This window comes from Geodermatophilus sp. SYSU D00700 (assembly GCF_054050255.1).
Genome location: NZ_JBJGZA010000001.1, coordinates 282,762 through 363,571 on the forward strand (window position 1 = coordinate 282,762; position 80,810 = coordinate 363,571).

At 75.5% G+C, this 80,810-nt stretch carries 68 protein-coding genes; 22 read left to right on the forward strand and 46 right to left on the reverse strand.

Annotated features, from left to right (window positions below; genetic code table 11):
* Positions 1–136: 136 nt before the first annotated feature.
* Complete coding sequence (locus ACI79V_RS01355) at positions 137–763, forward strand: hypothetical protein (protein WP_456886123.1); 627 nt, start codon at positions 137–139, stop codon at positions 761–763.
* Positions 760–2,244 carry a glycosyltransferase family 2 protein gene (locus tag ACI79V_RS01360; protein WP_456886125.1) on the forward strand — a complete coding sequence of 495 codons (1,485 nt, stop codon included), beginning with the start codon at positions 760–762 and terminating at the stop codon, positions 2,242–2,244. Before ACI79V_RS01355 ends, ACI79V_RS01360 begins: the two co-directional genes overlap by 4 nt.
* Before the next feature lie 69 nt (positions 2,245–2,313).
* Here ACI79V_RS01360 and ACI79V_RS01365 read toward each other — a convergent pair whose 3' ends face one another.
* The 9 genes from ACI79V_RS01365 to ACI79V_RS01405 all read right to left on the reverse strand — a co-directional run bounded on the left by ACI79V_RS01365 (position 2,314) and on the right by ACI79V_RS01405 (position 11,621).
* On the reverse strand, positions 2,314–3,057 hold the full coding sequence (locus ACI79V_RS01365) for an SDR family NAD(P)-dependent oxidoreductase (protein ID WP_456886128.1): 744 nt from the start codon (positions 3,055–3,057) through the stop codon (positions 2,314–2,316).
* 1 nt (position 3,058) lies between these two features.
* Complete coding sequence (locus ACI79V_RS01370; protein ID WP_456874173.1) at positions 3,059–4,018, reverse strand: VWA domain-containing protein; 960 nt, start codon at positions 4,016–4,018, stop codon at positions 3,059–3,061.
* Between the two features lie 28 nt (positions 4,019–4,046).
* Positions 4,047–5,090, reverse strand: coding sequence for a DUF58 domain-containing protein (locus ACI79V_RS01375; protein WP_456886130.1), 1,044 nt, complete (start codon positions 5,088–5,090; stop codon positions 4,047–4,049).
* Positions 5,087–6,388, reverse strand: a complete 1,302-nt coding sequence (locus ACI79V_RS01380) for an AAA family ATPase (RefSeq protein WP_456886132.1) — start codon at positions 6,386–6,388, stop codon at positions 5,087–5,089. Before ACI79V_RS01380 ends, ACI79V_RS01375 begins: the two co-directional genes overlap by 4 nt.
* A gap of 372 nt (positions 6,389–6,760) precedes the next feature.
* A complete protein-coding gene (locus ACI79V_RS01385) occupies positions 6,761–8,242 on the reverse strand; it encodes a C40 family peptidase (protein WP_456886134.1) in 1,482 nt (493 codons plus the stop codon).
* A 165-nt stretch (positions 8,243–8,407) separates the two neighbouring features.
* On the reverse strand, positions 8,408–9,943 hold the full coding sequence (locus ACI79V_RS01390) for an AMP-binding protein (protein WP_456886137.1): 1,536 nt from the start codon (positions 9,941–9,943) through the stop codon (positions 8,408–8,410).
* Positions 9,944–10,126: 183 nt separating this feature from the next.
* Positions 10,127–10,558: a DUF1772 domain-containing protein gene (locus ACI79V_RS01395; RefSeq protein ID WP_456886138.1), complete on the reverse strand. Its 432-nt coding sequence runs from the start codon at positions 10,556–10,558 to the stop codon at positions 10,127–10,129.
* On the reverse strand, positions 10,555–10,866 hold the full coding sequence (locus ACI79V_RS01400; RefSeq protein ID WP_456886140.1) for a hypothetical protein: 312 nt from the start codon (positions 10,864–10,866) through the stop codon (positions 10,555–10,557). Before ACI79V_RS01400 ends, ACI79V_RS01395 begins: the two co-directional genes overlap by 4 nt.
* The gene (locus ACI79V_RS01405) at positions 10,863–11,621 is read right to left on the reverse strand and encodes an SIR2 family NAD-dependent protein deacylase (protein WP_456886142.1); all 759 of its coding nucleotides are present in this window, start codon (positions 11,619–11,621) and stop codon (positions 10,863–10,865) included. Before ACI79V_RS01405 ends, ACI79V_RS01400 begins: the two co-directional genes overlap by 4 nt.
* Positions 11,622–11,805: 184 nt before the next feature.
* Between ACI79V_RS01405 and ACI79V_RS01410 the strand changes: the two genes are divergently transcribed.
* From ACI79V_RS01410 to ACI79V_RS01420, 3 genes are read left to right on the forward strand one after another with little or no spacing between them, the layout of a single operon-like run.
* Positions 11,806–14,640, forward strand: coding sequence for an aconitate hydratase (locus ACI79V_RS01410; RefSeq protein WP_456886144.1), 2,835 nt, complete (start codon positions 11,806–11,808; stop codon positions 14,638–14,640).
* Positions 14,640–15,395, forward strand: coding sequence for an SDR family oxidoreductase (locus tag ACI79V_RS01415; protein WP_456886146.1), 756 nt, complete (start codon positions 14,640–14,642; stop codon positions 15,393–15,395). Before ACI79V_RS01410 ends, ACI79V_RS01415 begins: the two co-directional genes overlap by 1 nt.
* Entirely contained in the window at positions 15,392–16,093 is a 702-nt protein-coding gene (locus ACI79V_RS01420; protein WP_456886148.1) for a sirohydrochlorin chelatase, read from the forward strand. Before ACI79V_RS01415 ends, ACI79V_RS01420 begins: the two co-directional genes overlap by 4 nt.
* Positions 16,094–16,111: 18 nt before the next feature.
* Here the strand turns inward: ACI79V_RS01420 and ACI79V_RS01425 are convergent, their stop codons facing one another.
* The 8 genes from ACI79V_RS01425 to ACI79V_RS01460 form a co-directional block, all read right to left on the reverse strand.
* Positions 16,112–16,390 (reverse strand): hypothetical protein, encoded by a 279-nt coding sequence (locus ACI79V_RS01425; protein WP_456886150.1) that lies wholly within the window; start codon positions 16,388–16,390, stop codon positions 16,112–16,114.
* Positions 16,391–16,419: 29 nt separating this feature from the next.
* Entirely contained in the window at positions 16,420–17,244 is an 825-nt protein-coding gene (locus tag ACI79V_RS01430; protein WP_456886152.1) for a sulfurtransferase, read from the reverse strand.
* Positions 17,241–17,708 carry an SgcJ/EcaC family oxidoreductase gene (locus ACI79V_RS01435; RefSeq protein ID WP_456886154.1) on the reverse strand — a complete coding sequence of 156 codons (468 nt, stop codon included), beginning with the start codon at positions 17,706–17,708 and terminating at the stop codon, positions 17,241–17,243. Before ACI79V_RS01435 ends, ACI79V_RS01430 begins: the two co-directional genes overlap by 4 nt.
* A gap of 43 nt (positions 17,709–17,751) precedes the next feature.
* Positions 17,752–19,644, reverse strand: coding sequence for an ABC transporter ATP-binding protein (locus ACI79V_RS01440; RefSeq protein WP_456886156.1), 1,893 nt, complete (start codon positions 19,642–19,644; stop codon positions 17,752–17,754).
* Positions 19,645–19,720: 76 nt separating this feature from the next.
* Positions 19,721–20,494, reverse strand: a complete 774-nt coding sequence (locus tag ACI79V_RS01445; protein ID WP_456886158.1) for an enoyl-CoA hydratase/isomerase family protein — start codon at positions 20,492–20,494, stop codon at positions 19,721–19,723.
* The gene (locus tag ACI79V_RS01450) at positions 20,491–20,721 is read right to left on the reverse strand and encodes a helix-turn-helix domain-containing protein (RefSeq protein ID WP_456874187.1); all 231 of its coding nucleotides are present in this window, start codon (positions 20,719–20,721) and stop codon (positions 20,491–20,493) included. Before ACI79V_RS01450 ends, ACI79V_RS01445 begins: the two co-directional genes overlap by 4 nt.
* A 172-nt stretch (positions 20,722–20,893) precedes the next feature.
* Complete coding sequence (locus ACI79V_RS01455) at positions 20,894–21,277, reverse strand: MmcQ/YjbR family DNA-binding protein (protein ID WP_456886160.1); 384 nt, start codon at positions 21,275–21,277, stop codon at positions 20,894–20,896.
* Between the two features lie 49 nt (positions 21,278–21,326).
* Positions 21,327–22,928, reverse strand: coding sequence for an ABC-F family ATP-binding cassette domain-containing protein (locus tag ACI79V_RS01460; protein ID WP_456874189.1), 1,602 nt, complete (start codon positions 22,926–22,928; stop codon positions 21,327–21,329).
* A 131-nt stretch (positions 22,929–23,059) separates the two neighbouring features.
* On the opposite strand from ACI79V_RS01460, the gene ACI79V_RS01465 reads away from it, so the two are divergent.
* Positions 23,060–25,165: an SCO7613 C-terminal domain-containing membrane protein gene (locus ACI79V_RS01465; protein ID WP_456886162.1), complete on the forward strand. Its 2,106-nt coding sequence runs from the start codon at positions 23,060–23,062 to the stop codon at positions 25,163–25,165.
* A gap of 45 nt (positions 25,166–25,210) precedes the next feature.
* Positions 25,211–27,055, forward strand: coding sequence for an SCO7613 C-terminal domain-containing membrane protein (locus tag ACI79V_RS01470; RefSeq protein WP_456886164.1), 1,845 nt, complete (start codon positions 25,211–25,213; stop codon positions 27,053–27,055).
* A gap of 10 nt (positions 27,056–27,065) precedes the next feature.
* On the opposite strand, the gene ACI79V_RS01475 is transcribed toward ACI79V_RS01470, so the two are convergent.
* The 10 genes from ACI79V_RS01475 to ACI79V_RS01520 all read right to left on the reverse strand — a co-directional run bounded on the left by ACI79V_RS01475 (position 27,066) and on the right by ACI79V_RS01520 (position 38,301).
* Positions 27,066–28,259, reverse strand: a complete 1,194-nt coding sequence (locus ACI79V_RS01475) for a site-2 protease family protein (RefSeq protein WP_456886166.1) — start codon at positions 28,257–28,259, stop codon at positions 27,066–27,068.
* Between the two features lie 528 nt (positions 28,260–28,787).
* Entirely contained in the window at positions 28,788–29,168 is a 381-nt protein-coding gene (locus ACI79V_RS01480; RefSeq protein ID WP_456886168.1) for a metal-sulfur cluster assembly factor, read from the reverse strand.
* Positions 29,165–29,632 (reverse strand): Fe-S cluster assembly sulfur transfer protein SufU, encoded by a 468-nt coding sequence (gene sufU, locus ACI79V_RS01485; protein WP_456886170.1) that lies wholly within the window; start codon positions 29,630–29,632, stop codon positions 29,165–29,167. The genes ACI79V_RS01480 and sufU overlap by 4 nt, the downstream gene beginning before the upstream one ends.
* Positions 29,632–30,963 carry a cysteine desulfurase gene (locus ACI79V_RS01490; RefSeq protein ID WP_456886172.1) on the reverse strand — a complete coding sequence of 444 codons (1,332 nt, stop codon included), beginning with the start codon at positions 30,961–30,963 and terminating at the stop codon, positions 29,632–29,634. The genes sufU and ACI79V_RS01490 overlap by 1 nt, the downstream gene beginning before the upstream one ends.
* Complete coding sequence (gene sufC / locus ACI79V_RS01495) at positions 30,960–31,733, reverse strand: Fe-S cluster assembly ATPase SufC (RefSeq protein WP_456886174.1); 774 nt, start codon at positions 31,731–31,733, stop codon at positions 30,960–30,962. Before sufC ends, ACI79V_RS01490 begins: the two co-directional genes overlap by 4 nt.
* Positions 31,734–31,748: 15 nt before the next feature.
* On the reverse strand, positions 31,749–32,102 hold the full coding sequence (locus ACI79V_RS01500) for a Rieske (2Fe-2S) protein (protein ID WP_456886176.1): 354 nt from the start codon (positions 32,100–32,102) through the stop codon (positions 31,749–31,751).
* A gap of 3 nt (positions 32,103–32,105) precedes the next feature.
* Positions 32,106–33,416: a Fe-S cluster assembly protein SufD gene (gene sufD / locus ACI79V_RS01505; protein ID WP_456886178.1), complete on the reverse strand. Its 1,311-nt coding sequence runs from the start codon at positions 33,414–33,416 to the stop codon at positions 32,106–32,108.
* Positions 33,416–34,858, reverse strand: a complete 1,443-nt coding sequence (gene sufB / locus ACI79V_RS01510) for a Fe-S cluster assembly protein SufB (RefSeq protein WP_456886180.1) — start codon at positions 34,856–34,858, stop codon at positions 33,416–33,418. The genes sufD and sufB overlap by 1 nt, the downstream gene beginning before the upstream one ends.
* Positions 34,855–35,667 carry a helix-turn-helix transcriptional regulator gene (locus tag ACI79V_RS01515; protein WP_456874201.1) on the reverse strand — a complete coding sequence of 271 codons (813 nt, stop codon included), beginning with the start codon at positions 35,665–35,667 and terminating at the stop codon, positions 34,855–34,857. Before ACI79V_RS01515 ends, sufB begins: the two co-directional genes overlap by 4 nt.
* A gap of 93 nt (positions 35,668–35,760) precedes the next feature.
* Entirely contained in the window at positions 35,761–38,301 is a 2,541-nt protein-coding gene (locus ACI79V_RS01520) for an ATP-dependent Clp protease ATP-binding subunit (RefSeq protein ID WP_456886182.1), read from the reverse strand.
* Between the two features lie 210 nt (positions 38,302–38,511).
* On the opposite strand from ACI79V_RS01520, the gene ACI79V_RS01525 reads away from it, so the two are divergent.
* Positions 38,512–39,441, forward strand: a complete 930-nt coding sequence (locus tag ACI79V_RS01525; protein ID WP_456886184.1) for a COX15/CtaA family protein — start codon at positions 38,512–38,514, stop codon at positions 39,439–39,441.
* A gap of 189 nt (positions 39,442–39,630) precedes the next feature.
* Here the strand turns inward: ACI79V_RS01525 and ACI79V_RS01530 are convergent, their stop codons facing one another.
* Positions 39,631–40,545: a heme o synthase gene (locus ACI79V_RS01530; RefSeq protein ID WP_456886186.1), complete on the reverse strand. Its 915-nt coding sequence runs from the start codon at positions 40,543–40,545 to the stop codon at positions 39,631–39,633.
* 329 nt (positions 40,546–40,874) lie between these two features.
* Between ACI79V_RS01530 and tkt the strand changes: the two genes are divergently transcribed.
* The 8 genes from tkt to ACI79V_RS01570 are packed head-to-tail and all read left to right on the forward strand — an operon-like array spanning position 40,875 to position 53,412.
* Positions 40,875–43,109, forward strand: coding sequence for a transketolase (tkt, locus tag ACI79V_RS01535; protein ID WP_456886188.1), 2,235 nt, complete (start codon positions 40,875–40,877; stop codon positions 43,107–43,109).
* Positions 43,110–43,143: 34 nt separating this feature from the next.
* The gene (gene tal / locus ACI79V_RS01540) at positions 43,144–44,247 is read left to right on the forward strand and encodes a transaldolase (protein WP_456886190.1); all 1,104 of its coding nucleotides are present in this window, start codon (positions 43,144–43,146) and stop codon (positions 44,245–44,247) included.
* The gene (locus ACI79V_RS01545; protein WP_456886192.1) at positions 44,244–45,851 is read left to right on the forward strand and encodes a glucose-6-phosphate isomerase; all 1,608 of its coding nucleotides are present in this window, start codon (positions 44,244–44,246) and stop codon (positions 45,849–45,851) included. Before tal ends, ACI79V_RS01545 begins: the two co-directional genes overlap by 4 nt.
* A 51-nt stretch (positions 45,852–45,902) precedes the next feature.
* A complete protein-coding gene (gene zwf, locus ACI79V_RS01550) occupies positions 45,903–47,420 on the forward strand; it encodes a glucose-6-phosphate dehydrogenase (RefSeq protein ID WP_456886194.1) in 1,518 nt (505 codons plus the stop codon).
* A 40-nt stretch (positions 47,421–47,460) separates the two neighbouring features.
* On the forward strand, positions 47,461–48,615 hold the full coding sequence (locus ACI79V_RS01555; RefSeq protein WP_456886196.1) for a glucose-6-phosphate dehydrogenase assembly protein OpcA: 1,155 nt from the start codon (positions 47,461–47,463) through the stop codon (positions 48,613–48,615).
* Positions 48,612–49,433, forward strand: a complete 822-nt coding sequence (gene pgl / locus ACI79V_RS01560) for a 6-phosphogluconolactonase (RefSeq protein WP_456886198.1) — start codon at positions 48,612–48,614, stop codon at positions 49,431–49,433. The genes ACI79V_RS01555 and pgl overlap by 4 nt, the downstream gene beginning before the upstream one ends.
* Before the next feature lie 23 nt (positions 49,434–49,456).
* Positions 49,457–52,552, forward strand: a complete 3,096-nt coding sequence (locus tag ACI79V_RS01565) for a BTAD domain-containing putative transcriptional regulator (RefSeq protein WP_456886200.1) — start codon at positions 49,457–49,459, stop codon at positions 52,550–52,552.
* On the forward strand, positions 52,549–53,412 hold the full coding sequence (locus ACI79V_RS01570) for a PIG-L deacetylase family protein (RefSeq protein WP_456886202.1): 864 nt from the start codon (positions 52,549–52,551) through the stop codon (positions 53,410–53,412). Before ACI79V_RS01565 ends, ACI79V_RS01570 begins: the two co-directional genes overlap by 4 nt.
* 69 nt (positions 53,413–53,481) lie before the next feature.
* Here ACI79V_RS01570 and ACI79V_RS01575 read toward each other — a convergent pair whose 3' ends face one another.
* The 15 genes from ACI79V_RS01575 to ACI79V_RS01645 form a co-directional block, all read right to left on the reverse strand.
* On the reverse strand, positions 53,482–53,850 hold the full coding sequence (locus ACI79V_RS01575) for an RNA polymerase-binding protein RbpA (RefSeq protein WP_456874214.1): 369 nt from the start codon (positions 53,848–53,850) through the stop codon (positions 53,482–53,484).
* 88 nt (positions 53,851–53,938) lie between these two features.
* Positions 53,939–54,172, reverse strand: coding sequence for a preprotein translocase subunit SecG (secG, locus tag ACI79V_RS01580; RefSeq protein WP_456874215.1), 234 nt, complete (start codon positions 54,170–54,172; stop codon positions 53,939–53,941).
* Positions 54,173–54,207: 35 nt separating this feature from the next.
* The gene (locus ACI79V_RS01585; protein ID WP_456886204.1) at positions 54,208–56,016 is read right to left on the reverse strand and encodes an ABC transporter substrate-binding protein; all 1,809 of its coding nucleotides are present in this window, start codon (positions 56,014–56,016) and stop codon (positions 54,208–54,210) included.
* A 35-nt stretch (positions 56,017–56,051) separates the two neighbouring features.
* Positions 56,052–56,864, reverse strand: a complete 813-nt coding sequence (tpiA, locus tag ACI79V_RS01590; protein WP_456886206.1) for a triose-phosphate isomerase — start codon at positions 56,862–56,864, stop codon at positions 56,052–56,054.
* A gap of 10 nt (positions 56,865–56,874) precedes the next feature.
* Positions 56,875–58,068, reverse strand: a complete 1,194-nt coding sequence (locus ACI79V_RS01595; RefSeq protein ID WP_456886208.1) for a phosphoglycerate kinase — start codon at positions 58,066–58,068, stop codon at positions 56,875–56,877.
* A 3-nt stretch (positions 58,069–58,071) separates the two neighbouring features.
* On the reverse strand, positions 58,072–59,076 hold the full coding sequence (gap, locus tag ACI79V_RS01600) for a type I glyceraldehyde-3-phosphate dehydrogenase (protein WP_456886210.1): 1,005 nt from the start codon (positions 59,074–59,076) through the stop codon (positions 58,072–58,074).
* Between the two features lie 129 nt (positions 59,077–59,205).
* Positions 59,206–60,891 carry a histidine kinase N-terminal 7TM domain-containing diguanylate cyclase gene (locus tag ACI79V_RS01605; RefSeq protein ID WP_456886212.1) on the reverse strand — a complete coding sequence of 562 codons (1,686 nt, stop codon included), beginning with the start codon at positions 60,889–60,891 and terminating at the stop codon, positions 59,206–59,208.
* Between the two features lie 163 nt (positions 60,892–61,054).
* Positions 61,055–62,029: a DNA-binding protein WhiA gene (gene whiA / locus ACI79V_RS01610; RefSeq protein ID WP_425283686.1), complete on the reverse strand. Its 975-nt coding sequence runs from the start codon at positions 62,027–62,029 to the stop codon at positions 61,055–61,057.
* 43 nt (positions 62,030–62,072) lie between these two features.
* Entirely contained in the window at positions 62,073–63,119 is a 1,047-nt protein-coding gene (locus ACI79V_RS01615; protein ID WP_456886214.1) for a gluconeogenesis factor YvcK family protein, read from the reverse strand.
* Positions 63,119–64,102, reverse strand: a complete 984-nt coding sequence (gene rapZ / locus ACI79V_RS01620; RefSeq protein ID WP_456886216.1) for an RNase adapter RapZ — start codon at positions 64,100–64,102, stop codon at positions 63,119–63,121. The genes ACI79V_RS01615 and rapZ overlap by 1 nt, the downstream gene beginning before the upstream one ends.
* The gene (gene uvrC / locus ACI79V_RS01625; RefSeq protein ID WP_456886218.1) at positions 64,099–66,150 is read right to left on the reverse strand and encodes an excinuclease ABC subunit UvrC; all 2,052 of its coding nucleotides are present in this window, start codon (positions 66,148–66,150) and stop codon (positions 64,099–64,101) included. Before uvrC ends, rapZ begins: the two co-directional genes overlap by 4 nt.
* A 137-nt stretch (positions 66,151–66,287) precedes the next feature.
* A complete protein-coding gene (locus ACI79V_RS01630; protein ID WP_456886220.1) occupies positions 66,288–66,710 on the reverse strand; it encodes a VOC family protein in 423 nt (140 codons plus the stop codon).
* 10 nt (positions 66,711–66,720) lie between these two features.
* Positions 66,721–67,155, reverse strand: coding sequence for a helix-turn-helix domain-containing protein (locus ACI79V_RS01635; protein WP_456886222.1), 435 nt, complete (start codon positions 67,153–67,155; stop codon positions 66,721–66,723).
* Positions 67,156–67,191: 36 nt separating this feature from the next.
* Positions 67,192–67,473: a hypothetical protein gene (locus ACI79V_RS01640; protein WP_456886224.1), complete on the reverse strand. Its 282-nt coding sequence runs from the start codon at positions 67,471–67,473 to the stop codon at positions 67,192–67,194.
* A gap of 119 nt (positions 67,474–67,592) precedes the next feature.
* Positions 67,593–68,033: a MarR family winged helix-turn-helix transcriptional regulator gene (locus tag ACI79V_RS01645; protein WP_456886257.1), complete on the reverse strand. Its 441-nt coding sequence runs from the start codon at positions 68,031–68,033 to the stop codon at positions 67,593–67,595.
* A gap of 118 nt (positions 68,034–68,151) precedes the next feature.
* Here ACI79V_RS01645 and ACI79V_RS01650 point away from each other — a divergent pair, with 118 nt between their 5' ends.
* The 5 genes from ACI79V_RS01650 to ACI79V_RS01670 all read left to right on the forward strand — a co-directional run bounded on the left by ACI79V_RS01650 (position 68,152) and on the right by ACI79V_RS01670 (position 73,367).
* Positions 68,152–68,799, forward strand: a complete 648-nt coding sequence (locus ACI79V_RS01650) for an FAD-dependent oxidoreductase (protein ID WP_456886226.1) — start codon at positions 68,152–68,154, stop codon at positions 68,797–68,799.
* Positions 68,789–69,778, forward strand: a complete 990-nt coding sequence (locus ACI79V_RS01655) for an ATP-binding cassette domain-containing protein (protein ID WP_456886228.1) — start codon at positions 68,789–68,791, stop codon at positions 69,776–69,778. Before ACI79V_RS01650 ends, ACI79V_RS01655 begins: the two co-directional genes overlap by 11 nt.
* Positions 69,775–70,623, forward strand: coding sequence for an ABC transporter permease (locus ACI79V_RS01660; protein WP_456886230.1), 849 nt, complete (start codon positions 69,775–69,777; stop codon positions 70,621–70,623). Before ACI79V_RS01655 ends, ACI79V_RS01660 begins: the two co-directional genes overlap by 4 nt.
* A gap of 142 nt (positions 70,624–70,765) precedes the next feature.
* Complete coding sequence (locus ACI79V_RS01665) at positions 70,766–72,658, forward strand: DUF222 domain-containing protein (RefSeq protein WP_456886232.1); 1,893 nt, start codon at positions 70,766–70,768, stop codon at positions 72,656–72,658.
* Between the two features lie 85 nt (positions 72,659–72,743).
* Positions 72,744–73,367, forward strand: a complete 624-nt coding sequence (locus ACI79V_RS01670) for a copper resistance CopC family protein (protein ID WP_456886234.1) — start codon at positions 72,744–72,746, stop codon at positions 73,365–73,367.
* Positions 73,368–73,439: 72 nt separating this feature from the next.
* Here the strand turns inward: ACI79V_RS01670 and uvrA are convergent, their stop codons facing one another.
* Positions 73,440–76,337 carry an excinuclease ABC subunit UvrA gene (uvrA, locus tag ACI79V_RS01675; protein ID WP_456886236.1) on the reverse strand — a complete coding sequence of 966 codons (2,898 nt, stop codon included), beginning with the start codon at positions 76,335–76,337 and terminating at the stop codon, positions 73,440–73,442.
* 140 nt (positions 76,338–76,477) lie between these two features.
* Positions 76,478–77,890, reverse strand: a complete 1,413-nt coding sequence (locus ACI79V_RS01680; protein ID WP_456886238.1) for an amidase — start codon at positions 77,888–77,890, stop codon at positions 76,478–76,480.
* A gap of 48 nt (positions 77,891–77,938) precedes the next feature.
* Between ACI79V_RS01680 and ACI79V_RS01685 the strand changes: the two genes are divergently transcribed.
* The gene (locus tag ACI79V_RS01685; RefSeq protein WP_456886240.1) at positions 77,939–78,595 is read left to right on the forward strand and encodes an MBL fold metallo-hydrolase; all 657 of its coding nucleotides are present in this window, start codon (positions 77,939–77,941) and stop codon (positions 78,593–78,595) included.
* Positions 78,596–78,720: 125 nt separating this feature from the next.
* Here ACI79V_RS01685 and ACI79V_RS01690 read toward each other — a convergent pair.
* The coding region (locus tag ACI79V_RS01690; RefSeq protein ID WP_456886242.1) for an MFS transporter at positions 78,721–80,810 on the reverse strand (2,090 nt) is incomplete at its 5' end.

Sequence of the window (80,810 nt, forward strand, 5' to 3'; positions counted from 1 at the left end):
CAGGGGTCACGGGGTCTCGCCCGGTCCCCGTCACCGTCCCTAACGTCCCCGGTGACCACTGCTGGGGGTGTGCAACGGCGCCCGGTCCCCGGTGATCACCCGATCGCTCGCTCCTGGGGAGACCGTGTCCCGATCCATGCCCCGATCCCGCGCTGCCGTGTTCACGCTCGGCGCCGCACTGCTCACCGGACTGACCGGCTGCGAGTGGCCCGACGTCAGCATGAGCCCGGGCCTCAGCGCCGAGGCCGCCGAGACCACCGAGGCCGAGCCGGCCGCCGACGAGGACGACGCCGCCACGGCCGCGGCGACGACGTCCGCGGCCGCCCGCCCGGCCGGCGACCTCGACAGCGGCTCGCTCACCCGCACGCTGCCGGCCGGTGACCGCACCGTCGTCGTCGACTACTGGACCGACCAACAGGCCACGACCTGGACCGCCGGGGACGACAAGACCATCCAGCTCTCGGCGCACGTCGAGGGCGGGGACGGCGACGCCGAGGTCCTGGTGACCCGCTTCGCGGCCACCACCGACGACGGCAGCACCCGCGCCCTCGCCGCCGAGGACCGCGGCGAGTTCGCGCTCACCCCGCCGTTCAGCTACACCACCGCGCTCAGCCTGCCGGGGACCGCGTCGGCCGCCGGCTCGCTCACCGTCTCGGTCCAGTTCGACCTGCTGGTCGAGACCGAGCCCGGCGCGGAGCGCTACTTCCGCCAGACCGTGCTCGACACCCTCGAGCTGCCGCTCCTGCAGGAGGACCCCTCGTGACCCAGCTCGTCGTCCACGGCAACCGGCGCGCCACCGACCGCGCGCACCTGCTGGCCCGCGGCGGCCAGGAGATCCCCGACATCAGCTCGCTGGTGCCGGCCGAGTTCGGCGGCTCCGAGGCCCGCGACCAGCAGCCGCGGCACGCCACGATCAGCTGCGTCATCCCGGCGTACAACGAGGAGTCGACGATCGCCGACGTCCTCACCTCGCTGCTGGCCCAGACCCGGCCGCCGGACGTCATCCACGTCGTCATCAACAACACCGACGACGACACCCCGGAGATCGCCGGGCAGTTCGCCGGCGAGCACACCCGCGTGGTCAAGGGCGAGAGCTACCGGACCGTCGTGCACGTGCACGACATCGGCGAGAACCCCGACAAGAAGGTCGGCGCCCTCAACTACGGCTACTTCGTCAGCCGCGGCCACGACTACATCCTCGGCGTCGACGGCGACACCACCCTCGACCGGCGCTGCGTGGAGTGGCTGGAGAAGGAGATGGTCACCGACCCGCGCATCGGCGGCCTGTCGGCGATCTACACCTTCGACAAGTCGAGGGTCCACGGCGCGATGGCGCGGTTCCTCGTCGCCGGCCAGCGCGCGCAGTTCGCCGGTTTCAACATGGACAACCTGGTCCGCGGCCGGAACATGGCCGTGCTCGGCGGCCAGTGCAGCCTGTTCAGCGTCCGCGCGCTCGAGACGGTCATGTACCGCCACCACCAGTCCGCGCCGTGGGTGCGCGACTCGGAGGTCGAGGACTCCAAGCTCTCGCTGCAGATCAAGGACGCCGGCTTCAGCACCAAGATCAGCGCGCGGGCCCGGGCCTTCGTCGGCCCGATGACCACCCTGCGGGCGCTGCACGGCCAGCAGGTGAAGTGGAACTTCGGCGGCATCGACCTGCTCTGGCCCGGCCAGCGCGGCGACAGCAAGGGCCAGCCGCTGCACCCGAACCTGCGGCTGCGCTGGTACGAGAACATCTCGATGGTCTTCAACATCGGCGCGCGGATGGGCTTCCTGCTGCTCCTTGCCGCGGCGCTGTCGATCGACGCCTTCGTGTTCAACCCGGTCTGGCTGATCCCGCCGGCGGTGGCGACGCTGCTCAACCTGCGGATCGCGCTGTCGATGCACGACACGAGCGCCAGCGACATCTTCTACGCGCTGCTGGTGGCGCCCGCCGAGCTCTACATGTGGGTCCGCATGGGGCACTTCCTCACCGCGTGGGTGCAGTTCTTCGCCCGGGTGGAGAAGGACAACTGGGCGGCGCAGGCGGCGGCCGAGCGGGGCCGCGGGTCGGCCTACGTCATGCCGGCGGTCTGCGCGGCGGCCACCTTCGTCGTGCTGATCTTCGCCTGGAGCCAGCAGAGCATCGGCGTGCAGTCGGCGATCCTGTCGATCGGCTGGCCGGTGCTCTACCTGCTCACCGTCCTGCAGACGATCTTCATGCTGCGGAAGCTGGTCCGCCGCCAGCGCGGTTTCACCGTCTGAGGCCACCGCTGCGCAGCACGGGCCGCCGGGGACGACGCCGTCCCCGGCGGCCCGTCGTCGTCCGCGGGCTCAGCGCGCCTCGGGGTCGGGGCCGTTGACCGCCCGGCCGCCGTCGACGGGCAGGACGGCGCCGGTGACGAAGGCCGCCGCCGGGGACAGCAGGAAGGCGACGACGTCGGCCACCTCGGCGGGCGCGCCGACCCGGCCCAGCGGGTGCAGCGCGGCCAGCTCGGCGTCGACACCGGGGTGCGAGGCCCGGAACTCCTCCAGCCGGTCCGTGGCGATCGTGCCCAGCGCGACGGCGTTGGCCCGGATCCCGTCGGGCCCGTGGTCGACGGCGACGGCCCGCGTCAGCCCCTCGACCGCGGCCTTCGCCGTCGCGTAGGGCAGCGCCCCGCGGACCGGCCGCTGCGCCTGGTGCGAGGACACGGTCACGATCGCCCCCGGCCGGCCGTGCGCCCGGAGGTGCCCGACGGCGGCCGAGCAGCTCGCCAGGGCCAGGGCCAGGTTCGCGGTGACCAGGTCGAGCACCTCCGCGGTGGTCGCCGAGGTGAGCGTGGCGTCGCGGAAGACCGCGGCGTTGGCCACCCAGCCGGTCAGCGGGCCGGCCTCCTCGGCCAGGGCCGCCGCGCGGTCGAGGACGGCGGGGTCGCGCGCGTCGCCGCTGACCAGCCGCACCCGGTCGTGCACCCAGCCGAGGTCGGCGGCGGTGTCGACCACGACCACCTCGCCGTCGGCGGCCAGCCGCTCGGCGATCGCCCGCCCGACGCCCTGCGCTCCGCCGGTCACCACCGACGACGGCCGGGGCGCCACGTCAGAACAGCCGTTGCAGGCGCCAGGCGGCCAGGCCCAGCCCGCCGAAGAGCAGCAGCGTGGCGATCCGCACGAACCAGTAGGACACGTCCTGCGGCTCGGTGGTGTAGCCGATCTGGCTGCCCAGGTCGTCGTAGACGGCCTCGAGCTCGGCGCGGGTGCGGGCCTCGTTGTACTGCCCGCCGGTCTCCTCGGCGATCTGCCGCAGGGCGTCGCGGTCGATGGGCACCGGGGTCACCTCGCCGCCGATCTCGATCGACCCGTAGTCGGTGCCGAACGCGATCGTCGACACCGGCACCCCGGCCGCCTGCGCCGCCGCGGTCGCCTGGGTGTTCTCCCGGCCCACGGTGTTGTAGCCGTCCGACAGCAGCAGGATCCGCGCCGGCGGCAGCTCCTCGCCCTCGCCGACGTCGAGGGTGGACTGGAAGGTGCTGATCGCGGTGAGCGAGGTGAAGATCGCCTCACCGATCGCGGTCGCCTCCGACAGCTCCAGGTTGGCGATCGCCCCGCGCACCTGGTCGCGGTCGGTCGTGGGCGTGACCAGCGTCGAGGCGGTGCCGGAGAACGACACCAGCCCGAGGTTGATCCGCTCGGGGAGGATGTCGACGAAGTCCGAGGCGGCGTCCTTCATGGCCTCGAAGCGGCTGGGCTCGATGTCCTCGGCCTGCATCGACAGCGACACGTCCAGCGCCAGCACGACGGTGGCGGTCTCCCGCGGCACCCGCACCTCGGTGCTCGGCCGGGCCAGCGACAGCACCAGGCCCAGCAGCGCGGTCAGCGTCAGGCCGAACGCGACGTGCCGCACCCACCCGGCCCGCTTGGGCAGCAGCCCGGCGGCCAGCCCGGTCTGGGAGAACCGCGCCGCGTACACCCGCCGGCGCAGCTGCATGACCACGTAGAGGACGGCCAGCGCGACGACGGGGACGAGCGCGATCAGCCACAGCGGTGACTGGAAACTCACGAGCGGACCTCTCTGGGGGTCGGGGCGGTCACCGGGAGGCCCCGCCGCTGCCCGCGCGGCGCCGGTCGGCCACGAAGCGCACGACGTCCATCAGCCAGTCGCGGTCGGTGCGCAGCTGCAGGTGCCCGGCGCCGGCGCGGCGCAGGCCCGCGGCGATCGCCCGCCGCTGCTCGGCCGCGCCCTCGGCGAAGCGGGCGCGGAACACCGGGTCCCCGGTGGGCACCTCGAGGGTCTGCCCGGACTCGGGGTCGCGCACGGTGAGCAGGCCGACGTCGGGCAGCTCCAGCTCCCGCGGGTCGACCACCTCGACGGCCAGCAGCTCGTGCCGGGCACCGAGGCCGCGCAGCGGCCGCTCCCAGTCGGTGTCGCCGAGGAAGTCGCTGACCACCACGACCAGCCCGCGGCGGCGCGGCGGGCGGCGCAGCGTCTCCAGGGCGGCGGCGAGGTCGCCGCGGCGTCCGGTGGCGGCCCGCGGGGTGGCCACCACCCCGCGCAGCAGCCGGTCGGCGGCCAGCCGGCCGGCCTGCGCCGGGTAGCGGTCCACCCGCTCCCCGGTGGTGACGACGGCGCCCAGCCGGTTGCCGCCGCGGACGGTGAGGTGGCTGACGGCGGCCAGCCCGGCGATGGCGAGGTCGCGCTTGTCGCACAGGCCGGTGCCGAAGTCGAGGCTGGCCGAGAGGTCGACCACCGCCCAGGTCTCCAGCTCCCGGTCGGCGATCGTCTCGCGGACGTGCGGCACCTGCGTGCGCGCGGTGACCGGCCAGTCCATCCGCCGGACGTCGTCGCCGGGGTGGTAGGTGCGCGAGTCGCCGGCCTCGCTGCCCGAGCCGGGCACCAGGCCGAGGTGGTCGCCCTGCAGCAGCCCGTCGAGCCGCCGCCGGACGGTCAGCTCCAGCCGCTGCAGCAGCACGTCGGCCGGGCCCTCGCCGAAGTGCGGGGGCGAGCCGTCGCCGTCCCGCGGGTCGATCCCCGAGCCCGGGGTGCCCGCGGGCGCGGGCGCCGTCGCCGTCCCCACCGCGCCGGCCGGGGCGGGGTCCGCCCCGGCCCGTGCGCGGCCGCGACGTCCGATCACGCCTGCGGGGCGCCGGGGACGTGCCCGTTGCCGCCGGGCACGCCGGCGCCGGGCTGGCCGCCCTGTGGCATCGACCCGTTCTGCGCCGGGCCGGCCGGGACGGCGCCCGGCTGGCCGGGACCGGCCTGGCCCGGGCCGCCGGGCGCGAAGCCGGGCGGGCCGTACGGCGGCAGGCCCTGCGGCGGGCCGAAGGGCGCCCCGGGCGGCGGCACCGCCGGACCGCCCGGCGCGGCGGGGCCGTAGCCGCCGGCCCGCTGGCGGGGGGTCACCTGCGGCAGCGGCACGGTCTGCAGGATCCGCTTCACCACGTGGTCCGGCGGGACGCCGTCAGCCAGCGCGTCGTAGGACAGCACCAGCCGGTGGCGCAGCACGTCGGCGGTCACGTCGAGCACGTCCTGCGGCAGCACGTAGTCGCGGCCGCGGACCAGGGCCAGCGCCCGGCCGGCCGCGATCAGGCCCAGCGAGGCGCGCGGGCTGGCGCCGTAGGACACCCACGAGGCGACGTCGTCCATGCCGTGCTCGCGCGGCTGGCGGGTGGCCACGACGAGCCGGACGACGTAGTCGACCAGCGCGTGGTGCACGAAGACCTGGGAGGCCGCGCGCTGCATGCGGCGCAGGTCCTCCGGGCCGAGGACGGTCTCGGGCACCGGCGGGGTCGACCCCATCCGGTAGATGATCTCGCGCTCCTCTTCCGGGCTCGGGTAGTCGACGAGCACCTTCATGAGGAAGCGGTCGCGCTGCGCCTCGGGCAGGGGGTAGACGCCCTCGGACTCGATCGGGTTCTGGGTGGCCAGCACGAGGAACGGGTCGGGCAGCGGGTGGGTGACGCCGCCGATGGAGACCTGCCGCTCGGCCATGACCTCCAGCAGCGCCGACTGCACCTTGGCCGGCGCGCGGTTGATCTCGTCGGTGAGCACGAAGTTGGCGAACACCGGGCCGAGCTCGGTGTCGAAGGCGTCCTGTCCGGCCTTGTAGATGCGGGTGCCCAGGATGTCGGCGGGCACGAGGTCGGGGGTGAACTGCAGCCGGGCGAACCGCCCGCCGACGACGGTGGCCAGCGTCTCGACGGCGAGGGTCTTGGCCACGCCGGGGACGCCCTCGAGGAGCACGTGCCCGCGGGCGAGCAGCGCGACCAGCATCCGCTCGACCAGGCGGTCCTGGCCGACGATGACCCGCTTGATCTCGAACAGCGCCCGTTCCAGCCGGGCGGCGTCGGCCGACGGCGGCACCGGGGCACCGGCGGCCGCGGCGGTGGCGCCGGCGGGCTTGTCGAGAGGGGTGCTGGCGGCGGTGGTCACGGGGCTCCTCGGATGCCGGTCCGCGGCCTCCCGGTCCGGATCGGGGCTCCCGGGGGGCCGGTGACGGGGCCTTCCGCCCGTCCCGGGGTCAGTGTCCCACCCGGACCTGGGTGTCCGTCCGGTCCCGCGCGGCGCCGCGCCGCCCGCCCCGTCGGCGGGACACGCCGGGCGGACGCGCCGTACCGGGGGGTGCGTCCCCCTGCCCCGGGGGTCCAACGGCTGCTAGCGTTGGCGACGCGTCGGGCAGCTCCCCCCGTGGCTGCCCGACGCCCTCATGCCCAGCCGGTGTCCGCGCCCGGCAGTGCGTCCTCCCGGCCTCCCTGCAGGGTCCCGCCGCGAGCGTGCGAGCGGTGGGGGCAGGGAGGTCCTTCGTCACGCCGTGGGGCGGACCGCCCCGAAGTACGTGCTGCCGAACCACATCGGCGCCACCTTGACCACGTCGCCGCTCTGCGGGGCGTGGACCACCTTGCCGTCGCCGATGTAGAGCGCCACGTGGTAGATCGAGGTGTAGGAGCTCCCCGAGCCCCAGAAGACCAGGTCGCCGGGGCGCAGGTCGCCGCGGGCGACGGTCTTGCCGCGGTTGTTCCACCACTGGTCGCGGCTGGTGCCGCCGATCCGGATGCCGGCCCGCGCGTAGGCGTACTCCGTCAGCCCGGAGCAGTCGAAGCCGTGGATGCCGGTGTCCGGCGGGATGCCGTAGCTCGGGCCGTTCGCGCCGCCGCCGCCCCAGCTGTAGGGCAGGCCGCGCTGGGACATCGCCGCGTCGATCGCCCGCTGCACAGCCGAGGCCGACGGGGCGCCGGCGACGGTCGACGACGGCGGCGTCGGCGTGCCCGCCGCACCCCCGGAGGACGAGCCCGACGAGGAACCCGACGAGGACGAGCCAGACGGAGCCGGAGCCGGAGCGGGAGCCGGAGCCGGAGCCGGAGCCGGGGCCGGGGCCGGGGCCGGGGCCGGAGCCGGGGCCGGAGCCGGAGCCGGAGCCGGGCGCGTCGACGGGGCGGCCTGCGGAGCGGGCGGGGCCGGGCGGGCCGGGGCGGGGGTCGCGCTGGCCGCGGCGCGCGCAGCCGCGGCGCGCGCAGCCGCGGCGGCGGCCGCAGCGGCCGCGGCCTCGGCGGCGTCCTGCTCCTGCTGGAGCTCGGTGACCTCCTGACCGGCGGCCGCGGCCTGGGCGGCCAGGGCGTCACGCTGCCCGGCGAGCGCGGCGGTCTGCTCGCGGGCGGAGAGCTCCTGGGCCTGGGCGCCCTCGAGGATCACGGCGGCCTCGGCCTGCAGCTCCTCGGCCTGCTCCGACGCGGTGTGCGCCTCCTGCTGGGCGACGGCGGCCTGCTCCTGCAGGACGACGAGCTCGCCGACGACGTCGACGCGGTGGGTGCCGGCCGCCTCGAGCAGCGCGGCCCGCTCGATGAGCTGCGCGGGGCCGCCGGAGGACAGCAGCGCGGCCGCGCCGGGCGCGGTGCTGCCCTGGATGTAGGTGTCGCGGGCGTAGGCGGCGACCTGGGCGCGCCCGGTGGCGACCTCGGCGTCGGCCCGCGCGGCGGCGGCCGCAGCCTCGTCGGCGGCGGCGCGCGCGGCCTCGTAGGCGGCCTGCGTCTCCTCGTAGTCCTGCAGCGCGATCTGCGCGTTCTGGTGCGCCTGGGCGGCGGCGGCCTCGGCCTCGGCGAGCTGCGCGCTCAGCACGCCCACCTGCGCCGAGGCGGCGTCCCGCGCGGCCTCGGCGGCGGCGATCTCCTCGTCCGTGGGCGCCGCGGCGGCGGTGCCGGGGGTCAGCCCGACGGCCAGCAGACCGGCCACGGCGGTCCCGGCGGCGCGCAGCGCCCAGCGGTGATGTCGCGTGCGCGTACCCGTACCCACGTGCCGACCCCTCCCGGTGCGCCGGCGTGCGGGCCGGGCGCGTGCTCTCCGGGCACCCGTCCGGGTGCCACCCGCACGGAGATCGACCGGCCGGGTGGCCCGGTTGAGAGCGTCTCCCCCCGAAGGGTGGGGTCGGGCCCCTCCCGGCCGGGAGGGGCGGCGGGTTCAGTTCACCTGACGTTCGCTCGACTGCCAGAAGGGCTCGCGCAGCTTGAACTTCTGGATCTTGCCGGTGGCCGTGCGGGCCAGCGCGTCGCGGAACTCCACTCGCTTGGGCGTCTTGTACCCGGCCAGCCGCGAGCGGCAGTGGGCGATGATCTCCTCCGCGGTGACGGTCTCCCCCTCGGTCACGACGACGATCGCGGTCACCAGCTCGCCCCACTTGTCGTCGGGGATGCCGATCACGGCGACCTCGGCGACGGCGGGGTGGCTGAACACGGCGTCCTCCACCTCGATGGAGGAGACGTTCTCGCCGCCGGTGATGATCACGTCCTTCTTGCGGTCGGAGATGGTCAGGTAGCCGCCGTCGTCGATGCTGCCGCCGTCGCCGGTGTGGAACCAGCCGCCCTCGAGCGCCTCGGCGGAGGCGTCGGGGTTGTCCCAGTAGCCGGCCAGCACGGTGTTGCCCTGGGCGAGCACCTCGCCGGACTCGCTGACCCGTAGCCGGGTGCCCAGCGCCGGGACGCCGGCCCGTGACAGCCGCTTGGCGCGCTCCTCGGGGTCGAGGTCGTCGAACTCCGCGCGCGGCCGGTTGATGGTCAGCAGCGGGGCGGTCTCGGTGAGGCCGTAGATCTGGTTGAACTCCCAGCCGAGCTCGGCCTCGACGCGGGCGACGGTGCGCGAGGGCGGCGGCGCACCGGCGACGACGATCCGCACCCGGTCGCGGCCGGGCACCTCTCCGTCCCACTCGGCTGCGGCGTCGAGGACGGCGTTCCAGACGGCGGGCGCGCCGGACATCATCGTGACGCCGTGCTGCTCGACGCGGCGCAGGATCTCCGCGCCGTCGACCTTGCGCAGCACCACCTGGCGGGCGCCGACGCCGGCCATCGTGTACGGCAGCCCCCAGCCGTTGCAGTGGAACATCGGGAGCGTGTGCAGGTAGACGTCGCGGTCGCTGACCTGCATGTGCATGCCGAAGGTGACCGCGTTGACCCAGATGTTGCGGTGGGTCATCTGCACGCCCTTGGGCCGCGCGGTGGTGCCGCTGGTGTAGTTGATGGTGGCGGTGGCGTCCTCGTCGGGCTCGCCCCACGGCCGGGGCTCGGCGCCGAAGGCCAGCAGCTGCTCGTACTCCTCGCCGGTGCCGAACCGGTGCTCGGCCTGCACGCCCTTGAGCGAGGTCTCCAGCTCCGGGTCGACCAGCAGCACGCGCGCGCCGCAGTGCCCGACGATGTAGGAGACCTCCTCCGGGTTGAGCCGGAAGTTGATCGGCACCGCCACCCGGCCCGACGACGGGACGGCCAGCAGCACCTCCAGCAGCCGGGCGGCGTTGTGGCTGACGATCGCCACCCGCTCGCCCTCCTCCACGCCGAGCGCGTCGAGACCGGCCTGGAGCGCGCGGCCGCGGCGGGCGAACTCGCGCCAGGTCACCTCGCCCAGCGACGGCGCGGGCTGGCTCGGCTCGTCGACGACGCCGACGCGGTCGCCGTAGACCAGTTCGGCGCGGTCGAGGAAGTCGCGGGTGGTGAGGGGCACGCGCATGCGATCTCCCGGGGAGCCAGGGCCGACCGCGGGCCGGTCAGCCGCTCGACGTGGTCGCCGTCACGCTAGCCGCCTCCGCGACGATCAGGTGACCTGATCGTGCAGCGTCCTCCCGCACGGTGGGCGGTGAGGGAGGACGCGCTGCGGTGAGGGAGGACCCGCTGCGGTGCGGGAGGACGAGGGTCAGCCGTCCGTGGCCAGCACCGCCCACGCGGCGGCGACCGTGCCGGCCGTCGCCGCGACCACCCGGACGGTGTCGGCGTGGCAGAGCCGGCGGTGCACTCCGGCGTCCCACCCGGCGGCCAGCTGCCGGTGCAGCGGGACGGCGACCAGCGCCGTCACCGCGAGCACCAGCGCGAGGCAGCCGCCGCTCGCGAGCACCGGCAGCAGCGGCGTCCCGGCCGGTCGGGCGGCCAGCAGCCACAGCGTGGTGACGGCCTGGCCGGCGAACAGCGGCCCGACGACCCACGCGATCAGCCGCTGGTGCGCCCGCTCGTACGCGGGGAACGCCTCCGGCGGCACCCGCGCGAACTGCGGGTAGACCAGCGCGCGCACGGTCCACTGGAAGCCGGCGTAGGCCGCCGTCAGCGCGAGGTGGACGACGAGGAGGGTCACCGCTTCGGCGGCTTGCCGCGCCAGGCCACGCTCTGCGCGTCGAGCTCGCGCAGCAGCGGGTCGCCCTCCGTGAGCACCCGCTCGGCCAGCGCGACGGCGCCGGCGAGCTGCTCGTCGGACAGCTGCGCGAACGCGGGCGACCGGCGACTGTCGAGCACGTCGTACCAGCGCCCCGCCACGGCGTGGTCGAGCACGATGCGGCCGAAGCAGTGGTCGTTCCTGACGACCCAGCGGCCCTCGCGGGCCCGCCGCGGCAGCTCGCGCAGCACGAGCTCGCGGTAGCGGGCCTCGAGCTCCGCGCGGGTCACGCCGTCCCCAGCAACCGCGGCAGCGCCGTCGATATGGGCTCGCGGACGACGAGGTCGGCCAGCCCGTCGTAGGGGGTGGGCTCGGCGTTGACGATGACGACGCGGGCCCCGTGCGCCGCGGCGACCTCCACCAGCCCGGCGACCGGGTACACCACCAGCGAGGTGCCGACGGCGAGGAAGACGTCGCAGTCGGCGGCCGCCTGCACCGCGGCGTCGAGGACCCGCTGGTCGAGGGCCTGCCCGAAGCTGACCGTCGCCGACTTGAGGATGCCGCCGCAGACCAGGCACGCGGGGTCGGGCTCGCCGGCGTCGAGCCGGGCCAGGGCGTCGTCCATCGACGTGCGGTCGCCGCAGGACAGGCACTCGACGGCGTGCACCGTGCCGTGCAGCTCGAGGACCCGGTCCGGTGCGGAGCCCGCCGCCTGGTGCAGCCCGTCGACGTTCTGGGTGAGCAGCGCGCGCAGCCGGCCCCGGCGGCCGAGGTCGGCCAGCGCGCGGTGCCCGGCGTTCGGGGCGACGTCGGCGGCGCGCATCCCCGCCCGCATGCGCCACGCCTTGCGCCGGATCCTGGGGTCGGAGACGTAGTAGGACAGCGTCACCAGCTTCTCGGCGTCGGGGTCGCGGGTCCACACGCCCTGCGGCCCGCGGTAGTCGGGGATGCCGCTGTCGGTGGAGACGCCCGCACCGGTCAGCACCGTGATCCGGCGGGCGCCGGCCAGCCAGTCCGGGAGCGGGTCGGGCACGGCGCCGGTCACGCCGTCCACCGTAGGTCCGTCCTCTCCTCGTGCGCGTCCGCGGAAGTGCACGGGCCACGGGCGTCGTGCGACGCAGCTCACCGGGGAAGGGAAGGGTCGCCTGGCCAGCGGCTCGCCGGGCCGGGCTGGGATGATGGAGGGTGGCATTCAAGCCCGATGGACACGCGAGGGTGAGGCGCAAGCAGTGGCAGCCAGCAAGGACAGCTTCGGGGCCCGGTCGACGCTCAGCGTCGACGGCACCGACTACGACATCTACCGGCTCGACGCGGTCGAGGGCGCAGACCGGCTCCCCTTCAGCCTGAAGGTCCTGCTCGAGAACCTGCTGCGCACCGAGGACGGCGCGGACATCACCGCCGACCACATCCGGGCGCTGGCGAACTGGGACCCCTCGGCCGAGCCCGACCAGGAGATCCAGTTCACCCCGGCCCGTGTGGTCATGCAGGACTTCACCGGCGTCCCCTGCATCGTCGACCTCGCCACCATGCGCGAGGCCATGGCGGAGCTCGGCGGCGACCCGAACAAGATCAACCCGCTGGCGCCGGCCGAGCTGGTCATCGACCACTCGGTCATCGCCGACGTCTTCGGCACCCCGGACTCGTTCGAGCGCAACGTCGAGATCGAGTACCAGCGCAACGGCGAGCGCTACCAGTTCCTGCGCTGGGGCCAGGGCGCCTTCGACGACTTCAAGGTCGTCCCCCCGGGCATGGGCATCGTCCACCAGGTCAACATCGAGCACCTGGCCCGCGTGGTGTTCCCGCGCCAGGAGGGCGACCGCGTCGTCGCCTACCCCGACACCTGCGTGGGTACCGACTCGCACACCACGATGGTCAACGGCCTGGGCGTGCTCGGCTGGGGCGTCGGCGGCATCGAGGCCGAGGCCGCGATGCTCGGCCAGCCGGTGTCGATGCTCATCCCGCGCGTGGTCGGCTTCAAGCTGACCGGTGAGCTGCCCGAGGGCTCCACCGCCACCGACCTGGTCCTCACGATCACCGAGATGCTGCGCCAGCACGGCGTCGTCGGGAAGTTCGTCGAGTTCTACGGCGAGGGCGTCTCCGCGGTCCCGCTGGCCAACCGCGCCACGATCGGCAACATGAGCCCGGAGTTCGGCTCGACCGCGGCGATGTTCCCCATCGACGAGGAGACCATCACCTACCTGGAGCTGACCGGACGCCCGGCCGCGCAGGTGGCGCTGGTCGAGGCCTACGCCAAGGAGCAGGGCCTGTGGCACGACCCGTCGCGTGAGCCCGCCTTCTCCGAGTACCTCGAGCTGGACCTGTCCACGGTCGTCCCCTCGATCGCCGGCCCGAAGCGGCCGCAGGACCGGGTCGCGCTCACCGACGCCAAGGCCTCCTTCCGCGAGGCGCTGCCGACCTACGCGCCGGTCGACGAGATGCAGCAGGACGACGACGACGCGCCCCGCGACGCCGGCTCCAGCGTCGACGAGTCGGTCGAGGAGACCTTCCCGGCCTCGGACCCGGCCAGCCCGTTCGCGCACGACAACGGCGACGCCGGCAAGCCGCACCACGTCGTCACCGGCCCGGTGGCCGACCGCGCCTCCAAGCCCACCCGCGTGGTGCTCGAGGACGGCACGGAGACCTTCGTCGACCACGGCCACGTCGTGATCGCCGCGATCACCTCCTGCACCAACACCTCCAACCCGCAGGTGATGCTCGGGGCGGCGCTGCTGGCGAAGAAGGCCGTCGAGGCGGGCCTGGAGACCAAGCCCTGGGTCAAGACCACGCTGGCGCCGGGCTCGAAGGTCGTCACCGACTACTACGAGAAGTCCGGCCTCACCCCGTACCTCGAGAAGCTCGGCTTCTTCCTGGTCGGCTACGGCTGCACCACCTGCATCGGCAACTCCGGCCCGCTGCCGGAGCCGGTGTCGGCCGCGGTCAACGAGGCCGACCTCGCCGTCGTCTCGGTGCTGTCGGGCAACCGCAACTTCGAGGGCCGGATCAACCCCGACGTCAAGATGAACTACCTGGCCAGCCCGCCGCTGGTCATCGCCTACGCGCTGGCCGGGTCGATGGACGTCGACATCACCACCGAGCCGCTGGGCAAGGGCAAGGACGGGCAGGACGTGTACCTGCGCGACATCTGGCCCTCGCCGGCCGAGGTGCAGCGGGTCATCGACGAGGCGGTCTCGGCCGAGCAGTTCGGCCGCAGCTACGAGGACGTCTTCGCCGGCACCGAGCAGTGGCAGAACCTGCCCACGCCCACCGGTGACACCTTCTCGTGGGACGCCGAGAGCACCTACGTCCGCAAGCCCCCGTACTTCGAGGGCATGCAGGACCAGCCGGCCCCGGTGCAGGACATCACCGGCGCGCGGACGCTGGCGGTGCTCGGCGACTCGGTGACCACCGACCACATCTCGCCGGCCGGCTCGATCAAGGCCGACAGCCCGGCGGGGCAGTACCTGCGCGAGCACGGCGTCGAGCGCCGCGACTTCAACTCCTACGGCTCCCGCCGCGGGAACCACGAGGTCATGATCCGCGGCACCTTCGCCAACATCCGGCTGCGCAACCAGCTGGTGCCCGGCACCGAGGGCGGCGTCACCAAGAACCACCTCACCGGCGAGACGACGAGCATCTACGAGGCCTCGCAGGCCTACCAGCAGGCCGGCGTCCCGCTGGTCGTGCTGGCCGGCAAGGAGTACGGCTCGGGCTCGTCGCGCGACTGGGCGGCCAAGGGGACGGCGCTGCTCGGCGTCAAGGCGGTCATCGCCGAGAGCTACGAGCGGATCCACCGCTCCAACCTCATCGGCATGGGCGTGCTGCCGCTGCAGTTCCCCGAGGGCCAGAACCGGGAGTCCCTCGGCCTGACCGGCGACGAGGAGTTCACCATCACCGGGATCACCGCCCTCAACGACGGCGAGACCCCGCGCACGGTGAAGGTGAAGGCGGGCGACGTGGAGTTCGACGCCCGCGTCCGCATCGACACCCCCGGCGAGGCGAACTACTACCGCAACGGCGGGATCATGCAGTACGTCCTGCGGTCGCTGCGCGGCTCGGCCGCCTGATGGACCTGGGCCTGGGCGGTCGCGGGTACCTGCTCACCGGCGCGAGCCGGGGACTGGGCCTCGCGACCGCCCGGGCCCTCGTCGCCGACGGGGCGCGCGTCCTCGTCAGCTCCCGGTCCGCGTCCTCGGTGGAGGCCGCCGTCGCCGAGCTGGGGGACGGCGCCTCCGGGGTCGCGGCCGACCTCGCCGACCCGGACGCCGCCGACCTGCTGGTCTCCCGCGCCCTCGAGGTGCTCGGTCGGGTCGACGGCGTCCTGGTGTCGGTGGGCGGGCCGGCGCAGGGCACCGTGCTGCAGACACCGGAGGACGCCTGGCGTGACGCCGTCGACAGCGTGCTGCTCGGCCCGCTGCGGCTGGTCCGGGCGTTGGAGCCGCACCTGGGCGAGGGCGCGGCGATCGGCTTCGTGCTGTCGACCTCGGCGCGCCAGCCGATCGGGCACCTGGCGATCTCCAACGGCCTGCGGCCGGGCCTGGCGATGACGGCCAAGGCGCTGGCCGACGAGCTCGGTCCCCGCGGGATCCGGGTGCTCGGGTTGATGCCCGGCACGATCGCCACCGACCGGATCACCGAGATCGAGGCCGCCTCCGGCGATCCCGAGCGCATCCGGGCGCAGACCGAGGCCGGCATCCCGCTTCGCCGGGTGGGCCGGCCCGAGGAGTTCGGCCGGGTGGCCGCCTTCCTGCTCTCCCCCGTCGCCTCCTACGTCACCGGCACCATGGTCGCCGTCGACGGCGGCGTGCTCCGCACCCCATGAGCTCCTGCCCGGTCCTCGTCGCCTGCGCCCACGGCACGCGCAACCCCACCGGGCGGCGGCTGGTCGCCGAGCTCGCGCTGGCCGCACGCCGGCTGCGCCCCGGGCTGACCACCACCGCGGCCTTCGTCGACGTGCAGCCGCCGACCGTCGTCGACGTCGTGGCCGGGCTCGCCGGATCCGGGCAGCCGGCCGTCGTCGTGCCGCTGCTGCTGTCGGGCGGCTACCACGTGCACGTCGACATCGCCGGCGCCGTCGCCGCGCACGACACCGCCGTCGCGGCCCGGCCGCTGGGTCCCGACCCCCGGCTGGCCGCGGTGCTGCTCGACCGGCTCGTCGAGGCCGGCGCCGACCCGGGCGACCCGCTGACCGCCGTGGTCCTCGCCGCCGCCGGGTCGAGCGACCCGCGGTCGGTGGCCGACGTGGAGGACACCGCCGACCTGCTGCAGCGCTCCTGGGCCGGGCCGGTGACCACCGGGTACGGCTCGGCCGCCCAGCCGCCGGTGGCCGACGCGGTCGCGGCCGCTCGCAGGGGTGGCGCCGAGCGGGTGGTCGTCACCTCCTACCTGCTGGCGCCCGGCCACTTCCACGGCAAGCTCGCCGAGGCCGGCGCCGACCTCGTCACCGCTCCCCTGCTGCCCGACGAGCGCATCGCCGCCGTCCTGCTCGACCGCTACGACGCCGCCCTCGACAGCCACTAGCGCGACAGAGGCACCTGGTCAGGCCTGCCAGCCGAGCACCCGCTCACCCACGACCAGCACCAGCACGAACACGGCCGCGGCGACCACGGGGACCACCGGCGTCCACCACGAGCGTCGGGCCGCCAGGCGGACCAGCCAGACGGCGAGCGCCAGCCACAGCAGCCAGAGCGGGACCAGGACGGCGCCGGGGACCACCAGACCGCCGGCGAGGTAGAACCACCCAACGGCCAGGTGGGCGAGCCCGGCGAGGGCGGCGACGACGAGCGGCCCCGTGGGGCGGGCGGTGACGGGCTGCACGGCGGCAGCATGCCAGCGCCGGCGGGTCCTCAGGCCGGATCCGGCCCCGTCGCCACCGGGCGGGACGGGTCGTTCGACCACTGCGACCACGAGCCCGGCCACAGCGCCGCCTCGATCCCGGCCTGCGCCAGCGCGGCCACCTCGTGCGCGGCGGTCACCCCCGACCCGCAGTAGACGCCGACCGTCGTCCCCGGGCGCACGCCCAGCGCGGCGAACCGGCCGGCCAGGTCGGTGCGGAACGTGCCGTCGGGCGCCAGGTTCCCCGTCGTCGGCGCGCTCACCGCACCGGGCACGTGGCCGGCCTGCGGGTCCACCGGCTCGACCTCGCCGCGGTAGCGCTCCGCCGCGCGGGCGTCGAGCAGCACCCCGCCGCCGGCCGGCAGCGCCGCGGCCTCGTCGGCGGTGAGCGTGGGCATCCCGCCCCCGGTCAGCGCCACGTCGCCGGGTTCCGGGACGACGTCGCCGGTCTCGAGCGCCCCGCCCGCGGCCACCCAGGCGTCCAGGCCGCCGTCGAGCAAGCGGACGTCGGCGAGCCCGCCCCAGCGCAGCAGCCACCAGGCCCGCGCGGCGGCCAGCCCGCCGGTGGCGTCGTAGGCGACCACCGCGTCGCCGGTGCGGATCCCCCACCGCCGGGCCGCGGCCTGCAGGTCCGCGACCGACGGCAGCGGGTGCCGGCCCTCCTCGGCCGACGGCGGCGCGGCCAGCTCGGTGTCGAGGTCGGCGAAGACCGCGCCCGGCAGGTGGCCGGCGAGGTACCGCTCGCGCCTGCGGTCGTCGCCGAGCGCCCAGCGGACGTCGAGCAGCACCGGCCGGGGCCCGGCGAGCAGGTCCGCGGCACGGACCAGCACGCTCACCGGGCGGTGGCCAGCAGCCCGCGCAGCTCCGCCGTCAGCGCGTCCCGGGCGTCGCGGCGGCCCAGCCACGCGGCCGGGGTCGCCTGGAACAGCGTCGTCTTCCACCGGCCGCCGCCCTCGTCGACCGCCACCAGCGTGTGGATGCTGTGCAGGCCCGGGTCCACGTCGTCCTCACCCGGCGGGATCATCCCGGCGTGCGCGTGCAGCACCGCCACGCCGTCGGCGATCGCGCGCACCGAGCGGACGATGCCGACGTAGGTGGCCGTGGGGTGGCTGCCGAACACCCGCCGCAGGTCCGACGCGATCGACAGCCGCCCGCTGACCGTGGTGCCGTCGTACCCGACCATGTCGCCGTCGTCGGCGAACACCGCGGCGACCGCCGCTCCGCTGCGCCGGTTCCACCCGTCGACGAAGGAGGTGTACAGCGAGCGGATCTGGGCGTCGTACGGGTGGGCGGACGTCACGGAGCTCCTCCTGGTGCAGCTGGGGCAGGAGGAACGCTAGTTGCTATGCCGCGTCGACCGTCCGACGCTCGCCGTCGGCGAACTGCGTCCGGTAGAGGTCGGCGTACCGCCCTCCGAGCGCCAGCAACTCCTCGTGAGTACCCGACTCCACGATGCGACCGTCGTCGACGACGAGGATCTGGTCGGCGCTGCGGATGGTGGACAGCCGGTGCGCGATCACCAGCGACGTCCGGCCGGCCAGCGCGGTGTCCAGCGCGTGCTGCACCGCCACCTCCGACTCGCTGTCGAGGTGCGCGGTCGCCTCGTCGAGGATGACGATCCCCGGCGCCTTCAGCAGCACCCGCGCGATGGCCAGGCGCTGCTTCTCCCCGCCGGAGAGCCGGTAGCCGCGGTCCCCGACCACCGTGTCCAGCTCGTCGGGCAGCGAGGCGACCAGGGCCGCGATCCGCGCGCCGGTCAGCGCCGACCACAGCTCCTCCTCGGTGGCGTCGGGCCGGGCGTAGCGGAGGTTGGCGCGGATGGTGTCGTGGAACAGGTGCGCGTCCTGGCTGACGACGCCGATCGCGTCGCGCAGGGAGGCCAGCGTGGCCCGCCGGACGTCGAGCCCGCCGACCCGCACCGTCCCGGCGGTCACGTCGTAGAGCCGCGGCACGAGGTTGACGACGGTGGACTTGCCCGCACCGGAGTGCCCGACGAGGGCCACCATCTGACCGGGCTCGACGCGGAACGACACGTCGTGCAGCACCGCCGTCGGCCCGCCGTGCTCGGGCAGCGACACGTCCTCCAGGGAGGCCAGCGAGACGTCGGAGGCGGCCGGGTAGCTGAAGGAGACCGCGTCGAACTCGATGGACCGGTCGTCGGCGGGCACGGGCACCGCGTCGGGCGCCTCGGCGATCATCGGCGGCAGGTCGAGCACCTCGAACACCCGGTCGAAGCTGACCATCGCGCTCATGACGTCGACCCGCACGTTGGACAGCGCGGTCAGCGGGCCGTAGAGCCGCGACAGCAGCAGGGCGAGCGCGACGACGTCGCCCGGCGAGAGCGACCCGGCGAAGGCCAGCCACCCGCCGAGGCCGTAGACCAGTGCGGTGGCCAGCGCGGCCACCAGCGTCAGCGCGGTGAAGAAGGTGCGGCCGTACATGGCCGACAGGACGCCGATGTCGCGGACCCGCGCCGCCCGGCCGCGGAAGCTCTCGGCCTCGGCGTCGGGGCGGCCGAACAGCTTGACCAGCAGCGCGCCGGCCACGTTGAACCGCTCGGTCATGGTCGCGTTCATCGACGCGTTGAGGCCGTAGGACTCCCGGGTGATCTCCTGCAGCCGGCGGCCGATGCGGCGGGCGGGCAGCACGAACAGCGGCACCATCACCAGCGACAGCAGGGTGATCTGCCACGACAGCGAGAACATGACGCCGGCGGTGAGCACCAGGCCGATGGCGTTGGAGACGACGCCGGACAGCGTCGAGGTGAACGCCTGCTGCGCCCCGACGACGTCGTTGTTGAGCCGGCTGACCAGCGCGCCGGTCTGCGTGCGGGTGAAGAACGCGACCGGCATCCGCTGCACGTGCTCGAACACCCGGGCGCGCAGGTCGTAGATCACGCCCTCGCCGATGCGCGCGGAGTACCAGCGCGTGGCCAGCGAGATGGCGGCGTCGACGACGGCGAGCCCGGCGATGAGCAGCGCGATCCGGACGACGCCGCCCGCGGTGCCGTCGAGGCGGGCGATGCGGTTGACGATGTCGCCGGCCAGCAGCGGGGTGAGCACCCCGATGACCGACGAGCCGATGACCAGCAGCAGGAACCAGGTCAGCTCCCGCCGGTAGGGGCGGGCGATGCCCAGGATGCGGCGCACCGTGCCCTCGGGCAGCTCCCGCGAGGTGACCGACGGGTCGCGGCGGAACGACCGCATGGCCGCCATGGAGGTCATGGGACCGCTCATGGCACGACCTCCTCCCGGCCGGACGGGGACCGGCCGCTGGTGGAACGGCGGCCGGTCCCCGTCTGTTCCGGTTCCCTCAGCCCCCGGCCAGCTCGGCGAGCCGGCGCGCCTGGGCGGCGCGCTCGGCGGCGTCCTGCGCCTGCGGGTCGTTGCGGACGGCCGAGCGGACCAGCGCCGCGGTCTCCCGGACCGCGCCGACCGGCGGGGCGGTGAGCGCGGCGACCAGCGTCGCGACCGCCCCCTCCAGCTCCGCCGCCGGGACGACGGCGTTGGCCAGCCCCCACGACAGCGCCTCGGCCGCGCCGACCGGCCGCCCGGTGACACACAATTCCAGCGCCCGCGCGTACCCGACCAGCTCGGCCAGCGTGCTGGTCCCCGTCAGGTCGGGCACCAGGCCGAGGGTCGCCTCCGGCAGCCGCAGCGACGCGTCCTCGGTGAGCACCCGCAGGTCGCAGGCCAGCGCCAGCTGCGCACCGGCACCGATGGCGTGCCCCTGCACCGCGGCCACCGAGACGATCCCCGGCGAGCGCAGCCACCGAAACCCGGCCTGGTAGGACCGGATGCGCTCCTGGGCCTGCTCGGCCGGCAGCGCGCCCAGCTGACCGAGCCCGCCGGGCGTCGACGGGTCGGCGCTGAACAGGCTGCGGTCCAGCCCGGCGGAGAACGAGCGGCCCGAGCCCCGCACGACGACGACGCGGACGTCGTCGTCGAGCGCGGCCCCCACCGCCGCCAGCGCCGCCCAGGTGGCCGGCGTCTGCGCGTTGAGCTGGTCGGGACGGTCGAGGGTGACGGTGAGGACCGCGCCGTCCCGGCTGGTGCGGACCCAGCCGTCGGTCTCGACCGCCGTCACGCGGTCTTCTTGCTGTTCCGGTTGGCACCGCCACGGCTGCGCAGCGTGGCACCGGACTCCGACAGGAGCCGGTGCACGAAGCCGTACGACCGGTTGGTGGAGCTGGCGAGCGAGCGGATGCTCTCCCCGCCGTCGTAGCGCTTCTTGAGCTCGTCCGCGAGGGACGTGCGGTCCCCGCCGGTGATCCGCTTGCCCTTGCCGAGGTCCGCCGTGCTCGAGTCGGCCATGACTCCCCTCCGTCGCCGCCGTCCGCGCCGGCCGGAGCCGGCGTGCCGGGTGCTCGTCCGCGTGGTGCCGACGTCCCCGTGACGGCGGCCTCCCCGACCGATGATCACCCAGACGGGCGACCTCGGCCAGGCGAGGCGGGATTCGGCAGGTGGGATGCGCGGCGGACCGCCGTCACCGGCCGCGCAGCTCCTCCCGCAGCCGGCGCGGGGCACGGCACCACCAGGCCTCGGTGATCGCCTCCTCCAGGTCCTCGACGGCGGCCCGCTCGACGTGCACGAGCACCATCGGGTGGAGTCCGTAGCCGGCGACGGTGAAGTAGACCCCGGGACGTGCCGCGACGAGGGCGTCGACCACGTCCGGGTCGGCGGTGCGCACCCCGAGCGCCGGGCCCTCGGGCGCGCGGTCCCCGAGCAGCTCCCGCTCGCCGCGGCGCAGCAGGCGCTCCCAGGCGAAGGCCCGCGCGCCCACCCGCCAGGACCGCGTGCGCCCCCTGTCGTCCTCGACGGCGCCGGGCAGGTCCAGGGCGATGCGCCGCACGTCGTCCCAGCTCGCCACCGGCCCTTCCTACCGGCCGGTCGGCCGCGCCGGTGCCGGTCGCGCCGCGCTACGCGAGCTCGACGAGGTCGGCGAGGTCCTCGCTCCAGGCGTCCTCGGTGCCGTCGGGCAGCAGGATGACCTTGTCGGGGTCCAGCGCGCGCACGGCGCCCTCGTCGTGGGTGACCAGCACGATGGCGCCGGTGTAGGTGCGCAGCGCGTCGAGGACCTGCTCGCGGCTGGCCGGGTCGAGGTTGTTGGTCGGCTCGTCGAGCAGCAGCACGTTGGCGCCGGAGACGACCAGCGTCGCCATGGCCAGCCGTGTCTTCTCCCCGCCCGACAGCGTCCCGGCGCGCTGGTCGGCGGCCTCGCCGGAGAAGAGGAAGGCGCCGAGGATCCGCCGCAGCTCGGTGTCGGTGCTCTGCGGGGCGGCCGCCCGCATGTTCTCCAGCAGCGAGCGGTCGTGGTCGAGGGTCTCGTGCTCCTGCGCGTAGTAGCCGATCCGCAGCCCGTGCCCGGGCCGGACCTCGCCGGTGTCGGGCACCTCGGCGCCGGCCAGCACGCGCAGCAGCGTCGTCTTGCCCGCCCCGTTCAGGCCGAGGACGACCACCCGCGCACCCCGGTCGACGGCGAGGTCGACGTCGGTGAACACCTCGAGTGAGCCGTAGCTCTTGCTCAGCCCCTCCGCGGTGAGCGGCGTCCGCCCGCAGGAGGCGGGCGTGGGGAACCGCAGGCGGGCCACGCGGTCCTGCTGGCGCACCGCCTCCAGGCCCGCGGCGAGCCGCTGCGCCCGCTTGTCCATGCTCTGCGCCGCCCGGGCCTTGGTCGCCTTGGCGCGCATCTTGTCCGCCTGGGCGGTGAGCGCGTCGATCTTGCGCTCGGTGTTGGCCCGCTCCTGGCGGCGGCGCCGCTCGTCGGTCTCCCGCTGCTGCAGGTAGGCCTTCCAGCCCAGGTTGTAGACGTCGACCTCGGCGCGGTTGGCGTCGAGGTGCCACACCTTGTTGACGACGGCGTCGAGCAGCTCGACGTCGTGGCTGATGACGACCAGGCCGCCCTTGTGCGCGGCGAGGAAGCCCTTCAGCCAGGTGATCGAGTCGGCGTCGAGGTGGTTGGTGGGCTCGTCGAGCAGCAGCGTCTCGGCGTCGGAGAACAGGATGCGGGCGAGCTCCACGCGCCGCCGCTGACCGCCGGACAGCGTGCGCAGCGGCTGGCCCATGACCCGGTCGGGCAGGCCGAGGGCGGTGCAGATGCGCGCGGCGTCGCTCTCGGCGGCGTACCCGCCGAGGGCGGCGAACCGGTCCTCGAGCCGGCCGTATCGACGCACCGCCCGGTCGCGCTCGGCGTCGTCGGCGGGCTCGGCCATGGCCACCTGCGCCTTGACCAGGTCGGCCTTGAGGACGTCGAGGCCGCGGCCGGACAGCACCCGGTCGGTGGCGCTGGTGTCGAGGTCGCCGCTGCGCGGGTCCTGCGGCAGGTAGCCGATCTCCCCGCTCACCTCGACCGTGCCGGCGTGCGGGAGGCGCTCGCCGGCGAGGGTGGTGAGGGTGGTCGTCTTGCCCGCGCCGTTGCGCCCGACCAGCCCGATGCGGTCACCGGCCTGCACGCGCAGGCTGACGTCGCTCAGGAGGATGCGGGCGCCGGCGCGCAGCTCCAGGCCGGTCGTCGAGATCACTGATCCCAGGGTAGGCGCATTCCCGCCGGAACCCGAACGGATTGCCGGGTGACGTCCACAGCAGCCGGCCGTGTCCACAGCCGGGGTGAGATCGGTTCCGCAGCCGCCCGCCGCGCGTCACCATCCCGGCCATGAGCACGCCGACCTGGGGACCGCCCTGTCCCGTCTGCGGCACCCCGGCCGCCCCGGGCCCCGCACCCTGCCCGACCTGCGGGCTGCCCGCCGTCGGGCAGGCCGCGACGGTGGTGGCCCGGCTGGGCGCGACCATCGACGAGTTCGTCCGCGAGCGCGACGCCCTGGTGGCCACGCTGCGCCAGGCCGCCCGGACCGCGCCGGTCGCTCCCCCCACCCCGGCGCACGTCCCGGTCGTCGCCCGCGTGAACGCTCCGGCCGCTCCCCCGCCACCGCCTCGAGCGGTGGCGCCCGCCCGTCCGCCGCGGGCGCCGCGCCGTCGGCTGAGCCCGCAGCAGGTGCTCCTCGGGCTCGGTGCCCTGCTGGTGGTGGCCGCGTCGATCGCGTTCGTCGCGGTGGCCTGGACGCGGCTGGGGGTGACCTTCCAGGCCGTCGTCATGGGCACGGTCACGGCCGCCGCCTGTGCCGCGTCGGCCCTCGCCGCCCGGCGCGGGCTGCGGGCCACCGAGGAGGCGCTGGCCGCCGCCGGTGCCGCGCTGCTCGCCGTCGACCTCGGGGCCGCCCACGCCCTGGGCCTGGCCGGGGCCGACACGGTCCCGGTGCGGCTGTGGAGCGGGCTGTCCTGCGTCGTCGTCGGCGGGGCCGCGCTCGCCCTCGGCCGTGCCACGCGCAGCACGGTCACCTGGCCGCTGGTCGCGCTGCTGGCCGCCCAGCCGGCCGGCTGGCTCCTGCTGCCCGCCGGGATCGCCGACGGCCCCGCCGGCGTCGCGGTCCTGCTCGGCACCGCGCTGCTCGACGTCCTCGCGCTGCTGTTCCTGCGCCCGGTGCTGCAACCGGTCGCGCAGGTCGCGGCGGCGCTGGTCGCCGGGGCCGGCGTGCTGCTGGGCGTGCCGCTGGCCTGGGACGGCGCAGCGCCGGACTCCTGGGCCGCGACCGCGGTCCTCGCCGCCGGCGCGGCCGGTGCCCTCGCGCTGCTGCGCGCCCCCCGGACCGCGGCGCGCCTCCCCGAGCCGCGGGTGGTGTCGGGCCTGGCCGCCGGGATCGCCGCGGCGGCCCTCGCCGGGTCGCTGTCGGGGCTCGGGGTCGGCGGGTCGGTCGCCTCGGCCGGGCTGGGCCTGGTGCTGCTGACCGCGGCGGCCCCGCCCGGCGCGTCCGCCGCGGTGCTCGCCGGGCTGCTGGCCGCCGGCGGCGTCCTGGCCGGGGCCGGCGCGGCGGTGCTCGCCGACGACGGGCGGTCCGGGCCCCTGGCGCTGCTGGTGCTCGCCGCCGCGGTCCCGGCGGGGCTCGCCGCGGTGCTGCGCCCGGAGGTGCGGCCCGCCGCCACGGGCGCCGCGCTGGCCGCACCGGGCCTGGCGGTGCTGGTGGCGCTGGAGGACGGGCTGCTCGCCCCGGTCCCCGCCGCGCTGCTGCTGGCACTGGTCGGCGCGGCGTCCTTCGCGGTCGCCGCCCTGCGCGCCGGGTCCCCGGAGGAGGCCGCCGCCGCGGTCGCCGGGACCCTCGCGGGCCTGGTGGCGGGGCTGGTCGCCGCCGACGTCGAGGCGTGGGGCCAGATGGCGGTCGACCTCGCCGTCGTGGGCGCGGCCGCCGGCTGCTACGCCGTCGTCGCCCGCCGGCAGCCGGTCGCGGTCCTGGCCGTGGCCGACCTCGTGCTCGCCGGCTGGATCGCGGCGGCCGGCGCCGACATCGGCACGCCGGAGGTCTACACGCTGCCCGCGGCCGCGGGCCTGCTGCTCCTGGCCGTCCCGGCACTGCGGGTGGGCGCCGCGTCCTGGGCCGCGGAGGGTCCCGCGGCGGCGGTCGCGCTGCTGCCCTCGGCGCTGGTCGTGGTCGCTGAGCCGACGGCGGTGCGCCTGGTCGGCGTCGTGGTCGCCGCCGCCGCGCTGACCGTCGCCGGCACGCTCGCCCACCGGCAGGCGCCCTTCGTCGTGGGCGCCGGGGCGCTGGTCGTCGTGGTCCTCGGGCGGCTGGCGCCCTACGCACCGCTGGTGCCGCGCTGGATCACGCTGGCCACGGCCGGGTTGCTCCTGCTCGTCGTGGGCGCCACCTACGAGCGGCGCCGCCAGCAGGCGCGGGAGGCAGTGGCCTGGGTGGCGCAGATGCGCTGAGCGGCCCCAGCCTGGGGCCGTGCACCACCGAGGGGAGGGACGGCGATGACCGGCGCGCCGCTGCCGCCGCTGCCCTACTCCGCCCCGCCCGCTCCGGCCGCGGCTCCGGCTCCGCTCGAGCCGTCCCTGCCCGCGCGGTGGCGCCCGCCGCAGGTGCTGCTCGCCGTCGGCGTCGTGCTGCTCATCGCGGTCGGACTGGCCGGACCGTCGCTGGCCGGCGCCGCCGCCCGGATCGGCGTCCTGCTGCTGGCGCTGGTCGCCGCCTGCGCGTCGGCGCTGGCCGCGCGGGCCCGGCTGCGCAGCACCGAGGAGGCCTGCGCGGCGGCCGCGGCGGCGCTCGCGCTCACCGGCGCCGCGTCCGGTGACCGTCCGCTCGACGGCGGCCCGCTGCCGGCGCTCGTCGCGGCGGGGGTGCTGGTCAGCCTGCGGGTCCTGTTCCCCCGCCCGCTGAGCTGGCCGCTGGCGGCCTGGGCGGCGGTGCAGGTGGCGGCGCTGCGCTCGCTGTCCCTGGTCCCCGACGCGGTGCCGCGGACGGTGCTGCTGCTCACCGTCGCGCTGGCCGGGCTGGGCGTCACGCTGGCCGCGCGGGGCTCGCTCGCCCGCGTCGCGCTGGTCACCACCGGGCCCTGGTGGGTCGCCGGTGTCGCGGGCGGGCTGGTCACCGCCGCCACCGCCGACGGCCCGGCGCGCTGGCTGGCGGCGGGGCTCACGGTGGCCGTCGCGGCCGCGCTGCTGCCGGTGCGCCTGGTCCGGGCGGTCGAGCCGCTGCTCGGCCGGCCGCGGGCGGTGCCCGTGGTGGCCGGGCTCGTCGCCGGGGGCGCGGTCGGGGCGGCGCTGTCCACCGGTGACCCGGTGTCGCTGCCGCTGGCCGGCGAGCTCGGCGTGCTGCTGGTCAGCGTCGCCGCGACCACGCTGACCGGGTGGCGGCGCGGCCTGCTGCTGCCGGCGGCCACCGCGGCCGGGAGCCTGCTGGTCCTGCTGGCGGTCGCCCAGCTCGCGCTGGCCGCCCGCTGGACGGCGCTCGTGGTCCTGCTGCTGCTCACCGCGATCCCGGTGGCCGGGGTCGCCGTGCTGCGGCGCGACGAGCGGCCCACGGCCCTGCCCACGGCGGTCGGCTGCCTGGCCGGGGCCGCGCTGCTCGCCGTCCCGGCCGGCCTGCTGACGACCGGTGCGGCCGCCGTGGCGCTCACCGGGCTCTACGCGATCACGCTGGCCGGCCGGCCCGCGATGGCGCCGGACGTCCGCGGTCCCACCGGCACGGTGGGCGCGGTCTGCGCCGCCGCCGCGCTGGCCGTGGTCGCCGTCGACGCCGCGTGGGCCTCCCTCGCCGCACACCTGGCGGTGCAGGGAGCGCTCACCTGCGGCTGGGCGGCGCTGCTCACCCGCACCCCGGACGACGGCGGGCCCGAGGGCGCCGCGGCGTGGCGCACCGGCGCGGCCGAGCTGGTGGCCGCGGCCTGGACCGTTGCGGCCCTGACCGGCGCGTCGGCGGTCGAGGCGTGGAGCCTGCCGGCCGCCGCCGGGCTCTGGCTGGCCGCCGGTCCGCGGCTGCTCGACGGGCCGTCCTGGCCGGCCTGGGGTCCCGGCCTGGTGGTCGCCGCGGCGCCGTCCACGGTCGCCGCGGTGCTGCAGCCCGGCGCGCTGCGCCCCGTGCTGGTGCTGGTGGCGGCCGCGGCCGCCATGGCGCTGGGGGCCCGGACGGCGGTCCGCGCGCCCTTGCTCACCGGCGCGGTCACCGCGGTGGTACTGGGCGTGGGGCTGGCCGTCGTCGCGCTGCCCCTGCCGCTGGGCGGGGCGCTCCTCGTGGGCGCGGCGCTGCTCGGGATCGGCGCCCGCCGCGAGCTGCGCCCGGTGGCCGGGTTCGGCGCGCGGCTGTCGGAGATGCGCTGACCCCGGCCGCTCAGCGCGCTCCGGGGTCCGGCACCGGGGCGACGTCGGCCCCGCCACCGGCCGACGGGTAACGACCGCCGGCGGCGGCCAGGTCGGCCAGCTGCAGGGTGCGCGTGACGTCGCTCGGGGACACCACCCCGACCACGCGGCCGCCGTCGAGGACCACCGCCCGCCCGTCGGTGCAGCCCTGCATCCGGCCCAGCAGGTCCAGCAGCGGCTCGTCCGGGCGGGCGGTCGGGATCTCGGCCGGCGGGCAGGCGACGTCGCGCAGCCGGGTCGTCGCCCGGGCGGCCGCCGGCACCGACCGCAGCCGGTTGAGGGTGACCAGGCCGACCAGCGCGCCGCCGGGGTCGACCAGCGGGTAGGTGCTGAAGCGGTGCGCCAGCGCCACCTCGTGCAGGAACTGCTCGACCGGCTGCTCTGGGTCGGCGACCAGCACCGGGCCGCTCATCACCCGGCCGACCGGCAGCCCGCCCAGCCGCGCCGACACGTGCGCCTGCTGCTCCTCGGCGGTCGCGGCGTTGACCAGGAACAGCCCGATCAGTCCCAGCCACAGCCCGCCCAGCCCCCGGCCGGTGACCAGCTGCAGGGCGCCGAGGGCGATGAGCGTGAAGCCGAAGAACCGCCCCGCGCGGGACGCCGTCACCGCCGAGGACCACGGGTCGCCGCGCCGCCACCACAGCAGCGCCCGCAGCAGCCGCCCGCCGTCGAGCGGAGCCGCCGGTACCAGGTTGAACAGGGCCAGCGACACGTTGATCACCGCGAGGTAGTCCAGGACCGCCACGGGCAGCCCGCCGGCGTCGGCGGCGCGGGCCAGCAGCGCGGCGGCCATGAACAGCCCGCCCAGGACGAGGCTGGTCAACGGGCCGACCCCGGCGATGCGGAACTCCGCCCCCGGCGTCCGCGCACCCCCGCGCAGCCGGGCCACCCCGCCGAGCAGCCACAGGGTGATGCCCTCCACCTCCACCCCGTTGCGCCGGGCCACCAGCGCGTGCGCCAGCTCGTGCGCCAGCAGCGAGGCGAGGAAGGCCACCGCGGCGGCCAGCGCGGCGGTGGCGTAGGCCAGGCCGCTGCGGCCGGGCAGCACCAGCGGGAACCGGCCCAGCGCCAGGCCGGCGGCGATGATCAGCACGATCACCAGGACGCTGGCGTTCACCCCGATCCGGATGCCGGCGATCCGGCCCAGGCGGAAGGTCTCGGTCATGCGGGGCTCCTCGGGCGCGCGGGGAGGGGTTCGCTGGCGCCCTACCCGGTGGGGCACCACGGACAACGTGCGCGCCGGCTCACGGACCGAACAGCACCTCGGCGCAGACCGGGCGGTGGCCCGGCGGCGAGGAACCCCCGCAGCGAGGCGGTGTCGGCTGGCGCCACCGGCGCCCCAGAGCGGCCCGCCCCCGGGCACCAGTCCGGGAGCCGCGGCGGCCAGCGCGGTCCCCAGCCCGCGGCCGCGGGCGGCCGGGTCGACCTCCACACCGACCTCCCACCGCCCCGCGATGCCGCGCCCGAGCACGACCACTCCCGCGCCGTCCGGCGTCCTCCACACCCGGACGTCGGTGCGGTGCCGCCGCGCCCGGGCGACGCGGGGGTGGTCGACCGCGGCCAGGACGTGCCAGGCGGTGCCCCCGACGACGACTGCCCGCGCCCCGGAGGGCGCGGGCAGTCGTCGTGACACTCGCGTCGGCCGGCGGGGCGTCCCCGGCGGCCAGTCGGCCCAGGAGCTCGGCGAGCAGCCCTAGACCCGGAAACCGAGGGCGCGCAGCTGCTCGCGGCCGTCGTCGGTGATCTTGTCCGGACCCCACGGCGGCATCCAGACCCAGTTGATCCGGATGTCGTCCACCAGTCCGGGGCCGGGGCCGCCGGTCAGCGCCTGGCGGGCCTGGTCCTCGATGACGTCGGTGAGCGGGCAGGCGGCCGAGGTCAGCGTCATGTCCAGGACGGCGACCTGCGACTCCCCCTCGTCGGCGACGTCGATGCCGTAGACCAGGCCGAGGTCGACGACGTTGACGCCCAGCTCGGGGTCGACGACGTCGCGCATGGCCTCCTCGACGTCCTCGATGAGCGCCGACTTGTACGGCGGGAGCTCGGGGGTGGGCTCGGTGGTGGTCTCGCTCATGCCGTTCCTCCAGTCGGTGCGGCGGCCAGCGCGCGGGCGGAGGCGTCCTTGAGGGCCATCCAGCTCATCAGCGCGCACTTGATGCGGGCGGGGTACTTCGACACCCCCGCGAAGGCGACGGCGTCCTCGAGCTCGTCCTCCAGCTTCTCGGCCACCGCCGGGTCGCCCTTGGACTGCATGAGCGTCACGAAGTGCTCGCCGGTGGCCAGCGCGTCGGTGACCGGGCGGCCGACCACGAGGTCGTACATCGCCGAGACCGACGCCTGGCTGATCGAGCAGCCCATGCCCTCGTAGGACACGTCGGCGATCGTGTCGCCGTCCAGGTGCACCCGCAGGGTCACCTCGTCCCCGCAGGTCGGGTTGACGTGGTGGACCTCGGCCTCGAACGGGTCGCGCAGGCCGCGGCCGTGCGGGTTGCGGTAGTGGTCCAGGATGATCTCCTGGTACATCGACTCGAGCTGCATCAGGCGGGTGCCTCCTCCGGCGTCACTCCGAAGAAACGCTGCGCCGCCCGCACACCTTCCACCAGCGCGTCGACGTCGTCGTAGCCGGTGTGCACGTAGAAGGTGGCCCGGGTGGTGGCCGGGACGCCGTAGCGCCGGACCACCGGCCACGCGCAGTGGTGGCCGACCCGGACGGCGATGCCGAGGTCGTCGAGGACCTGGCCGACGTCGTGCGGGTGGATGCCCTCGACGGTGAAGGACACCGCGCCCCCGCGGGCGACGGTGTCGGGCGGACCGATCACCGTGACGCCGGGGATCGCCTGCAGCCGCTCGAGGGCGTAGGCGGTGAGCGCCTCCTCGTGCGCCTGCACGTTCTCCATGCCCAGCGCCTGCAGGTAGTCGACGGCGGCGCCGAGGCCGATGGCCTGCGCCGTCATCGGCACACCGGCCTCGAAGCGCTGCGGCGGCGGCATGAAGGTGCTGCCCTCCATGCGCACGACCTCGATCATCGAGCCGCCGGTCAGGAACGGCGGCAGCGCGTCGAGCACCTCGTAGCGGCCCCAGAGCACGCCGATACCGGTGGGCCCGAGCATCTTGTGGCCGGAGAAGACGAGGAAGTCCGCGCCCAGCGCCGCGACGTCGACCGGCTGGTGCGGCACCGACTGCGCGCCGTCGACCAGCACCAGCGCGCCGACCTCCCGCGCCCGCGCCACGATCGGCTCGAGCGGGTTGATCGTGCCCAGGATGTTCGACTGCTGGGTGACCGCGACCAGCTTCGTGCGCTCGGTGACGACGGTGTCGAGGTCGGAGAGGTCGAGCCGGCCGTCGTCGGTGAGGCCCAGCCACCGCAGCGTGGCGCCGGTGCGCTCGCACAGCTGCTGCCAGGGCACCAGGTTGGCGTGGTGCTCCATCTCGGTCACGACGATCTCGTCGCCCTGGCCGACGGCGTACCGGCGGAAGGACGGCTCCTTGGCCGTGGCGGCGTTGGACAGCGCGTAGGCGACGGTGTTGACCGCGTCGGTCGTGTTGCGGGTGAACACGACCTCCTCGACGGCGGCGCCGATGAACCCGGCGACCTTCGCCCGCGCCGCCTCGTAGAGGCCGGTGGCCTCCTCGGCGAGCTGGTGCGCGCCGCGGTGCGGGGCGGCGTTGTGGTTCTCGTAGAAGTCGCGCTCGGCGTCGAGGACGCTCCGCGGCTTCTGCGAGGTGGCCCCGGAGTCGAGGTAGACCAGCCGCTTCCCGTCGCGCACGGTGCGCGACAGGATCGGGAAGTCCGCCCGGATCGCCTCGACGTCCAGGGGCAGGGGCTGCTTCTGCGCCCCGGCAGCGGGACGCGAGACGGTCGAGGTCATGCCTTCGCGGTCTCCTTCGAGCCCTTGACGTAGGCGGCGTAGCCCTCGGCCTCGAGCTTATCGGCGAGCTCCTTGCCGCCCTCGTCGACGACCTTGCCGCCGACGAACACGTGCACGAAGTCCGGCGTGATGTAGCGCAGGATCCGCGTGTAGTGGGTGATCAGCAGGACGCCGACGTCACCCTCCTCGCGGGTGCGGTTGACGCCCTCGGAGACGACCCGCAGCGCGTCGACGTCGAGGCCGGAGTCGGTCTCGTCGAGGACGGCGATCTTCGGCTTGAGCAGCCGCATCTGCAGGATCTCGTGGCGCTTCTTCTCACCGCCGGAGAAGCCCTCGTTGAGGTTGCGCTCGGCGAACGCCGGGTCCATCTCCAGCGCGGTCATCTCGTCGCGCACGTCCTTGACCCAGGTGCGCAGCTTCGGCGCCTCGCCCTTGACCGCGGTGGCCGCGGTGCGCAGGAAGTTCGACACCGAGACGCCGGGGACCTCGACCGGGTACTGCATGGCGAGGAACAGGCCGGCGCGGGCGCGCTCGTCGACGCTCATCGCGAGGACGTCCTCGCCGTCGAGGGTCACCGTGCCGCCGGTGATCGTGTACTTCGGGTGGCCGGCGATCGAGTAGGCCAGCGTGGACTTCCCCGACCCGTTGGGGCCCATGATCGCGTGCGTCTCGCCCGACCGGACGGTCAGGTCGACGCCCTTGAGGATCTCCTTGGCGTCGTCGCCCTCGCCGACCGTGACGTGCAGGTCGCGGATCTCCAGAACCGACACTTCTCTTCTCGCTCCTCAGTTGCCGGCCGCGAGCGGGAGGCTGCCGTCGGCTTCGGTGTCGACGAGCACGTCCTCCCCCTGCACGCGGACCGGGTAGACGTCGACCGGCTCGGTGGCCGGCAGGTTGGTGGGCTCGCCGGTGCGCAGGTCGAAGCAGGACCCGTGCAGCCAGCACTCGATGGTGGGGGCGCCGTCGAACTCCTCGACGTCGCCCTCGGACAGGGGGACCTCGGCGTGCGAGCAGACGTCCTGGACCGCGTAGACCTCGCCCTCGAACCGGACGACGGCGACGTCGAGGTCGGCCAGCTCCACCCGCAGCGCCCCGTTCTCCGGGACGTCGGAGAGGGCGCAGACCCGCTCGAAGGCCATGGGTCAGGCCACCTCGACCGGCTGCTCGTCGAGGCCCGGCAGGGCCCCCAGGCGCGCCTCGATGGAGCGCATGATGCGGTCCTGCAGCTCGTCGACCCCGATGTGCTGGACGACGTCGGCGAAGAAGCCGCGGACCACCAGGCGGCGGGCGGTCTCGGCGTCGATCCCCCGCGAGCAGAGGTAGAACAGCTGCTCGTCGTCGAACCGGCCGGTGGCGCTGGCGTGGCCGGCGCCGACGATCTCGCCGGTCTCGATCTCCAGGTTGGGCACCGAGTCGGCGCGGGCGCCGTCGGTGAGCACCAGGTTGCGGTTGAGCTCGTAGGTGTCGGTGCCGGTGGCCGCCGGGCGGATGCGGACGTCGCCGATCCACACCGTGCGCGCGCCCTCGCCCTGCAGCGCGCCCTTGTAGAGCACGTTGCTGGTGCAGTTGGGCACCGCGTGGTCGACCCAGAGCCGGTGTTCCTGGTGCTGGGTCTCGTCGGAGAAGTAGACGCCGAACAGCTCGGCGGTCCCGCCGGGGCCGGCGTACTGCACGTTGCTGACCAGCCGCACGAGGTCTCCGCCGAGGGTGACCACGACCTGCCGGAAGGTGGCGTCGCGGCCGACGACGGCGTCGAACTGGCCGCCGTGCACCGCACCGGGCGCCCAGTCCTGGACCGAGACGACGGTGACCTGCGCGCCGTCGCCCACGAGGACCGCGACGCCGCCGCTGTACCGGGCCAGGCCCGCGTGGTCGAGGACGACGGTCGCCTCCGCGAACGCGCCCACCTCGACGACCAGCTGGCCCCAGACGACCTCGTCGGACCCGGTGCCCGACAGCCGCAGCGTGACCGGCCGGTCGGGCCGGGCCTCCGCGGCCACGCGGACGACGGCGGCGCCGCCGCTGCGCTGCCGGGTGAGCGCGGCCAGCCGGTCGACCGGCTCGGGCAGGCCCTTGAGCAGCGGGTCGTCGGCGTCGACCGAGGTCAGCTCGACGCCCTCGGGCAGGTCGGGATCCCAGGCGAGGTGCGCGTCGGACGGGGCGCCGTCGAGCAGCGGGCGGATCCGGCGCATCGGGGTGAAGCGCCAGACCTCCTCGCGGCCGGTGGGCACGCCGAAGGCATCGGGGTCGGTCGAGGTGAACCGCTCGGCCGGCGAGCCCGTCGGGGCGGTGCCGCCGTGCGAGTGCGCGCCCGGGGCCGCCTGCCCGGCGGTGCCGGTGCCGGCCGCGGGGACGGCCGGCGGGCCCGCCTGGGTGCCCACCCCCTCGCCGAACAGCTCGCCGGCGAGGGTGGCCGACTCGGTGGTGAGGCCAGTGGTGTTCGGGTCGGTCATCAGCCGACGGCACCTTCCATCTGCAGCTCGATCAGGCGGTTGAGCTCGAGGGCGTACTCCATGGGCAGCTCCCGGGCGATCGGCTCGACGAAGCCGCGCACCACCATCGCCATGGCCTCGTCCTCGGACAGGCCGCGGCTCATCAGGTAGAAGAGCTGGTCCTCGCTGACCCGGGAGACGGTCGCCTCGTGGCCCATCGCGACGTCGTCCTCGCGGACGTCGACGTAGGGGTAGGTGTCCGACCGGCTGATCGTGTCGACCAGCAGGGCGTCGCACTTGACCGTCGACCTCGACCCGGACGCGCCCTCGTCGATCTGGACCAGGCCGCGGTAGGACGTGCGGCCCCCGCCGCGGGCCACCGACTTCGACACGATGGTCGAAGAGGTGTTCGGGGCGGCGTGCACCATCTTGGCGCCGGCGTCCTGGTGCTGGCCCTCGCCGGCGAAGGCGATGGAGAGCACCTCGCCCTTGGCGTGCTCGCCGGTCATCCAGACCGCCGGGTACTTCATGGTGACCTTGGAGCCGAGGTTGCCGTCGATCCACTCCATGGTCGCGCCCTCGTGGGCGACGGCCCGCTTGGTGACCAGGTTGTAGACGTTGTTCGACCAGTTCTGGATGGTCGTGTACCGGCAGCGGGCGTTCTTCTTGACGATGATCTCGACGACCGCGGAGTGCAGCGAGTCCGACTTGTAGATCGGCGCGGTGCAGCCCTCGACGTAGTGCACGTAGGCGCCCTCGTCGACGATGATCAGCGTCCGCTCGAACTGGCCCATGTTCTCGGTGTTGATCCGGAAGTAGGCCTGCAGCGGGATCTCGACGTGCACGCCCTTCGGCACGTAGATGAACGAGCCACCCGACCACACCGCGGTGTTGAGCGCGGCGAACTTGTTGTCGCCGGACGGGATGACCGAGCCGAAGTACTCGCGGAAGAGGTCCTCGTGCTCCTTGAGGGCGGTGTCGGTGTCGAGGAAGACGACACCCTGCTCCTCGAGGTCCTCGCGGATCTTGTGGTAGACGACCTCGGACTCGTACTGGGCCGCGACACCGGCGATCAGCCGCTGCTTCTCCGCCTCGGGGATGCCCAGCTTGTCGTAGGTGTTCTTGATGTCCTCGGGCAGCTCGTCCCACGAGGTGGCCTGCGCCTCGGTCGAGCGCACGAAGTACTTGATGTTCTGGAAGTCGATCCCGGACAGGTCCGAGCCCCAGTCGGGCATCGGCTTGCGGCCGAAGAGCTTGAGGGCCTTGAGCCGGCGCTCGAGCATCCACTCGGGCTCGTTCTTGCGCGCCGAGATGTCCCGGACGACGTCCTCGTCCAGGCCGCGGCGGGCGGAGGCCCCGGCGACGTCGGCGTCGGCCCAGCCGTACTGGTAGCGGCCGAGCTGGTCGATCTGCTCGTCCTGCGTCAGCGGCGTGCCGGTCACCGGCTGCTGGGTGCTGGTCATGCGGGCGTCCTCTCCCGGTCGCTCGTGGGGGTGCTGCTGGTGGTGGACGGTGCGGGGCGCGGGACCCGCGCTGCACGCTCACCGGGTACAGGGCGCGCGGGGCCCGGTGTGTTCCCCGCGCCGGTGTGAGCCCGCGCGCGTGCGGGCCCGGGGATGTGGGTGGTGCACACGCCGTCGCCGTGGGCGATGGTCGCCAGCCGCTGGACGTGCGTCCCCACCAGCCGGCCGATCACCGCCGTCTCGACCTCGCACAGCTGCGGGAACTCCGCGGCCACGTGCGCCACCGGGCAGTGGTGCTGGCACAGCTGCCCGCCGCTGGCGATCGCGGAGGCCGAGGCAGCGTAGCCCTCGGCGGTCAGCGCCTCGGCGAGCGCCTGGGCGCGGTCGACCGGAGCCCCGGCGGCCCGCGCCACCGCGTCGGAGGCCCGCCGCTCCAGGCCGGCCAGCTGCGCCTCCGCGACGGCGCGGACGGCGTCGGGACCGCCCGAGGCGGCGACGTGGCGCAGCGCGGTGAGCGCGAGGTCGTCGTAGGCGTGCGCGAAGCCCGAACGGCCGGCGTCGGTGAGGTGGAAGCGCCGGGCGGGCCGGCCCCGCCCCCGGTGCGCGCCCGGCGCCGCCCGCTCCTCCACGCGGCCGCGGGCGGCGAGCGCGTCGAGGTGGCGGCGCACCGCGGCGGGGCTGACGCCCAGCCGGCCGGCGAGCTCGCTGGCGGTCTGCGGGCCGTGCTCGAGCAGCAGCGCGGTCACCCGGTCGCGGGTGCGGACGTCGTCGGCCCGTCCCGTCCCCGCCGGCGCCGTGCTGGTTTCCACAACACGATTGTGACCTATTTCGGGGACCCCGCAAGCAAGGTCGCCCTAACCCATCAGGCCCTGACCGCGCTGGTCAGGGCCTGGTGGGCCGGGTCACGCCTGGGCGGCGGCCGCCGGCTCGGCGTCCTCGACGGACAGGTCGAGCGCGCCGTCCCGGACACCGACGACCACGTGCCGGCCGGGGCCGACCCGCCCGTCGAGCAGCAGCCGCGCCAGCGGGTTGTCGACCTCCCGCTGGATCGCCCGGCGCAGCGGACGGGCGCCGAACTGCGGCTCGAAGCCGCGCTCGGCGATCCAGGCGACCGCCTCGTCGGTGAAGGTCACCGCGATGTCCTGCGCCGCCAGCCGTCGGCGGGTCTCGTCGAGCAGCAGCCGGGTGATCTGCTGCAGCTGGTCGCTCTCCAGCTGCTGGAAGACCACGATCTCGTCGATCCGGTTGAGGAACTCCGGCCGGAACGACTCGCGCAGCCGCCGCATCAGCCGGTCGCGCAGCCCGGCGTCGGCGGCCGCGGCGTCCCCGGTGCCGAAGCCGAGCGGGGCGTTGCGGCCCTGGATCAGCTCGGAGCCGAGGTTGCTGGTCATGATCAGCACGGTGTTCCTGAAGTCGACCGTGCGGCCCTGCGAGTCGGTGAGCCGGCCGTCGTCGAGCACCTGCAGCAGGGTGTTGAAGACGTCGGGGTGGGCCTTCTCGATCTCGTCGAGCAGCACCACCGAGTAGGGGCGGCGGCGCACCGCCTCGGTGAGCTGGCCGGCGTCCTCGTAGCCGACGTAGCCGGGCGGGGAGCCGACCAGCCGGCTGACCGTGTGCCGCTCCTGGAACTCGCTCATGTCCAGCCGGATCATGCGGTCCTCGTCGCCGAACAGCGCCGTGGCCAGCGCCCGCGCCAGCTCGGTCTTGCCGACGCCGGTCGGGCCGAGGAACAGGAACGACCCGATCGGCCGGTCGGGGTCGCCCAGCCCCACGCGGGAGCGGCGGACGGCCTCGGCCACCACGCGGACGGCGTCGTCCTGGCCGACCACCCGCCCGTGCAGGTGCTCCTCGAGCTGCAGCAGCCGCGCCATCTCCTCCTGCGTCAGCTGGGCCACCGGGATGCCGGTCTGCCGCGACACCACCTCGGCGACGTCCTCGACGCCGACCTCGGGGACGCCGGACCGGCCACCGCCGCTGCGGGCCTCCTCCAGGCGCGCCTGCGCCTGGGCGAGCTGGTCGCGCAGCTCGACGGCGCGCTCGTACTGCTCCGCGGCGACCGCCTGGTCCTTCTCCCGCTGCAGCCGGTCGACCTCCTGCTCGAGGCCGCGCAGGTCGGTCGGCGGGGTCTTCACCCGCCGGCGCACCCGGGCACCGGCCTGGTCGATGAGGTCGATGGCCTTGTCGGGCAGGTGCCGGTCGGTGACGTAGCGGTCGGAGAGCTCCACGGCGGCCCGGACGGCGTCGTCGGTGAAGCGCACCTGGTGGTGGGCCTCGTAGCGGTCGCGCAGGCCGCAGAGGATCTGCACGGTGTCCTCGACGCTGGGCTCGGTCACCAGGATCGGCTGGAACCGGCGCTCCAGCGCCGCGTCCTTCTCGATGTTCCGCCGGTACTCGTCGAGCGTCGTCGCGCCGATGATGTGCAGCTCGCCGCGGGCCAGGGCCGGCTTGAGCATGTTGCCCGCACCGCCGGAGCCCTCCGAGGCGCCCGCGCCGACGACGGTGTGCAGCTCGTCGATGAACACGATCACCTCGTCGGAGTGCTCGCGGATCTCGTCCATGACCTTCTTGAGCCGCTCCTCGAAGTCGCCCCGGTAGCGGGTGCCCGCCACCAGGCCGGTGAGGTCGAGCTCGACCAGCCGGCGGCCGCGCAGCGTCTCCGGGACGTCGCCCTCGACGATCTGGGCGGCGATGCCCTCGACGATCGCGGTCTTGCCGACGCCGGCCTCGCCGATGAGCACCGGGTTGTTCTTCCGGCGCCGCGAGAGGACCTCGACGGTCTGCTCGATCTCGGACTCGCGGCCGATCACCGGGTCGATCTGCCCGTTGCGGGCCATCTCGGTGAGGTCGCGGCCGAACTCGTCGAGCGTCGGGGTGCTCGACTGCTGCCCCTGCCCGGGGCCGCCGGGCCGCCCGCCGCCGGGCTGCGGGGCACCCGTCGCGGCCTGCTGGAGGGCCTCCGGGGTGACGCCGCGCTCGCGCAGCACCCGGCCGCCCGGGGAGTCGGGGTTGACGGCGAGGGCGAACAGCAGGTGCTCGGGGCCGATGTAGGTGCTGCCCAGGGCGCGCGACACCCGGTGGGCGTCGAGCAGGGCGCGCTTGGCGGCCGGCGTCAGGGACGGCGCCTCGTCCCGCGGCTCGCCGCGCAGCGGCTGGCCGTCGAGCTCGCTGCGCAGCCGGTCGGGGTCGGCGCCGGTGCGGGAGAGGAAGGCGCGGGTGGTCTCGTCGCCGGTCATCGCCCACAGCAGGTGCTCGGTGTCGAGGTCGGCGCTGCCGGTGGCCACCGCCTGGTGGGCCGCGGCGTTGACCAGCTCGCGCGCCTGCTGGCTGAGGAACTGGGTGATGTCGACACGCTGGCGCGGGACGCCCTGCCCGCCGCCGAGGTAGCGGGCGAAGAAGTCGTCGAAGGGGCTCCCGTAGGGGCCGGGGAAGAAGGGGGTGGTCATGCCTCACGTCCAGGGAGTCGGGTCGGTCGGGAGGTGCTCGCCGGAGGTCTCCCGTCGGGGAGCCCGTACCCGTGATGGGGCACCGTCACCGGGCGCGGCGCGTCGGCCGCTGCCGAGGGGGTGCAGCGCCCGGCCGGGCCCCGCTGCTTCCCCGCTGTGATCTGCCCTGAGCGAACCGGGACGGCGCCCGCGCGCGGCTAGCATCGGGCCGTGCGGGTCCCCTCTGCCCTCGTCTCCCGGATCGCGCTGGTCAACCTGGTGGCCAACGGCGCGATCGTCGTCACCGGCGGCGCCGTCCGGCTGACCGGCTCGGGGCTGGGCTGCCCCACCTGGCCGCGGTGCACCGACGAGAGCTTCGTGGCCACTCCGGAGCTGGCCGGGCACGGCGCGATCGAGTTCGGCAACCGGCTGCTGACCTTCGTGCTCGCCGCGGTCGCGATCGCCACCGTCGTCGCAGTCTTCCGCTCCGGCCGCCGCGACCTGCGCACGCTCGCCGTCGTCGCGTTCCTGGGCATCCCCGCGCAGGCGCTGCTCGGCGGGGTGACCGTGCTGACCGGCCTGAACCCGTGGACGGTGGCCGCGCACTTCCTGCTGTCGTCGGTACTGGTCGCGGTGTCCACGGTGCTGTGGCTGCGGTCGCGGGAACCCGGGGTCGGCCAGCCGCTGGTCCGCCGTCCCATCGCGCTGCTGGTCGGCGGGATCTCCGCGGTGACCGCCGCGGTGCTGGTGCTGGGCACGATCGTCACCGGCAGCGGCCCGCACAGCGGCGACCTCGACGACACCGGCGCCCCCTCGGGTGGGCGGATGGGCTTCGACCCCGAGACGGTCAGCCAGCTGCACGCCGACGCCGTCTTCCTGCTCGTCGGCCTGACCGTCGCGCTGCTGGTGGCGCTGCACGCCATGGACTCCCCCGGCCGGGTGCGCCGGGCCGCGCGCGACCTGCTGGTCGTGCAGCTGCTGCAGGGCGTGGTCGGCTTCGTGCAGTACTTCACCCACCTGGCGGTGCTGCTGGTGCTGCTGCACATGCTCGGCGCGGTGCTGGTGACCGTGTACACCGCGCGACTGGCGTGGTCGGTCCGCGGCCCGGCGAGCGAGCAGCCCCTCGACGCCGCCGCCGTCCCCACCGCCGCCGTCCGCTGAGCCGCGGGGCCGGCCTCACTCCCGCGCCGGCCCCACCCCGCGGTGCCCGACCGGAGGCCGCTGCGCCCGGCGGCAGCGAGGTGCGCACGGTCGCGTCGAGAGGTGCGCTGCCGTCGTCATCGCGGTCCCGTGACCACACCGGATGACCCACTGGGCGCTTCCCGGCGGACGGCGGGGTCGCCGGAGTGCTCAGAGGAGGACGTCGACGGCGATCGCGATCGACAGCAGCGTCATGTGCGTGATCGACACCGAGAACAGCCGCATCGGCCGGCCCGGGACCGCGGCCAGGATGCGGCCGAGCCACTGGTGGGACTCGGCGACGTACCAGGCGCCGAGGAGTCCGCCGCCGATGGCGAACGCCCAGCCCAGGACGGGGCTCAACGACCCCATGAGCAGGGTCGCCCCGAGCGTGGCCCACGCCCACACGACCGACTGCCGGCCCACGCTCGCCGGACCGGCGACGACCGACAGCATCGGGACCCCGGCCCGGGCGTAGTCCTCGCGGTACCGGCTGGCCAGCGCCCAGAAGTGCGGCATCTGCCAGCAGAACACGACGGCGAAGAAGGCCAGCGCCGGCCAGTCGAGCGAGCCGGTCACCGCCGCCCAGCCGATGAGCACCGGCGCGGCCCCGGGGAACGCCCCGAAGACCGTGTTGTGCCGGGTCCGGCGCTTGAGCACCATCGTGTAGACGACGGAGTAGGCCAGGATCGCCACCGCGGCCAGCGCCGTGGCCAGCGGCGTCGTCTCGAACCACAGGATGGCCAGCGACGCCGTGGCCAGGACCGCCCCGAAGACCAGCGCCGCCCGCGGGGACACCACCCCGGCCGGGATGGGCCGGTTGCGGGTGCGCGACATCAGCCGGTCGATGTCCCGGTCGTACCAGCAGTTGACGACGTTGGCCGCCCCCGCGGCGAACATCCCGCCGACCAGCGTGGCGCCCACGAGCCGCCAGGAGGGCCACCCGCCGGCCGCCATCATCATCGCCGGCAGCGTCGTCACCAGCAGCAGCTCGACGAGCTTCGGCTTGGTCAGCGCGACGTAGGCGCCCACCACGGCGGGCAGGCGGCGGGCGGAGACGGCCGGGCGCTCGGAGAGCGCCGTCACCTGACGACCTCTCCCGCGCGCACCCACGGGCGCCAGGGCACCACCGGGCACGAGGACAGCACGGGGGTCCCTTCGAACCGGGGGATGAACGCTGCCCACTGTATCCCTCGGGCACCCCGCCGGCGGCTCGGGATGACTAGGGTCTGATCACGTTGACGCCGCGCGGACAGCGGGTACGGCCGTCGCCGACGACGGAGCGTCCCGGGCCAGCGATGACCCGGGGGGCACCGGGCCCCACCGCACTCACCGCCCGCGTCGCCCGTCCGGGAGCACGGGACACCGTCCCCGGACGGCTCAGCACCGGCCGACCTCGAGGAGCACCGTCCGACATGACCAGCGACACCACGAGCTCGGGCACCAGGAGCACCGGGTCCGAGGCCCCGGCCGAGGCCGCCACCGACGCGCCGACCGGCGACCCCCGCCAGCCGCGCCCGACGCTGCCGGACGGCTTCGGCGACCTCGACCGCCGCGTGATCGACACCGCCCGGGTGCTGGCCATGGACGCCGTCCAGAAGGTCGGCAACGGCCACCCGGGCACTGCGATGAGCATGGCGCCCACCGCCTACCTGCTGTTCCACAAGTGGCTCCGGCACGACCCCAGCGACCCGAACTGGGTCGCCCGCGACCGCTTCGTGCTGTCCATGGGGCACTCGAGCCTGACGCTGTACGTGCAGCTGTACCTGTCCGGCTACGGCCTCGAGCTCGACGACCTCAGGGCGCTGCGCACCTGGGGCTCGAAGACCCCCGGCCACCCGGAGGTCAACCACACCCCGGGCGTGGAGACGACGACCGGCCCGCTCGGCCAGGGCGTCGGCAACGCCGTCGGCATGGCCATGGCCGCCCGCCGCGAGCGGGGCCTGCTCGACCCCGACGCCGCCGAGGGCGAGAGCCTCTTCGACCACACCATCTGGGTCTTCGCCTCCGACGGCGACCTGGAGGAGGGCGTGAGCGGCGAGGCGTCGTCGCTGGCCGGCACCCAGAAGCTGGGCAACCTGGTGCTCGTCTACGACGACAACCGCATCTCCATCGAGGACGACACGACCGTCGCCTTCACCGAGGACGTCGGCAAGCGCTACGAGGCCTACGGCTGGCACGTGCAGCGCGTCGACGACGGCGAGGACCTCGCCGCGGTCGACGCCGCCGTCGCCGCCGCCAAGGCCGAGACCGGCCGCCCGTCGATCATCGTGCTGCGGACGGTCATCGCCTGGCCGGCGCCCAACAAGCAGAACACCGGCGCCGCACACGGCTCGGCGCTCGGCGACGACGAGGTGCGCGCCACCAAGGAGGTCCTCGGCTTCGACCCGGAGCAGACCTTCCAGGTCGACGACGAGGTGCTCGCCCACGCCCGCTCGGTGGTCGACACCGGCAAGCAGGCGCACGCCGAGTGGCAGCAGCGCTTCGACGCCTGGGCGCAGGAGCAGCCCGAGCGCGCCGCACTGCTGGCCCGGATGGGCGAGCGCCGGCTGCCCGAGGGCTGGGCCGAGGGCCTGCCCACCTTCGACGCCGACCCCAAGGGCGTGGCCACCCGCAAGGCCTCGGGCAAGGTGCTCTCCTCCCTCTACCCGGTGCTGCCCGAGCTGTGGGGCGGGTCGGCCGACCTCGCCGAGAGCAACAACACCGCCGTCGAGGGCGAGCCCTCGTTCCTGCCCTCGGACCGCCAGACGAAGATGTGGAGCGGCGGCCCCTACGGCCGCACCCTGCACTTCGGCGTCCGCGAGCACGCCATGGGCGCGATCATGAACGGCATCGCGCTGCACGGCGGCACCCGCGTCTACGGCGGCACCTTCCTCACCTTCTCCGACTACATGCGCGGCGCGGTCCGCCTGGCCGCGCTCATGCAGCTGCCGGTCATCTACGTGTGGACGCACGACTCGATCGGCCTGGGCGAGGACGGCCCGACCCACCAACCGATCGAGCACTTCGCCGCGCTGCGCGCCATCCCCGGCCTCGACGTCGTCCGCCCGGCCGACGCCAACGAGGTCGCCGTCGCCTGGCGGACCATCCTCGAGCACAACGACCGCCCGGCCGGCCTGCTGCTGTCCCGGCAGAACCTGCCGGTGTTCGACCGCTCGGTGATGGCCTCCGCCGAGGGCGTCGCCCGCGGTGCCTACGTGCTGGCCGACGCCTCGAACGGGCAGCCCGAGGTGATCCTGCTGGGCACCGGCTCGGAGGTGCAGATCGCCGTCGCCGCCCGCGAGCGGCTCGAGGCCGACGGCGTCCCCACCCGCGTGGTGTCGGTGCCCTGCGTCGAGTGGTTCGCCGACCAGGACCAGGCCTACAAGGACGAGGTGCTCCCGCCGAGCGTCCGCGCCCGGGTCAGCGTCGAGGCCGGCGTCCCCATGGGCTGGCGCGAGTTCGTCGGCGACGCCGGCCGGATCGTGGGCCTGACCCACTACGGCGCCAGCGCCGCCTACTCCGTCCTCTACGAGGAGTTCGGTCTCACCGACGAGGCCGTCGTCACCGCCGCCCGCGAGTCGATCGAGGCCGCCGCGTCGGGCACCGCCGTCCCGGCCGGCCCGGTCGCGGCCACCGGCGGCCTCCCCCACCCCACCGGCGACCGCTGAGCCGCCGGGCCCACTATCTGGAAGGACCGAGACCATGGCACAGAACGAGAAGCTGGCGCAGCTGTCGTCCGCGGGGGTCGCCGTCTGGCTCGACGACCTCTCGCGCGACCGCATCCGCAGCGGCAACCTGCAGTCGCTGGTCGACGAGTACTCGGTCGTCGGCGTCACCACCAACCCGACGATCTTCGCCGCGGCGATCAGCGGGTCGGACTCCTACGACGACCAGGTGCACGCCCTCGCCGTGCGCCGGGTGAGCGTCGAGGAGGCGCTGCGCACCATCACCGCCGCCGACGTCCGGGACGCCTGCGACCTGCTCGCGCCGGTCGCGGAGCGGCAGCCCGGCGACGGCCGGGTGTCGCTGGAGGTGGCGCCGGGCCTGGCCCGCGACACCGACGCGACGGCGGCCGAGGCGGCGCACCTGTGGTGGCTGGTCGACCGGCCGAACCTGTTCATCAAGATCCCCGCCACCGAGGAGGGGCTGGCGGCGATCACCACCTCGATCGCCCGCGGCATCAGTGTCAACGTCACCCTCATCTTCAGCCTCGAGCGCTACCGGGCCGTCATGGACGCCTACCTGGCCGGGCTGGAGCAGCGGCTGGCCGAGGACCCCGACGCCGACCTGACCGGGATCGCGTCGGTGGCCTCGTTCTTCGTGTCCCGCGTGGACACCGAGATCGACAAGCGGCTGGAGAAGGTCGGCGCCGACCAGCTCAAGGGGAAGGCGGCGCTGGCCAACGCGCAGCTGGCCTACCAGGCCTACGAGGAGGTCTTCTCCTCCGACCGCTGGAAGGCGCTGGAGGCCAAGGGCGCCCGGCCGCAGCGGCCGCTGTGGGCCTCCACCGGCGTGAAGAACCCCGAGTACTCCGACACCCTCTACGTCAGCGAGCTCATCGCCCCCGGCACGGTCAACACGATGCCGGAGAAGACGCTCAAGGCCTACGCCGACCACGGCGAGCCGGGCACCCCGGTGCAGCAGAGCTACGAGGACGCGGCGGCCACCATGAAGGCCATCGCCGACGCCGGGGTCGACCTCGACGACGTCTTCCGCGTGCTCGAGGACGAGGGCGTGCAGAAGTTCGTCGACTCGTGGGACGAGCTCACCGAGTCGGTCCGCAGTGAGCTCGAGGACAAGGCATGACCCTGCAGTTCAGCTGCAGCGGGCTCGACGTCCCCGAGAACGTCCGGACGCAACTGGCCGACGACGACGTCGCCGCGCGGCTGGTGGCCAAGGACGCCACGCTGTGGGGTCCGGAGGCCGAGAGCGAGGCCGCCATCCGGCTGGGCTGGCTGGACCTGCCGGCGTCCTCCCGGGAGCTGCTGCCGCGGCTGGCCGCGCTGCGGTCGGAGCTGGCCGCCGAGGGCCTCGACCGGGTGGTGCTGGCCGGCATGGGCGGGTCCTCGCTCGCGCCCGAGGTGATCTGCCGGACCGCGGGCGCACCGCTGGTGGTGCTCGACACCACCGACCCGGGGCAGGTCGCCGCCGCCATGGCCGACCTCGAGCGCACCGTCGTGGTGGTCAGCTCCAAGTCCGGCGGCACGATCGAGACCGACAGCCACCGCCGGGCCTTCCTCGCCGCCTTCGCCGAGGCGGGCCTGGACGAGGAGCAGGCCGGGCGCCGGTTCGTCGTCGTCACCGACCCGGGCTCGCCGCTGGCCGAGACGGCGGCGGCGATGGGCGCCCGCGCGGTCTTCCTCGCCGACCCGAACGTCGGCGGCCGCTACAGCGCGCTGTCGGCGTTCGGCCTGGTGCCGGCCGCGCTGGCCGGGGTCGACGTCGGGTCCCTGCTCGACGAGGCCGCCGACCTCGCCGAGCACCTCGCCGAGCCGGGCAACCCGGCGCTGGAGCTCGGCGTCGCGCTCGGGGCCGGCTTCCGCACCGGCCGGGACAAGGTGGCGCTGGCCGACGGCGGCACCGGCGGCGGCCGCATCGAGGGCTTCGGCGACTGGGCCGAGCAGCTCGTCGCCGAGTCCACCGGCAAGGAGGGCCGCGGGCTGCTGCCCGTCGTCCTGGAGTCGGCCGACGCCCCGGGATCGGCGGCGCCCGACGCACTGCTGGCCGTCGTCGGCGGGAGCCCGGTCGAGGGCCGGCCCTCGGTCGGGGTCACCGGCCCGCTGGGCGCCCAGTTCCTCGGCTGGGAGTACGCGACCGCGGTCGCCGGGCGGGTGCTGGGGATCAACCCCTTCGACCAGCCCAACGTCACCGAGTCGAAGGAGAACACCGCCCGCATCCTCGACGCCGGCCTGCCCGACGAGCAGCCGGCCGTGACGATCGGCGCGGTCGAGGTGTACGGCTCGGGCGGGGTGCTCGACGGCGTCGACGTGTCGCAGCACGACGGCCTGCGGCTGGTCCTCGACTCGCTGCTGGCCTCGGTGCCGCCGCGCGGCTACCTCGCCGTCATGGCCTACCTCGACCGGGAGGCCGACGCCCGCGCCGGGGAGCTGCGCGCGGCGCTGGCCCGGCGCACCGAGCACGCGGTCACCTTCGGCTGGGGTCCGCGGTTCCTGCACTCGACCGGCCAGTACCACAAGGGCGGCCCGCAGGTCGGCGCGTTCCTGCAGGTCACCGGCGCGGTCGCCGAGGACCTGCCGGTGCCCGACCGGCCGTTCTCCTTCGGCACGCTGCAGGCCGCCCAGGCCGCCGGTGACCGGCAGGCGCTGGCCGACCGGCAGCGGCCGCTGCTGCACCTGCACCTGACCGACCGCGCCGCCGGGATCGACCAGGTCCTCGGTGCCCTCGGCTGACCGCCGGGGTAGCACCGGGGTCGTCGCACCGAGGAGCCCAGAGGAGGACTCGTGATCCCCAACCCGCTGCGCGACCCGCGGGACCGGCGGCTGCCGCGCGTCCCCGAGCCCTGCGCGCTGGTCGTCTTCGGCATCACCGGCGACCTGGCGCGCAAGAAGCTGCTCCCCGCGGTCTACGACCTGGCCAACCGGGGGCTGCTGCCGACCAACTTCGCGCTGCTGGGCTTCGCGCGGCGGGACTGGGGTGACCAGGACTTCGCCGAGCTGGCCCGGGACGCCGCCCGCAACGCCGCCCGCACGCCGTGGCGGGAGGAGGTCTGGGAGCGGCTGGCCGCCAGCGTCCGGTTCGTGCAGGGGTCCTTCGACGACGACAACGCCTTCGACGAGCTGGCCAACGCGCTGAACGACCTGGAGAGCAGCCACGGCATCGGCGGCAACGCGGCGTTCTACCTGTCCATCCCGCCGGCGATGTTCCCGGTCGTGCTCAAGCAGATGCAGCGCACCCGCATGGCCGAGAGCACGCCCGACCGGTGGCGGCGGGTCGTCGTCGAGAAGCCCTTCGGCACCGACCTGGCCTCCAGCCGCGAGCTCAACGAGCTGGTCGACTCGGTGTTCAGCGCCGAGGACGTCTTCCGCATCGACCACTACCTGGGCAAGGAGACCGTCCAGAACCTGATGGCGCTGCGGTTCGCCAACACGCTGTTCGAGCCGATCTGGAACGGCCACCACGTCGACTCGGTGCAGATCACCATGGCCGAGGACGTCGGCATCGGCGGGCGGGCGCAGTTCTACGAGCGGACCGGCGCCGCCCGCGACGTGCTGCAGAACCACCTGCTGCAGCTGCTGGCGCTCACCGCGATGGAGGAGCCGGTCGAGTTCTCCGCCGACGAGATCCGCACCGAGAAGCTCAAGGTGCTGCGCGCGGTGTCGCTGCCCGAGGACATGCGCACCTTCGCCGTCCGCGGCCAGTACGAGCAGGGCTGGCTGGCCGGCCAGCGGGCCCGCGGCTACCAGCAGGAGGAGGGCGTCGACCCGGCGTCGACGACCGAGACCTACGCCGCGGTCCGGCTGGGCGTGGAGACCCGCCGCTGGGCCGGCGTGCCGTTCTACCTGCGCGCCGGCAAGCGGCTGCCGCGCCGGGTCACCGAGATCGCGCTGGTGTTCAAGCGGGCGCCGCACCTGCCCTTCGCCGACACCGACACCGAGGAGCTGGGCAACAACCAGCTCGTCGTGCGCGTGCAGCCCGACGAGGGGGTGACGCTCAAGTTCGGGTCGAAGGTGCCCGGCAGCGTCATGGAGGTCCGGGACGTGTCCATGGACTTCCTCTACGGCGAGCAGTTCACCGAGACCAGCCCCGAGGCCTACGAACGGTTGCTGCTCGACGTGCTGCTCGGCGACGCCACGCTGTTCCCGCGCAACGCCGAGGTCGAGGCGTCCTGGGCGGTCATCGACCCGCTCGAGGAGTTCTGGGCGGGCAGCGCGCCGGAGCCCTACCGGGCCGGCGAGTGGGGCCCGCGGGCCGCCGACGACATGCTCGCCGCCGAGGGGCGCCGGTGGCGGCGTCCGTGACCCCGCCCCGGGACAGTCGCCGTCGAGAGGAGCAGATCCCGTGACCACGCTGTGGGACACCACCGGCTCGGCCGTGGTGAAGGAACTGGCCGCCCAGCGACGGACCGGCGGCGCGGTCCTCTCCGGCGTGGCCCTGACGCTGGTCGTCGTCGCCGACGAGGGCCGGGTGACCGAGGCCGAGGAGGCCGCGACCACCGCCTCCGAGCAGCACCCCTGCCGGATCCTCGTGGTGGTGCGCCGGCAGATCGAGGCCCCCGTCCCGCGCCTGGACGCCGAGGTGTCCATCGGCGGGCGGCTGGGCCCCGGTGAGGCGGTCGTCATGCGGATGTACGGGCGGCTGGCCCTGCACGCCGAGTCGGTCGTGCTCCCCCTGCTGGCCGCCGACGCCCCCGTGGTCACCTGGTGGCACAGCGACCCGCCCCAACAGCTGACCACCGACGCACTCGCCGTCATCGCCGACCGGCGGATCACCGACAGCACCGTGGCCGCCGACCAGATGACCGCGCTGCGCACCCGGGCGCAGGACTACGCCCCCGGCGACACCGACCTGGCCTGGACCCGGTCCACCGGCTGGCGGGCGACCCTCACCTCGGCGCTGGACTCGGTCTCCGGCCGCCGCGGCGACGTCGTCCGGATCCTGGGCGGGCGCGTCGAGGGCGACCCGGGTGCGGCCACCGCGCAACTGCTGGCCGGCTGGATCGAGTCACGCTCGGGCGCCCGGCTGGAGGTCGTGCAGGCCACCCGGCACTCCGGCCCCAGCGGCATCGACTCGGTGGTCCTCGAGCTCGACCAGGACGAGGAGGTGCGCGTCCACGCCGACCGCCGCGGCGGCGCGGTGATCAGCCAGCCCTACCGGCCCGACGCCACCATGGCGCTGCCCGACCGCTCGCTGGGCGACCTGCTCGGCGAGGAGCTGCGCCGGCTGGACCCCGACGAGCCCTACGCCGAGGCGCTGGAGACCACCACCGGGGTCTCGGGGCTGGCCGGCCGCGCCGGGGTGCGCTCGCACGTGTGGGTCGACCCCGCCGAGCCGGACGGCGCCGGATCCGGGGCGGTCGACGCCGCGGAGGTCGCCGAGGGCAGCCCGCACGGCGCGGCGCCCACCGTCCCGCCGACCTCCGAGGGCACCGACGAGGTGGCCCTGCACGGCGAGCACGACACCCCCGACCCGACGGCACCCGAGGCGGTCCGGTGACCCTCACCCCCGGTGACCGGATCGTCGAGGAGCTCTCGCGGCGGACCGACGGCCCGGTGCCCGACGTGATCGTCGAGCCCGACGCCGAGACGCTGGCCCGCGCGGTCGCCGCGGCGCTGGTGGCCCGGCTGGCCGCCGCGCAGGCGGTGCACGGGACGGCGTCGGTCGTGCTCACCGGCGGGGGTGTGGGCACCGACGTGCTGCGGCGCGTCGCCGACCTCGCCGCCGAGCCGGCCCGCGAGCGGGTGGACTGGGGCGCCGTCGACGTCTGGTGGGGCGACGAGCGCTTCGTCCCGGCCGACGACGACGAGCGCAACGAGAAGGGCGCCCGGGAGGTCCTGCTCGACCGGGTCGGCGTACCCGCCGAGCGGGTGCACCCGATGCCGGCCTCCGACGCCGGGTTCGCCGAGCCCGAGGAGGCGGCCGAGTGGTACGCCGGGGTGCTGGCCGACGCGGCCGAGGGCGGGCCGCTGCCGCGCTTCGACGTGCTGCTGCTCGGGATGGGCGGCGAGGGCCACGTGGCGTCGATCTTCCCGCACTCGCCGGCGGCGTCGGACGCGCGTCCCGTGGTGGCCGTGCGCGACTGCCCCAAGCCGCCCCCGACCCGGGTCAGCCTGGGCTTCTCCGCGATCGGCAGCGCCGAGGAGGTGTGGCTGCTCGTGGCCGGTGAGGGCAAGGCCGAGGCCGTCGCGCGGGCCCTCGGCGGCGCCGACCCGCTCGAGGTGCCGGCGGCCGGCGCCTGCGGCCGCCGGGCCACCCGCTGGCTGCTCGACGCCGCGGCGGCGAGCCGGCTGCCCGGAGCGCAGGACACCGACTGACGGGCGGGACGGCGGCGGACGGGGTGCTGCGGATCGGGCTGCTCGGGCCCCTCGAGGTCCGCCGCGACGGTGTCCCCGTGCCGGTCGGCGCCCGCCTCCAACGGGCCGCCCTGGCGGTGCTCGCGCTGGAGGCCGGCCGGCTGGTCTCCGCCGACCGCCTGGCCGACCTGCTGTGGCACGGCTCGCCGCCGCCCAAGGTCACGGCGTCCCTGCACAGCACCATCGCGCTGCTGCGCCGCACCCTCGACCCCGGGCGGGCGCCCCGCTCCAGCGGCTCGGTGCTGCTCACCGCGCCACCCGGCTACCGGCTCGCCCGCGAGGCCGTCGAGATCGACGCCGACCTCTTCGAGCGGCTGCTCGGCGAGGCCCGGCACGCCACCGGCGACGCCGCCCGGACGGTCGCCCTGCTCGACGACGCCCTGGCGCTGTGGCGCGGCCCGGCGCTGGCCGAGTTCGCCGACGAGCCCTTCGCCCGCGCCGCCGCCGACCGCTGGACCGAACTGCGGCAGGACGCGGTCGAGCAGCGGGCCGCGGCGCTGCTCGCGCTCGGCGAGACCGGTCGCGCCGTCGCCGACCTGCAGGCGCACCTGGCCGCCGCCCCGCTGCGCGAGCAGGCCCGCGCCTCGCTCGCTCACGCCCTGTATCTCGGCGGCCGCCCCGGGGAGGCGCTGGCGGTGCTCGCCGAGGGCCGCCGGCTGCTGCGCGAGGAGCTGGGTCTGGACCCGGGCCCGGCACTCCGCGAGGTCGAGGAGCGGATCCTCCGCCGGGACCCGGCGCTGCAGCCCGTGCCCGTGCGGTCCGCCCCCGCGCCGTCCCCGGCGGCGGGGCCGCCGCCGCTGCGCGGCCGGGAGGGCGAGTGCGCCCTGCTCGCCCGCGTCCTGACCGACGCCGCCGGCGGGTCGGGCGCCGTCGTGCTGCTCACCGGGGACGCCGGGATGGGCAAGACCGAGCTGCTGCGGTGGCTCACCGCGTCCGCCGGCGCGACCGGGGGCGGCGCGCACACCGGCACCTGCCGCGACGGCGTGGCCGCGCCGCCCTACTGGCCGGTGCTGCAGGTGCTGCGCGGCGCCGTCCCGGGGCTGGACGCGGCGACCCGTGCGGGGGTGGCACGTGCCCTCGGCCCGCTGCGGGCGGTGGTCCCCGGCCTCGGCGAGGCACCGCAGGCCGCCGGCGGGGGCATCGACCCGGCGATGGTGCTCGTGCACCTGACCGACGCGCTGACCGGTGTCCTCGCCGCGACCGGCCCGCCGGCGGTGCTGGCGCTCGACGACCTGCACGCGGCCGACCCGGCGACCCTGCGCCTGGTCGCCGGTCTCGCCGCGGACGTCGCCGGCTCCCCCGTCGTCCTCGCCCTGGCGCTGCGCAGCGGCGAGGCGGACGCGCCCGCCCTGGTCGACACGCTGGCCGCGCTCGGCCGGCTGCCGCGGCTGGTCCGCCTCGACCTCGAGCCGCTGGCCCCGGCCGCCGTGGCCGACCTGGTCCGCACCGCCGCCTCCGCCGACCTCGGCGACGACGGCGTCCGGGACGTGGTGACCCGCGCCGACGGCAACCCCTTCTTCGCCCTCGAGCTGGCCCGTGCCACCGGCTCTCCCGACGGCGGCGCGCCGACGGGACGGGGCCGCGCCGTGGGCGGGGTGCCCGCCGCGGTCCACGACGTGCTGCGCCAGCGCGTCCTCCGCCGGCCGCCTCCCGGCCCCGACCTGCTCACCGCGGCCGCCGTCGCCGGGGCGCCGCTGTCGGTCGAGGACCTCGCCGCGGTCGTCGGCGTCCCCGTCGGGGAGGCGCTGGGCGCCCTGGAGTCGGCGGTCGCCGCGCGGCTGGCCGTGGACGGCGGGGACGGCACGTTCGCGCCGGGCCACGCGCTGCTCGCCGAGGTCCTCCGGGCGCAGCTGTCCAGCGCCCGCACCGCCCGGCTGCACCGCGCGATCGGCGAGCGGCTGGCCGCGCGGGCGGGTGCGGACCCGGAGCAGGCCGCGCGCGTCGCCGGCCACCTGTTCGCCGCCCGCGCGCTCGACGGCGGGGTCGCCGCCGTGCCGTGGCTGGAGCGCGCCACCGACCACGCGGTCCGCGTCTCGGCGCTCGACCTGCTCCGGGAGCTGGGCGGGCAGCTGCTGACGGCGGCCGCCGCCCTGCCGGCCGGTCCCGAGCGCCGCCGGCGGGAGCTGCGCGCGCTCGGCCGCACCGCGTACGCCGACGCGTGGGCGGCCGGCTACGACAGCCCGACCGTCCGCGAGTACGGCCGGCTGGTGACCGCCTGGGAGGTGCCCGACCCGCCGCACCCCGACGACGTCGAGCTGCTGTGGGTCGCCACGCTGTTCCAGTGCCAGGTCGGCCGCCTCGACGACGCCGACCGCACCGTCGCCCGGATGGCCGCGCTCGCCGGGCACCTGGACGACCCGACGGCCGGCTACCTGACCGAGGACATCACCGCCGTCGTGCGGTGGATGCAGGCCCGCCCGGCCGAGGCGCTGGGCCATCTCGAGCGAGCCGGGGCGCACGTCGCCACGGGCCGCGTCGACCTGCGCCGCTCGCTCGCCTTCTCACCGCCCACCCGGCTCGCCGTCGTCCGCGCCCTGTGCCTGTGGCTGCTCGGCCGGCGGGACGAGTCCCGGGCCCACGCCGACGCGGCCCTGGCCGTCGCCGAGGAGGCGGGGCTGGGCGCGGCCGGCTTCGCCCGCCGCTGGGCGCTGGTGCTCGCGCTGGTGGACGGCGACGCCGACCGCGTCCGCCGGCTGGTCGCGCTGCCGCTGCGGGAGCCCGCGTGGGAGCAGTACCGCTACCCGTCGGCGGTGGTCCGCTTCGCCGAGGGCTGGCTGCTCGCCCGCCGCGAACCCCGGGCCGGCCTGGCCGTGATGCGGGAGGCGCACGCGGCGCTGGCCGGGCAGGGTCTGGCCGCCGGCCGCTCGGTCTTCCTCGGCCTGCTCGCCGCCACCGCGCTGACGGCCGGGGAGCCGGCGGTGGCGGCCGCGACCTGCGAGGCGGGCCTGGCCGTCGCCGAGCGCGGCGAGCGCTACTGGGTGCCGGAGCTGACCCGGCTGCGGGACGCCGCCCGGCAGGCGGCCGGCGTCAGAGGACGCCAAGAGGACCTCAAGTCGGTGGCGCCACCCTCGGGGCCATGACCGCTGCGACCCTGCTCCCGTCCCCGTCCGGCACCCTCCGCGACCCCGTGACCGACGTCCGGCCCGGCGACCGCTGGCTGGTCGTCGTGGCCCACCCCGACGACGAGGCCTTCGGGTGCGGGTCGGTCATCGCCCGCGCCGCCGCGGCCGGTGCCCGCGTGACGCTGGCCTGCGCCACGCGCGGCGAGGCCGGACAGCCGGCTCCCGGACTGCCCGACTGCGGCGACCTGGGCGCCGTGCGGGAGGCAGAGCTGTACCGCTCGGCGGCCGCGCTCGGCGTCGCCGCCGTGGAGCTGCTGGGCTACCGCGACTCGGGTTTCGACGGCGCGCCGCCCCGCGGGTCGCTCTGCGCGGCACCGCCCGACGCCGTCGCCGGGGTCCTCGCCCGGCTGGTCGCCGACGCGCGGCCGGACGTGGTGCTGGTCCTCGACGGCACCGACGGGCACCGCGACCACCAGCGGGTCCGGACGGCCACCGCGGCCGCGGTCCGGGACGCGGCGGCGCCGGGCACCGTGCTCGTCGAGCACTGCCTGCCCAACTCGCTGATGCGCCGCTGGCTCGAGGAGATGCGCACCGTGCGGCCGGACACGGCCTACCACGCGATCGACCCGGCCGACTTCGGCCGCCCCGACGCGGAGGTGACCGACGTCCTCGACGTCAGCCGGTTCCTCGACCGCCGCGAGGCCGCGATGGCCGAGCACCGCTCGCAGGCCACCCCGTTCGACGGGCTCAGCCCGGACCTGCGCCGCGCGTTCCTGGCGACCGACCACCTGGCGCGGGTGGCGTGGCGGCCCCGCCGGCCGGGGACCTGGTGGGACCCGGGCCGGGCGGCCTGGGTGCCCTGCCCGGCGACGGGCTGACCGGCGGCCACCCGGCACCACGCACGCCGGGTACCGCAGCCCGGTGCGGGGCTGCGGTACCCGGGACGTTCAGGCGCCGCGGCGGGCCCGGAGCTTGGCCAGGGCCTCCTCGAGCAGGGCGTCGCCGTCGGCGTCGCTGCGCCGCTCGCGGACGTAGGCGAGGTGGGTCTTGTACGGCTCGGTGCGCGGCACCGGCGGCGGTGCCGCGGCGTCCTGGCCGGCCGGCAGGCCGCACCGGGGGCAGTCCCAGAGGTCGGGCACCTCGGCGTCGGTGGCGAAGGCCACCCGGGTCTCGTGGCCCTGGCTGCACCAGTAGCCGATCCTGTGCCGCGGTGCGGCCTCGCCGCGCTCGGCCTCTCCCATCGGACCCGCACCGACCCGGGTCCCCCGGATCGCGTTGCCACCAGCCACGAGCGCCCCCTCTGGACCGACCTGCACGGCGCGGTTCGCGTCGCGCGCGCAGTCTATGGCCTGGAGCGTGTTCTCTCGATCACGATTTTCCGCGAGGTGCCTGGTGGAGCCTCCGTCAGACCTTCAGCAGGATGCCCAGGGCCACGATGCACACGGTCCAGACCAGCCCGGTGAAGATCGTCAGCCGGTTGAGGTTCTTCTCGACGACCGAGGAGCCGGACAGCTGCGAGGACACCGCACCGCCGAACATCGAGGACAGGCCGCCGCCCTTGCCCCGGTGCAGCAGGATCAGCACCACCAGCAGGACGCTGGTGAGACCCAGCAGCACGTTGAGGACGACCTCGACCATGGCACCAGGGTAGCCGGTGCCCGCGGCGGGTCCGCTCAGCGCACGCCCGCGGTGGCCAGGTCGTAGCCGGCGTAGGGCCGCATGACCACGCCGTTGTGCAGCCGCTGACCGGCCAGCAGCCGCACGCGGGCCTCCGCCAGCGGCACGTACGCACCGGTGTCGAGGGCGGCGGCGGCCACGTCCCGCCAGGCCGCGGCGGCGGCCTCGGGATCGGTGGCGGCGCGGGCGGCGTCCACGGCCGCGGACACGGCGGGGTCGGTGAGCCGCGCGTAGTTGGTGTTGCCGACGGCGCTGACCGAGCGGCCGTCGACCAGCGGCACGAGGAACGAGCCGGGGAGCGGGAAGTCGGCGGTCCAGGTGGCCAGCACGATGCCGAAGCCGTTGCGGGCGACGTTGTCCGGGCTGCCGACGTCGGTGGCGTAGAAGCTGGCCGCGGGCAGCGGCCGGACCTCGGCGTCGATGCCCACCTCGGCGAGCTGGGCGGCGACGACGCCGGCCACCTCGACGCTGGCCTGCGCGTCGGGCACGGCCAGCACGGTGCTGAAGCCCTCGGGCTGCCCGCACGCGGCCAGCGCGTCGCGGGCGGCATCGGGGTCCGGCCCGGCGTCGGCACCCTCCCCCTCGGGCCCGCCGGGCAGCGTGCCCGGCCACAGCTGCCCGGCCCGCACCGCCCGGTCGGGGCCGCCGAGGACCTCCTGGACGGCGCGGCGGTCGATCGCGGCGGCGACCGCGGTGCGGCAGTTCGGATCGCTCATCGGGGCGACGTCGGTGGGCAGCGCCAGCAGCCGCAGCGCGCCGCTGGTCACCTCGTCGACCCGGTCGGGCAGGGGCACCTCTCCCCCGGTCTCGCCGGTCAGCCGCGCGCCGGTGGCCGGGTGCACGCCGGTGCCCGAGACGTCGACGTCGGCCGAGCCGGCGAGCAGCGCCTGGTCCCGCTCGAGGTTGGACAGGCCGGTGCGGACGACGACCCGGTCGGGCAGCGCCGTGCGGACCTCGTCGCTGGCCGGGTCCCAGGCGGGGTTGCGGTCGAGGACGATGCCGGTCGCGGCGTCGACCGTCGTGATCGCGTACGGGCCCGACGAGACCGGGTCGGCTCCGTAGCCGGCGCCGGTGTCGCTCTCCACCGGGACCGGGCTGCTCGAGGGCAGCGCCAGGACGTAGGGGAAGTCCGGCTGCGCCGAGCGGAGCCGGAAGACGATGGTGGCGTCGTCGGGCGTCTCGACGGCGGCCAGCCCGAGCTTGGCCGGGTCCTCGTCCTGGTACGGCCCGGCATAGGGGTTCTCGGGGTCGTCGAGCAGCTCCACGACGTGGGTGGGGCCGCCCACGATGACGTCGGAGGCGAAGGACCGCTCGATGCCGTACTTGACGTCGCGCGAGGTGATCGGCCGGCCGGTCTCGAACCCCACGCCGGGGCGGAGGGTGAACGTCCAGGTCAAGCCGCCGTCGGGGGTGGTGCCGAGGTCGGTGGCGAGGTCGGGCGCGAGCTCGCCGGTGGCACCGGGCTCGGAGGAGTAGGTGACCAGCGTGCGGGCGTAGAGCCGCATGAGGTTCCACACGCCGGGCTGGTAGGAGCGCTGCGGGTCGAGGCTGTCGATCTCGCCGGTGACCACCCGCAGCGTGCCGCCGGCCTCGTCCGACGGGGCGCGCACACCCTCGAGACCGGCGTCCGGGCCGTCGCCGAGGACCGGGACGCCGGCGTCGCCGTCCCCGCCACCGCGGCAGCTGACCGCGACGGCGACCACCAGCGCGACGACCAGCGCGAGGCCCAGGACGCGGCCGGCGGTACCGGACAGCAGCCCCGGCAGCCGGGTGGACCGGGTGGGTCGCTGCAGCCTGCTGCCCACCCGTGTCCCCCCGCTCGGCCGCCGGGGCGGCGTGCTCAGCCGCCCCCGGCGGCGATCCGACAGATCTGCGCGAACTCGTCGGCGTCGAGGCTCGCGCCCCCGACGAGTGCACCGTCGACGTCCGGCCCGGCCAGGATCCCGGCCGTGTTGGCGGCCTTCACCGACCCGCCGTAGAGGATACGGACGACCTCGGCCGTGCCCGGGCCGAAACGCTCGGCGAGCCGCGACCGGAGTGCGCCGCAGACCTCCTGGGCGTCCTCCGGGGTGGCCACCTCGCCGGTGCCGATCGCCCAGACCGGCTCGTAGGCCAGCACCACGCGGGCCACCTGCTCGGCGGAGAGGCCGGCCAGCGAGGCGTCGAGCTGGTCGGTGCAGTGCACCACGTGCCCGCCGGCCCGGCGGACCTCGAGCCCCTCCCCCATGCACACGATCGGCGTGAGGCCGTGCCGCAGCGCCGCCTGGGTCTTGGCGGCCACGACCGCGTCGTCCTCGGCGTGCAGCGACCGCCGCTCGGAGTGGCCGACGACGACGAAGCCGCACGCGAGCGCGGCCAGCATCGCGCCGCTGACCTCGCCGGTGTAGGCGCCGGAGTCGTGCGCCGAGAGGTCCTGCGCGCCGTAGCCGACCGGCAGCTTGTCGCCGGTGACCAGCGTCTGCACGCTGCGCAGCGCCGTGAACGGGGGCAGCACGACGACCTCGGCGGCGTCGAGCTCCTTCTCGTCCAGGCTGAAGACCAGCTTCTGCACCAGGCCGATGGCCTCCAGGTGCGTCATGTGCATCTTCCAGTTGCCCGCGATGAGCGGGCGGCGGCCCTCCCGGCGGGCCGGGGCCGCCGGCCTGCGTGCCATCCCGCGCCCCTCAGTCCGCGAGCACCGCGAGGCCCGGGAGCTCCCGGCCCTCGAGGTACTCCAGCGACGCGCCGCCGCCGGTGCTGACGTGGCCGTAGGCGGACTCGTCGAGGCCGAGCTGCCGGACGGCGGCCGCGGAGTCCCCGCCGCCGACCACCGACAGCCCGTCGACGGCGGCCACGGCCTCGGCGACCCCGCGCGTGCCGGCCTGGAACGGCGCCAGCTCGAACACGCCCATCGGGCCGTTCCAGAACACCGTGCGGGCGCCGGCCAGCTCGCGGCCGAACACCTCGACCGTGCGCGGGCCGACGTCGAGGCCCATCTGCTCCCCCGGGATCTCCTCGGCCGGGACGACCGCGGTGTCCACGTCGGCGCTGAACTCCGGCGCGACGACGACGTCGACCGGCAGCACGATGCGCTCGCCGGCCTCGGCGAGCAGCCGCCGGCAGGTGTCGACCTGGTCGGCCTCCAGCAGCGAGCGGCCGACCTCGAGCCCCTGGGCCCGCAGGAAGGTGAAGCACATCCCGCCGCCGACCAGCAGCCGGTCGACCTTGGGCAGCAGCGCCTCGATGACGGCGAGCTTGTCGCTGACCTTCGAGCCGCCGAGCACGACCACGTAGGGCCGCTCGGGGTCGGTGGTCAGCCGGGTGAGCACGTCGAGCTCGGTGGCCACCAGCCGCCCGGCGACGTGCGGCAGCCGCAGCGCCACGTCGTACACCGAGGCGTGCTTGCGGTGCACCGCGCCGAACGCGTCGTCGACGAAGACGTCGGCCAGCGCGGCGAACCGGTCGGCCAGCCCGCCGCGCTCGGCGTCGTCCTTGCTGGTCTCGGCGGCCTCGAAGCGCACGTTCTCCAGCAGCAGGACCTCGCCGTCGCCGAGGGCCGCCGCCCGGGTGCGGGCGTCGTCGCCGGCGACGTCGGCGGCCAGCGGCACCTCGGCGCCGAGCAGCTCGCCGAGCCGGGCGGCCACCGGGGCCAGCGAGTACTGCGGGTCGGGCGCACCCTTGGGCCGGCCCAGGTGCGCCGCGACGACGACCCGGGCGCCGGCCTCCCGCAGCGCCTGCAGGGTGGGGAGGCTGGCCCGGATGCGCCCGTCGTCGGTGATGGCCCGGGTCTGCTTGTCCAGGGGGACGTTCAGGTCGGCGCGCAGGAACACGCGCCGACCCGAGACGCCCTCGGCGAGCAGGTCGTCGAGGGTCCGCATCGGCTACAGCGAGCGGCCGACGAGCTCGACGGAGTCGACCAGGCGGTTGGAGTAGCCCCACTCGTTGTCGTACCAGCCGAGCACCTTGGCCATCGGGCCGAAGGTCTTGGTCAGCTTGCTGTCGTAGATGCAGCTCGCCGGGTCGGTGACGATGTCGGAGGAGACGATCGGGGCGTCGGTGTACTTGAGGATGCCGGCGAGCGGGCCCGCGGCGGCCTCGCGGTAGGCGGCGTCGATCTCGTCGGCCGGCACCTCGCGGGTCAGCTGGACGGTGAGGTCGGTGGCCGAGCCGGTGGGCACCGGGACGCGGACGGCGTAGCCGTCGAGCTTGCCCTGCAGCTCGGGCAGCACCAGGCCGATCGCCTTGGCCGCACCGGTGCTGGTGGGCACCATGTTCAGCGCGGCGGCGCGGGCGCGGCGCAGGTCCTTGTGCGGGCCGTCCTGCAGGTTCTGGTCGGCGGTGTAGGCGTGGATCGTCGTCATCAGGCCGCGCTCGATGCCGAAGGAGTCGTTGAGCACCTTGGCCAGCGGCGCGAGGCAGTTGGTGGTGCAGGACGCGTTGCTGATGATCGTCTGCGAGCCGTCGTACTTCTCGTGGTTGACGCCCATGACGATGGTCAGGTCGTCGCCGGTGGCCGGCGCCGAGATGACCACCTTCTTGGCGCCGCCGGCGTCGACGTGCTTGCGGGCGTCGGGGGCCTTGGTGAAGAAGCCGGTCGACTCGACGACGACGTCGACGCCCAGGTCGCCCCAGGGCAGGGCGGCCGGGTCGCGCTCGGAGAGGACCTTCATCGTGTTGCCGGCGATCTTGATGCCCTCGCCGTCGGCGGCGACGTCCTCGGACAGCACGCCCAGGATGCTGTCGTACTTCAGGAGGTGGGCGAGGACCTCGGGGCTGGTCAGGTCGTTGACCGCCACGATCTCGATGTCCTTGCCGCTGGCCGCGGCCGCCCGCCAGAAGTTGCGGCCGATCCGGCCGAACCCGTTGATCCCCACCCGCACCGTCACTGCTGACCTCCACGGATCCGTGGCGCCGTCCGGCGCCGTCGCGTGCGTCGGCCGCGCGGGGCGCGCGGCTCCGATCGCGGACGACCCTATCGGCCCCGGCGGCGGGCGACCGGGCGAGCCCCGGGAGGCTCAGCCGCCGGGGACGAGCTCCACGCCGTCGTCGGCCGCGGCGGCCGGGGCGGGGACGGCCGGGACGGGCCGGTCGCCCACGGGGTCGGCGGCGACGACGCGGTCGCGTCCGGTGGCCTTGGCGGTGTAGAGCGCCCGGTCGGCCGCCTCGAGCAGCGCGGCGGCGGAGGTGCCGTCGGCCGGGCAGACGGCCACGCCGATGCTGACGGTGACGCCGACGCGCTCGCCGTCGACGGGGACCCGCCCGGCGGCGACGGCGCGGCGGACCTGCTCGGCCCGCTCGAGGGCCTGCTCGCGGCCCGCGCCGGGCAGCACCAGCACGAACTCCTCGCCGCCGAGGCGGGCGGCGGTGTCGCCCTCGCGGACGGCGCCGGCGAGCGTGCCCGCGACCGCGGTGAGGACCCGGTCCCCCGCCGCGTGCCCGAGGCGGTCGTTGACGGACTTGAAGTGGTCGACGTCGACCACCAGCACCGACAGCCGGCCGGTGCGCGGCCGGGAGGCCAGGTCGGCGCCGAGCGCCCGGTCGAGGTGGCGGCGGTTGTGCAGGCCGGTCAGCGGGTCGCGCACGGCCTCCTCGGCCAGCTCCGCGCGCAGCCGCTCGATGACCTCGACCTGCTCGGCCAGGCGGGTGTTGAGCGCCTCGATGGCGGCCTGGCGCTCCTGCTGCTCGCTGACGTCGCGGACCACGAGGATGCGGCCGAGCGGACGGCCCCGCGGGTCGCTGACCGCCGAGTCCTGCACGTCGAGCCACAGCCCCGGCCGCACCTGGGCGACGCGGTGGCCGTCCCGGCGCTCGGTGGTGTCGAGGACCGCGACGGCCCGGGGGCCGGCGACGTCGGCGAGGGCGCGGCCGACCAGGTCCCCCCCGAGCTCGGGGCGCAGCCGCTGCAGCATCCGGGTGGCGGCCGGGTTGCAGTCGATGAGGACGCCCTCGGGGTCGACGACGAGCACGGCGTCGGGCACGGTCTCGACCACCTGCTCGCGGGCGACCGGGACCAGCCGCAGCAGGCCCCCGCGGAAGATCGCCCAGCAGTCGACCACGCCGGTGAGCAGGAAGAACAGCGGGGTGAGGTCGGTTCCGCTGCCATCGAGCTGGCTGCCGACCGACACGACGTTGCCGATGGTGGACAGCGTCGCCGACGCGAGCAGGACGGTGATCTGCCGGCGGAAGACGCCCGCCGCACGCCGGTAGCGGCGGACCAGGTGCCCGTAGGCGACGGCGACGAGCGCGTAGGAGTAGGCGGTGTGGGCCAGGAACAGCGGGCCGAAGGCGACCCGTCCCTCTGCGCCGGCACCCGCGGGGACCAGGTCGGACATGACCAGGTCGCGCGTGGCCGGCAGGGTCGCCGTGACCACCAGCAGCACCGGCTCGACCGCCAGCAGCAGGGCCGGCCGGCAGCCGAGCCGCCAGGAGGGGTCGGACACGGTGCGGGCGAGCACGTAGGTGCCCACCACCACCAGCCCGACGGCCGCCAGCAGCAGCGGCGGGTAGGCGGCGACCACCGCTCGGGTGCTGACGGCGTGGACGAGGACGTCGGCGGTCGACCAGGCGGCGACGCCCGACATGGTGACCGCCAGCGCCGTGGCCGCCGGGGTGCGGGCGCGGCGCCGCCAGGCCAGCACCGCCGTGCCCGTGGCGACCAGGGCCGCGCACGCGAACAGCAGCGCCCACTGCGCCGCGCTCATCCCGGGCTCCTCGCTCCGACGGCGCGGCCCGTTGCCCGCCTCTGCTGCGTGCATCGACGCGTGCGGGGCCCCGCTGGAGGTCGGCTCACCCGGGTGGGTGAACGCGAGGGGCGCCCTCCGCGGACCGCGGAGGACGCCCCTGGTGAGCGGATGGAACGGCCGGTTACTGCGCCAGCATGTCGTCGGTCACCACGGACTCGGTGTCCGGGATGCCGAGGTCCTTGGCCCGCTTGTCGGCCATGGCCAGCAGCCGCCGGATCCGCCCGGCGACGGCGTCCTTGGTCATCGGCGGGTCGGCGCGCTGGCCGAGCTCCTCCAGCGAGGCCTGCCCGTGCTCGAGGCGCAGCCGGCCGGCGACCAGCAGGTGCTCGGGCGCGTCGCCGGCGAGGATCTCCAGCGCCCGCTCGACCCGGGCCGAGGCGGCCACGGCCGCGCGCGCCGAGCGGCGCAGGTTGGCGTCGTCGAAGTTCGCCAGCCGGTTGGCGGTGGCGCGCACCTCGCGGCGCATCCGCCGCTCCTCCCAGGCCAGCACCGCGTCGTGGGCGCCCATCCGGGTGAGCAGCGCGCTGATGGCGTCGCCGTCGCGCACGACGACCCGGTCGGCGCCGCGGACCTCGCGGGCCTTCGCGGCGATGCCCAACCGGCGGGCCGCGCCGACCAGCGCCATGGCCGCCTCAGGCCCGGGGCAGGTCACCTCGAGCGAGGACGACCGGCCGGGCTCGGTGAGCGAGCCGTGCGCGAGGAACGCGCCCCGCCAGGCGGCCTCGGCGTCGTTGATGCTGCCGGACACGACCGACGGCGGCAGGCCGCGCACCGGGCGGCCGCGCTGGTCGACCAGCCCGGTCTGGCGGGCCAGTCCCTCGCCGTGCTTGGCGATCCGGACCAGGTAGCGCACGCCCCGGCGGATGTTGCCGCCGGCCAGCACGCTGACCCCGCTGGTGTAGCCGTAGACCTCGCTGATGTCCCGCCGCAGCCGGCGGGCGACCGAGCCGGTGTCCAGCTCGGCCTCGATGACGACGCGACCGCCCACGATGTGCAGCCCCCCGGAGAAGCGCAGCAGCGCGGTCACCTCGGCCTTGCGCTCGGAGGTCCGCGTGCACTCCACCCGGGACAGCTCGTCCTTGACCATGGCCGTCATCGCCACGACGACCACTCCTTCCGCTGCGGCGCCCTCATCGGCGTCACCTCTCCCCCTCGAACCGTCCGGGCCCCACCGGTCCTGGTGCCCCGGTTGCGTCCCCTGTCCCGTCCCCCTGCCCGACCTCCGGCCCGCCGGCCGCGTGTGCTGCGGCCACCGGGGCCAGCACGGCCGCCAGCCGGGCGGGGTCGTGGCGCGGGGAACCGTCGAGCGCGGCGACCGGAGCCAGCACGAGCTCGGCGCCGCACTCGCGCACCGTTGACAGGAGACCACAGCGGTCAACCACCGAGTCGGCATCCGCGATCACCGTGTGCAGCGCCACTCCGTCCAGATGGGCCTGCAGCACCCGCAGGTGCTCCTCCGGGGAGAAGCCGTCGGTCTCCCCCGGCTGGGGCTCCAGGTTGAGCACCACGACCACGCGGGCCCGGCTGGCGGCCAGCGCCCGGCGCAGCCGCGGCACCAGCAGGTGGGGCAGCACCGAGGTGTACCAGGAACCGGGCCCGAGCGAGACGACGTCGGCCTCGGCGATCGCGGCGAGCACGTCGGGGTGCACCGGCGGGTCCGGCGGGGAGACGAGGATCTCCCGCACCCGGCCGGGCGTGGAGGCGATCGCCACCTGACCGCGGATGGTCCGGGTGCGCGCGGGGTCGTCGGGGTCGAACGTCTCCACGCGCGCGACGAGGTCCAGGGGCACGTCGGCCATCGGCAGCACCCGGCCGCGGGTGCGCAGCAGCGCGCAGACGGCGTCGAGGGCGCGCACGGTGTCCCCGCCGTGCAGCTCGACGAGCCCGGTGAGGACGAGGTTGCCCACCGGGTGGCCGGCGAGCACGCCGGTGCCGCCGAGCCGGTGCTGGAACAGCCGGGCCATCTGCTGGCGGCCGTCGTCGTCGGCGGCCAGGGCGGCCAGCGCCATCCGCAGGTCGCCGGGGGGCAGCACCGGCATCTCGCGGCGGATCCGGCCGGAGGAGCCGCCGTCGTCGGCCACCGTGACCACGGCGGTGAGGTCGGGGGTGATCCGGCGCCAGGCGGCCAGCGCGGCCGCGAGACCGTGGCCGCCCCCGAAGGCGACGACCCTGGGGTGCGCGCCCACTACTCGCGGCCCAGGTCGCGGTGGCGGGCGACCGCGGCGATGCCGTCCGCGGCCAGCCGGCGGGCGAACTCCTCGGCGATGGCGACGCTGCGGTGCTTGCCGCCGGTGCAGCCGACCGCCAGCGTCAGGTAGCGCTTGCCCTCGCGCCGGTAGCCGGGGATGAGCAGCCGCAGCACCTCGGTGTACCGGTCGAGGAAGGGCCCGGCGTCCTGCTGGCCGAGCACGTAGTCGCGCACGTCGGCGTCGCGCCCGGTGTGCGCGCGCAGCTCGGGCAGCCAGTGCGGGTTGGGCAGGAACCGGGCGTCGACGACGAGGTCGGCGTCCAGCGGCAGGCCGTACTTGAAGCCGAAGCTCAGCACGGTCGCCGTCAGCGGCGGGGTGCGGCCCTCGCGGGCGAAGGCGTTCTCCAGCGTGGCGCGCAGCTGGTGGACGTTGAGGTCGCTGGTGTCGACCCACAGGTCGGCCTCGCCGGCGATGCCGGTGAGCAGCGCCCGCTCGGCGGTGATCCCGTCGATGAGCCGGCCCGACCCCTGCAGCGGGTGCTCCCGCCGGTTGGACTCGTAGCGGCGGACGAGCACCTCGTCGCTGGCGTGCACGTACACCACGCGCGGGCGGTGCCCGGCCTCGGCGAGCACCCGGATGGCCTCCTGCAGGTCGCTGGAGAAGGCGCGGCTGCGGACGTCGACGACGGCGGCGAACCGGCGGACGTCACCGCGGGCGCCGAGCTCGACCATCGGCGTCAGCAGCGCCGGCGGCAGGTTCTCGACGACGTACCAGCCGAGGTCCTCCATCACCCGCCCGGCGCTGTTCTTGCCGGCCCCGGACAGCCCGGTGACGACGACGACCTCGACCGGCGGCGTCTCGGTGGACGCGGCGTCGAGGCCGGCGGGGACGTCGGCCTGCGGGCCGGCCTGTCCCTCGCGCGCGGCGGCGGCCGCGGTCGGGGCGTCGATGCCCGAGCCGGTCAGCTGTTCCTCGCTCACGACGCGACCCGGCCGACCTCGGCGGTGGCGCCCGCGCCGGGGGTGGGGGTGCCCCGCTCGGCCGGGCCGGCGGGCGCCGTGGTGCTCTCCACGACCTCCTCCGCGGGCCCCTCCTCCGCGGGATCCGCCGTGCCCTCCGCCGGCTCCGCCACCGCGGCCAGCACCGCCTCGGCGGTGCGCCGGCCGATGCCCGGCACGGCCATGAGCTCGTCGACCGTGGCCGCGCGCAGCCGCTTGAGCGACCCGAACTGCTTCATCAGCGCCTTCCGCCGCGTGTCCCCCAGGCCGGGGACGTCGTCCAGGAGCGAGACCAGCATGCTGACCGAACGCTTCTGCCGGTGGTAGGTGATCGCGAACCGGTGGGCCTCGTCGCGCACCCGCTGCAGCAGGTAGAGCGCCTCGGAGGTGCGCGGCAGGACCACCGGGTCGGACTCGCCGGGCAGCCAGACCTCCTCCATGCGCTTGGCCAGCCCGCAGACGGCGACGTCGACGACGCCGAGCTCGTCGAGCGAGCGGGCCGCGGCCGCGACCTGCGGCGCGCCGCCGTCGACGACGAGCAGGTTCGGCGGGTAGGCGAACCGGCGCGGCCGGCCCTCCTCCGCGGCGATCCCCTGCTCGTCGCGGCGGTCGGCCTCCTCCTTGAGGTGCCGGGCGAAGCGGCGGCGGACGACCTCGGCCATGGCCGCGGTGTCGTCGGTGCCGTGCTGGACGGAGAAGCGGCGGTAGTCGGACTTCTTGGGCAGTCCGTCCTCGAAGACCACCATCGAGGCGACGACGTTGGTCTGCTGCACGTGCGAGACGTCGATGCACTCGATGCGCAGCGGCGCCTCGGGCAGCTCGAGGGCCTCCTGCAGCTCGGAGAGGGCGAGCGACCGGGCGGTGAGGTCGCTGGAGCGCTTGACCCGGTGCCGGGCGAAGGCCTCCTTCGCGTTGCGCTCGACGGTCTCAAGCAGGCTGCGCTTGTCCCCGCGCTGCGGCACCCGCAGCGACACCCGCGAGCCGCGGAGCTCGCTGAGCAGCTCCTCGTAGACGTCGGCGTCGTCGGGGAGCTCGGGGACGAGCACCTCCTTGGGCACCGCCTCGCCGCCCTCGGTGACGCCGGTGGCCTCGTCGACGCCGCCGTAGACCTGCAGGAGGAACTGCTCGACCAGCTCGCCGGTGCTGACCTCCTCGACCTTGTCGATGATCCAGCCGCGCTGGCCGCGGACCCGCCCACCCCGGACGTGGAAGACCTGCACGGCGGCCTCGAGCTCGTCCTGGGCGAAGGCGACGACGTCGGCGTCGGTGCCGTCGCCGAGGACGACCGCCTGCTTCTCCATCGCCCGCCGCAGCGCGCCGAGGTCGTCGCGCAGCCGGGCGGCCTTCTCGTACTCCATCGCCTCGGCGGCCTCGGCCATCTCCCGCTCGAGCCGCTTGACCATGAGGTCGGTGCGGCCGGCCATGAAGTCGCAGAAGTCGTCGACGATCGCCCGGTGCTCCTCGGCGCTGACCCGGCCGACGCAGGGCGCGGCGCACTTGCCGATGTAGCCGAGCAGGCAGGGCCGGCCGATCTGCCCGGCGCGCTTGAACACGCCGTTGGAGCAGGTGCGGGCGGGGAAGACGCGGGTGAGCGTGTCGAGGGTCTCGCGGATGGCCCAGGCGTGGGCGTAGGGGCCGAAGTAGCGGACGCCCTTCTTCTTCGGCCCGCGCATGACCTGCAGCCGCGGGTACTCCTCGTTGAGCGTCACGGCCAGCGACGGGTAGCTCTTGTCGTCGCGGTAGCGGACGTTGAACCGCGGGTCGAACTCCTTGATCCAGTTGTACTCGAGCTGGAGGGCCTCGACCTCGGTGCCGACGACGGTCCACTCGACGCTGGACGCCGTCGTCACCATCTGGCGGGTGCGCGGGTGCAGGCCGGCGACGTCGGCGAAGTAGCTGTTGAGCCGCTGGCGCAGGCTCTTGGCCTTGCCGACGTAGACGACGCGGCCGTTCGGGTCGCGGAACCTGTAGACCCCCGGCGACTCGGGGATGGAGCCGACCGCCGGTCGGTACGTGGACGGGTCGGGCACGCTTCCACACTAGGTGCCCCGGACGACGGTCCGCCCGCCCTCCGTCGCCGGGAACCACACCGCTGTGGTTCCCGGCCGTGCCGGTGCGTTCCGGCCGGGCCCGCGGGACGGGCCCGGCCGGACCGTCGAGTCGCGGCTCAGCTCGAGGGAGGCGGGGTCATCTGGGCGATGCGGACGGAGTTGCCGAAGGGGTCGCGCAGGCCGAAGTCGATGCCGTAGGGCTGCACGACCGGCTCCTCCGGCAGGTCGACGCCCTTCTCCCTGAGCGCGGCGTGGGTCTCGTGCGCGTCGTCGGTGGTGAGGAAGAGGTGCCCCCCACCGGCGCCCTTGGTGACCAGGTCGCGCACCGTGTCGGCGATCTCCGGGCTCACCGACGGCGGCGCGGGCCGCTCGAGCAGCACCGCGTGACCGGGGTCGCTCGGCAGCGCGACGGTGAGGAACCGCATCGGCCCGAACTGCTGGTCGACCTGGACCTGGAAGCCCAGCTTGCCGACGTAGAAGTCGAGGGCCTGGTCCTGGTCCAGCACGTAGATCGACGTGATCGAGATGGTCTTCAACATGATCACGACGCTAGGACCCGGCGGTGTCCGCGGGCTTCTCCGGAACTGCTGTCTTCTCGCTCGGCCGCAGCCACCGCATGCCGAAGCAGGAGGGCACCGGCGCCAGCGGCCCGCGCCGCCGGTACGCGCTGGGCGGCTCCCCCACGATCCCGGCGAACACCCGGCTGAAGGTGCCCAGGCTGGCGAAGCCCACGGCCATGCACACGTCGGTCACCGACCGGTCGGTGCTGCGCAGCAGGAACATCGCCCGCTCCACCCGCCGGCGCTGCAGGTAGCGGTTGGGCGTCTCGCCGAAGGTGGCCTTGAAGGTGCGGATGAAGTGCGCCTCGGAGACGTGCGCGACTCGGGCCAGGGCGGCCACGTCGAGCGGCTCGGCGTAGCTGCGGTCCATCACGTCCCGGGCACGCAGCATGCGCAGGTTGGAGTCCTCGACGGCCCGGCTCACCGGGCCATCTTCCCGGCCGCCGCGGGACGGCTGAGGTCAGCCGGCGGCGCGGGAGCGGTGCAGCGCCGGCAGGGGTACGGCGCCGAGGGCCCGCTGCCCCAGGCGGACGACCCTGGCGGCCAGCGCCAGCGCCGCGAGGAGCCCCACCCCGCCGGCCAGGACGGCGACGGCACCGGGGACGGCGTTCCCGGTGACGGCGAGCGCGGCGACGGCCACCAGTGCGACGAGGACGAGGGTGGAGCGCACGCCGCCGGACTTGCGTACGGGCTGCCCGCAGTGGGACAGGTCGGGATCGCAGTCGGGCGTGAGCGCGCTCATCGGCGTCTCCTCCATCGGGGACCGGGCACGCCGATGGGGAGGCGTGACGTCCGTCACAGGGGACGATACGGTCCGGGGCCGGATCCGCTCAAGAGGTGATCACCGGGGTCCGGCGGCGCTCAGCGGCAGTCGTCCTCGCCCGCGGCGCAGACGGCGACGAGCAGCCGCCGGAGGGTCGCCAGGTCCCGCTCGCTCGCGTCCGGGAACAGCTGCCCGTGCACGGTGGCGACGGACCGGTGGACGTCGGCCGCCACGGCCCTCCCCTCACCGGCCAGCCGGACGATGTGCCGGCGGCGGTCGGCGGGATCGCGCACCCGCTCGACGAGTGCGGCGTCCTCGAGGTCGTTGAGCAGGCCGACCAGGACGCTCGGGTCCACGGCCAGCTGCTCGAGCAGCTCCTGCTGGGTCGCCGACCCGGTCTGTTCCAGCCGCATGAGGATCTGGCCGTGCCGCGGGCGCAGCCCGGAGTCGGAGAACTGCCGGCCCAGCAGCAGCGCCGCCCGGTGACCCGCCTGGGCGAGCAGCACCGGCAGCGGCAGGTCCTCGATCGGCACGGGCATCCCCACGGGGCGCAGTCTAGCGGAGCCAACTGTTCTAGGGTCCGAATCGTTGACAGTGACCGACGATCGGCTACCGTGGACGGCGCCGGGCACCCACCCACCGACCTCGGAGACCGCCATGGCCCTGCTCAGCACCGCCACGCTGGAGTTCGTTCGCCGCACGGACACGGAGGGCGGCGTCACGGCGTTCGCCTTCGCCCCCGTGGAGCCGCTCAACCACCTCGCCGGCCACCACGCCTTCCTCTCGCTGCCCGACGGCGGGACCAAGCCGTTCTCCCTGGCCTCGGCCCCCGAGGACCCGCAGGTGCTGATCGGCACCCGGCTCGCCTCGGGCAGCCGGTTCAAGCGGGCGCTCACCGGGCTCTCCCCGGGCGACCGCGTCCGGCTGCGCCGGCCGCTGCAGCGATCGGCCCTGGCCGATACCGCCGACGACGTCGTACTGCTCGCCCAGGGCGTCGGGGTGACACCGCACCGGGCGCTGCTGCGCCACCTCGCGGCGACGGGCGCCCGGCGCCGCGGAACGCTGGTCCACGTCGGCCGCGACCACCCGTTCCGCGCCGACACCGAGGAGCTCGCGCACGCCGCCGTCTATCCCGGCGACCGCGCGGCCTTCGGACGGGAGCTGGAACGCCTCACCACCGACCTACCCGGCGCCACCTACCACGTGTCGGGCTCCCCGGCCTTCGTCCGCGACACCACCGCCGCGCTGTCCGCCGCGGGCATCCCGCGCCGCCAGGTCCGCCGGGAGGCCTTCCGTGGCTACTGACCCGCCCGCCGTCGTCGCCGAGGGGCTGGTGCGCCGGTTCGGCAGTGGACCGGACGCGGTGACCGCCGTCGACGGCGTCGACCTCGAGGTGCCCGCCGGCACCGTCGTCGGGCTGCTCGGCCCCAACGGCGCCGGCAAGACCACCGTCGTCCGGCTGCTCACCGGCCTGCTGCGCCCCACTGCCGGCACCGCGACGGTGGCCGGCGTGCCCCTCGGTCCCGACGGCGTGTCCGACGGCGCTCGACTGCGGGCGCGCATCGGCCTGGCCGGCCAGTACGCCGGGGTGGACGAGGCGCTGACCGGGCGGGAGAACCTGCGCATGTTCGGCCGGCTCGGGCACCTGACCCGGGCGTCGCGGCGGGCGCGCGCCGACGCGCTGCTCGACGCGTTCGGCCTCACCGACGCCGCCGACCGGCCGGCGCGGACCTACTCGGGAGGCATGCGACGCCGGCTGGACCTCGCTGCCGCGCTGGTGGCCGAGCCGCGGGTGGTGTTCCTCGACGAGCCCACCACGGGGCTGGACCCGCGGTCGCGCCTGGCGCTGTGGGAGGTGGTGGAGGAGCTCGCGGCCGCCGGCACGGCGGTGCTGCTGACCACGCAGTACCTCGAGGAGGCCGACCGGCTCGCCTCCTCGCTGGCGGTCGTCGACGCGGGCCGGGTGATCGCCCGGGGCACACCGGCCGAGCTGAAGGCCTCCCTGGGCGGCGGCGCGCTGCAGGTGCCGCTGGCCGACCCCGGGCGTGCGGCGGCGGCCGTGGCCGCCCTGGCCGGCCTGGGCACCGGGCCGGCCGCGGTCACCGACGGGGTGCTGCGGCTGCCGGTCGCCGATCCGGGCCCGGCACTGCCGGAGCTGGTGCGCCGGCTGGACACCGCCGGGGTCGCCATCCGCGGCGTCGGGATCTCCGAGCCCACCCTCGACGACGTCTTCCTCGCCCTCACCGGCCGCACCGCCGACCCGAGCACCCGGAGCGCAGCATGACCACCTCCCTCGTCACCGACCCCGCGCCCCGGACCGACGCGGTGGCCCGCCCGTCCGTCCTCGGCCCGCCCGCGGTGCCGGCCGGCCGGCCGGTGGTCGGCTGGGCGGTGCGCGACGCGCTGACCACCGGCTGGCGCAGCCTGGTGGGGGCGTTCCGCACGCCGCAGGTGCTGCTGTTCGCCTTGGTCCAGCCGGTGATGTTCGTGCTGCTGTTCCGGTACGTCTTCGGCGGGGCGATCTCGACCCCCGGCGTCGACTACGTCGACTACCTGCTCCCCGGGATCTTCGTGCAGACGGCCGTGTTCTCCGGTGTCGCCACCGGCGTCGGGCTCGCCGAGGACCTCGGCCGGGGTGTGGTCGACCGGTTCCGGACCCTGCCGATGGCCGGCTCCGCCGTCCTGGCCGGGCGGACCCTCGCCGACGCCGCCCGCACCGTGGTGACGCTGCTGCTCATGCTCGGCGTCGGCCTGGCCGTGGGCTACCGGCCGGACAGCGTCACGGGGGTCGTGGCCGGCCTCGGTGTCGTGCTGCTGCTGTCCTACGCGGTCACCTGGTTCTACGTGCTGATCGCACTGGCGGTGCGCAGCCCCGAGGCGGCCCAGTCGGCGGGGTTCGTGCTCACCTTCCCGCTCACGTTCGCCAGCTCGGCGTTCGTGAGCACCGAGACGATGCCGGGCTGGCTGCGCGGCTTCGCCGAGAGCCAGCCGGTCACCCTCACCGCCGACGCCGTCCGGGCACTGACCGGGGTCGGCGACGCGAGCGTCTGGCCGGCCCTGGCCTGGGCGGCCGGGCTGCTGGTCGTCCTCGCGCCGGCCGCGGCCGCCCTCTACCGGCGGGGCCGCTGAGGACGGGCTGCGGTCGTGTCTCGCCACCCCTTGCAGCCTTGACGCCGGGCTCCGCGGCCGGAGCACCGGCCAGCCGTCTGACCAGCGAGTTCGTCGTCCACAGGACTTGCTGCGATCGTCGCTCGAACGTATGATCGATCCCGTGACGGGAGTCCGGGCGGTCGACGAGCCCCTGGTGGGGTGGGCGTCGGGGCCGCTGGGGGCGGTGCAGGCCGCCGACCGGGAGATCGCCCGGCAGACCGCGCTGCGGGCCCGGGCGGTGGCCGCGTTCGCCGCATCCCGGCCGTCGTCGGCCGACCGGCCGCAAGGCTCGCCGGGAGCGATGTCGGCCGACCGGTGGGCCGCCCGTCCTGACCTGCTGCGGCCGGTGAGCGAGTGGGCCACCGACGAGCTGGCCGTCGCGCTGGCGCTGTCGACGCAGGCCGCGCAGCTGCTGCTGGAGCGGTCGCTGACCCTGGTGCACCGGCTGCCGGGCACGCTGGCCGCCCTGGAGTCCGGGGCGCTGCACATCGGGCACCTGGGCCCGCTGCTGGACAAGGTCGCCCCGATCACCGACGACACGCTGCGTGCCGCCATCGAGGCCGATCTGCTCGCGTGGGCCGCCGGGCGGCACACCACGCCGGCGCAGCTGGGCGACAAGGCCCGCCGGGAGCTGCTCACGCGCACCGCCCGCACCGCCGCCGATGACCTGCTGCGCGCGGTGCGCCGGCGCGGCGTGGATGCCCGCCCGGCCCGGGTCGAGGGGATGAGCGTGGTCTCGGCGCTGCTGACCACCCCGGAGGCCGCCGCCCTGCTCGCCGCGCTGGGTGCCTGTGCCGACGCGCTGCCCGCCGACGGCCGCAGCCGGGGGCAGAAGATGGCCGACTGCCTGCTGGACCTGGTGCTCCGCCCGGGCGAGTCCGGGCTGCCGCCGGTGCAGGTGACCCTGACCGTGGTCGCCCCGGTCGGGGCACTGCGGGGCGGGGACCAGCCGTGCGAGGTCGACGGGCAGGTGGTGCCCGCCGAGCTGGTCCGGGCGCTGCTGGCCGCCCTCACCGGCCACCGGGCCGACGCCAGTGACACCGACACCGGCGACACCGCGGCCGACACCGCGGCCGATGGCGAGGCGACCGGCACCACCGCGGCCGACACCGAGCCAGCCGGCACCGACACGGCCCTGGGGGTCGATGCGGTCGGAGCCGGGGCGCCCCTCACCGAGGACGAGCACTTCGCCCGGTGGGCCGAGGAGCTGGAAGCGCGGATCCTGGCCGGGGAGTTCGATGCCCGCCCCGGGCCCTGCTACCTCGACGAGGACCTGCCACCGGACGATCCGCCCGACGCGCACGCCACGGCCGACGCCGACGAGGTGGCCACACCGGACCCCGATGGCTGGTGGGCGCGCGCCGACCGCGCCGTCGACCACGCGAGCACCGCCCTGCTCGGGCTCGAGCGCGCCCTCGGTCACGCCCGCCGCACGGTGGCCACCGCGCGGCGCGCCGACGCCGCGGACGAGGCCACCTGGGCACGCAGCGCGGCCGGCCGGGTGAGCGCCGCCCCCGACGCGCTGACCGCGCTCACCGCGGCCACCGACACCGCCCGCGCCGACCTCGCCGCGCTGCTCGCCGCCACCGCCGGGGGCGGGCTGGCCGACCGGCCCCGGATCGCGCTCACCCACGCGGCCGGCGGTGCGCTGCTGGCCCTCACCGACCTGCCCGCCCTGCACCGCGCCCACCGACGCGGCCACGGCCTGGCCGCTCCCGGACCCGCCGCCGGCTACCGGCCCAGCGCCGCCCTCGACCGGCACGTCCGCGCCCGCGACCGCCGCTGCCGCTTCCCCGGCTGCCGCCGCCCCGTGCCCCGCGCCGGCGAGCTCGACCACGCCACCCCCTGGCCGGCCGACCCCACCACCGCCACCAACCTCACCGGCTACTGCACCGGCCACCACCGCGGCAAGCACCAGGCCCCCGGCTGGCGCCACGTCCTCGCCCCCGACGGCACCCTCACCGTCACCACACCCACCGGACTGACCGCCGCCACCACCCCACCGCCCTACTGACGGGCCCCGAAAAGCGGACCAGCCGGGAACCACACGGCCTCCGCCGACGACCAAGCACGAGAACACCCTGCGCCCTGGAGGTCCCGTGCTGCCTGTCCCCCGTCCGCTCGCCGCGCTCGTGCGGCCCCTGGCGACGGCGGTCCTCGCCCTCGGCCTCGTGATGGCCGTCCCGGGCACTGCCTCGGCGCACACCGCCCTGCGCGCCACCGAGCCCGCCGCCGACAGCACCGTGACGAGCACCCCGCAGGCGGTCACCCTCACCTTCAGCGCGAGCGTGCTCGGCGGCGAGGTCGCAGTGACCGGCCCCACCGGGACGCCCGTCGGCGCCGGCCCGGTGGTCCACGACGGCGCCGTCCTGACCGCGCCCGTCACCCTGGTCGCAGCGGGCCGGCACACGGTCACCTGGTCGGCCGTCGCCGACGACGGCCACACCCTGGACGGCACCTTCGCGTTCGAGTACGCCCCCGCCACTCCCCCGCCGGCGACCGCGCCGACCACCTCCGCCCCGACGTCCTCGGCCCCCACGACCGACCCGACGAGCACCGCGGCCAGCCCGACGGCCGACGGGACGCCGTCGAGCGCCGAAACCGACACGGCGTCCGCGGCGTCCGACGACGGCGGCCTCCCCGGCTGGGTGCTGCCCGCCGCCGCGGTGGCCCTGCTCGCCGCCGGCGCGGCCACGGTCCTCCGGCTCCGCCGCCGCGGCTGAGCGGCCCCCCTCTGCGCCGACGGCGCCGGTCCCGGGACTCCGGGACCGGCGCCGTCGTGCGCGGACAGGCGGTCAGCTGGCGCGCTTGCGCGTGGCCCGCTTCTTCGGGCCGGCCGCCGCGGCCTCGATCGCCTCGGGGTCGAGCAGCGGCACCAGGTACCGCCCGGTGTGCGACTCGGGCACCGATGCGACGAACTCCGGCGGCCCCTCGGCCACGACCGTGCCGCCGCGGAACCCGCCCTCGGGGCCCATGTCGATCAGCCAGTCGGCGCTCTTGATGACGTCGAGGTTGTGCTCGATGACGATCACCGAGTTGCCCTTGTCGACCAGCCCCTGCAGCACCAGCAGCAGCTTGCGGATGTCCTCGAAGTGCAGGCCGGTGGTCGGCTCGTCGAGGACGTACACGCTGCGGCCGTTGGACCGCTTCTGCAGCTCGCTGGCCAGCTTGACGCGCTGCGCCTCACCGCCGGAGAGCGTCGTCGCCGGCTGGCCGAGCCGCACGTATCCCAGCCCGACGTCGGTGAGGGTGCGCAGGTACCGCGAGATCGAGGGGATGGCGGCGAAGAACTCCGCGGCCTCCTCGATCGGCATGTCGAGGACCTCGGCCACCGTCTTGCCCTTGTAGTGCACCTCGAGGGTCTCCCGGTTGAACCGGGCGCCCTTGCACACCTCGCACGGGACGTAGACGTCCGGCAGGAAGTTCATCTCGATCTTGATCGTGCCGTCGCCCGAGCACGCCTCGCAGCGCCCGCCCTTGACGTTGAAGGAGAACCGTCCCGGCTGGTAGCCGCGGATCTTCGCCTCCGACGTCTGCGCGAACAGCTTGCGGACCTGGTCCCAGACCCCGGTGTAGGTGGCCGGGTTGGACCGCGGCGTGCGGCCGATCGGCGACTGGTCGACGTGCACGACCTTGTCCAGGTGCTCCAGACCGGTGACCGTGCGGTGCCGCCCGGGGACCATCCGCGCCCGGTTCAGCTGGTTGGCCAGCACCGTGTAGAGGATGTCGTTGACCAGGCTGGACTTGCCCGACCCGGACACCCCGGTGACCCCGACCAGCAGGCCCAGCGGGAAGGTGACGTCGACGCCCTTGAGGTTGTGCTCGCGGGCGCCCTTGACCACCAGCTCGCGGCCGGGCTGCGGCTGCCGCCGCACCGCCGGCACGGTGATCTCCTTGCGCCCCGACAGGTACTGCCCGGTCAGCGACCGCTCGCTGGCCAGCAGCTCCTCGACCGGACCGCTGACGATCACCTCGCCGCCGTGCTCGCCGGCGCCGGGACCGATGTCGACCACCCAGTCGGCGGTCTTGATCGTGTCCTCGTCGTGCTCGACGACGATGAGCGTGTTGCCCATGTCCCGCAGCCGCACCAGCGTCTCGATCAGCCGGGTGTTGTCGCGCTGGTGCAGCCCGATCGAGGGCTCGTCGAGGACGTACAGGACGCCCACCAGCCCCGACCCGATCTGGGTGGCCAGCCGGATCCGCTGCGCCTCGCCGCCGGCCAGCGTCGCCGCCGGCCGGTCGAGGGACAGGTAGTCCAGGCCGACGTCGACGAGGAAGGACAGCCGCGCCTGGATCTCCTTGAGCACGCGGTCGGCGATCGCCCGTTCCCGCTCGCCGAGCTCCAGCGCGCGCAGCCAGTCCGCGGCCTCGCCGATCGACAGGCCGGTGACCTCGGCGATCGAGCGGCCGTTGAGCTTGACCGCGAGGATCTCGGGCTTGAGCCGGGTGCCGTGGCAGACGGGACAGGGCACGTCGCGCATGTAGCCCTCGTACTTGTCCCGCATGTAGTCGCTGTCGGTGTCCTCGTGCCGCCGCTCCAGGAAGGGCAATACGCCCTCGAACGCGGCGTAGTAGCTGCGCTCGCGGCCGTAGCGGTTCTTGTAGCGGACGTGCACCTGGTCCGGAGAGCCGTGCAGCACGGCCTTCTGCACCTTGGCCGGCAGCTTCTCCCACGGGGTGTCCATGGAAAAGCCGAGCTGGTCGGCCAGGCCGGCCAGCAGCCGCTGGAAGTACTCGTTGCTCATCGACCCCGCCCACGGGGCGACCGCGCCGTCGGCGAGGCTCTTCCCCGGGTCGGGGACGACGAGGTCGGGGTCGACCTCCTTGCGGGTGCCGATGCCGGTGCACTCCGGGCAGGCGCCGAACGGCGAGTTGAACGAGAAGCTGCGCGGCTCGAGCGCCTCGAACGACAGGCCGTCGTCGACGCACGCCAGGTGCTCGGAGAAGGTGCGCTCCCGCTCGGGGTCGCCCTCGGGCAGGTCGACGAAGTCGAGCACGACCAGCCCGCCGGCGAGGCCGAGCGCGGTCTCGACCGAGTCGGTCAGCCGGCGCTTGGCGCTCTCCTTGACCGTCAGCCGGTCGACGATCACCTCGATCGTGTGCTTCTCCTGCTTCTTCAGCTTCGGCGGCTCGGTGAGCGGGTGCACCGTGCCGTCGACCCGGACGCGGGAGAAGCCCTGCGTCTGCAGCGAGCTGAACAGGTCGACGTACTCGCCCTTGCGCGCCCTCACGACCGGGGCGAGCACCTGGAAGCGGGTGCCCTCCTCCATCGCCAGCACCTGATCGACGATCTGCTGCGGCGTCTGCCGGGAGATCGGCTTGCCGCAGTTGGGACAGTGCGGCTGGCCGGCGCGGGCGTAGAGCAGCCGGAGGTAGTCGTAGACCTCGGTGATCGTGCCCACCGTCGAGCGCGGGTTGCGGTTGGTCGACTTCTGGTCGATCGAGACCGCCGGGGACAGGCCCTCGATGAAGTCGACGTCGGGCTTGTCCATCTGGCCGAGGAACTGGCGGGCGTAGGCCGACAGCGACTCGACGTAGCGCCGCTGGCCCTCGGCGAAGATGGTGTCGAAGGCCAGGCTCGACTTGCCCGACCCCGACAGCCCGGTGAAGACGATCAGGGCGTCGCGGGGCAGGTCGAGGTGGACGTCCTTGAGGTTGTGCTCACGGGCGCCGCGGACGACGAGACGGTCCAATGTGATCCCTGTCGGTCAGCCGGGCCGGCCGGTCTCGCCGGGCCCTGCGTGGTGGTGTCGAGTTGTCGATACGGGGAACGCCGTCACTGCCCGGGCGCAATCCGTGACGAGGGCGACGTTGCCGCCTGGTGCGGGTGTGCTCAGACGGGAGCCGGGGACGGCGCTCCGGCGGGGTCGAAGACCGGCGCGTGCCGGCGCCAGGGCTGCCGGCGCTCCAGCTCTCCGGCCAGCCAGAGTAGTCGCGTCTCGCTGTCCGGGGGGCCGACCAGCTGGACGGCCAGCGGCACCCCCTCGGCGCGGGTACCGACGGGCACCACGACCGCCGGGACGCCGGCCAGGTTCCACGGTGCGGCCCACGGCGCCCACCGGGCCTGGGTTCCCACGTTCACGACGAACCCGCGCTCGTGCCAGGGCCGCGCGGGCAGCGGCGGGCCGTTGGTGATCGGCGTGAGCAGCACGTCGAGGTCGTCCTCGGCGAAGAAGGCCTCCGTCCGCGCCCGGAACCGCTCGGCGGTCGCGGGCCGGACCAGCCCCGCCCGGCGGACCAGCCGGCCCAGGCGGGCGTGGGTGCGGCTGCGCGGCTGCAGCGCCCCCGGGTCGAGGCCGAGTGCCGCGGCGTCGTCCGCCCCGCCGGCCAGCCAGCGGGCGATCGTGCCGACGGTCGCGTCCGGCGTCGTCCCCGGGTGCCGCTCGACGACGACGTGCCCGGCCCCGCGGAGCAGCCGCGCCGTCCGCTCGACCGCCGCCCGGGTGGGGCCGTCGGGCCGGCTCCCGGCCAGCGGTGAGCGCAGGCTGACGGCGATCCGCAGCGGCCGGCCCGGGTCGGCCGGGGGCGACGACGGACGCCCCGCGAGGACGGCGGTGCCCAGCGCGACGTCGGCGACGGTGGTGGCCAGGACGCCGTTCTCGACCATGCCGCCCCAGTCGAGCGCCAGCGTGGGCAGCACCCCCCGGCCGGGCTTGAGGGTGACCAGCCCGCACGTGGCCGCCGGCAGCCGCAGCGACCCCATGCCGTCGTTGCCGAGGGCGAGCGGCACCACCCCGGCGGCGACCGCGGCGGCGCTGCCCCCGGAGCTCCCGGCGGGCGACAGCGCGGTGTCCCACGGGTTGCGGGTGACGGTGCCCGGCCCGTCCGTGGCGGCGTAGAGACAGAGCTCGGGCACGCGGGTCACGCCCACGACGACCGCTCCCGCGGCGCGCAGCCGGGCGACCGCCTCGTGGTCGGCGTCGGCGGGCACGCCCGGGTGGGCCACGCAGCCGTCGGTCACCGCCTCGCCGGCCACGGCGACGTTGTCCTTGACGGCCACCGGGACGCCGGCCAGCGGGAGGGACGCGCGGTCGGGCCGGGCGTCGACTTCCGCCGCCTCGGCCAGGGCCGCCTCGGCGCGGACCACGCGGAACGCGCCGATCCGCGGCTCGACGTCGGCGAGGTGGGCCAGGTGCGCGCGCACCACCTCGACGGCGGAGAGCTCCCCGGCGCGCACGCGGGCGGCGATCGCGGTGGCGGGCAGACCGACGACCCGGGCGCCGCCGGGACCTCCGCTAGCGTCCATGGACGCGACCGTAACCGCGGTCGACGACAGTTCTCGAACGGAGGCCCGATGAGCTACACCGGCGACGTCGAGGTGGGCGGCCCGGCCGACGTGCGGGAGCTGCCGGGGCTCGTGGTCAGCAAGGTCGCGGTCAGCGAGATGGCCAACAACGCCTACCTGCTGCGCTGCACCGCGACCGGCCAGGCGCTCCTGGTCGACGCCGCGGCCGAGCCCGAGACGCTGCGGGCGCTGATCGGGGACGCCGACCTGCGCACCGTCGTCACCACGCACGGGCACTGGGACCACCACCGCGCGCTGCCCGACGTCGTCGCGGCCACCGGCGCGACGACCGTCGCGCACGCGGCCGACGCCGCCGACCTGCCGGTGCCGGTGGACCGGACCGTCGCGCACGGCGACACCGTCGAGGTCGGCGAGCAGGTGCTCGAGGTGGTGCACCTGCGCGGGCACACGCTGGGCAGCATCACGCTGGTCTGGCGGGGGCCGGGCGACGCCGGCACGCACGCCTTCACCGGCGACAGCCTCTTCCCCGGCGGCGTCGGCAAGACCTGGTCACCGGAGGACTTCGCCAGCCTGATCGACGACGTCGAGCAGCGGCTGTTCGCCGTGCTGCCCGACGGGACCTGGGTCTACCCGGGGCACGGGAAGGACACGACCCTGGGCGCCGAGCGCCCCTCGCTGCCGGAGTGGCGCGCCCGCGGCTGGTGAGTGCTACCGGGCGCACACCCGACACTCCGAGCGCGCCAGCTCGATCCCCGGGTCCACTCCCCTCGACCTCGTGCACGACCTCGCTGTAGCTGATGGGTCCCGCCGTCACCGGGTGCCGCTGGCCGTCACGGCGACGGGGTCGCGGAGGTGCCCTCGTCGGCGGGACCGGTCGAGACGGCCGGGGTGCTCGTCTCCGTGGTCGGCACGGCCGTCTCCGTGGTCGGCACGGCCGTCTCCGTGGTCGGCACGGCCGTCTCCGTGGTCGGCACCGCCGTCTCCGTGGTCGGCACGGCCGTCTCCGTGGTCGGCACGGCCGTCTCCGTGGTCGGCACCGCCGTCTCCGTGGTCGGCACCGCCGTCTCCGTGGTCGGCACCGCCGTCTCCGTGGTCGGCACCGCCGTCTCCGTGGTCGGCACCGCCGTCTCCGTGGTCGGCACCGCCGTCTCCGTGGTCGGCACCGCCGTCGTCCCAGCCGCCGTCGTCCCAGCCGCCGTCGTCCCAGCCGCCGTCGTCCCAGCCGCCGTCGTCCCAGCCGCCGTCGTCCCAGCCGCCGTCGTCCCAGCGGCCGTCGTCCCAGCGGCCGTCGTGGCGGGGGGCGCCTGGACGAGCGGGGTGCCGCCGGCCGCCGGCGAGGGCACGGCCCCGCCACTCGTGGTCTCCTGCTCCACCGGCGGCGACGGCTCGGGAAGGGTGGTGTCGGCGAGCGGCGAGGGTATGAGGGTCGGTCCGGTCGAGACCGGCGTGTCGGCGTTTCCACCGCCGACCGCCGACGTCCGCCCGTCCGCGGCCTGACCGTCCCCGGGGTCTCGGGAGGCCTGCACGGCACCGCCGGCTCCGATGAGCATCCCGAGCGCGGCGGCGCTGACCAGGAGGTGCCTGGTCCTCCCGCGGACCCGACGGGGCGGGGCCGCGGACGTGGCCCGGCCGAGGCCCGCCAGGAGCCACCGGCGACCCGGGGGGACGGGGATGGGGGGCCGGGTGCGGCGAGTGGCCGCGTGCCTGGGCCGGCCGGTGGGCCGTGGGGTGGACATCGGCGCCGCCGCACCCGCCGCCAGGACGGCCTGTTCGGTGGTGGCCCCGGCCGCCGGGGCGCCGGCGGCCCGCCGGGCGGCCGCCTGGCGCGCCTCGATGCCGGACGTGGTGCTCAGCGCCAGCTGGGGCAGGAGCAGGAAGACGAAGAACCCGAGCGCCGCAACGCACGCGGCGATGAGGAACACCAGGTCGATGGCGTCCGAGAACCCGGCCTCGAAGGGCAGCGCGAGGTGCGACGGCAGTCCCTGGACGAACGAGGTGTCCGACAGGTCCCCGCCGGCCGGCAACCGGCCGCTCTGCACCGCCTCGGCGACCCGTGGATCGCCCGCTGCGGCGGAGGTCACCGCCTGTTCGATCTCCACGGGCAGGCGGATGACCAACACGGAGAGGAACGCGGCGGTCCCGAGCGTGGCGCCCATCTGGCGGAAGAAGGTGACCGACGAGGTCGCGACGCCCATCTCGTCCGGCGGGACGGCGTTCTGCACGGCGAGGACGGCCGGCTGGAAGTTGAAGCCGAGCCCGATGCCGAGCAGGACCATGAACGGCGCCAGCGTTCCGAGCGACGTCCCGGCGCCGACCACGACGGACAACGACGCCAGGGCGGTGGCCATGAGGACCGTCCCGGCCAGCGGGAACACCTTGTAGCGGCCGGTCCTGGAGATCACGACACCCGAGCTCGCCGCGCCGGCCATGATGCCGGCGACCAGCGGGATCATCTGCAGGCCGGCGACCGTGGCGCTGGAGCCGTGCACGATCTGCAGGTACTGGGGCAGGAGGAGCAGCCCGCCGAACATGGCCGCGCCCACCACCGTGCTGCCCACGATGGCGATGCGGAAGGTGCGGTTGCGGAACAGCCGCAGCGGCAGCAGTGCCTCGTCGCGGTAGGCCCGCTCGGCGAGCAGGAAGGCTCCGAAGCCGACGGCGCCGATGCAGTAGCAGGCCACGGCGGAAGCCGAGGTCCAGCCCCAGGTGCGGCCCTGCTCGGCCACGATCAGCAGCGGCACGATGCAGGTGACCAGGGACAGCGCGCCGGGCCAGTCGATGCGGTGCTCCCGGCGCTCGTGCGGCAGGTGCAGCACCCGGTACACGGCGGCGAAGGCGAGCAGGCCGAGCGGCACGTTGACGTAGAAGATCCAGCGCCAGCCGGTGATGCCCAGCAGCGAGGACTGGCCGGCGAGGAAGC

Bases quoted from the DNA above. Each gene is read 5' to 3' on its own strand.
- ACI79V_RS01355 (WP_456886123.1), top strand. From the start codon at position 137: ATGCCCCGATCCCGCGCTGCCGTGTTCACGCTCGGCGCCGCACTGCTC.
- ACI79V_RS01390 (WP_456886137.1), bottom strand. From the start codon at position 9,943: ATGCGCGTGCCCCTCACCACCCGCGACTTCCTCGACCGCGCCGAACTG.
- ACI79V_RS01415 (WP_456886146.1), top strand. From the start codon at position 14,640: ATGGACCTGGGCCTGGGCGGTCGCGGGTACCTGCTCACCGGCGCGAGC.
- ACI79V_RS01420 (WP_456886148.1), top strand. From the start codon at position 15,392: ATGAGCTCCTGCCCGGTCCTCGTCGCCTGCGCCCACGGCACGCGCAAC.
- ACI79V_RS01440 (WP_456886156.1), bottom strand. From the start codon at position 19,644: ATGAGCGGTCCCATGACCTCCATGGCGGCCATGCGGTCGTTCCGCCGC.
- ACI79V_RS01450 (WP_456874187.1), bottom strand. From the start codon at position 20,721: ATGGCCGACTCGAGCACGGCGGACCTCGGCAAGGGCAAGCGGATCACC.
- ACI79V_RS01465 (WP_456886162.1), top strand. From the start codon at position 23,060: ATGAGCACGCCGACCTGGGGACCGCCCTGTCCCGTCTGCGGCACCCCG.
- ACI79V_RS01470 (WP_456886164.1), top strand. From the start codon at position 25,211: ATGACCGGCGCGCCGCTGCCGCCGCTGCCCTACTCCGCCCCGCCCGCT.
- ACI79V_RS01475 (WP_456886166.1), bottom strand. From the start codon at position 28,259: ATGACCGAGACCTTCCGCCTGGGCCGGATCGCCGGCATCCGGATCGGG.
- ACI79V_RS01480 (WP_456886168.1), bottom strand. From the start codon at position 29,168: ATGAGCGAGACCACCACCGAGCCCACCCCCGAGCTCCCGCCGTACAAG.
- sufU (WP_456886170.1), bottom strand. From the start codon at position 29,632: ATGCAGCTCGAGTCGATGTACCAGGAGATCATCCTGGACCACTACCGC.
- ACI79V_RS01490 (WP_456886172.1), bottom strand. From the start codon at position 30,963: ATGACCTCGACCGTCTCGCGTCCCGCTGCCGGGGCGCAGAAGCAGCCC.
- ACI79V_RS01500 (WP_456886176.1), bottom strand. From the start codon at position 32,102: ATGGCCTTCGAGCGGGTCTGCGCCCTCTCCGACGTCCCGGAGAACGGG.
- sufD (WP_456886178.1), bottom strand. From the start codon at position 33,416: ATGACCGACCCGAACACCACTGGCCTCACCACCGAGTCGGCCACCCTC.
- sufB (WP_456886180.1), bottom strand. From the start codon at position 34,858: ATGACCAGCACCCAGCAGCCGGTGACCGGCACGCCGCTGACGCAGGAC.
- ACI79V_RS01520 (WP_456886182.1), bottom strand. From the start codon at position 38,301: ATGACCACCCCCTTCTTCCCCGGCCCCTACGGGAGCCCCTTCGACGAC.
- tkt (WP_456886188.1), top strand. From the start codon at position 40,875: ATGACCAGCGACACCACGAGCTCGGGCACCAGGAGCACCGGGTCCGAG.
- tal (WP_456886190.1), top strand. From the start codon at position 43,144: ATGGCACAGAACGAGAAGCTGGCGCAGCTGTCGTCCGCGGGGGTCGCC.
- ACI79V_RS01545 (WP_456886192.1), top strand. From the start codon at position 44,244: ATGACCCTGCAGTTCAGCTGCAGCGGGCTCGACGTCCCCGAGAACGTC.
- ACI79V_RS01570 (WP_456886202.1), top strand. From the start codon at position 52,549: ATGACCGCTGCGACCCTGCTCCCGTCCCCGTCCGGCACCCTCCGCGAC.
- secG (WP_456874215.1), bottom strand. From the start codon at position 54,172: ATGGTCGAGGTCGTCCTCAACGTGCTGCTGGGTCTCACCAGCGTCCTG.
- tpiA (WP_456886206.1), bottom strand. From the start codon at position 56,864: ATGGCACGCAGGCCGGCGGCCCCGGCCCGCCGGGAGGGCCGCCGCCCG.
- ACI79V_RS01595 (WP_456886208.1), bottom strand. From the start codon at position 58,068: ATGCGGACCCTCGACGACCTGCTCGCCGAGGGCGTCTCGGGTCGGCGC.
- ACI79V_RS01605 (WP_456886212.1), bottom strand. From the start codon at position 60,891: ATGAGCGCGGCGCAGTGGGCGCTGCTGTTCGCGTGCGCGGCCCTGGTC.
- whiA (WP_425283686.1), bottom strand. From the start codon at position 62,029: ATGACGGCCATGGTCAAGGACGAGCTGTCCCGGGTGGAGTGCACGCGG.
- ACI79V_RS01630 (WP_456886220.1), bottom strand. From the start codon at position 66,710: ATGTTGAAGACCATCTCGATCACGTCGATCTACGTGCTGGACCAGGAC.
- ACI79V_RS01640 (WP_456886224.1), bottom strand. From the start codon at position 67,473: ATGAGCGCGCTCACGCCCGACTGCGATCCCGACCTGTCCCACTGCGGG.
- ACI79V_RS01645 (WP_456886257.1), bottom strand. From the start codon at position 68,033: ATGCCCGTGCCGATCGAGGACCTGCCGCTGCCGGTGCTGCTCGCCCAG.
- ACI79V_RS01650 (WP_456886226.1), top strand. From the start codon at position 68,152: ATGGCCCTGCTCAGCACCGCCACGCTGGAGTTCGTTCGCCGCACGGAC.
- ACI79V_RS01660 (WP_456886230.1), top strand. From the start codon at position 69,775: ATGACCACCTCCCTCGTCACCGACCCCGCGCCCCGGACCGACGCGGTG.
- ACI79V_RS01680 (WP_456886238.1), bottom strand. From the start codon at position 77,890: ATGGACGCTAGCGGAGGTCCCGGCGGCGCCCGGGTCGTCGGTCTGCCC.
- ACI79V_RS01685 (WP_456886240.1), top strand. From the start codon at position 77,939: ATGAGCTACACCGGCGACGTCGAGGTGGGCGGCCCGGCCGACGTGCGG.